Source organism: Spirillospora sp. NPDC052269 (genome assembly GCF_040679435.1).
Lineage (GTDB): Bacteria > Actinomycetota > Actinomycetes > Streptosporangiales > Streptosporangiaceae > Spirillospora.
In genome coordinates, this window is record NZ_JBFAUU010000022.1 from 57,672 (window position 1) to 169,482 (window position 111,811).

The 111,811-nt window shown below is 72.6% G+C and carries 99 protein-coding genes, 1 rRNA gene and 2 pseudogenes; 60 read left to right on the top strand and 42 right to left on the bottom strand.

Annotated elements, in window-relative coordinates; translation table 11 throughout:
* Positions 1-8: 8 nt before the first annotated feature.
* Positions 9-890 (bottom strand): hypothetical protein, encoded by an 882-nt coding sequence (locus AB0L06_RS36515; RefSeq protein ID WP_500235763.1) that lies wholly within the window; start codon positions 888-890, stop codon positions 9-11.
* A gap of 410 nt (positions 891-1,300) precedes the next feature.
* Here AB0L06_RS36515 and AB0L06_RS36520 point away from each other — a divergent pair, with 410 nt between their 5' ends.
* The 8 genes from AB0L06_RS36520 to AB0L06_RS36555 all read left to right on the top strand — a co-directional run bounded on the left by AB0L06_RS36520 (position 1,301) and on the right by AB0L06_RS36555 (position 9,293).
* Positions 1,301-1,963: a DUF4097 family beta strand repeat-containing protein gene (locus AB0L06_RS36520; protein WP_500235764.1), complete on the top strand. Its 663-nt coding sequence runs from the start codon at positions 1,301-1,303 to the stop codon at positions 1,961-1,963.
* Positions 1,964-2,000: 37 nt separating this feature from the next.
* On the top strand, positions 2,001-2,969 hold the full coding sequence (locus AB0L06_RS36525; protein WP_500235765.1) for an ATP-binding cassette domain-containing protein: 969 nt from the start codon (positions 2,001-2,003) through the stop codon (positions 2,967-2,969).
* Positions 2,966-3,739 (top strand): ABC transporter permease, encoded by a 774-nt coding sequence (locus AB0L06_RS36530; protein WP_500235766.1) that lies wholly within the window; start codon positions 2,966-2,968, stop codon positions 3,737-3,739. Before AB0L06_RS36525 ends, AB0L06_RS36530 begins: the two co-directional genes overlap by 4 nt.
* A 574-nt stretch (positions 3,740-4,313) precedes the next feature.
* Entirely contained in the window at positions 4,314-4,916 is a 603-nt protein-coding gene (locus AB0L06_RS36535) for a sigma-70 family RNA polymerase sigma factor (RefSeq protein WP_500235767.1), read from the top strand.
* A 243-nt stretch (positions 4,917-5,159) separates the two neighbouring features.
* Positions 5,160-5,621 carry an SSI family serine proteinase inhibitor gene (locus AB0L06_RS36540; RefSeq protein WP_500235768.1) on the top strand — a complete coding sequence of 154 codons (462 nt, stop codon included), beginning with the start codon at positions 5,160-5,162 and terminating at the stop codon, positions 5,619-5,621.
* 151 nt (positions 5,622-5,772) lie between these two features.
* Positions 5,773-6,186 (top strand): CBS domain-containing protein, encoded by a 414-nt coding sequence (locus tag AB0L06_RS36545; RefSeq protein WP_500235769.1) that lies wholly within the window; start codon positions 5,773-5,775, stop codon positions 6,184-6,186.
* Positions 6,187-6,230: 44 nt separating this feature from the next.
* Positions 6,231-6,962 carry an ANTAR domain-containing protein gene (locus AB0L06_RS36550; RefSeq protein WP_500235770.1) on the top strand — a complete coding sequence of 244 codons (732 nt, stop codon included), beginning with the start codon at positions 6,231-6,233 and terminating at the stop codon, positions 6,960-6,962.
* Positions 6,963-7,322: 360 nt separating this feature from the next.
* Positions 7,323-9,293 carry a SpoIIE family protein phosphatase gene (locus tag AB0L06_RS36555; RefSeq protein WP_500235771.1) on the top strand — a complete coding sequence of 657 codons (1,971 nt, stop codon included), beginning with the start codon at positions 7,323-7,325 and terminating at the stop codon, positions 9,291-9,293.
* A gap of 117 nt (positions 9,294-9,410) precedes the next feature.
* On the opposite strand, the gene proS is transcribed toward AB0L06_RS36555, so the two are convergent.
* A complete protein-coding gene (proS, locus tag AB0L06_RS36560; protein WP_500235772.1) occupies positions 9,411-10,859 on the bottom strand; it encodes a proline--tRNA ligase in 1,449 nt (482 codons plus the stop codon).
* Positions 10,860-10,936: 77 nt separating this feature from the next.
* Here proS and AB0L06_RS36565 point away from each other — a divergent pair, with 77 nt between their 5' ends.
* On the top strand, positions 10,937-12,655 hold the full coding sequence (locus AB0L06_RS36565; RefSeq protein WP_500235774.1) for a proline--tRNA ligase: 1,719 nt from the start codon (positions 10,937-10,939) through the stop codon (positions 12,653-12,655).
* A gap of 63 nt (positions 12,656-12,718) precedes the next feature.
* Here the strand turns inward: AB0L06_RS36565 and AB0L06_RS36570 are convergent, their stop codons facing one another.
* The gene (locus AB0L06_RS36570; protein WP_500235776.1) at positions 12,719-12,949 is read right to left on the bottom strand and encodes a hypothetical protein; all 231 of its coding nucleotides are present in this window, start codon (positions 12,947-12,949) and stop codon (positions 12,719-12,721) included.
* A 77-nt stretch (positions 12,950-13,026) separates the two neighbouring features.
* Positions 13,027-13,425, bottom strand: a complete 399-nt coding sequence (locus AB0L06_RS36575) for a hypothetical protein (RefSeq protein WP_500235777.1) — start codon at positions 13,423-13,425, stop codon at positions 13,027-13,029.
* 113 nt (positions 13,426-13,538) lie between these two features.
* Between AB0L06_RS36575 and AB0L06_RS36580 the strand changes: the two genes are divergently transcribed.
* The 7 genes from AB0L06_RS36580 to AB0L06_RS36610 all read left to right on the top strand — a co-directional run bounded on the left by AB0L06_RS36580 (position 13,539) and on the right by AB0L06_RS36610 (position 20,463).
* Positions 13,539-15,182 carry an ABC-F family ATP-binding cassette domain-containing protein gene (locus tag AB0L06_RS36580; protein ID WP_500235778.1) on the top strand — a complete coding sequence of 548 codons (1,644 nt, stop codon included), beginning with the start codon at positions 13,539-13,541 and terminating at the stop codon, positions 15,180-15,182.
* Between the two features lie 131 nt (positions 15,183-15,313).
* Positions 15,314-16,225: an NAD-dependent epimerase/dehydratase family protein gene (locus AB0L06_RS36585; protein ID WP_500235779.1), complete on the top strand. Its 912-nt coding sequence runs from the start codon at positions 15,314-15,316 to the stop codon at positions 16,223-16,225.
* A 5-nt stretch (positions 16,226-16,230) separates the two neighbouring features.
* On the top strand, positions 16,231-17,403 hold the full coding sequence (locus tag AB0L06_RS36590) for a glycosyltransferase family 4 protein (RefSeq protein ID WP_500235780.1): 1,173 nt from the start codon (positions 16,231-16,233) through the stop codon (positions 17,401-17,403).
* Positions 17,404-17,406: 3 nt separating this feature from the next.
* On the top strand, positions 17,407-18,147 hold the full coding sequence (locus AB0L06_RS36595; RefSeq protein WP_500235781.1) for a hypothetical protein: 741 nt from the start codon (positions 17,407-17,409) through the stop codon (positions 18,145-18,147).
* Positions 18,144-18,572: a hypothetical protein gene (locus tag AB0L06_RS36600; RefSeq protein ID WP_500235782.1), complete on the top strand. Its 429-nt coding sequence runs from the start codon at positions 18,144-18,146 to the stop codon at positions 18,570-18,572. Before AB0L06_RS36595 ends, AB0L06_RS36600 begins: the two co-directional genes overlap by 4 nt.
* Positions 18,572-19,693 (top strand): glycosyltransferase family 4 protein, encoded by a 1,122-nt coding sequence (locus AB0L06_RS36605; protein ID WP_500235783.1) that lies wholly within the window; start codon positions 18,572-18,574, stop codon positions 19,691-19,693. Before AB0L06_RS36600 ends, AB0L06_RS36605 begins: the two co-directional genes overlap by 1 nt.
* On the top strand, positions 19,690-20,463 hold the full coding sequence (locus tag AB0L06_RS36610; RefSeq protein ID WP_500235784.1) for a hypothetical protein: 774 nt from the start codon (positions 19,690-19,692) through the stop codon (positions 20,461-20,463). The genes AB0L06_RS36605 and AB0L06_RS36610 overlap by 4 nt, the downstream gene beginning before the upstream one ends.
* On the opposite strand, the gene AB0L06_RS36615 is transcribed toward AB0L06_RS36610, so the two are convergent.
* Positions 20,460-21,734, bottom strand: a complete 1,275-nt coding sequence (locus AB0L06_RS36615; protein WP_500235785.1) for a serine hydrolase domain-containing protein — start codon at positions 21,732-21,734, stop codon at positions 20,460-20,462. The genes AB0L06_RS36610 and AB0L06_RS36615 overlap by 4 nt on opposite strands.
* A 56-nt stretch (positions 21,735-21,790) precedes the next feature.
* Positions 21,791-22,618: a VanW family protein gene (locus tag AB0L06_RS36620; RefSeq protein WP_500235786.1), complete on the bottom strand. Its 828-nt coding sequence runs from the start codon at positions 22,616-22,618 to the stop codon at positions 21,791-21,793.
* Between the two features lie 383 nt (positions 22,619-23,001).
* On the opposite strand from AB0L06_RS36620, the gene AB0L06_RS36625 reads away from it, so the two are divergent.
* The 4 genes from AB0L06_RS36625 to AB0L06_RS36640 all read left to right on the top strand — a co-directional run bounded on the left by AB0L06_RS36625 (position 23,002) and on the right by AB0L06_RS36640 (position 26,202).
* On the top strand, positions 23,002-23,670 hold the full coding sequence (locus tag AB0L06_RS36625) for a sulfotransferase family protein (protein ID WP_500235787.1): 669 nt from the start codon (positions 23,002-23,004) through the stop codon (positions 23,668-23,670).
* A gap of 138 nt (positions 23,671-23,808) precedes the next feature.
* Positions 23,809-24,477, top strand: a complete 669-nt coding sequence (locus AB0L06_RS36630; RefSeq protein WP_500235788.1) for a sulfotransferase family protein — start codon at positions 23,809-23,811, stop codon at positions 24,475-24,477.
* A 106-nt stretch (positions 24,478-24,583) separates the two neighbouring features.
* Entirely contained in the window at positions 24,584-25,024 is a 441-nt protein-coding gene (locus tag AB0L06_RS36635) for a 2,4'-dihydroxyacetophenone dioxygenase family protein (RefSeq protein ID WP_500235789.1), read from the top strand.
* The gene (locus tag AB0L06_RS36640; RefSeq protein ID WP_500235790.1) at positions 25,021-26,202 is read left to right on the top strand and encodes a cytochrome P450; all 1,182 of its coding nucleotides are present in this window, start codon (positions 25,021-25,023) and stop codon (positions 26,200-26,202) included. The genes AB0L06_RS36635 and AB0L06_RS36640 overlap by 4 nt, the downstream gene beginning before the upstream one ends.
* On the opposite strand, the gene AB0L06_RS36645 is transcribed toward AB0L06_RS36640, so the two are convergent.
* Positions 26,199-27,776 carry a bifunctional phosphatase PAP2/diacylglycerol kinase family protein gene (locus tag AB0L06_RS36645; RefSeq protein ID WP_500235791.1) on the bottom strand — a complete coding sequence of 526 codons (1,578 nt, stop codon included), beginning with the start codon at positions 27,774-27,776 and terminating at the stop codon, positions 26,199-26,201. The genes AB0L06_RS36640 and AB0L06_RS36645 overlap by 4 nt on opposite strands.
* 258 nt (positions 27,777-28,034) lie before the next feature.
* On the opposite strand from AB0L06_RS36645, the gene AB0L06_RS36650 reads away from it, so the two are divergent.
* The 3 genes from AB0L06_RS36650 to AB0L06_RS36660 all read left to right on the top strand — a co-directional run bounded on the left by AB0L06_RS36650 (position 28,035) and on the right by AB0L06_RS36660 (position 30,475).
* Positions 28,035-28,952 carry an ABC transporter permease gene (locus AB0L06_RS36650; protein ID WP_500235792.1) on the top strand — a complete coding sequence of 306 codons (918 nt, stop codon included), beginning with the start codon at positions 28,035-28,037 and terminating at the stop codon, positions 28,950-28,952.
* On the top strand, positions 28,945-29,739 hold the full coding sequence (locus AB0L06_RS36655) for an ABC transporter ATP-binding protein (protein ID WP_500235793.1): 795 nt from the start codon (positions 28,945-28,947) through the stop codon (positions 29,737-29,739). The genes AB0L06_RS36650 and AB0L06_RS36655 overlap by 8 nt, the downstream gene beginning before the upstream one ends.
* Before the next feature lie 211 nt (positions 29,740-29,950).
* Positions 29,951-30,475: a YbhB/YbcL family Raf kinase inhibitor-like protein gene (locus tag AB0L06_RS36660; protein ID WP_500235794.1), complete on the top strand. Its 525-nt coding sequence runs from the start codon at positions 29,951-29,953 to the stop codon at positions 30,473-30,475.
* A gap of 61 nt (positions 30,476-30,536) precedes the next feature.
* On the opposite strand, the gene AB0L06_RS36665 is transcribed toward AB0L06_RS36660, so the two are convergent.
* Positions 30,537-30,965, bottom strand: coding sequence for a MarR family winged helix-turn-helix transcriptional regulator (locus AB0L06_RS36665; protein WP_500235795.1), 429 nt, complete (start codon positions 30,963-30,965; stop codon positions 30,537-30,539).
* A gap of 111 nt (positions 30,966-31,076) precedes the next feature.
* On the opposite strand from AB0L06_RS36665, the gene AB0L06_RS36670 reads away from it, so the two are divergent.
* The 8 genes from AB0L06_RS36670 to AB0L06_RS36705 all read left to right on the top strand — a co-directional run bounded on the left by AB0L06_RS36670 (position 31,077) and on the right by AB0L06_RS36705 (position 36,642).
* Complete coding sequence (locus AB0L06_RS36670) at positions 31,077-31,412, top strand: DMT family transporter (protein WP_500235796.1); 336 nt, start codon at positions 31,077-31,079, stop codon at positions 31,410-31,412.
* A 47-nt stretch (positions 31,413-31,459) separates the two neighbouring features.
* Positions 31,460-31,780: a DMT family transporter gene (locus AB0L06_RS36675; protein ID WP_500235797.1), complete on the top strand. Its 321-nt coding sequence runs from the start codon at positions 31,460-31,462 to the stop codon at positions 31,778-31,780.
* Positions 31,781-31,926: 146 nt separating this feature from the next.
* Positions 31,927-32,472 carry an RNA polymerase sigma factor gene (locus tag AB0L06_RS36680; RefSeq protein ID WP_500235798.1) on the top strand — a complete coding sequence of 182 codons (546 nt, stop codon included), beginning with the start codon at positions 31,927-31,929 and terminating at the stop codon, positions 32,470-32,472.
* Positions 32,469-33,344 (top strand): hypothetical protein, encoded by an 876-nt coding sequence (locus AB0L06_RS36685; protein ID WP_500235799.1) that lies wholly within the window; start codon positions 32,469-32,471, stop codon positions 33,342-33,344. Before AB0L06_RS36680 ends, AB0L06_RS36685 begins: the two co-directional genes overlap by 4 nt.
* 93 nt (positions 33,345-33,437) lie before the next feature.
* Positions 33,438-34,130, top strand: a complete 693-nt coding sequence (locus AB0L06_RS36690) for an ABC transporter ATP-binding protein (RefSeq protein ID WP_500235800.1) — start codon at positions 33,438-33,440, stop codon at positions 34,128-34,130.
* Positions 34,127-34,870 (top strand): ABC transporter permease, encoded by a 744-nt coding sequence (locus AB0L06_RS36695; protein ID WP_500235801.1) that lies wholly within the window; start codon positions 34,127-34,129, stop codon positions 34,868-34,870. Before AB0L06_RS36690 ends, AB0L06_RS36695 begins: the two co-directional genes overlap by 4 nt.
* Positions 34,871-34,909: 39 nt before the next feature.
* Positions 34,910-35,557, top strand: coding sequence for a response regulator (locus AB0L06_RS36700; RefSeq protein ID WP_500235861.1), 648 nt, complete (start codon positions 34,910-34,912; stop codon positions 35,555-35,557).
* 20 nt (positions 35,558-35,577) lie between these two features.
* Entirely contained in the window at positions 35,578-36,642 is a 1,065-nt protein-coding gene (locus AB0L06_RS36705) for a sensor histidine kinase (protein ID WP_500235802.1), read from the top strand.
* Between the two features lie 25 nt (positions 36,643-36,667).
* Here the strand turns inward: AB0L06_RS36705 and AB0L06_RS36710 are convergent, their stop codons facing one another.
* Positions 36,668-37,660: a winged helix-turn-helix domain-containing protein gene (locus AB0L06_RS36710; RefSeq protein WP_500235803.1), complete on the bottom strand. Its 993-nt coding sequence runs from the start codon at positions 37,658-37,660 to the stop codon at positions 36,668-36,670.
* A gap of 58 nt (positions 37,661-37,718) precedes the next feature.
* On the opposite strand from AB0L06_RS36710, the gene AB0L06_RS36715 reads away from it, so the two are divergent.
* Positions 37,719-38,927, top strand: a complete 1,209-nt coding sequence (locus tag AB0L06_RS36715) for an MFS transporter (RefSeq protein ID WP_500235804.1) — start codon at positions 37,719-37,721, stop codon at positions 38,925-38,927.
* A 207-nt stretch (positions 38,928-39,134) separates the two neighbouring features.
* Here the strand turns inward: AB0L06_RS36715 and AB0L06_RS36720 are convergent, their stop codons facing one another.
* Positions 39,135-40,445, bottom strand: coding sequence for a KamA family radical SAM protein (locus AB0L06_RS36720; RefSeq protein ID WP_500235862.1), 1,311 nt, complete (start codon positions 40,443-40,445; stop codon positions 39,135-39,137).
* A gap of 573 nt (positions 40,446-41,018) precedes the next feature.
* Here AB0L06_RS36720 and AB0L06_RS36725 point away from each other — a divergent pair.
* The 7 genes and pseudogenes from AB0L06_RS36725 (at position 41,019) to argS (ending at position 49,863) form a co-directional block, all read left to right on the top strand.
* Complete coding sequence (locus AB0L06_RS36725; protein WP_500235805.1) at positions 41,019-41,999, top strand: DUF998 domain-containing protein; 981 nt, start codon at positions 41,019-41,021, stop codon at positions 41,997-41,999.
* On the top strand, positions 41,996-42,922 hold the full coding sequence (locus AB0L06_RS36730; protein ID WP_500235806.1) for an alpha/beta fold hydrolase: 927 nt from the start codon (positions 41,996-41,998) through the stop codon (positions 42,920-42,922). The genes AB0L06_RS36725 and AB0L06_RS36730 overlap by 4 nt, the downstream gene beginning before the upstream one ends.
* A complete protein-coding gene (locus AB0L06_RS36735) occupies positions 42,919-43,410 on the top strand; it encodes a hypothetical protein (RefSeq protein WP_500235807.1) in 492 nt (163 codons plus the stop codon). Before AB0L06_RS36730 ends, AB0L06_RS36735 begins: the two co-directional genes overlap by 4 nt.
* Before the next feature lie 132 nt (positions 43,411-43,542).
* Positions 43,543-44,016, top strand: a complete 474-nt coding sequence (locus AB0L06_RS36740; RefSeq protein WP_500235808.1) for a hypothetical protein — start codon at positions 43,543-43,545, stop codon at positions 44,014-44,016.
* Between the two features lie 301 nt (positions 44,017-44,317).
* Positions 44,318-45,313 (top strand): annotated as a pseudogene (plsX, locus tag AB0L06_RS36745) (phosphate acyltransferase PlsX); the annotation flags it as partial.
* A 317-nt stretch (positions 45,314-45,630) separates the two neighbouring features.
* Positions 45,631-48,090, top strand: coding sequence for a cation-translocating P-type ATPase (locus AB0L06_RS36750; RefSeq protein WP_500235809.1), 2,460 nt, complete (start codon positions 45,631-45,633; stop codon positions 48,088-48,090).
* 9 nt (positions 48,091-48,099) lie between these two features.
* Positions 48,100-49,863: an arginine--tRNA ligase gene (argS, locus tag AB0L06_RS36755; RefSeq protein WP_500235810.1), complete on the top strand. Its 1,764-nt coding sequence runs from the start codon at positions 48,100-48,102 to the stop codon at positions 49,861-49,863.
* Between the two features lie 156 nt (positions 49,864-50,019).
* On the opposite strand, the gene AB0L06_RS36760 is transcribed toward argS, so the two are convergent.
* The 3 genes from AB0L06_RS36760 to AB0L06_RS36770 all read right to left on the bottom strand — a co-directional run bounded on the left by AB0L06_RS36760 (position 50,020) and on the right by AB0L06_RS36770 (position 52,416).
* Positions 50,020-50,376 carry a hypothetical protein gene (locus tag AB0L06_RS36760; protein WP_500235811.1) on the bottom strand — a complete coding sequence of 119 codons (357 nt, stop codon included), beginning with the start codon at positions 50,374-50,376 and terminating at the stop codon, positions 50,020-50,022.
* Between the two features lie 995 nt (positions 50,377-51,371).
* Positions 51,372-51,617: a DUF2630 family protein gene (locus AB0L06_RS36765; RefSeq protein WP_500235812.1), complete on the bottom strand. Its 246-nt coding sequence runs from the start codon at positions 51,615-51,617 to the stop codon at positions 51,372-51,374.
* 94 nt (positions 51,618-51,711) lie between these two features.
* The gene (locus AB0L06_RS36770) at positions 51,712-52,416 is read right to left on the bottom strand and encodes a histone H1-like repetitive region-containing protein (RefSeq protein ID WP_500235813.1); all 705 of its coding nucleotides are present in this window, start codon (positions 52,414-52,416) and stop codon (positions 51,712-51,714) included.
* Between AB0L06_RS36770 and AB0L06_RS36775 the strand changes: the two genes are divergently transcribed.
* Positions 52,397-52,939 carry a hypothetical protein gene (locus AB0L06_RS36775; protein WP_500235814.1) on the top strand — a complete coding sequence of 181 codons (543 nt, stop codon included), beginning with the start codon at positions 52,397-52,399 and terminating at the stop codon, positions 52,937-52,939. The two genes, AB0L06_RS36770 and AB0L06_RS36775, sit on opposite strands and share 20 nt — an antisense overlap.
* An 83-nt stretch (positions 52,940-53,022) precedes the next feature.
* On the opposite strand, the gene AB0L06_RS36780 is transcribed toward AB0L06_RS36775, so the two are convergent.
* From AB0L06_RS36780 to AB0L06_RS36800, 5 genes are all read right to left on the bottom strand, one after another.
* Positions 53,023-53,877 carry an aldehyde dehydrogenase family protein gene (locus AB0L06_RS36780; RefSeq protein WP_500235815.1) on the bottom strand — a complete coding sequence of 285 codons (855 nt, stop codon included), beginning with the start codon at positions 53,875-53,877 and terminating at the stop codon, positions 53,023-53,025.
* On the bottom strand, positions 53,870-55,300 hold the full coding sequence (locus tag AB0L06_RS36785; RefSeq protein WP_500235816.1) for an aldehyde dehydrogenase family protein: 1,431 nt from the start codon (positions 55,298-55,300) through the stop codon (positions 53,870-53,872). Before AB0L06_RS36785 ends, AB0L06_RS36780 begins: the two co-directional genes overlap by 8 nt.
* A gap of 2 nt (positions 55,301-55,302) precedes the next feature.
* A complete protein-coding gene (gene deoC, locus AB0L06_RS36790) occupies positions 55,303-56,217 on the bottom strand; it encodes a deoxyribose-phosphate aldolase (RefSeq protein ID WP_500235863.1) in 915 nt (304 codons plus the stop codon).
* A 66-nt stretch (positions 56,218-56,283) separates the two neighbouring features.
* The gene (locus AB0L06_RS36795) at positions 56,284-57,396 is read right to left on the bottom strand and encodes a hypothetical protein (RefSeq protein ID WP_500235817.1); all 1,113 of its coding nucleotides are present in this window, start codon (positions 57,394-57,396) and stop codon (positions 56,284-56,286) included.
* Between the two features lie 44 nt (positions 57,397-57,440).
* The gene (locus tag AB0L06_RS36800) at positions 57,441-57,923 is read right to left on the bottom strand and encodes a SigE family RNA polymerase sigma factor (RefSeq protein ID WP_500235818.1); all 483 of its coding nucleotides are present in this window, start codon (positions 57,921-57,923) and stop codon (positions 57,441-57,443) included.
* An 86-nt stretch (positions 57,924-58,009) separates the two neighbouring features.
* On the opposite strand from AB0L06_RS36800, the gene AB0L06_RS36805 reads away from it, so the two are divergent.
* Positions 58,010-58,768: an inositol monophosphatase family protein gene (locus tag AB0L06_RS36805; RefSeq protein ID WP_500235819.1), complete on the top strand. Its 759-nt coding sequence runs from the start codon at positions 58,010-58,012 to the stop codon at positions 58,766-58,768.
* A 44-nt stretch (positions 58,769-58,812) separates the two neighbouring features.
* On the opposite strand, the gene AB0L06_RS36810 is transcribed toward AB0L06_RS36805, so the two are convergent.
* The 3 genes from AB0L06_RS36810 to AB0L06_RS36820 form a co-directional block, all read right to left on the bottom strand.
* Positions 58,813-59,040: a hypothetical protein gene (locus AB0L06_RS36810; RefSeq protein WP_500235820.1), complete on the bottom strand. Its 228-nt coding sequence runs from the start codon at positions 59,038-59,040 to the stop codon at positions 58,813-58,815.
* Positions 59,037-59,960 (bottom strand): RpnC/YadD family protein, encoded by a 924-nt coding sequence (locus tag AB0L06_RS36815; RefSeq protein WP_500235821.1) that lies wholly within the window; start codon positions 59,958-59,960, stop codon positions 59,037-59,039. The genes AB0L06_RS36810 and AB0L06_RS36815 overlap by 4 nt, the downstream gene beginning before the upstream one ends.
* Before the next feature lie 168 nt (positions 59,961-60,128).
* Positions 60,129-61,904: an LLM class flavin-dependent oxidoreductase gene (locus tag AB0L06_RS36820; protein ID WP_500235822.1), complete on the bottom strand. Its 1,776-nt coding sequence runs from the start codon at positions 61,902-61,904 to the stop codon at positions 60,129-60,131.
* Between the two features lie 119 nt (positions 61,905-62,023).
* Here AB0L06_RS36820 and AB0L06_RS36825 point away from each other — a divergent pair, with 119 nt between their 5' ends.
* Together AB0L06_RS36825 and AB0L06_RS36830 are read left to right on the top strand one after the other, a co-directional pair.
* On the top strand, positions 62,024-63,064 hold the full coding sequence (locus tag AB0L06_RS36825) for a CaiB/BaiF CoA transferase family protein (protein WP_500235823.1): 1,041 nt from the start codon (positions 62,024-62,026) through the stop codon (positions 63,062-63,064).
* A gap of 43 nt (positions 63,065-63,107) precedes the next feature.
* The gene (locus AB0L06_RS36830) at positions 63,108-66,002 is read left to right on the top strand and encodes an ATP-binding protein (protein WP_500235824.1); all 2,895 of its coding nucleotides are present in this window, start codon (positions 63,108-63,110) and stop codon (positions 66,000-66,002) included.
* Positions 66,003-66,143: 141 nt separating this feature from the next.
* On the opposite strand, the gene AB0L06_RS36835 is transcribed toward AB0L06_RS36830, so the two are convergent.
* From AB0L06_RS36835 to AB0L06_RS36845, 3 genes are all read right to left on the bottom strand, one after another.
* Positions 66,144-66,938, bottom strand: a complete 795-nt coding sequence (locus AB0L06_RS36835; RefSeq protein ID WP_500235825.1) for a class I SAM-dependent methyltransferase — start codon at positions 66,936-66,938, stop codon at positions 66,144-66,146.
* A gap of 210 nt (positions 66,939-67,148) precedes the next feature.
* Complete coding sequence (locus AB0L06_RS36840; RefSeq protein ID WP_500235826.1) at positions 67,149-68,015, bottom strand: lipoate--protein ligase family protein; 867 nt, start codon at positions 68,013-68,015, stop codon at positions 67,149-67,151.
* A gap of 203 nt (positions 68,016-68,218) precedes the next feature.
* Positions 68,219-70,201: an acyl-CoA dehydrogenase family protein gene (locus tag AB0L06_RS36845; RefSeq protein WP_500235827.1), complete on the bottom strand. Its 1,983-nt coding sequence runs from the start codon at positions 70,199-70,201 to the stop codon at positions 68,219-68,221.
* Between the two features lie 187 nt (positions 70,202-70,388).
* Between AB0L06_RS36845 and AB0L06_RS36850 the strand changes: the two genes are divergently transcribed.
* From AB0L06_RS36850 to AB0L06_RS36860, 3 genes are all read left to right on the top strand, one after another.
* Positions 70,389-71,147, top strand: coding sequence for an IclR family transcriptional regulator (locus AB0L06_RS36850; RefSeq protein ID WP_500235828.1), 759 nt, complete (start codon positions 70,389-70,391; stop codon positions 71,145-71,147).
* Positions 71,148-71,222: 75 nt separating this feature from the next.
* A complete protein-coding gene (locus AB0L06_RS36855; protein ID WP_500235829.1) occupies positions 71,223-72,461 on the top strand; it encodes an MFS transporter in 1,239 nt (412 codons plus the stop codon).
* A gap of 113 nt (positions 72,462-72,574) precedes the next feature.
* Positions 72,575-73,981: a polysaccharide lyase 6 family protein gene (locus AB0L06_RS36860; RefSeq protein ID WP_500235830.1), complete on the top strand. Its 1,407-nt coding sequence runs from the start codon at positions 72,575-72,577 to the stop codon at positions 73,979-73,981.
* 112 nt (positions 73,982-74,093) lie between these two features.
* Here the strand turns inward: AB0L06_RS36860 and AB0L06_RS36865 are convergent, their stop codons facing one another.
* The 4 genes from AB0L06_RS36865 to AB0L06_RS36880 all read right to left on the bottom strand — a co-directional run bounded on the left by AB0L06_RS36865 (position 74,094) and on the right by AB0L06_RS36880 (position 78,971).
* Positions 74,094-74,876 (bottom strand): enoyl-CoA hydratase/isomerase family protein, encoded by a 783-nt coding sequence (locus AB0L06_RS36865; protein WP_500235831.1) that lies wholly within the window; start codon positions 74,874-74,876, stop codon positions 74,094-74,096.
* Between the two features lie 96 nt (positions 74,877-74,972).
* Positions 74,973-76,106 carry an acetyl-CoA C-acetyltransferase gene (locus AB0L06_RS36870; RefSeq protein WP_500235832.1) on the bottom strand — a complete coding sequence of 378 codons (1,134 nt, stop codon included), beginning with the start codon at positions 76,104-76,106 and terminating at the stop codon, positions 74,973-74,975.
* Positions 76,107-76,330: 224 nt separating this feature from the next.
* Positions 76,331-78,376, bottom strand: coding sequence for an MFS transporter (locus tag AB0L06_RS36875; protein WP_500235833.1), 2,046 nt, complete (start codon positions 78,374-78,376; stop codon positions 76,331-76,333).
* Positions 78,377-78,548: 172 nt separating this feature from the next.
* Positions 78,549-78,971: a hypothetical protein gene (locus AB0L06_RS36880; RefSeq protein ID WP_500235834.1), complete on the bottom strand. Its 423-nt coding sequence runs from the start codon at positions 78,969-78,971 to the stop codon at positions 78,549-78,551.
* Positions 78,972-79,072: 101 nt separating this feature from the next.
* Between AB0L06_RS36880 and AB0L06_RS36885 the strand changes: the two genes are divergently transcribed.
* The 3 genes from AB0L06_RS36885 to AB0L06_RS36895 all read left to right on the top strand — a co-directional run bounded on the left by AB0L06_RS36885 (position 79,073) and on the right by AB0L06_RS36895 (position 81,410).
* Positions 79,073-79,234 carry a hypothetical protein gene (locus AB0L06_RS36885; RefSeq protein WP_500235835.1) on the top strand — a complete coding sequence of 54 codons (162 nt, stop codon included), beginning with the start codon at positions 79,073-79,075 and terminating at the stop codon, positions 79,232-79,234.
* A gap of 276 nt (positions 79,235-79,510) precedes the next feature.
* Positions 79,511-80,326: a class I SAM-dependent methyltransferase gene (locus AB0L06_RS36890; RefSeq protein WP_500235836.1), complete on the top strand. Its 816-nt coding sequence runs from the start codon at positions 79,511-79,513 to the stop codon at positions 80,324-80,326.
* A gap of 103 nt (positions 80,327-80,429) precedes the next feature.
* Positions 80,430-81,410, top strand: coding sequence for a zinc-dependent alcohol dehydrogenase family protein (locus AB0L06_RS36895; protein ID WP_500235837.1), 981 nt, complete (start codon positions 80,430-80,432; stop codon positions 81,408-81,410).
* A 6-nt stretch (positions 81,411-81,416) separates the two neighbouring features.
* Here AB0L06_RS36895 and AB0L06_RS36900 read toward each other — a convergent pair whose 3' ends face one another.
* From AB0L06_RS36900 to pdxH, 4 genes are all read right to left on the bottom strand, one after another.
* Positions 81,417-83,666, bottom strand: coding sequence for an ATP-binding SpoIIE family protein phosphatase (locus AB0L06_RS36900; RefSeq protein WP_500235838.1), 2,250 nt, complete (start codon positions 83,664-83,666; stop codon positions 81,417-81,419).
* A gap of 261 nt (positions 83,667-83,927) precedes the next feature.
* Positions 83,928-84,626, bottom strand: a complete 699-nt coding sequence (locus AB0L06_RS36905; protein ID WP_500235839.1) for an iron-dependent transcriptional repressor DtxR — start codon at positions 84,624-84,626, stop codon at positions 83,928-83,930.
* 126 nt (positions 84,627-84,752) lie between these two features.
* Positions 84,753-86,114, bottom strand: a complete 1,362-nt coding sequence (locus AB0L06_RS36910; RefSeq protein WP_500235840.1) for an MFS transporter — start codon at positions 86,112-86,114, stop codon at positions 84,753-84,755.
* Positions 86,111-86,698, bottom strand: coding sequence for a pyridoxamine 5'-phosphate oxidase (gene pdxH / locus AB0L06_RS36915; RefSeq protein ID WP_500235841.1), 588 nt, complete (start codon positions 86,696-86,698; stop codon positions 86,111-86,113). Before pdxH ends, AB0L06_RS36910 begins: the two co-directional genes overlap by 4 nt.
* A 179-nt stretch (positions 86,699-86,877) precedes the next feature.
* On the opposite strand from pdxH, the gene AB0L06_RS36920 reads away from it, so the two are divergent.
* The 3 genes from AB0L06_RS36920 to serC all read left to right on the top strand — a co-directional run bounded on the left by AB0L06_RS36920 (position 86,878) and on the right by serC (position 89,736).
* The gene (locus tag AB0L06_RS36920; RefSeq protein ID WP_500235842.1) at positions 86,878-87,990 is read left to right on the top strand and encodes a citrate synthase 2; all 1,113 of its coding nucleotides are present in this window, start codon (positions 86,878-86,880) and stop codon (positions 87,988-87,990) included.
* Between the two features lie 126 nt (positions 87,991-88,116).
* Entirely contained in the window at positions 88,117-88,506 is a 390-nt protein-coding gene (locus AB0L06_RS36925; RefSeq protein ID WP_500235843.1) for a hypothetical protein, read from the top strand.
* 93 nt (positions 88,507-88,599) lie between these two features.
* A complete protein-coding gene (gene serC / locus AB0L06_RS36930; RefSeq protein ID WP_500235844.1) occupies positions 88,600-89,736 on the top strand; it encodes a phosphoserine transaminase in 1,137 nt (378 codons plus the stop codon).
* A 55-nt stretch (positions 89,737-89,791) separates the two neighbouring features.
* Here the strand turns inward: serC and AB0L06_RS36935 are convergent, their stop codons facing one another.
* Positions 89,792-90,802: a class II glutamine amidotransferase gene (locus AB0L06_RS36935; protein WP_500235845.1), complete on the bottom strand. Its 1,011-nt coding sequence runs from the start codon at positions 90,800-90,802 to the stop codon at positions 89,792-89,794.
* A 125-nt stretch (positions 90,803-90,927) separates the two neighbouring features.
* Here AB0L06_RS36935 and AB0L06_RS36940 point away from each other — a divergent pair, with 125 nt between their 5' ends.
* Positions 90,928-91,977, top strand: a complete 1,050-nt coding sequence (locus tag AB0L06_RS36940) for a hypothetical protein (RefSeq protein WP_500235846.1) — start codon at positions 90,928-90,930, stop codon at positions 91,975-91,977.
* A gap of 96 nt (positions 91,978-92,073) precedes the next feature.
* A complete protein-coding gene (locus AB0L06_RS36945; RefSeq protein WP_500235864.1) occupies positions 92,074-94,311 on the top strand; it encodes a hypothetical protein in 2,238 nt (745 codons plus the stop codon).
* Here the strand turns inward: AB0L06_RS36945 and thpR are convergent.
* From thpR to AB0L06_RS36960, 3 genes are all read right to left on the bottom strand, one after another.
* A complete protein-coding gene (gene thpR / locus AB0L06_RS36950; RefSeq protein ID WP_500235847.1) occupies positions 94,308-94,955 on the bottom strand; it encodes an RNA 2',3'-cyclic phosphodiesterase in 648 nt (215 codons plus the stop codon). The genes AB0L06_RS36945 and thpR overlap by 4 nt on opposite strands.
* An 81-nt stretch (positions 94,956-95,036) precedes the next feature.
* Complete coding sequence (locus AB0L06_RS36955) at positions 95,037-96,425, bottom strand: MFS transporter (RefSeq protein ID WP_500235849.1); 1,389 nt, start codon at positions 96,423-96,425, stop codon at positions 95,037-95,039.
* Positions 96,426-96,538: 113 nt separating this feature from the next.
* Complete coding sequence (locus AB0L06_RS36960; RefSeq protein ID WP_500235850.1) at positions 96,539-96,982, bottom strand: MarR family transcriptional regulator; 444 nt, start codon at positions 96,980-96,982, stop codon at positions 96,539-96,541.
* Positions 96,983-97,091: 109 nt separating this feature from the next.
* On the opposite strand from AB0L06_RS36960, the gene AB0L06_RS36965 reads away from it, so the two are divergent.
* Positions 97,092-97,346 (top strand): DUF2530 domain-containing protein, encoded by a 255-nt coding sequence (locus tag AB0L06_RS36965; protein ID WP_500235851.1) that lies wholly within the window; start codon positions 97,092-97,094, stop codon positions 97,344-97,346.
* Between the two features lie 133 nt (positions 97,347-97,479).
* Here the strand turns inward: AB0L06_RS36965 and AB0L06_RS36970 are convergent, their stop codons facing one another.
* From AB0L06_RS36970 to AB0L06_RS36985, 4 genes and pseudogenes are all read right to left on the bottom strand, one after another.
* The gene (locus tag AB0L06_RS36970; protein ID WP_500235852.1) at positions 97,480-100,404 is read right to left on the bottom strand and encodes a sacsin N-terminal ATP-binding-like domain-containing protein; all 2,925 of its coding nucleotides are present in this window, start codon (positions 100,402-100,404) and stop codon (positions 97,480-97,482) included.
* Positions 100,405-100,693: 289 nt separating this feature from the next.
* Positions 100,694-101,431, bottom strand: a pseudogene (locus AB0L06_RS36975) (DUF3027 domain-containing protein); the annotation flags it as partial.
* 548 nt (positions 101,432-101,979) lie between these two features.
* A complete protein-coding gene (locus AB0L06_RS36980) occupies positions 101,980-102,378 on the bottom strand; it encodes a cold-shock protein (protein ID WP_500235853.1) in 399 nt (132 codons plus the stop codon).
* A gap of 108 nt (positions 102,379-102,486) precedes the next feature.
* On the bottom strand, positions 102,487-103,176 hold the full coding sequence (locus tag AB0L06_RS36985) for an HAD family hydrolase (RefSeq protein ID WP_500235854.1): 690 nt from the start codon (positions 103,174-103,176) through the stop codon (positions 102,487-102,489).
* 344 nt (positions 103,177-103,520) lie between these two features.
* On the opposite strand from AB0L06_RS36985, the gene AB0L06_RS36990 reads away from it, so the two are divergent.
* Positions 103,521-103,925, top strand: coding sequence for a hypothetical protein (locus AB0L06_RS36990; RefSeq protein ID WP_500235855.1), 405 nt, complete (start codon positions 103,521-103,523; stop codon positions 103,923-103,925).
* A gap of 15 nt (positions 103,926-103,940) precedes the next feature.
* On the opposite strand, the gene AB0L06_RS36995 is transcribed toward AB0L06_RS36990, so the two are convergent.
* Positions 103,941-104,477, bottom strand: a complete 537-nt coding sequence (locus AB0L06_RS36995) for a GNAT family N-acetyltransferase (RefSeq protein ID WP_500235856.1) — start codon at positions 104,475-104,477, stop codon at positions 103,941-103,943.
* Between the two features lie 177 nt (positions 104,478-104,654).
* On the opposite strand from AB0L06_RS36995, the gene AB0L06_RS37000 reads away from it, so the two are divergent.
* The 4 genes from AB0L06_RS37000 (at position 104,655) to AB0L06_RS37015 (ending at position 111,445) form a co-directional block, all read left to right on the top strand.
* Positions 104,655-105,275: a TetR/AcrR family transcriptional regulator gene (locus AB0L06_RS37000; protein WP_500235857.1), complete on the top strand. Its 621-nt coding sequence runs from the start codon at positions 104,655-104,657 to the stop codon at positions 105,273-105,275.
* Between the two features lie 16 nt (positions 105,276-105,291).
* Positions 105,292-107,652 carry a helicase-associated domain-containing protein gene (locus AB0L06_RS37005; RefSeq protein WP_500235858.1) on the top strand — a complete coding sequence of 787 codons (2,361 nt, stop codon included), beginning with the start codon at positions 105,292-105,294 and terminating at the stop codon, positions 107,650-107,652.
* A gap of 410 nt (positions 107,653-108,062) precedes the next feature.
* Complete coding sequence (locus AB0L06_RS37010; protein WP_500235859.1) at positions 108,063-109,607, top strand: TROVE domain-containing protein; 1,545 nt, start codon at positions 108,063-108,065, stop codon at positions 109,605-109,607.
* 185 nt (positions 109,608-109,792) lie between these two features.
* On the top strand, positions 109,793-111,445 hold the full coding sequence (locus AB0L06_RS37015) for a DNA repair helicase XPB (RefSeq protein ID WP_500235860.1): 1,653 nt from the start codon (positions 109,793-109,795) through the stop codon (positions 111,443-111,445).
* 294 nt (positions 111,446-111,739) lie between these two features.
* Here the strand turns inward: AB0L06_RS37015 and rrf are convergent.
* A 5S ribosomal RNA gene (gene rrf / locus AB0L06_RS37020) occupies positions 111,740-111,811 on the bottom strand; the annotation flags it as partial.

The following is a 111,811-nucleotide window of genomic DNA, read 5'->3' on the forward strand; positions in this document are numbered from 1 at the left end:
AACGGGGTTCAGGACGGACCGAAAAGCGCGGCGCAGAGGTGTTCGAGCCGGTCGGGACCGTCGTCGGCGGCGAGGACGGTCAGGACGGCGGGGACGTCGCCCTGCGGCTCGTCCAGCCTCAGCCGGACCGACACCTCCCGCAGCATCGCCTCTTCGATCCCCTGAGCTGCGGCGACGTCCTGAAGACCGACGGAGACGACCTCGGGGAGGTCGACGAAGACGGGCAGCTCGTCCGCCGGGAGGCGCTCGACCCAGAGGTCGAGGAGGCGCCGGGCCAGGCCGTTCAGCAGCCGACCCCACGTTTCGACCAGCGTCGGCGGGACGTTCTCGGTCAGCAGTTCGGGCAGACCGAAACGGGCCAGCCCGTTGGTCGTGAACCAGAAGCCGTGCGGCCCGCCGGTGTGCGGGAGCAGGATCCAGTCGGTGAGCCGGATCGTGCCGTCCGGGCCGGGGAGGGACCGTTCCAGCCGGTCCCGGCCGAGGATCTGCGGCGTGAAGACGTCCACGACGGGCATGCTCAGCGCCGTCCCGACCGCCCCGGCGACGGCGCGCGCCGCCCATTCGTGCGCGGGCGGCCACCCCGGCCGGTAGGCCGCGCGGACGGCCAGCAGATGGGACGCGGCGGACAGCGCCCCCAGCTCGGCCCGGGACGCCCCGTACGCGGCGAGCAGGTCCATCGGAAGCGGCGGGAACTCGGCGGCCGGGCGCAGGTCGAGGGTGAGCAGCGGACTGGCCAGCATCCCGAGGACCAGGTCGCGCAGGGGCGGGCGGACCAGCCGCGCCACCTGCTCACGCGCCAGTTCGCGCGGATCGGCGGGCGGTGCGGCGAGCGCCACGGCATAGGTCGCATGCAGGTTCTCCGGAACCGGCAGCGTCAGTCTCTCTCCCACAGCGCCCACTCCCCGACGACCCCGGCCCCACCGAGCCCCGGCGTCCACCCGACCGACACTACAGATCCGACGTGAGGGGCACCGAAATTCGATCTATCGCAAAAGCGACAATTTCCTACCGAGCCCCCGCCGCCGGTCACCGCGCCCACTCCACCCCCTGGAGACGACACCGCGCGACGGCCTCCCCTCGATCCCCCGGCGGCTCCGGCTTAGCGTTCACGGTCATTTCATTGCAACGTCCAGGATGACCTTCGTTGCATTGCCTCTCATGTCGTTGCAATGATTTCTCATCCTTGACCTGCGTTAACAAGATTTCAGCGCAACGAACTCATTGCCTGATCCAGAAATGCAACGTAGCGTTCGTGTTGTCGGAAACGACGAACCGCGAAACGAGCCCCAAGGAGAGAACGATGCGGAAGTTCGACACCCCCGCCCCGATCGCCGCCGTCCTGGACGTCCCCGCCGGACGCGTCCAGCTGATCGCCGCCGACCGCGCCGACACCGCCGTCGAGATCCGTCCCGCCGACGCCTCCAAGGGCCGCGACCAGAAGGCGGCCGAGCAGACCGCGGTCGACTACGCCGACGGCGTCCTGCGGATCCGGACCATGACCGGGAACCGGTACCTCGGCTCGTCCGGCGCCATCGAGGTGACCGTCCAGCTGCCCGCCGGCTCCCGGGTCGAGGCGAAGACGGCGAGCGTCGAGTTCCGGGGCGTCGGACGGCTCGGCGACGTGGCCTACGAGAGCGCGCACGGCGCGGTCAAGCTCGACGAGGCCGCGAGCCTCCGGCTCAGCACCGAGGCCGGCGACGTCACGGTCGGCCGTCTCAACGGCCCGGCCGAGATCAACACCAGCAAGGGCGACATCACCGTCACCGAGGCCGTCCGCGGCACGGTCACCCTCACCACCCGGGCCGGCGGGATCTCGGTCGGCGCCGCCGCCGGGGTCTCGGCCGCCCTCGACGCCGGCACCGGACACGGCCGCATCACCAACGACCTCAAGAACGACGGCGGCGTCGAGCTCGACATCCGCGCGACCACGTCCCACGGCGACATCACCGCCCGCAGCCTCTGACCAGGCCCACCCCCAGCTCTCCAAGGAGAACGGCATCATGACGAAGCCGGCCATCGCGGCGACCGGGCTGCGCAAGTCCTACCGCGACAAGAACGGCGAGAAGGTCGTGCTCGACGGGATCGACCTGACCGTCCCCGAAGGAACGGTCTTCTCCCTGCTCGGCCCGAACGGCGCCGGCAAGACGACCACCGTCCAGATCCTGTCCACCCTGATCCCGGCCGACGGCGGCGCCGTCGAGGTCGCCGGGCACGACCTGGCCCGCAGGCCGGACGACGTGCGGGGCGCGATCGGCGTCACCGGCCAGTACTCGGCCGTCGACAAGCTGCTCACCGGTGAGGAGAACCTGCTCCTCATGGCCGACCTGAAGCACCTGTCCCGCCGGGACGGCAGGAAGCGCGCCGCCGAGCTGCTCGAGCGGTTCGACCTGGTGGACGCGGCGCGCAAGACGGCCGGGACCTACTCCGGCGGCATGCAGCGCCGGCTCGACCTGGCGATGACCCTGGTCGGCGACCCGCGCCTGATCTTCCTGGACGAGCCGACCACCGGCCTCGACCCGCGCAGCCGCCGCTCGATGTGGCAGATCGTCCGCGAACTCGTCCGGGACGGCGTCACGATCTTCCTGACCACGCAGTACCTGGAGGAGGCCGACGAGCTCGCCGACCGGATCGCCCTGCTCGACCACGGGCGGCTGATCGCCGAGGGCACCTCCGAGGAGCTCAAGCGGCTCATTCCCGGCGGCCACGTGTCTCTGCGGTTCACGACCGACGACGCTCTCAAAAACGCGCTCGACGCGCTCGGCGCGCTCGGCCAGGGCTTCGTGGACCCGTCCGACGACGACGGGCTCACCCTGCAGATCCCCTCCGACGGCGGCGTCGCGTCCCTGCGCGACCTGCTCGCCCGCCTGGACGCGGCGGGCGTCGAACCCGCCGACCTCGGTGTGCACACCCCCGACCTCGACGACGTCTTCCTCACCCTCACCGGCCAGATGCAGGAGACCACCCGATGAGCACCCTCGCCCTCGCGATGCGCGACTCCTCCACCATGACCCGGCGGCAGCTCAAGCGCATGATCCGCTACCCGTCGATGACCGTGCAGCTGATCGTCATGCCCGTGATCATCCTGCTGCTGTTCGTGTACGTCTTCGGCGGCACCCTCGGCAAGGGGCTCGGCGGCGGACGCGACGCCTATATCAACTACGTCGTCCCCGGCATCCTGCTCATGACGGCCGCCACGGCCACGACCGGCACCGCCGTGATGGTCGCGACCGACATGACCGAGGGGATCATCGCCCGTTTCCGCACCATGCGGATCTCCCGGGCCTCGGTCCTCACCGGCCACGTCGTCGCCAGCATCGTCCAGCAGCTCCTCGGAATGGCCGCGCTCGTCGGCGTCGCCCTGGCGGTCGGCTTCCGGCCGGACGCCGGCCCCGCCGAGTGGCTGGGCGCCCTCGGGATGCTCACCCTGTTCGCCGTGGCCACCACCTGGCTGGCGGTCGCGCTCGGCCTGAAGTCCTCGACCCCCGAGGCCGCCAGCAACGCCCCGATGCCCCTGGTCTTCCTGCCCTTCCTCGGCAGCGGCTTCGTCCCGACCGACTCGATGCCGACGGTCCTGCGCTGGTTCGCCGAGTACCAGCCCTTCACCCCGATCATGGAGACCGTCCGCGGCCTGCTCCTCGGGACGCCGATCGGCCACAGCGCCGCCATCGCCATCGCCTGGTGCGCCGGCCTCACCGCCGTCTCCTACCTCTGGGCCAAGAAGACCTTCGACAAGGCGTGATCGTGAGGTGGCCGAACAGGGCCGTCGGACCACCGGGTCCGGCGGCCTGAGCCATTCTCAACACAGAGTGACAATTACATCACTCTCTGAATGCGAATAGCCGAAAAATAGGTTGCGCGGGTCGATTGAGCTCTATACCGTCCACCAAGCGTGGATCGGGACGGTAGGCCGCTTATTGTGACTGACGCCACGCAACCTTTTGGACCGTCCCAAGCGTCTTACTCAGTGAGAACGCCACCGAAATCGAGTGGACGGCTCGATCAGGCAAGGCCCGCGACGTCCCGGGAACCGGGGTCGCTCTGGCGAAGCCGATCCGGCCCACTCCCTCCCTCGGCCCACCCTCCATGCGAGGCCGAGACCCCGCCCGGCGCGAACGCTCACCCTTCTGGGAGATGTCGCGTGCACGCACGAGCCCCCGGCTCGCCGCGCACCGCGACGTGAGTCCACGCCGAACCGATCGGGCCGGTGGCCCGTACCACCGAAACACGAGGGGCGGCACGTCCGCCCGAAACGACGCGCCGACCGCGCGTCCGCCACCTGGGCCCACCCGGCCCACGACCCTCGGGGAGCGACGATGACCGCAGTGACCATGGCCGTCCGTCCACTGGACAAGAACCTCTGCCACGACGTCGACCGCTATGAGCGCGACGTCCTGCCTCTCGTCGACCCGCTCTACGCCAGCGCCGTCCGGATGACCCGGAACAGCGCCGACGCCGAGGACCTGGTGCAGGAGACGCTCGCCAAGGCGTACGTGAACTTCCACCAGTTCCAGGAGGGCACGAACCTCAAGGCTTGGCTGCACCGCATCCTCACCAACAACTTCATCAACACCTACCGCAAGAAGCAGCGCGAGCCGCAGCGCGCCGGCTCCGAGGAGCTGGAGGAGTGGCAGATCGCGCAGGCCGAGGCGCACTCGTCCGGCTTCCGGTCCGCCGAGTCCGAGGCCCTGGACCGGATCCCCGACCAGCGCGTCGTCACCGCCCTGCGCTCCCTGCCGCAGGACTTCCGGGACGCCGTCTACCTCGCGGACATCGAGGGCTACGCCTACAAGGAGATCGCGGCGATGATGGGCACCCCCATCGGCACCGTGATGTCCCGCCTGCACCGCGGCCGCAAGCAGCTGCGCGAGTCCCTCGCCGACCACCCGTCGCGCGCCACGCACGTACTGGCCGCCTGAGCCCGTTCCGCGACTCGTCGCAATCCCGCACGAGCGGCCGAAAGGGCCGCTCTCCCCTTTTCCGAGCAGCCCCACCTCCGTCGTTCGCACGAATCGCCCACCCCGGGCGTTGATCTTGGTCCCGCCATCGGCCCCGTGATGGCGGGACCTTCCCGTGTCACCGGTCTCGGCGATATCACCCACGTTCCGTAATCATTTAGATACATTGGGCGACCAATCTTCTCCGAGCGTGGGGAGTGCTTTATGAAGCACCTGGTCACCGGCGTCCTCGCAGGGGCGCTGACCATCGGGATGGCCGCGGCGCCCGCGGAAGGGGCGGTCACCGGGGCGCATGAGAGCGGCGAGGCGCGTGGGGACGTCGCGACGCACGGGGTCGAGCGGACGCGCGGCGACTCCGCGAGGACGCTCCTGCGGCTCACCCTGACCTATCCGACAGGTAACACTTCCGGGACGCGGACGGTCGTCCTGAGGTGCGATCCGCCCGGGGGAAATCATCCGGCCGCCGAGCAGGCGTGCGCGGACCTGGCCGCGTCCCACGGGGCGATCGACCACGACCCGGCGCGGAACCAGATCTGCCCGATGATCTACCGGCCGGTGATCGCGCAGGCCACCGGGCACTGGCGGGAGCGGGCCGTGCGCTTCCGGAAGCAGTACGGGAACGACTGCGTCATGCGCTCGCGCACTGGGCGCGTCTTCGCCTTCTGAACCGCCCCGCCATCTGAACCGCCTTCCCGAACGGCCCGGAGAATCCTCTCCGGGCCGTTCGGCATACCCGGCCCGACCGCGGGTAGAGCGCGCGCGTAGAGGGACATGTGCGCGAACGGAGGGACCGGCGATGTCCCCTGGAGAACCACGGGTGAGCGACGTGATGACGGCGCGGCCGCGATCGCTGCCACGCGACGCCACCCTGCACGAGGCGGCCCGGCTGATGCGGGACGAGGGCATAGGCGACGTGCTGGTCACGGTGGGCGGGCGGCTCTGCGGCATGGTCACCGACCGGGACATCGTCGTGCGCGCGCTGGCCGAGGACCTGGACGCCCGGATCACCTCGCTCGGGGAGGTCTGCACCGCCGACCTGGCGACCGTCCGGCCGGAGGACGGCACGGGCACGGCCGTCCGGCTGATGCGGGAGCGGGCCGTCCGGCGGCTCCCCGTCGTGGACGCGGCGCGGCGGCCCGTCGGGATCGTCTCGCTCGGCGACCTCGCGGGCCGGGACGGCCTTTCGGCGCCCGCGCTCGAGGAGATCTGGAGGGCGCCCCCCAACGTTTAGGCGGTCTGACCCGTTCTCTGGGGTGAGGGGATACCGTCAGGAGGGTGCCGCCCACCACCGTGTTGACCGACCGCCTCGCCGTGGAGATCGCCCGCCTCGGCGTCGTCGGCGCGTCCTCCGACGTGGGGACGCTCGCCCGTGTCGCCGAGCTCGCCGCCCAGGCGGTGCCGGGGTGCGCGGGCGCGTCCGGCGTGCGCTGGGCCGTTCCGGACGCCTCCGACGGGTCCGAGACGCCCGAGCCGCTCGCGCACGCGGCCAGCCACCCGGAGCTGGCCGAGATCACCGACCGGCAGCTCGCGCGCGGCAAGGGCCCGGTGTTCGAGGTCGTCGCCACCCGGCGGCCCCTCGCGGCGGACGACGTGCTGGCCGAGACCCGCTGGTCGGAGGCCACGTCCGACATGCTGCGGCGCGGGGTCCGCTGCTTCAGCACCACTCCGCACCACAACCCGCCGGTGCTGGTCACGCTGACCCTCTACGGGGTGGCGGCGAACAGCCTCGCCCCCGGCCAGCACGCCCTGGCCGCGCTGCTCGCCGCCCAGGGCAGCGCCGCCGTGTCGAACACCCTCCAGTACGACGAGGTGCACCGGACGGCCACCCAGCTCAAGCAGGCCGTCGAGTCCCGCGCCATCGTCGACCAGGCCAAGGGCATCCTCATGCACGCCCTCGGCTGCGACGCCGACCAGGCGTTCGCCGAGATGCGCCGGATCTCCCAGACCCGCCACCTCAAGCTCACCGCCCTCGCCCAGCGCATCGTCGGCGGACGCGGCGTCTCCTGACCCGGAGACGGGCCGTCCTTGATCTCGTCCTTCGCCAGGGGCGGCGCGGTCGGTGTGGTGGTCGTCTCAGTCGATCACCGGGCACCGGGGTGTGTCTGCGCAGGTGAGGTGGCGCGATGGGCTGGAGGCCGTGGCGGAGGAGGGGCGAAGGGGCGGACCGAAGGGGCCAGTGCGGGTGAATCGGGATGTTCGGCAGGGCCGGGCATGATCGGGGGCGCCGGGTTTCTCTTCGTACACGGGGTGCCATTCCGGGAATAGGCTGCGAAGGCCGGCCGGCGGGTCATGCCGGTGGATCGTACCGGCGGGTCACGAGACCCGGGCCGGTGTCAGCGTGCGGAGCCGAGGACAGGGAGGGGTTCGATGCCCGAGCAGCTCGACCCCGAAAGCGTGCTGCGCGAGGTCGCGGGCCTGGAGGACCGGCTCGAGGAGCTGCGGCGCGCCGCGGAGCTGCCCGACGCCGACGCCCGGCCGACGCTGGACGCGGCGCTGGTCGAACTGGAGCTGGCGGTCGCGGCGCTGCGGACGGTCGGCGGAGAGCAGGGCGGGGCGGCCGGGCGCGCGGCGGCGGCCGAGGACGAGCGGCGCGTCCTGAAGACGGTGTTCACGGACGCGCCGGTCCCGCTGTTCCTGCTCGACCGCGACGCCGGCGTCCGGCGGGTCAACCGGCAGGCGGCCGACCTTCTCGGCACGTCCACCGGGTACGTGTCGGGCAAGCAGTTCACCGCGTTCTGCGATCTGGCGACGCGGGCCGCCCTGCGGTCCCAGCTCGCGGCCGTGATCCGCACCGGGCGTCGCTGCCGGGTGCCGGTGCGGTTCCTCGGCAGGGAGCGTCCGGTGGACGCGGTGGTGACGCTGGCGCGGGTCTGGATCCGCGGCGAGCCCGACCCGATGGTGGTCGCGGTCGCCGGGCCGACCACGACGCCCGTCGACCCCGCGGCGGGGGCCGAGGCCTCGCACAGGACCGCGTCCAAGGCCGAGGCGACGGCGCGGGGCGTGGAGATGACCGGGGACGAGGCGGTCGCGTCGCTGGTGCACCGCATGGACGTCATGGCCTCAGTGACCGAGATGCTCCTCGACGAGCCGGTGTTCAACGAGACCGTCGCAGTGCGGCGGTGCGCGCGGCTGCTCGCGGCGGAGCTGGCCGAATGGGTCTTCATCGACCTGGTCCCGCAGCGCAAGGCGGAAGGCGGCGGGCAGGCGGCGGCCGTCCGGAACGGCGACAGGACGCCGCGGCGGCACGTGGTCAAGGGCCCCGACGAGGACGCCGGGGCCGAGGACGCGGCGCGGCGGCTCGCGGAGTCGGACCCGGCCCCGGGAACCCTGCCCTGGACGGTGTTCGAGTCCGGGCAGAGCGCGCTGCGGGCGCACGCGGAGGACCTGGACCTGCTCGGCGCGGACGCGGACGGGCGGCCGGTGCTGGGCGTGATCGGCGCGACCTCGGTGCTGTGCGTCCCGGTGACCGACGGAGACCAGACGCTCGGGACGATCACCCTCGCGGGCAGCGGCGAGCACGGGCCGTTCGCGCTGCTGGACCTGTCGGTCTGCCAGCGGATCGGGCGGTCCCTGGGCCTGGTGATCCGGGCCGCGCGGCTGTACCGGCGGCACGCCGAGGTCGCGGCGACGCTGCAGGCGAGCCTGCTGCCGCGGACGCTCCCGGAGATCGACGGGGTGGAGCTGGCCGCGCGGTACACCTCCGCGACGCACGGGACGGACGTCGGCGGCGACTTCTACGACGCGTTCCCCGCCAAGGACGGCTGGGGCCTGGTCCTCGGCGACGTGTGCGGCAAGGGCGAGGACGCGGCGGCCGTCACGGCGACGGCGCGGCACGCGGTCCGGCTGGTGTCGCGGTGGCGGGAGCACCCGGGCGAGGTGCTGGCCACGGTCAACGAGGCGCTGCTGACCGAGGACCGGTTCGTCACGGCCGTCCTGGCCGGGATCGCGCCGCGCGGCGAGGGCGTGCGGGTCACGCTCGGCATGGCGGGGCACCCCCCGGCGATCGTGGTCCGCGCGGACGGCATGATCAGGACGGCGTCCCGGGGCGGGGTCCCGCTCGGGCTGTTCGACGACTTCGAGGCCGGGATCGACACGCTCGACCTCGCGCCGGGCGACACGCTCGTCCTGCATTCGGACGGCGTGCTGGAGGCGTGCGACGTGGCGCGCCACCAGTACGGGCAGGACCGGCTGCTGGAGACGCTCGCCGCGCACGCGTCCGGGCCGGTGGACGACATGCTCGGCGCGGTCGAGCGGTCCCTGCTCGACTTCTGCGACGGGGACCTGCGGGACGACGTGTCCATGCTGGCGCTGCGCGTCCTGCCCCCGTCCCTCAACTGACGCCGTCCCCAACCGACGCACTCCCCCGGCTGGAGGCGGTTCCTCGGCTGAGGCCGGACAGACGCCGGGCAAGCGAAACGGGCCGGGGCGATCGCCCCGGCCCGTCCCTTCGGTCGATCAGTACGCGCGGCCGAAGATCACGCGCTTGCCGTACGCGGACGGCTGTCCGCACTTGACGCAGGCGCCGGTCTCCTCCGGGGCGTCCAAGGGGATGACGCGCGGGGTGGCGGAGGTGTCGGCCTTGATCTCGTCCTCGCACTCGGCGCGGCCGCAGTGGAACGCGCGGGCCCAGCCCCCGGCGACCTGGGCGGCGAACTCGTCCCAGGTGGCGACGTCGGCGGTGTGCTCCTCGCGGAACGCCTCGGCGCGGGCCAGCAGGAAGGACTGGAAGTCGGCGAGGATGCCGGGCAGCAGCTCGGGCACCTTCTCCAGCGGGATCTGCTCCTTGCCCTGGCCCTCCACGGTCGGCAGGCGGCGGGCGAGGGTGGCGACGCCGTTCTCGATGTCGCGCTTGCCGAGCTCGATGCGGACGGGCACGCCGCGCATCTCCCACTCGTTGAACTTGAAGCCGGGCGACAGCTGCGGACGGTTGTCGTCGACGTGCACCCGGATGCCCATGGCCTTGATCGCGCCGGCCAGGCGGCGCGCCTCGGCGGCGGCCTCCTCGCCCTGCTCCTTGCGCCCGATCGGGACGATCACGACCTGGTAGGGCGCCAGCCGCGGCGGCAGCACCAGGCCCTTGTCGTCGCCGTGGGTCATGATCACGCCGCCGATCATGCGGGTGGACATGCCCCAGGACGTGGTGTGCGCCAGGGCGAGGTTCTTGTCCTCGTCCTGGTACTGGATCTCGAACGCCTTGGCGAAGTTGGTGCCGAGGTAGTGCGAGGTGCCGGCCTGCAGGGCCCGGCCGTCCCGCATCATGCCCTCGATCGTGTACGTCCGGACGGCCCCGGCGAACCGCTCGCCGGGGGTCTTCTCCCCCGGGATGACGGGCATAGCGGCCAGCTCGCGGGCGACCGAGGCGTAGGCGTCCAGGGCCCACATGGTCTCGCGCATGGCGTCGGCCTCGTCGATGTGCGCGGTGTGCCCCTCCTGCCAGAGGAACTCGGTGGTGCGCAGGAACATCCGGGGGCGCATCTCCCAGCGGACGACGTTCGCCCACTGGTTGAGCAGCAGCGGAAGATCGCGGTGCGAGTCGATCCACTTGGCCATGTACTCGCCGATGACCGTCTCGGAGGTCGGCCGCACGACCAGCGGCTCCTCGAGCTGCTTGCCGCCCGCGATGGTGACGACCGCGAGCTCCGGCGAGAAGCCCTCGACGTGCTCGGCCTCACGCTTGAGGTAGGACTCCGGGATGAACATCGGGAAGCACGCGTTGTCGTGCCCGGCGTCCTTGATCCGGCGGTCCAGGTCGGCCTGGAGCAGCTCCCACACCCGGTAGCCGTACGGTCGGATGACCATCGTGCCGCGCACTGGGCCGCGGTCGACCAGCTGGGCGCGGACGACCAGCTCGTTGTACCAGGCGGAGAAATCCTCGCTCTGCGGTGTCACACCTTCTCGACTCACGCCCCCAAGGGTACTGACGCGCGACACCGTCCAATAACGCGATGCCAGCGGCGCGTCCACACCGTTATGGTCGCCGCATGCGCTGGTCACACCTGTTCGTCCCGACCCTGCGGCAGGATCCGGCGGACGCGGACGCGCCGAGCCACCGGCTGCTGCTGCGCGCCGGGTACGTCCGGCGGCTGCACGCGGGGCACTATTCGCTGCTGCCGCTGGCGGTCCGGGTCCGGGCGAAGATCATCCAGATCGTCCGGGAGGAGATGGAACGGATCGGGGCGCAGGAGATGCTGCTCCCGGCGCTGCATCCGGCCGAACCGTGGCGGAGGTCGGGGCGCTGGGAGCGGATCGGTCCGGAGATGTTCCGGCTGGCCGACCGGCGCGGCAACGAGCTGGCGCTCGGGATGACGCACGAGGAGATCTTCGCGACCCTGGGCCTGGAACTGACGTCGTACAGGCAGCTTCCGCAGCAGTGGTTCCAGTTCCAGACCAAGTTCCGGGACGAGCCGCGTCCTCGGGGCGGGCTCATACGCGTGCGTGAGTTCACGATGAAGGACGCCTACTCCTTCGACGCCGACCAGGACGGCCTGGACGCGTCGTTCGAGGCCTACAGGGCGGCCTACGCGCGGATCTTCGAGCGGCTCGGGATTCCGGCGGTTCCGGTCGAGGCGTCCAGCGGGGCCATGGGCGGGACGGGCTCGATCGAGTTCGCCTGCCCGTCCGAGGTGGGCGAGGACACCGTGGTGCGCTGCCCGTCCTGCGGGTACGCGGCCAACGTCGAGACGGCCGTGTCCCGCCTCGCGAAGATCGACGACGCCGTCTTCGACGCCCCGGACGGCCCGGACGCGCCGGAGGCGTTCGACACGCCCGGCGTCCGGACGATCGAAGATCTGGAATCCGGGTTCGGCGCGTCCGCCGACCGGCAGGTCAAGACGCTCGTCTACCTGCTGGACGGCAAGCTCACGCTCGTCCTGCTCCGTGGTGATCACGCCCTCCACGAGCAGAAGCTCGCGGACGTGACCGGCGCGACCGAGATCCGGGCGGCCGAGCCCGAGGAGATCAGGGACGCGCTGGGCGCGCTGCCCGGCAGCCTCGGCGCCGTCGGCGTGACCGGGCCGCCCGTCCTCGCGGACGAGGCGCTGCGCGGCCGCCGGAACATGTTCACCGGGGCGAACCGCGACGGCGTGCACCTGCGGGGCGTGGACGTGGCGCGCGACATCCCGTCCCCGGCCTGGGCCGACCTGCGCGAGGTCGCGGCGGGCGAGGCGTGCGCGTCCTGCGGGACGGCCCTGGAGGTGTTCCCGGCGATCGAGGTCGGCCACATCTTCAAGCTGGGCGACCGCTACACGCGGGCGCTGGACCTGACCGTCCTGGCGGCGGACGGCGGGCGCGTCCACCCGCTCATGGGCTCCTACGGGATCGGGATCGAGCGGGCGATGGCGGTGATCGTGGAGACCCACCACGACGACCGGGGCATCGTCTGGCCGGAGGCCGTCGCGCCGTTCGCGGTCGCGGTCGTCCCGGCCCAGACCGACGATCCCGAGGTCGCCGAGACGGCCGAGCGCCTGTACGGCGAGCTGCGGGCGGCGGGGGTCGACACCGTCCTCGACGATCGTCCGGAGCGCGCGGGCGTGAAGTTCCGCGACATCGAGCTGACCGGTGTCCCGCACCGCCTGACCGTCGGGCGGCGGGGGGTCGCGGAGGGCGTGGTCGAGCACACCGTCCGGGCCACGGGCGAGACCGTCAAGGTCCCGGTGGCGGACGCCGTCGTCCGGCTGAGGTCCGTCCTCTCCGCCGGCTGAGGCCTGTTCTCGCAGGTTGATCCGCGTCCGGCCTGGCTTCCGGACTGGACGCGGATCAACGCGTCACGGCTGCGGCGGGATCAGCGCACCGCCGGGGAGCGCCTTCGCGGACGCCCCGCAGGAGGGGCATCCGGGGTCGATCCACGGCGGCTGGCTGGGCAGCCCGTCGTAATACCAGGCGGTATGGGAACCGCTCAGGCGCGCTTCGTAGATCTGCTCCCAGGTCCAGACACAGCGGGGGCAGTGGAAGCGCCATCTCTCTTTGCTGGTGTGAACGTCCTTGAAAACGCGCACGGCGTCCTCCGCATCGTCCTACACGGGTGTGAGCGCGCGGACGGACGGCCCGGAACGGGCCGGCCGTCGAAGGACGATCACGTGCGGGAGACGCGAAGGCTGATGAGGAGGCCGGCGCCGGGGGCGCGGCCGTCGCCGCCCGCCGCCGCGACCGGGGTGGCCGCGCGCGGCGCGGGGACCGGGAGCGGAAGGGGCTGGGCGAGGTCCCGGATCTGGGCGCGCGGGAGGCGGATGCTGCCGGGGCGTCCGGGCTCGGCACTGGCGGGACGGACGGCGGACGGCTCGCTGTGGCGGCCGGGGTCGTCGTCTTCGTCGCCGCATCCGGACGAGGTGGTCTGGGCGGTCGCCGGATCGGCCGCCAGGGCGGTCAGCGTGATCCCGGTGGGCGCGATCAGTGTGGTGACCAGCACGAGCAGGAGGAGCAGCACCCGGACCGACGGCCGGGTGGATACCTGCTGGAACCGGACTGCACACACAGAACGAACCTTACCTCACGCTCAGTAATTGAACCGGTGCGATACGTGATGCGCATGGCCGGGCCGGAAAAGTGGTTGACCGCGGGCGGGTCGGGTTCGGGAGGATCTCGGTCATGGGACACGTCGAGGTCGGTCACGTCAGTCACACGCTGCCGGACGGCCGGGTACTGCTGGAGGACGTGTCGTTCCGGGTCGGGGAAGGGGTCACGGCCGCGCTGGTCGGGCCCAACGGGGCCGGGAAGACGACGCTGCTGAGGACGATCGCCGGGGACCTGACGCCCCAGGAGGGGTCGGTCGCGCACAGCGGCGGGCTCGGGGTGATGCGGCAGTTCGTCGGGAACGTCCGGGACGAGTCGTCCGTGCTGGACCTGCTGCTGACCACGGCGCCGCAGCGCCTGCGGGACGCGGCGAAGGTCCTGGACGCGGCCGAGCTCGCGATGATCGAACGGGACGACGAGCCGTCCCAGATGCGGTACGCCGAGGCGCTGTCCGGATGGGGCGACGCGGGCGGGTACGAGGCCGAGGTGCTGTGGGACTCCTGCACCATGGCCGCGCTCGGCGTCCCGTACGAGCGGTGCCGGTACCGGGACGTGTCGACGCTGTCGGGCGGGGAGCAGAAGCGGCTCGTCCTGGAGGCGCTGCTGCGCGGCCCGGACGAGGTCCTGCTGCTGGACGAGCCGGACAACTACCTCGACGTCCCCGGCAAGCGCTGGCTGGAGGAGCGGCTGCGCGAGACGTCCAAGACGGTGCTGCTGGTGTCGCACGACCGCGAGCTGCTCGACCGGGCGGCCGACCGGATCGTGACCGTGGAGGCCGGGACGGTCTGGATCCACGGCGGCCGGTTCGCGACGTACGCCGCCGCGCGCCGGGACCGGAACGAGCGGCTGGAGGAACTGCGCCGCCGCTGGGACGAGGAGCACGCCAAGCTCAAGCAGCTCGTCATCATGCTGAAGCAGAAGGCCACCTACAACGACGGCCTGGCGTCGCGGTACCAGGCGGCGCAGACGCGGCTGCGGAAGTTCGAGGAGGCCGGGCCGCCGGAGGTCCCGCCGAAGGACCAGAGCCTGAAGATGCGCCTGCGCGGCGGGCGCACCGGGAAACGTGCCGTGATCTGCGAGAACCTGGAGCTGACCGGGCTGATGCGGCCGTTCGGCTCCGAGTTCTGGTACGGCGAGCGGGTCGCGGTGCTCGGGTCGAACGGGTCCGGGAAGTCGCACTTCCTGCGCCTGCTCGCGCACGTGGCCGAGGACCTGCCGCGCGGCGCGACGCCGGTCGAGCCGGTGGCGCACACGGGCGTCGCACGGCTCGGGGCGCGCGTGGTGCCGGGGCTGTTCGCGCAGACCCACGCCCGTCCCGACCTGGCCGGACGCACGCCGTGCGAGATCGTCATGACCGAGCACGCGCGGCTGCGGAACGACGCGATGAACGCGCTCGCCCGGTACGAGCTGCAGCTCTGCGCGGAGCAGCCGTTCGAGACGCTGTCGGGCGGGCAGCAGGCGCGGTTGCAGATCCTGCTGCTGGAGCTGGGCGGCGCGACGCTCCTCCTGCTGGACGAGCCGACCGACAACCTCGACCTCGCGAGCGCCGAGGCGCTGCAGGAGGGCCTGGAGTCCTACGAGGGGACGGTCGTGGCGGTGACGCACGACCGGTGGTTCGCGCGGTCCTTCGACCGGTTCGTGGTGTTCCGGTCGGACGGGTCGGTCATCGAGGCGCCCGAGCCGGTCTGGGACGAGAAGCGGGTCGTCCGCGCCCGATAGGCGAGGTGCCCGCACACGGTGGGCGAGGTGCCCGCGCCCGGTAGGCGAGGTGTCCGCGCGCGGTGGGCGAGGTGCCCGCACATGGCGTTTCCGGACGTCGGGCACCGTTCGCGGGTCTATATGGTGCTTCGGTGCGGGTTGTGGTGACGGGGGCGGCCGGGTTCATCGGGAGCCATGTGGCGGAGGCGGCGACGCGGGCGGGGCACGACGTGCTGGCCGTGGACGCGCCGGACCGCGCGCTCGCGCCCGGGACCGCCCGCCGGACGTGGGACGGGCTCGCGGCGCCCAAGGTCGAGCTCGACCTGGCGTCCGCCGACCTCATGCCCCTGACCTCGGCCGATGTGGTCGTCCACCTGGCCGGACGGCCCGGGATCCGCTCGTCGTGGGGCGCCGAGGACGACATCCGGCGGGACAACGTGGTCGCGTCCCGGCGCGTCCTGGCCGCGGCGGGCGGACGCGTGGTCGTGGCGTCCAGTTCGTCGGTCTACGGCTCGGCGGGACGGGACCGTCCGACCCGCGAGGACGATCCGCTCGCGCCCGCCAGCCCGTACGCGGTCAGCAAGGTCGAGGTCGAGCGGCTGGCCCGGCGGCGTCCGGACACGGTCGTCCTGCGCTACTTCTCCGTCTACGGCCCTGGTCAGCGGCCGGACATGGCGTTCCACCGGTTCACCGAGGCGGCGCTGGCGGGACGTCCGCTTCCGGTGTTCGGCGACGGCGGCAAGGCGCGCTCGTTCACGCATGTGGACGACGTCGTGGCCGCGACGCTCGCCGCCATGACGGTGGAGGCGCCGGACGGGACGGCGATCAATGTCGGGCATCCGGAGCCGGTGACCGTGCGGACGGCGATCGCGCTGCTGGGCCGGATCCTGGGCGTCGAGCCCGAGATCGAGAGCGCCGCGCCGGTCGCCGGTGACGCCGACCGGACCTGGGCCGATCCGTCCCTGGCCCGCGAGCTGCTCGGCTGGACGCCCCGGATCCCCCTCGCGGAGGGCCTCGCCGACCAGATCGCGTGGCACCGGAAGATCGCGCCGGCCGTCGTATGACCGCAATGAAGCATCGCGCGGCGTATTTCGCGTTCGACCTGTTCCCGTCGACGAAGGGCGCGGCCGTCCACATCGCGGAGATGGCGGACGAGCTGTTCGCGCACTTCGGCGGCGGGCTGCTGGGCGTGACGGGCGGCGGGCGGCTGCCGTCCCGGCAGGTCGAGGGAGCGCGGGAGATCGTCCGGTTCGAGGACGCCCTGCCGAACCTGCTCGACCGGTTCGAGGCGTTCTCGGCGTGGGTGGCCGGGCTGGTGGCCGAGCACGCGGGGACGCTGGAGCTGGTCCACGTCCGGGATCCGTGGGGCGCGCTGCCCGTCGTGTCCGCGCCGGACCGCCGCTTCCGGGTCGTGTACGAGGTGAACGGGCTGCCGTCGATCGAGCTGCGGCACACCCGTCCGGGCATCCCGGAGCGGACACTCGCCAAGATCTGCGAACTGGAGCGGCACTGCCTGACGGCGGCGGACGCGATCATCGTGCCGTCGCGGGTGAACGCGCTGGCCGTCCGGGCGTACGGGGTCCCGGAGGAGAAGATCACCGTCGTGCCGAACGGCGCGGACGTCCCGGAGCCGCGTCCGAGACCCGCCGACGCGCCCGGCCGGTACATCGTCTACGTCGGCGCGCTCCAGCCCTGGCAGGGCCTGGACGTGCTGTTGCGGGCGTTCGCGCGCCTCGCCGACCTGCCCGATCTGCGGCTGGTGGTCTGCTCGTCCGTCCCGGCGAAACGGGCCAAGCCGCTGCGGCGGCCGGCCCGGCACCTGGGCGTCGAGGACCGGGTGGAGTGGCGGTTCACCGTCCCGCACGCGGAGGTCGCGGCCTGGCTGGAGCACGCCGAGCTGTCGGTCGCGCCGCTCACCGCCTGCGCCCGCAACCTCGACCAGGGGTGTGCGCCGCTGAAGGTGCTGGAGTCGATGGCGGCCGGGACGCCGGTCGTCGCGTCCGACCTGCCGGTGGTGCGCGAACTGATGACGGACCGGGAGCACGGACGGCTCGTCCCGGCGGACCGTCCGGCTGAGCTGGCACGGGCCGTCCGGGTGCTGCTGGAGTACCCCGAGCAGGCGCGGGAGATGGGCGCGCGTGCACGGGAGCACGTCGCCGACACGCTGACGTGGGAGAACTCGCGCGCCCGGCTCGCGGGTGTTTACCGTAGTTTGTCCTTCCGACCCGTCGATCGGTGGTGACGCATGTTCTGGCTCAGGCAGCGCAGAGCGTTGAAGCGCCTGCACCCCCTGCACCGACAACTCGTGGAGGAGCAGCGGTTCTCCACGGCACTGCCGTCCGCCGAGTGGACGGCGCTCGTGACAAGCCTCGCCGCGCACGAACGGGAGTTCTCGCGGCGGAAGCTGCGGCTGTTCGATCGGGCGGCCACCGTGGTCGTCCCGGTGCTCCGCGTCCTCCAGGAGGACATGGAGCCCGGCGCTCCCCTCCAGGTCACGACCGACCTGCGCGGCGCGGTGACCTCGGACAAGCGCGGTGAATCCCGGAACCTCGAGGTGCGCCCGCCGGCCAAGTCGGGGCGGGAGAACTTCTACACCGACCCGTGGCTGGTCGTCCGGGCCGAGCTGCGCGACGGCAGCGTGCTGGAGCTCGCGGTCGTCGAACGCGTCCGGGAGCGGCGGATCCTCAAGAAGAGCCGGAGCGGCAAGACCAAGATCAAGGTGAAGACCAGGTCGGCCCGGGTCGTCCGGGCGACGCGGCGGCTGCCGAAGGGCATGCCGGTGGCGCGGCCCGCGCCTCCCGCGCCGGACTGGCTGGGCGTGCGCGTCCAGCAGAAGGAGAACGGCCGGACGGTGCTGCGCGCGTCGGCGAAGGTGTCCGCGGACGACGACGACCACGCGCTCGAGCAGATCCTGACCGTCACCGGCGAGCTGTTCCGCTGGACGCCGCCGCGAACGTCCGCGGCCACCCCGAGGAGGGCCCGTTGACCACGCCGCCGATGCAGCCTCCGACGCCGGGGAACGGCCCGGTCACCTGCCCTATGCTCCGCGGATTCTTCGTGCTGGGCCGCTGCGGGCGGCCCGCCGCCGATGTCTGCCCCTCCTGCGGACGGCGCGTCTGCCGCGAGCACCTCGGCTCCGACCGCCTCTGCGTGGAGTGTTCGCGGCGGGTCAACGACGACGTCTACGAGCCGACCTGGATGAACGACTACCGCAGCGCGCACCATCGGCACATGTCGACCGTGTACGGCGGCGACACCTGGTACTCGTCGTTCGACGGGGACGATCGCGACGCGTTCGAGCCGGGCGGCGGGGACTGGGCGGCGGCGTCCGGCGACTTCGAAGGGGACGACCTGGACGGCGACGCCGGGGGCGACTGGGACTCCGGCGACGACGGGCTCGTGGACAGCTGATGCCGCGGGTCCTCTGGATCACCGAGCACTGCCCGCCCAGCAAGGGCGGCATGTCCGAGTCGTGCGACCGGATCACGCGGGGGCTGCGCGCTGCCGGCGTGGAGATCGACCTCGTCCATCTGACCAGGCGCGACGTCCCCTGGGACGTGCGGCGGGAGGTCGGCGGGCGGCGGCTCACCGCGCCGCTCGGCGCCGATCCCGAGCACGCGCTGCGCCGCCTCTGGACGCAGCTCACCGCCGCCCGCATGACCGGGTACACGCACGTCGTGGCGTTCGGCGGTGTGCTCGCGACGCTGGCCGCGCCCGTTCTGGCCTCGCTGCTGGACGCCTCGCTGGTCACGCTGCTGCGGGGCAACGACATCGACGTCGGCCTGTTCTCGATGCGGCGGCGCGGCGCGCTGGCCGACGCGCTGCGGGCGTCCGCGCGGGTGTGCGTCGTCGCGCGCTCGCACATCCCGCTGGTCAGGGCCCTCGCGCCCGATGCCGGGGTGACGTTCGTGGCGAACAGCGTGGACACCTCGTCCTGGGAACTGCTGCCGTCCGAGCGGCGGCGCGCCGACGAGTGGCGGGCGGCGAACGTCGCGGACGGGCTCCGCACGCTCGGCCTGGTCGGGCAGCTCAAGGCCAAGAAGGGCGTGGACTTCCTGCTCGACACGCTCCCTTCCGGCACGCGCTCCGGCGCGTTCCACCTGGTGCTCGCCGGGGAGGTGGACGAGGCGGTGACCGCGCGGCTCGACCGGTTCGCGCACTCGGTGCTGCCCTTCCAGGAGCGCTACGACCTCCCGTCGGTGTACGCGGCGTGCGACCTGGTCGCGCTGCCGTCGTTCTACGACGGCATGCCGAACGTGGCCCTGGAGGCCGCCGCGCTGGGCGTCCCCCTGCTCTGCTCGGACGCGGGCGGCCTCGCGGACGTCGCGGACGACGAGATCGGCTTCACCTTCGCGGCGGGCGACGCGGACGGCTGCCGGAACGCGGTCCGGCGCGCGCTGTCCGCGCCGGACGCCGAGCTGGCCAAGCTCGGCTCGGCCGCGGCCGAGCGGATCCGCCGCGACTTCACCCCCGCCGCCGAAACGGCCGGTTACCTGCGCGTTCTCACCGAGACCGGTGCTCAGTCCAGGTGATCGCCTGCTATGCGCGCGGCGCGGGCCTCGGGCACCTGACCCGCGTCCGGGCCGCGCTGCACGCGCTCGGCCGGGACGGCGAGCCTGTGACGCTGGTGTCGGACTCGCCGTTCGCCACACGGGTCGTCCCCGAGTGGCCGGTCGTGCCGTCCCTGGCCGAGGTGGACGCGGACGAGGTGTGGATCGACGCCTTCCCGGCCGGGATCCACGGCGAGCTCCAAGTCCCGGAGGGCGGGTTTCGGGTCGTCCATCTGGCTCGGCTTCTGCGTTGGCCTGTCTACGAGAAGCTGCTGCCCGCCGTCCGTCGGCGGATCGACGTCACCTATATATGTGAGTCGCTGTCGCGCGCGCATGAGGAGTACCTGCGTGCCGTCTCCGACGAGGTGAAACCGCTGGAACTGGTCGATCCGCCTGCAAGCGTCGATGTCGCTGTCGACGGGTGGCTGATCGTCCATTCTGGGCCGGACGACGAGATTCGCGAGCTGGTCGCCTACGCGGCCGAGATGGCCGCTGCCGAAGGCGTCCGGACGCCCCGGTTCACGCTCGTCGCGCCGAGTCGTCCGGACGACCTGCCTGTACAGGTCGTCCATCACGACATCTATCCGGCGTGGCCGCTCGGCGCGTGTGCGGAGCGGATCGTCACGGCAGGCGGTTTCAACGCCGTCCGGCAGTTCGCGCCCTGGCGGGAACGGCATCGGATCATGCCGTTCCCGCGCCGACTGGATGACCAGTTCGCGCGCGCCGCCCGCGCCCGCGGCCTACAGGGCTAGAAGTAGGACTTGTACAGGTCGCCCGTCGGCCACGTCTTGACGGCGTTCGCGGCCGTGTGGAGCGCGCCGTCGATGTCGCCGTAGGACGGCTGGCTGCCCTCCTGGCGCTGGTCGAACAGCACCGCCCAGGTCAGGCCGTCGAAGCGGCGGACGAGCAGGGTGCTCGTGCCGGCCAGGCTGCCGTCGTGCCAGGTGTTGCGGCCGCCGGTGACGGGCCGGACCATCCAGCCGGTGCCGTAGTACCAGCCGTTGGAGTTGACGCCGGTCTCCGGCTTGGCGAACGCGCGGGAGACCGACGCGGTGTTCAGCACGGACGTGCCGCCGTCGTAGATCTGGGCGAACCGGGTCAGGTCCACGGCGGAGGCGAGCCAGCCGCCGTGCGCGTCCATGTTCTCGATGTTGAAGCCGCCGTACGGGAACGCGACCTGCTTGCCGCTGTTGTCGTAGACGGTCGCGCCCTTGTAGGACGAGTAGTAGGGCACCTCGCCGGTGGCCCTGGTCAGGCCGTGCGCGAGCTTCATCCGCTTGATGCCGCGCGGTCCGAGCACCTTCGTCTGGACGTAGGTCGCGTACGACTGCCCGGAGACCTTCTCGATGATCCGGCCGAGCAGCATGTAGCCGTAGTTGCTGTAGGAATAGGTGGAGCCGGGCTTGTGGTCGAGCTTGCGCGCGGACTCCCACTTCATGATGTCGGCGCGGCTGACCGGCAGGCCCTTCTTCAGGGCCTTGGCGATGTTCGCGTCCTGGAACATCGGGTCGGGCGACTTGTCGCGGTCCCAGCCGCCGAGGTGCTGCAGCAGCCGCAGGACGGTGACGTCCTTGAGCCGCGGGTCGGCGGTGGTCGGCAGCTTCAGCAGCGTCGCGACCTTGTCGGTCGGCTTGAGCTTGCCCTCCTGCATAAGCCGGAGCACGGCGGTCGCGGTGATCGGCTTGGAGAGGCTGGCGATCCGGAACAGCGACGTCGGATACGTCTTCAGCGCGGTGTCCCCGCTCCAGGTGTAGCCGCGCGCGAGCAGCAGCCTGCCCTTGCGGACGACGGCGAGCTGGCCGCAGGGGATGTTCCGCGCCTGCATGAAGCTCTTGACCGTCGTGTCGAAGCCGCCCATCCCGGAGAGGGTCAGCCCGGTGACCTTCCAGCTGCGGGCCGCGGCCACCGAGGAGGCGTCGTGCGCGCCGCCTCCCTCACCGCAGGCGGCCAGCAGCGCGGGTCCGCCCACGCCCAGTGCCGCGAGTCTGCCGAAGTCCCTTCGCCTGAATTCCGGAGTCTCCATGGTCGGCGACCGTAGCGCACTTGATCGCCTTTGACCGGAAGATCCCGGTACGCAGATCAGCGCCCGGTACAGGTGACCTTGGGTTCCGGCTGGTAGACGGTGTGGAAGCGGTCGCGGCGGACCTTCCGGCCCTCGCGGGACAGCGTCCGGTACACGTCGATCTGGAAGCCGGGCCCGCCGGGCATCGGCACGCAGCGGCGGCTCGCGTCGGTGTAGGTCCCGGCGCGGGTGACGGCGTACCGCTTGGACGAGGCGGTCTTCACCTGGTACTTCGGCGTGCCCCAGAGCGAGACGGTGAGCGAGTTCCCGGTGACCTGCGTCCGCACCTGGATCGGCTTTTCGGAGTCGTTGCGCCAGACGAAGTCGAGCGACGGCCAGGCGACGGCGGCCTCGCGGCCCTGCGGGTACTCCTCCATCCACAGCGTGTGCGGATGGAACTTCCTCATCTGGAGCCCGGCCTCGAACACCGCGTTCCACAGCGTGGCGGAGACCTGGCAGATGCCGCCGCCCAGATCGTCCACGAGGCGGGATCCGACGATCGTCGGCGCGGGCACGTAGCCCTGGCGCGCGCCGCGCGGCCCGACGACCTTGTTGAACGAGAACGTGCCGCCCGCCGGGACGACGTGCCCGTCGATGGCCTTCGCGCCGATCCGGATGTTCGTCACCCGGGCCTCGCCGGGCTTGAACTCGGTGGTGTAGGCGGCGAGCTGCCGCGAACCGTCGCGCGGACCGGCGGCCGCGGGCCGCGCCTTGGCCGGTTTCGCCGGTCCGTCGTCGCCGGTTCCGAGGCCTGTCCCGATGGCCGACCGCAGGGTCGTCCCGCCTCCGCCGGCGAGCGCGTACCCGCCGCCGAGCGCCACGACCGCGATCGGGACACCGACCATGACGGGCAACCATCGGCGCATCCGTTCCCTCGGTGCCGGACGCCTCCTCCGATGCCGAACCATGGCCGGGCCGCACCCCCAAAAAGTGGACAAGGCGGCCCACGTTACGCACAGCCGACGGCAAAATGCCCACTTTCGGACGTCCCGAATGAGATACCTCACCCGAGGTAAACCGATCCGGGACCTCAGCCGTCATCAGGACGTCTTCGCAGGTCAGGGAGCTAGGGCCAGAGGGTGATCGCGTCGGCGCGGAGAGGAGTGATCCCTCTTCGGACATTCCGAAATGCTCCCCAGGGCTCCGATGATCCCGTTTCCGGTCGGGTCTCCGTCATGCGGCCCGCATCCGTCTTGACCGACTTCTTGCGGAATGTGATGGTCGTCACGTGGACGTCATCGGCGCGGGATACGGGCGCACCGGCACCCTGTCCCTGAAGAGCGCACTGGAACAGCTCGGTTTCGGTCCGTGCCACCACATGGCGGAGGTGGTGCACTCCGACCAGGCCCGGGCATGGCATGCCAAGACGCACGGCCGACCCGTCCCCTGGGAGACGCTGTTCAGCGGCTACCGCTCGTGCGTGGACTGGCCGTCCGCCGCGTACTGGCGTGAGACGACCGCCCACTACAAGGAGGCGAAGGTCGTGCTGAGCGTCCGGGACCCGCAGTCCTGGGTGAAGAGCATGCGCGCCACGATCCTGGCCCAGCACGAGCAGCTCCACAGCGTGCCCGGGCAGGCGCTGTTCAAGGTGTCGTCGCTGCTCGGCACCCGGTTCGCCCTCATCCTCGACATGATCTCGTCCCTGCCGGAACTGCAGACCCTCGTCCGGCTGGACGACGAGGGGCTGGTGGCGTGGTTCGAGCGGCACACGGCCGAGGTCGTCGAGGCCGTCCCCGCCGAGCGGCTGCTGGTCTACGAGGTGGGGCAGGGCTGGGGGCCGCTGTGCGAGTTCCTCGAGGTCCCCGTGCCGGACACTCCGTTCCCACGGACCAACGACAGCGCCCAGTTCACCTCGCAGGCCCGCCGCGCCATCCGGTGGATGCTCAGGACCCGCTGAGCGACCGCACGGCCGGGACGAACCGGGCCGGATCCGAAATGCCCCTCCGGGCTCCGAAGACTCTCGCTTCAGTCAGGTCTCCGTCACGCCCCGCCTGCCCGCCTTGACCGGCCCTTCACGGAATGTGACCGTCATCACGTGGACGTCATCGGCGCGGGATACGGGCGCACCGGCACCCTGTCCCTGAAGAGCGCACTGGAGCAGCTCGGCTTCGGACCCTGCCACCACATGCTGGAGGCGATGCTCCCCGGCCAGCTCCAGGCCTGGCGGGCCAAGACGCACGGCGAGCCCGTCCCCTGGGAGACGCTGTTCGGCGGCTACCGCTCGTCGGTGGACTGGCCCTCGGCCGCCTACTGGCGTGAGACGACCGCCTACTACAAGGACGCGAAGGTCGTGCTGACCGTCCGGGACCCGCGGGCCTGGGTGAAGAGCATGCGGAGCACGATCCTGGCCCAGCACGCCCGGAACCACAGCCCGGCCGGGCGGGCGCTGCACACGGTGTCGTCGCTGCTCGGCACCCGGTTCGCCGCTTTCATCGACATGACCTCGTCCATGCCGGAGGCACAGGACTTCTACCGGATGAACGACACGGAGCTGCTGGCACAGTTCGAGCGGCACACGGCCGAGGTCATCGAGACCGTCCCGGCCGACCGGCTTCTGGTCTACGAGGTGAAGCAGGGCTGGGAGCCGCTGTGCGAATTCCTCGAGGTCCCGGTGCCGGACGGCCCGTTCCCGCGGGTCAACGACAGTGCCGAGTTCGCGGCCCAAGCCCGCTGGCGGGTCCTGCGGATGCTCGTGACCCGCTGAACGCCCCACCCCGGCTCCGCCCCGGCTCCGCTCCGGCCCCGCCCCGGTCGTGATCGGACGAACCGGACCCTTGCGCGGGCGATGACGCCTACCTAGCGTTTGCTCCATGACTGAGACGATCGCGGTCGGGCACGTCCACGACGACGACGTCCCCTGGGTGCAGGCGGGGCCGGTGGGGCTGAAGATGCTGCGGGCGTCCCCGGACACCTGGGTCGTCCGCAACCGGTTCCCCGCGGGGTTCCGGCTGCCCACGCACAAGCACACGGGCGGCGTCCACGCGCACACGTTCGCGGGCCGCTGGCGGTACGCCGAGTACGGCATCGACTATGTCGCCGGGACGTACGTCTACGAGCCGCCCGGGTCCGTCCATACGCTGACCGTCCTGGACGACGACACCGACGTCCTCTTCGTGGTCCAGGGCGCGTTCATCGAATACGACGACGAGGGCCAGATCAGCGGGGTCGTGGACGCCGAGTCCACGCTGAACGCCTACCTCGCCCTCTGCGACGCCGCCGGGATCCCACGTCCGAGCGGCATCCTGCGGTGAGACCCGCGGTGATCGGCGAGGACTTCCCGGACGGCGCGTTCCACTCCGGCCATCCGCTCGGGCTCTACACGAGGATCCGCGAGGAGAGCCCGGTCCGGCATCCGGCGCTGCCGCTGTGGGTGGCCGGGTCGCACGCGCAGGTGCACCGGGCCGCGTCCGATCCGGAGGCGTTCCGGTCCCGGGACGGGATCCTGATCCCGGAGATCGGGCACTCCTACGACGCGCCACCGACGATCATGCACACCGACCCGCCCGACCACACCCGGTACCGGGGGCTGGTCGCGCCCGCGTTCCGCCCGGCCGTCACGCGGGCGCTGGAGGGGGCCGTCCGGGACCGGGTCCGCACCCTGCTGCACGGCCTGCCGCCCGAGTTCGACGCGGTCGCCGAGCTGGCCGTCCCGCTGCCGCTGCAGGTGATCTGCCTCCTGCTCGGCGTCCCGGAGGCGGACTGGCCGCGGTTCCACCGCTGGACCGAGGCGATCGTGCCCGGCGCGTCCGACCTGCCGGAGGACGAGCGGAACGCGCTGCGCGTCGAGTGCGGGACGTTCCTGCTGGAGACCGCGCACCGGCGCCGCGCCGACCCGCGCGACGACGTGATCTCCCAGCTCGCCCTGGCCGAGCTGGACGGCGACCGGCTGACCGACCTCGAACTGGTCATGTTCCTGATCCAGCTGCTGGTCGCCGGGAACGAGACGACCCGGCACGCGATCTCCGGCGGGCTGCACGCGTTCGCGGCGAACCCGGACCAGTGGACGACCCTCCGCGACCGGCCGGGCCTGCTGCCCTCGGCCGTCGAGGAGATCCTGCGCTGGACGTCGCCCGTGGCCTATTTCCTCCGCACCGCGACCCGGGACGTCCCGCTCGGCGACGCGGTGATCGCCGAGGGCGAGCACGTCATGCTGCTGTTCGGCGCGGCGAACCACGATCCGGCCGCCTTCGGGGACGACGCCGGCGACTTCGACATCGCGCGCCGCCCGTCCGGGCCGAGCCTGGCCTTCGGCTTCGGCCCGCACTTCTGCCTGGGCGCCGCGCTGGCCCGCCTGGAGATCCGCGTCCTTCTGGAGGAGGCCGTGCTCCGCTTCCCCCGCCTGACCGTGACCGGCCCGGCCGCATGGAACGGTTCGCCCGTGGTGACCGGCCTGGCCGGCCTCCCGCTGACCGGAGCCGCCCTCCGCTAGTGCGGACGGAGCGGGACGAAGACCTGCAGGGCCCGGGGGTCGACGGTGAAGCGGACCGCGGACGGAAGATCGGCGATCTCGCCGTCGAAGGCCAGCTCGAACCCCCCGCTCCGGTCCGTGAGGTCCAGGGCGCCGCTCTTCCAGGTCCGGAGACCGGGCGCGAGGCGCACGCCGCCGCCCAGGACGGACGCCAGCGCCCGCACGCGCGGGACGCGCCGGGCGATCTCGACGACGCGGATGTCGAACAGCCCGTCGTTCAGGCCCGTCCGCCAGGTCGGGGCGGGGCCGTGGGAGTCGTAGACGCCGTTGCCGACGAACGCGAGCCAGACCTTGCGCACGCGCCCGTCGACGATCATCTCGTGCGGGTCGAAGTCGCGCAGCGTCCGGACGGCGGCGACGGCCAGCGCGGCCCACTTCCCGAGCCGCCCCTCGAGCCGCTCCCGCCGGGCGACCAGCGCCGTGTACGCGCCGAAGCTCGCGGTGTTGAGGAAGACGACGTCGCCGGGCGTGACCCGGCCCACGTCGACGCGGCCGAGACGGCCGTCCCGGTAGGCGGTCACGGCGTCGCCGACGGTCTCGATGCCGAGCGCGCGGGCGAAGTGGTCGAAGGTGCCGCCCGGGACGACCAGCAGCGGCACCTTGTGCGCGAGCGCGGCGCGGGCGGCGGCGTTGACCGTCCCGTCGCCGCCGACGACGGCGAGGGCCTCGGCGCGGGCGGCGGCCGCGTCCAGCGTTCCGGCCAGGTCGCCGCCGCGCTCGAACCGGACGACTTCGGCATCCGGAAGCTCCCGTTCCAGGACCTTCGCGACCGACTCGGCATGGCCGGGCAGCGCCGATTCGTCCATGCCGCTCGGGCCGGCCGCCCGGTTCGCCCCGGACGCCATGTTCACGACGGCGACCACTCCGCGTCCGCCGCCCTGGACGACCACCTGCTCGGTGGCGGTGTGCGCGACCTTCGCCACCGCCGGGCGGGCGGGCCAGAGCAGCCGGGTGCCGCGGGAGGCGAGGACGCCGACCGCCGCTCCCGCCAGGACGTCCCCGGGGTAGTGGGCGCCGGTGTAGACGCGGGAGAAGCAGACGGCGGCCGCGAGGCCCGCGATCGGGACGGCGAAGACCGGCAGGGCCTCCATCGCCACTCCCGTGGCGAACGCGGCGGCCGACGCCGAGTGCCCGGAGGGGAAGGAGTGCGAGGTCGGCGGCTTCCACCGGATCCGGACCGGCGGGACCAGGTCCACGATCGGGCGGCGGCGCCGGAACGCCTGCTTGCCGATCAGGTTGACGACCGGGCTGGCCACGGCGATCCCGGCCAGCCCGCGCAGCGCGGCACGGCGCAGCCGGGGACGTCGCGAGGCGCCGAGGGCGGCGGCGACGCCGAACCACAGGACCCCGTGGTCGGCGATCCGCGAGAGCCGGGGCAGGACCCCCTCGAGACCGGGCAGTTCGGCCGCGGCGACCCGTTCGAACGCGTCCCGGTCGAGGCGGCCGAGGCGTCCGAGCGGCCCTCCGCCGCCGCCCGGACCGCCGCCCGGGAGGGAGGGGGACGGAAACGGTGACGTTCGGTGTGTCGCAGGCATGACACGGATATCCCCAGGCGACGCGCCGTGATTCCCCGTGGATCGCAAGCGGAGGGTCAGGGCCGCACCAGTGTGACCTTGCCCACAACCCACCGGACCGTCCCTGTTCCTCCACTTTTCGGTCCGTGTGGGGCCTCAAATAAGGGCGAACGTCTCGCACAGAGTGCGGTCTGCAATAGGCTTCCGAGCATGAGTCACCCGGAACCGACCGGCTCCTCGGGTGGCGAGTCGGTCGGCACACTCGCGGAACCTCCACGCATGAATCTCGGGAGCAGCGAGTCCCTGGCCGCCTACGCCGCCCGCTTCGGCCTCAAGCAGAGCTCGGCTCGCCCCTCGCTGAGCAAGTACATCCGCGAGGTCTGGGAGCGACGCCACTTCATCTGGGCGTTCGCCTCCGCCAAGAACATCGCGATGTACAGCGACTCGCGCCTGGGCCAGGTGTGGCAGCTGCTCACGCCTCTGCTGAACGTCGGCGTCTACTTCCTGATCTTCGGCGTCATCCTGAGCACCACCCGAGGTGGGGTCCCCGACTTCATCCCGTTCCTGGTGACCGGCGTCTTCATGTTCGGGTTCATGCAGCGCTCCATCCAGTCGGGGTCGAAGTCGGTCGGCGACAACCTGTCGCTGATCCGCGCGCTGCACTTCCCGCGCGCCACGCTCCCGCTGGCGATCGCCGTGGTCGAGTTCCAGCAGCTGGTGCTGTCGCTGATCGTCCTGATGCTCATCGTGGTGGGCTTCGGCGAGCCGATCAGCCTGCACATGCTGCTGTTCATCCCGGTCGTCGGGCTGCAGCTGATGTTCAACGTCGGCGCGGGCATGATCATGGCCCGGCTGGGCGCGTTCAACCGCGACATCACCCAGCTGCTGCCGTTCATCACCCGGACCTGGCTGTACCTGTCCGGCGTGATCTGGTCCATCCCGTACCTCCTCCAGCACAGCAAGGCGCTGAAGGACAACCCCTGGTTGGGCGAGATCCTCAAGGCCAACCCCGGCTACGTGTACGTGGAGCTGAGCCGCCACACGCTGCTCGGCGATTACCGGCACTACGTGCACCACAAGCTCCACATGCACTCGACCGCCGAGCTGTGGATCTGGGCCGTGATCTGGGCCGTGGTGGCCCTGGTCGCCGGCTTCCTGTTCTTCTTCCGTGCCGAGGAGCGATACGGCCGTGGTTAACGCCCAGCTGGCGCAGAACCCCGTGGACATCGACCCGACGCGCGACCCGATCGTCGTGGTGGACGGGCTGCACATCGTCTACCGCGTCTACGGCGCGGGCGGCAAGGGCAACGCCGCGTCCGCGATCTCGCGGGTGATCAAGCGGCAGAAGCGCCCCAGCATGACCGAGGTGCACGCGATCAAGGGCCTGTCCTTCGTCGCCTACCGCGGCGAGGCCGTCGGCGTGATCGGCACCAACGGCTCCGGCAAGTCCACGCTGCTGCAGGCCATCGCGGGCCTGCTGCCCCCGGCGCGCGGCGGCGTCTACACCGACGGCCAGCCGTCCCTGCTGGGCGTCAACGCGGCCCTGATGAAGGACCTGACCGGCGAGCGCAACGTCGTCCTCGGCTGCCTGGCGATGGGCATGACCCCGCAGGAGACCAAGGAGAAGTACCAGGAGGTCGTCGACTTCGCCGGCCTCAAGCCGGGCTTCATCAACTACCCGATGCGGACGTACTCGTCCGGCATGGGCGCCCGGCTCCGGTTCGCGATCGCCGCGGCCAAGACGCACGACGTGCTGCTGATCGACGAGGCGCTGGCCACCGGTGACGGCAAGTTCCGGACCAAGTCCAAGAAGCGGATCGAGGAGCTGCGCAAGGACGCGGGCGCGGTCTTCCTGGTCGCGCACCAGCTCGACGTGGTCCGCGAGACCTGCGACCGGGTGATCTGGCTGGACGACGGCCAGATGCGCATGGACGGCGACCCCGACACCGTCCTCGACGCCTACACCGAGGCCACCCAGAAGTAACGCGTTCTTCCGGAGACCCCGCCCAGGCCGTGACCGGCCTGGGCGGGGTCTTCCGCTTTCCGCGTCCGCCCCGTTCCCGGCCCCCGTTCCCGGCCCCCGTTCCCGGAGCCCGTTCCCGGACCCCGGTTCGGCACGGGCTTCACCACGGGCGCGGCGGGAACACGGGGCCTGATAGGTATGGGGAACATGGCTATCAGGAGGAGGACTGACCATGGCCGGTAAGCCGCCGCTCCCGCACGAGCATCTGCCGCGGGTCCCGTCGTTCACGCTGGAGAGCGACGACATCGCCGACGGCGCGCACCTGGCGAACGCGCACGTGTTCAACGACTGGGGCTTCACCGGCGAGAACCTCTCGCCGCAGCTGCGCTGGTCGGGCTTCCCCGCCGAGACCAAGAGCTTCGCCGTGACCTGCTACGACCCGGACGCCCCGACCGGCTCCGGCTTCTGGCACTGGCTGCTGTTCGACGTCCCGGCCGACGTGACCGAGCTGCCGACCGGGGCTGGCGCCGCGGGCTCCAAGATCGGTGTCCAGGCCCGCAACGACTACGGAAACAAGGAATTCGGCGGCGCGGCCCCGCCGCCCGGCGACCCGCACCGGTACGTCTTCACCGTCCACGCGCTGGACGTGGACTCGCTGGGCGTCCCGGCCGACGCGATGCCCGCCGTGGTCGGCTTCAACATCACCGCCCACACGCTGGCCCGCGCCAGCCTGGTCCCGGTCTACGCCTCCAAGTGACCGCCGTCCGGTGAGGGCGCCTACGCGGCGCCCCACCGGCCGCCGCGGCCGTGGGGGCCTCCTACGCGCTCTGGCGCGCTCCGGCGAGGACCTCGGCCGCCTCCTCCGCCTCGTCCAGGGTCGTGGTGAGGACCTCCTCGTAGGCGGGACGGGCCTGCAGGTAGCGCTCCCGCCCGGCGTCCGTGATCACCGTGTAGACGCCGCGCCTGTCGTCCGGGCACAGGTCGCGGTAGCCGAACCCGGCGTCGTTGAGCCGTCCGACCAGGCGTGTGACCGAACTCTGGTTGAGCCCGAGCCCGGTGGCGAGGTCCTGCATGCGCAGCTCGCCGTCCGGGGCCTCGGCCAGCAGCGCCAGCGCCCGGTACTCCGACAGCCCGAGGCCGTGCTGCCGCTGCAGGACGGTCCCGAGCCGCTGCTCCACCCGCGCGTGCAGCGCGATGACCCGGTTCCACAGCCGCACGTCCGCCTGCCCCTGAAGCGTGGTCGCCATCACGCCGTCCTTTCCGAGCCTCCGATGTTGACACCAGGTTACTTGCACATACATACTCTTGCTCGTCGGAAAGAACTTGCATATACATACAACTACTTGGAGAGGGTCCCGATGGCCTGGATCTACCTGCTGATCGCGTCCGTGTTCGAGGTCGTGTTCGCGCTCGCCACCAACGCCACCCACGGCTTCACCGAACTCTGGCCGTCCCTGCTCACCGCCGGCGCGGCCGCGGGCGGCATCTACTTCCTCAGCCTGGCCCTCAAGACCCTGGACGTCGGGATCGGCTACACCGTCTGGACCGGCATCGGCTCGGTCGGCACCGTCGCCCTCGGCACCGCGATCTTCCACGAGTCCATGACCGTCTGGAAGGCCCTCGCGTTCGTCCTGATCATCGGCGGAGTGCTCGGGCTCAAGCTGTCCGACAAGCTCTCCTCCTCCGCCGCCTGAGCCCTCGCCCCACCCCCTCGCACCTCATCCTGAAACGGAGTCCCCCCATGGCCTGGTTCTTCCTGGCGCTCGCCATCGTCTTCGAGATCGCCTTCGCCCTCGGCACCAACGCCACCCGCGGCTTCACCCGCCTGTGGCCCTCGGTCCTGACCCTGCTGGCCGCCAGCGGCGGCATCTTCACCCTCAGCCTCGCGCTCCGCACCCTGGACGTGAGCGTCGGCTACACGATCTGGACCGGCATCGGCTCCGTCGGAACCGTCCTGTTCGGCGCCCTGATCTACAAGGAGAAGATCACCCTCCCCAAGCTCATCTCCTTCGCCGCCATCATCGCCGGCGCCCTCACCCTGAAGCTCGCCTCCGGCCTCTGAGGGGTGCGGAGACCGGCTTCACGGACGGTCCTGAATGTCGGCCCCGAGGGGGCCGATGTCCAGGGCCGTCCGCGATTTTCCGGCGGAACCTCGGTAATGCATCGCCTCATCCGGCCATGAGGTGGGATGTCAGAAAGGAGCTGGTGTTGCGACATCCCTCATCGAGCAGGTTCGAGGAGCTGTACGCGGCGAACCGGGCCCGGGTGCTCGGCTACGCGCTGCGGAGGACCGAGGACCCCCAGGACGCGGCGGACGTGGTCGCCGAGACCTTCCTCGTCGCGTGGCGGCGGATGGACGACGTCCCGCCCGGGGACGAGGCCCGGCTGTGGCTGTACGGCGTGGCCCGCCGGGTGCTGGCCGACCAGCGCCGGGGCGAGCGCCGCCGGACCGCCCTCGGGACACGGCTGCGGTCCGAGCTGGCCGCCGCCGCCCTGCCGTCCCCCTCGGAGGACGACGAGTCCGGACTCGTCGCGGCGGCCCTGCGCAGCCTTCCCGAACCGGACCGCGAGCTGCTCACCCTCGTCGGCTGGGAGGGCCTGGACCACGCGCAGCTCGCGACGGTGCTCGGCTGCTCCCGGAACGCCGTGCGGGTCCGGCTGCACCGCGCCCGCCGCCGGTTCGCCCGTGCCCTGCGCCGCCACGACGCCCCGATCCCCACCACCCTGCGCGCCCTGGAAGGAGACCTCGCATGACCGAGCGGTCACTGATCGGACGGAACTCGCCGATCTCGGACGAGGACGCGGGCGGGCTCGTGTCGGACGCCGCGTTCGAGGATCTCGCCGCGGACATCGCCCGCGCCGCCGAGGCCGTCCAGGAGCCGGACACCCGGGAACCGGTCCTCCGGAAGCCGCCCGTCCGGCGCAGGCGCCGGTTCGCACTGGCCTTCGGGGCCGTCGCGGCGGGCGCGGCCGTCGTGGCCGTGGTGATCGGCTGGCCGGGCGGGCAGCCGTCCGCCGAAGCGCTCAGCATCTCCCGCGACGGCCGGTACATCGACATCGCCGTCCGGGACCCGAAGGCCGACACCGCGCGGCTGCAAGCGGAGCTCGACGCGCATCACATGCCGGTGAAGCTGAAGGCGCTGCCCGCGTCCCCGAGCCTGGTCGGCTCCATGGTCAACGTGGAGTCGGAAGGCTCGAAGGCGGAGCAGGCCGAGCTGGGCGAGATCCCCAAGGCCAAGTGCGGCGAGGTCTGGTGCCGGACGGGCGTGCGGGTCCCGGTCGGTCTCAAGACGCCGGTGACCGTCCTGTTCGGGCGTGCGCCGAACCCCGGCGAGCGGATCGAGCTCACCGGCAGCGCCACCGCGTCCGGCGAGATCCTGGCCGGGGTGCCCCTCAGGGGCCGGACCGTCGCGGAGGTCGTCACCGCCCTGCGGCAACGCCACGGCAAGGTCGAGACCTACAACCTGGACAGGCCCGCCGGCCGGAAGAACGGCGGCTACGACGTCGACGAGCACGTCGTTCCGGAGAACAAGGTGAAGGGAAGCTGGTACGTGTCCTTCGCGTTCAGCGGGCACACTCCCGGAGCCGTCCAGCTCCTCGTCTCCGAGCAGAACACCGGCCCGTAGCCCCCTCTCCATCAGCCACCTTCGACCATCGTCCTCAGGGTTGAGGGACTGTGGGTCGATGTGCTCGCGGCGGAAGGCTGTGAGCGTGGGGTCGTGATCGAAGTCGAAGGGCTCTGCAAGCGGTATGGGCCGGTCGCGGCCGTGGACGATCTTTCGTTCGCGGCCCGGCCGGGGATGGTGACCGGGTTTCTGGGGCCCAACGGGGCCGGGAAGTCCACGACGATGCGGATGCTGCTCGGACTGGCCTCGCCGGACGCGGGCCGGGCGCTCGTGGGCGGACGGTCGTACTGGGAGCTCGAGCGTCCGTTGCGCCAGGTCGGGGCGTTGCTGGAGACGGCCGCGCCGCACCGCGGACGCAGTGGGCACGCGCATCTGGCCTGGCTCGCGCGGTCGCAGGGCATCGGGATGGGACGCGTCCGGGAGGTGCTGGAGCTGGTCGGGCTGGCGGACGCCGCCCGGCGGCGCGTCGGCGGGTACTCGCAGGGGATGCGGCAGCGGCTCGGGCTCGCGGCGGCGCTGCTCGGGGATCCGGGGATCGTGATCCTGGACGAGCCCGCGAACGGGCTCGACCCCGAGGGCATCCGATGGCTTCGGGGGTTGCTGCGCGGGCTCGCGGAGGAAGGACGGACGGTCCTGGTGTCGAGTCACCTCATCGGCGAAGTGGCCCGGACGGCCGACCGGCTCGTGGTCGTCGCCAAGGGGCGGCTCGTCGCCGACGCCGAGACGTCCACGTTCACGGGTGATCTGGAGGACGAGTTCCTGCGGCTGACGGGTGGTGTGCGGTGATCGATCTCGTCCGGGCGGAGCTGATCAAGCTGCGGAGCGTCCGCGGGCCGCTCGTCGCGTTGGCGCTGGTGCCGATCGTCAGCATCGGCATCGGGGCGGTGAACGGGCTGTCCGGACGGCAGGCGCTCGACTCGCACAATCCGATGCTGCGGCCGGATTTCACCGCGCAGCAGTCGGGGTTCGACGGCGTCCAGTACGGGATGCTCGCGCTGATCGTGTTCGGGGTGCTGGCGGTGTCCGGGGACCCCCTCGGCCCCGCGCTGCTGGCGGTGCCGAGACGGGCGCGGTTCCACGCGGCGAAGATGGTCGCGATCGTGGTGGCGGCGCTGCCGGTCGTGACGTTCTCGGTGGTGGTGTCCGATGCCGTCACGCAGGTGGCGCTCGGGCCGTATGGGAAGTCGCTGGGCACGAGCGGGGTGCCGGGGGCGATGGCCGGGGCCGTCCTGTTCCTGACGGCGATGTGCGTGCTCGCCGCCGGGTTCACGATGATGACGCGGACCGCGCTGGTGCCGCTGGCCGTCCTGTTGCCGCTGATCACCGTGGGGTCGCAGCTGCTGACGATCGCCGATGCGAGCCGGCGGGTGGCGAGGTTCCTGCCGGACCGGGCGGGGGCGCAGCTCCTGACCGTCCGGCCGGACCACGACGCGCTCGGGCCCGCGCTCGGCGGCGCGGTGATGGCGGTGTGGGTGGCCGCGGCGGTCGCCGGCGGGCTGCTCGTGCTGCGGCGGCGGGACGTCTGAGGGTTACGATTCCGACATTCCGGACGGCGGGGAGGCGTTCTGAGCGAGGCGGTTCGGGTCCTGATCGCGGAGGACCAGGCGTTGCTGCGGGGCAGTTTCCGGCTGCTCGTCGAGTCCGCGCCCGACCTCGCGGTCGTCGGCGAGGCGGGCGACGGGGAGCGGGCGGTGGAGCTGGCGCGGCGGCTGCGGCCGGACGTGGTGCTCATGGACGTCCGGATGCCCGTCCTGGACGGCGTGGAGGCCACCCGGCGGATCTGCGGCGACCCGGAGACGGACGGCGCGCGGGTGCTGGTGCTGACCATGTTCGACCTGGACGCGTACGTGTTCGCGGCGCTGCGGGCGGGCGCGAGCGGATTCCTGCTGAAGGACACGCGCCCGGCCGACCTGCTGGAGGGGATCCGGGTCGTGGCGTCCGGGGAGAGCATGCTCGCGCCGTCGGTGGCGCGGCGCCTGGTCGAGGCGTTCGCGCGGCGCGCGGAGGTCGCGATCGACGGGATCACCGACCGGGAGCGGGACGTGCTGAAACTGATCGCCGAGGGGCTGAGCAACACCGAGATCGCCGATCGGCTCCGGCTCAGCCTGCCGACGGTGAAGACGCACGTCGGACGGCTGCTGAGCAAGCTCCACGCGCGTGACCGCGCCCAGCTGGTGATCGTGGCCTACGAATCCGGACTGGCCGGGCGGTGACGTTGACGGCCGCGAGCGGGATGAGGCGTGTGGTCTGGGACGTGGCGGCGGCCTGCGGGCTCGCCGTCCTGCCGCCGCTGGTGGGGCTTCAGCCGTTCACCGCGGAAGGTTGGGGCGTGTCGGTGGCGGCGGCGCTGCCGCTGGTCGTACGGCGACGGTGGCCGGTCGCGGTGTTCGCGGTGTCGGCGGCCGCGTCGGTCCTCGGGATCGCGGTCGGCGCGGGCGCGTTCCTCGCGGCGGCGCTCGCCCTGTACACGGTCGCGGCCGGGCGGATCGCGCCGCGCCGGCCCTCGACCGGGCTCGTCGGCGGGTTCACCGCGGCGGGCGTGGTGGGGATGGCGATGGCGGGCGCACCGGCGGGCAAGGCCGGGACCATCGTGCCGCGCGTCCTGCTGGGCCTGGTGCTGCTCGGCGGCGCGTGGACGGTCGGACGGGCCGTCGCCGAGCGGCGGCGGAACGCCGAGCGCGAGATCGAGCGGGCGCGGACGGACGAACGGCTGCGCATCGCGCGCGAGATGCACGACGTGGTGACGCACGGGATGGGCCTGATCGCCGTCCAGGCCGGGGTCGCCAACCACGTCGTGGCCGAGCGTCCGGAGGAGGCGCGGCGGGCGCTGGAGGTGATCGAGGAGGTCAGCCGGAAGTCGCTCGGCGAGATGCGGGCGATGCTCGGCGTGCTGCGCGGGGACGCCGAGGAGGCCGTCCTCGAACCCGCGCCCGGCCTGAACGGACTGCCCGCCCTGGTCGTCGCCGCCGGTGCGGGGCTCGATCTGCACACGGGCGACATGCATGAGGACGAGGTGCCCGGCGGCGTGCAGTTGGCGGTGTTCCGGATCGTCCAGGAGGCGCTGACGAACGTGGGACGGCATGCCGAGGCGTCCGCGCGGTGCCAGGTGGTTGTCCGGAACCGGCCAGGACGGCTTGAGGTCGAGGTGCGCGACAGCGGACCCGCGCGCGGCGGGACGTCCGGTGGCGGATACGGGCTGATCGGGATGCGAGAACGCGCGCTCGCGCACGAGGGCGAGTTCAAGGCCGGGTCAACTCCGGACGGCGGGTTCGAGGTCAGGGCACTTTTGCGTTATTGAGAACAACAAGGCGCTGCTCCCCCGGTCATGGTGGGACTTCGCTGTTGAGCAAGGCGTCGCCCAATTCCGTGCGGCGGTACAGGACGGCACGTCCGTACCGGTCGCGGGCGACAAGGCCGCAGTCGCGCAGGACGGCCAGGTGGTCGCCAACATTGCCGAGGCTCATGGTGAGCAGGGCGGATAGGCGGGTCGTGGTGGTCGGCTCGTCTAGGGCGCGGAGGATGTCGGCGCGGGTGCGTCCGAGGAGTTTGGGCAGGCCGTCGTTCGGCGGCGCGTGCCGGGACCAGAGGGTGGCGACGCCGCGCGCGCGATAGGACAGGGTGTTCCGCCAGGGCGGTTCGGTCGAATAGCCGAGTCCGGCGAAGACCGAGGGCTGGAAGAGGAGTCCGGAGCCGTTGAGGGACGTCCGGGGGCCTTCCAAGCCGGTGAGTTCGATCATCCCGCCGGTCTCGGACGGGTGCCAGTGGACGCGCGGGGACAGCCCGGCCAGGGCCTCGGCCCAGCCGTAGACGGCCAGGCGCCCGGCCCGGTACAGCAGGTCGCGCTCGAAGATCGTCCGGATGGTGGGCCAGTCGGGCGCGATGAGGGCCGCGAAGGCCCGGGCCAGGCCGTGCGCGAGCAGCGGCGCCACGTCGGGCGAGTCCAGCACGACGCGGACGCCGGGGTCCGGTTCGGCCAGGCCCGCCCGGTTCTGCGCCAGCTCGTGCCGCGCGAGCGCCAGCGGCGTGGCCCTCACCTGCGCCAGCTGCTCGTCCAGGGGCACGTGGACGCGTTCGGGCGGCGGGGACACGAAGTCGGCCATGTACCCGCCGCGGCGGCGCAGGTAGGCCAGCGCCCGGACGGACGGGTCGTCCAGCAGCGCGCGGAACGCCGGACGCGCACGCCGCGCCCACGGCTCCAGCGGCCCGATCTCGTGCCGTCCGGCCAGGACGCCGAGCGCGTGGGTGACCTCTATCAGGGGCGACACCGCGAACCTCGAGGCGGTGACGTCCCCTGGACCGACCTCGATCCACGCCATGTTTCGCTCCTGCCCGAAACCTTAGCGTCGGCGGCGATATGCCGCGATGGTGCGTTTCGTGACGACGACTTCGACCACGTCCCCCGCCACCGTCGCCTATCGCGACATCTTCGCCGTCCGCGAGTTCCGGGTCCTGTTCGCGCTCCGGGTGATCCTCGTGGGCGGCGACATGGTGCGGATGCTCGCGCTCTCCGTCCTGGTGTACCAGCGAACCGGATCGTCCCTGCTCGCCGCCCTCGCCTACACCGCCGAGATGTTCCCCTACGTCATCGGCGGCGCACTGCTGCTCTCCCACACCGACCGGCTCCCGCCGCGACGCCTGCTCGTGGGCGTCTACCTCGTCCAGTCCGCGACGACCGCCGTGCTCGCCCTCGACGTCCTGCCCGTCGGCGGCACGCTGGGCGTGATGTTCGCGCTCGGCCTGCTGATGCCGCTCGCGTCCGCGTCCACCTGGGCGCTGCTCAGCGAGATCCTGCCCGGGGACGGCGGCTACGTCCTGGGCCGGTCCGTCTTCACGATGACGGCGGGAGGCGCGCAGATCGCCGGGCAGGCGTGCGGCGGGCTGCTGATCGCCGCCGTGGGACCGTCCAACACGCTCTGGCTGTCCTGCGGGACGGCCGGATGCGCGGCCTTGTTCGCCCGACTGGGGCTGGTGGCCCGTCCGCCACGCGTCCAGGGCGAGCGGGAGGGCGGGGCCGCGCGCGAGACCTGGCGGGTCAACAAGGCGCTCTTCCGCGACCCCGTGGTGCGCGGCGGCCTCATCGCGATGTGGCTGCCCGCGGCGCTCGCGACCGGCGCGGAGGGCGTGGTGATCCCCTACGCCGCGTCCATCGGGAAGCCGGAGCAGGCGGGCTTCGTGCTCGCCGCGATCGCCGCCGGGATGCTGCTGGGCAGCCTCGTCGTCGGACGGTTCGTCCCGACGGGCCCGCGCGAGCGCATCGGGCTGCTGCTGGCGCTGCTGAACGGGCTGCCGCTGGTGCTGTTCGTCCTGAGACCGGGCATCGCGCTGGCCTGCGTCCTCGGCCTCGCCGGGGCGGCCGGGCTCAGCTACGAGCTCAGCATCCAGCAGCGGTTCGTGGACGCCGTCCCGGAGGACCGGCGCGGGCAGGCGTTCGGCCTGCTCACCACGGGCACCATGACGCTCCAGTCAGGCGCGATGGCCGGGGCGGGCGCGCTCGCCGAGGGCCTGTCCCCCGGCGTCACGATGTCGCTGTTCGGCCTCGCGTCGGTATGCGCGTCACTCGCGCTCATCCGCCACCTACGCTGACCCCCGCGCGCGTGCGGGCCGTTCCCTCGGGCGTTGCAGCAGGCTGCCGTGGCCCGCAGAGCCGACCCGCCACCTCGGCCGTCCCGCGCGCGCGTTGCGGCGGGACGTGTGTCTTGTGGGACCGGGCCCCGACTGGTCACGACCGGGGCCCGGTGCTAGGGACCGGGGAGTTCCGCCCATGGATGACTCCCCGGTCATGCCCGTGCCTTACGCCTGGAAGGGGAACTTGTCGGCGAAGGCGGGCTTGAGGTCGTCCAGCCAGACCGCGTTCGGGTCGAACTTGGCGTAGAAGGGCCGGTTCACCAGGGACGCGTCGCGCGCCTGGATGAAGTGCAGCGCGAACACCTTCTCGCCGAACAGGTCCAGCACGCCGTCCACGCAGACCTTGCCGGGCGTCGCGGACATGGACGGGCCGCGCACGGTCCGGGCCAGGCCGGAGACGTGCGAGTAGGCGTCCCGGAAGATCTCGTAGGCGTCGGCCAGCGGCACGGCGAAGTAGTCCTGCGGGCCGGTGTCACGCTCCACGAACATGTAGTAGGGCACCAGGCCCATGCGGGTCTGGGTGCGCCACATGTCCTCCCAGACCCTCGGATCGTCGTTGATCGTGCGGATCAGCGGGGCCTGCGTACGGATGACCGCGCCGGTGTCGCGGATCCGGCGGCACGCCTCGGCGACCATCAGCGGCTCCAGCTCCCGCGGGTGCGTGAAGTGGGCCATGAACGCCAGGTTCTTGCCCGACTGGACGACCTGCTCGAACAGCCGCAGCATCTCGTCGGCGTCCGGGTCGGTGACGAACTTCTGCGGCCAGTAGGCCAGCGACTTGGTCCCGATCCGGATCGACTCCAGCTGCTCCAGGTCGAGCAGCGGCTCGAGGTAGCGGCGCAGCACCGGCTCGCCCATGATCATGGCGTCGCCGCCGGTGAACAGGACGCTGGTCACCTCGGGGTGCGCGAGCAGGTACCGGCGCAGCTGGGCGGGCTCGTCCCCGGCCATCTTGAGGTCCGGTTCGCCGACGAACTGCGCCCAGCGGAAGCAGTAGGTGCAGTACGCGTGGCAGGTCTGCCCCTGTTTGGGGAAGTACAGGACGGTCTCGTCGTACTTGTGCTGGAGACCGGGGATCTTGCCGTCGCCGAACGTCGGGATGTTCAGCTCCATCTGCCCCGCGGGATGCGGGTTGAGCTTCATCCGGACGGCGTGCGCGGCGGCCTCGACCTCGGCCTTGGGCGCATCGCGGCGCAGCAGGCCCGCCAGGTGCGCGACGTCCTCCTCCGGCAGCATGTCCTCCTGCGGGAAGACCAGCCGGTAGATCGGATCGTCCGGCGCGGCGGACCAGTCGATGAGCTCCTCGATGACGTAGGCGTTCGTACGGAACGGCAGGACGGTCGCCACCGCCCGTACCGCGAGCTGCTGGTCCGGCGAGAGTCCGGCACGGGCGGTCAGCTCGTCCAGGTGCTTCGCCGTGAAGGCGCGGAACTTGCGACCCGAGGATCGCGTTTCGGGAGCCGCGTCGTTCACCATCGTCACGTGTGGGTACTCCTTGAGTTCAGCGGGGATGCGGGCGCCGCGCCCGAACGGGGACCGTCCGGGAAGCCTCACCCGCAGGGGGGTTTCGCTTCGTCACGCACAGTCATCGGTCGGGTCCGGGCCACCTCCATTGAAGCGGTGCAAATGCGTACATGCCGAATAGATACCCCTTAATCGGTACAAAGATGCAGGTCAGCGCGAGTTCCCCGAGGACGGTCCGGAACGGCGGCCCCGCTCGCACCAGGTACAACGACTACGGCGCGTAAAAGTGGCGAGTCGGGCCGCCTGCCTATGCTGGTGGGGAGATACTTGCGAAGGGAACGCTCGGTGCGTGCGGGGCGTTCGACGCAGTGCGGGCGAATCCGCGAGGGATCGTGCGGGCGCCCCGGTGCTGTAGGCAGCGACCGACGCTGAGGGGGACCGGTGAAGGCGACCGGGCACGACGCACGGCCGGAGGCGTCGGCCACGAGCCGCTCCGGCCCCGCCCCCGCACGCCCGGACACGGGCACGACACGCCCGGACGCGGGCGCGGGAGACGGCGCGGCGTCGCGAACCGAGGGGGCGCGGTTGGACGCGAACGCCCAGAAACCCGAGAACCCCCAGAAGCCTGAGGACGCCCAGGAGTCCGAGAACGCCCGGGAACCGGAGAACCCCGGGGAACTGGAGAACCCCGGGGAACTGGAGAACGCCCGAGAACTGGAGAACGCCCGGGAACCGGGGAACGCCCGGGAACCGGGGAACGCGCGGGAACCGGGGAACGCGCGGGAACCGGGGAACGCGCGGCTCACCGGCGACGCGCGGGTGGGGGTGCGGGCGCCGCACGCGGGGACGGCGGCGGTGCGGCCCGGGGTGGCGCCGCTGTTCGCGGCCCTGCTCGCGGCCGTGGCGGGGGTGAGCTACGCGACGTTCATGCTCGAGCACCTGCTGAGCCCCTCGCTGGACGTCGTGAACGGCTACGTCAGCGAGCTGTCCGCGCGAGACCAGCCGTTCCACATGGTCTACAGCGGCGGCGACCTGGTCACCGGGCTGCTGTCGATCATCGTCGCGGGCACGGCGCTCACCACGATGCGCCGCCGGTTCTGGAGCACGGTCGGCTGGGGCTTCCTCGGCCTGTTCGGGCTCTGCGCGATCGGGGACGCCCTGTTCCCGCTCGACTGCGCGCCCAGCCTCGAGACCTGGTGCGCGCTGCGCGAGCGCGCCGACCAGGTGTCGTTCTCGCACTCGTTCCACTCGGTGACCAGCACCGCGGTGATCGCCTGCGGGGTCGCGGCCCTGCTCACGCTGTCGATCGCGGCCCGCCGGTACGGCTGGTGGCCCGCGCTGGCCCGGTTCGGCTGGCTGCTCGCGGTCGTCGAGACGGTGTTCGCGCTCGGCACGGTGGTGGCGATGCTGGTCGGCGAGTGGCTCGGCATCCTGCAGCGGATCCAGATCAGCATCCTGTGCCTCGGCCTGCTCACCATCGCGTGGGCGCTCTGGGCCGACTGGCGGGCCGCGCGGCGCGCACCGCACGGCCGTCCCGTCCAGGCGAGGGAGACGACGTCCCCGTGACGAGCAGCGAACAGGCGAGCGAGCGGGCACCGGTGGAGTGGGCCGGCCCGGCGGACGGGCCGGTCGCCGAGGGCGGGCGCATCGCCGAGGCCGGAGGCGAACGAGTGCACGTCGTCGAGTCCGGTCCGCCGGACGCGCCGACGCTGCTGCTCAGCACGGGCCTCGGCGGGGCCTGGTTCGACTGGGAGCCGGTCATCGCCCTGATCGGCGACCGGTACCGGATCCTCGCGTTCGACCGTCCGGGGCTCGGGCTGAGCCCCGCGGCGCGCCGTCCCGCGAGCCTGCGCCGGGACGTGGCCGTCCTCGCCGACCTCGCGCGCACGAGCGGGGCACCGGTGACGGTCGTCGCGCACTCGATGGCCGGGTTCCACGCCGAGGGCCTGGCCCGGCTCTATCCGGACCTCGTGCGCGCGCTCGTGCTGGTCGACCCGTCCTGCGAGGAACGCGTCGCCTGCGCCGGGCTGCGCATCAGCGCGGCCGTCCACCCTGTGCTGCGTGCAACGGGCGCGGGCCTGGAGGCGACCCGGCTCTCCCGCGTGATCGGCCCGTTCGGACGGCGCATCACGCTGAAGCAGGTGACCGAGCGGGGTGAGCCGGTGCCGCCCGAGGTCGTCAGGTCGGTCTACGGGCGCGGCGCGGTGCTCGGCACCGTGATCGCGGAGGACGTGGCCTACCGCGAGGCCGCCGCCGACCTGCTGGACCTGCGCGCCCGCCGTCCCCTCCCGGACGTCCCGCTGGAGGTGCTGACCGCGCTCGCCGACGCCGTCGACGCCCTCGAATGGGCGGGCTGCCACCGCCGCCTCGCCGAGATGTCCCCTTTCGGAAATCAGGTGGACCTTCCCGATTGTCCGCACATGATCCAGTTCGACCGTCCCGACGCGGTCGCGGACGCCGTCGACCGCGCCCACGGGATCGCGCCATGACCCCGAACGCGCGTACAGGACCCCGGGCGCGCACCGGAGCCCGGGTGCGGCGGGTGGGCGTGATGGCCGCCGCGGCGCTCGCCGTGGCGGCGCTGAGCGGGTGCGGCGCGATGCAGCGGATCTCCGAGGGCGCGTACCGCAACGCGGTGGCCGACGGCGCGATCGCCGATCTGCGCGAGAAGGGCGTCCACCTGCAGAAACGTCCCGTGTGCAACACCCCTCCCACCGGCGCGCTCAAGGAGGTGCGGATCGCCTGCAAGGCGCGCACCACCGGCGGGGAGCCCGTCGAGATCAGCGGGACCGTCGGTTCCGCCGACACGGCCGCGCCGGTCGAGCGCTACCAGGTGACCGTCGGCGGACGCCTGATGATCGACCGCGACTGCCTCGGCACCGGCTGCCGCCGCCCCGACCACGCCCCCTCGCCCTACGCGAGCGCGTCGCCCGGCCCACGCGAAGCCGGCGTCCGACCACCCGCCGGCCATCCGTGACCTTCGGCGTCCTCGGGCGGCGTGCGGGCCGCGTGCGGCCGCGTGTGAAGGGCTCGCAACGAGAGCGCATGATCGACAAAAATCCGGGGCGGCGCAGGCGTGCCCCGGCGGCCGAGTGGTGACGCTACAGCCGTGAAGATCTCGCGGATGAGGGCCCTGGTCGTGGGCCGGATGAAAGCCTTGATCCCAGGCCCGGTCAAAGCCCTGTTCAAGGGGCGGGGGCTGGCCCTGGTCCTCGGAACGATGGGCGTCGTGGTCGTCGTCGGCGCCGTGGGCATCGCCTATCTGTCGTTCCACGACGCCAAGGAGCTGCGCTACAGGACCCAGTACGCGTTGCGCACCGGAATGGCGCGCGCGGGCGGAGAGGAGCTCACGCACCGCGGGGTCTCCCTCTCCTCGGGCCTGTCCTGCGCCGATTCCCCAGGGTGGACGAAGAGGAAAATGCGGGTCAACTGCACCTCCAGCACGTCCGACCACAAGCGGGTGCAGATCATCGGCGCGGGCGAGGACGCCACGCAGGCGCAGTACTACACGATCCTGGTGGACGGCCGTCCGGTGGTGCAGAACGCCACCTGCCTGGGCGCCGACTGCCGCAAGAAGAGCTGACCCACCCAGGACCACGGCCCCGCCGGCCCGGGCGGGGCGCGGACGGGACGGGCGGGGCGGGGCGGCGGGGGCTCGGCGATCGCTGGATAGCATGCGATGAGCTGCCCCGTCGCGGCGCGGCGCGTTTCTCCCCGTCCCTTCTGGAGTGCTGATGACCGGCAAAGGCGAGCAGGCACGGCCCTCGCCGGACGGCGGCACCCAACCGGCGCCGGACGCGCGCACACGAGGTGCCGCCGACGCGCGGGCGCGGGCGGTGGCGGCCGATCCCCGTCTCCGTCCCGCGCCGATCGCTGTGGACACGATGGGCGGCGACCACGCGCCCGACGAGGTCATCGACGGCGCGGTGGCGGCGTTCCGCGAACACGGCGTCCGGGTCGTCCTGGTGGGACAGGCCCCGCGGATCCGGGCCCGCCTCGACCGGCTCGGCATCGCCGGTGAGATCCCGATCGTGCACGCGGACGAGGCGCTCGACATGGGCGAGGGCGCGCTCGCGAGCTGGCGCAAACCCCGTTCGTCCGTCGCGATCGCCTGCCACCTGGTGAAGCAGGGGCGGGCGTCCGCGCTGGTCTCGGCGGGGTCTACGGCCGGGGTGGTCGCGACGTCCCGGCTGCGCCTGAAGGGCCAGCAGGGCGTGATGAAGCCCGCGATCGCGGTGACCCTGCCGACCCGTCCGCGCCCGACCGTCCTGCTGGACGCGGGCGCGACCGCGGACGTGAAGCCGGAGACCCTGGTGCAGTTCGCCGCGCTCGGCACCGCGTACGCGCAGATCCGGCTGGGCCTCGCGCGCCCGCGCGTGGCGCTGCTCAACATCGGCTCCGAGGCGGGCAAGGGCAACAAGCTCGCCAAGCGCGCGCACGAGCTGCTGGCGTCCGGGCACCACGGCGTGGAGTTCGCGGGGAACGTCGAGGGCCACGACCTGCTCGCGGGCAAGGTGGACGTGATCGTCACCGACGGCTTCACCGGGAACGTCGCGCTCAAGACCCTGGAGGGCACGGTCCGGACGGCGTTCGGCGAGCTCCGGGAGGCGGTCACCTCGTCCCGGACGGCCCGCATGGGCGCGCTGCTCCAGCGGCGCAAGCTCACCGAGCTGAAGGACCGGTTCGACTCCGACACCTACGGCGGCGGCGTCCTGCTCGGCCTGAACGGCACGGTGATCATCGCGCACGGGGCGTCGAGGGCCCGTGCGATCACCTCGGCCTGCCTGCTCGCGCACGAGCTGGCCGCGGGACGCATCGTGGAGCGCATCCGCGACCAGGTCGCGGCGACCAGGACGTCCCGGTTCCCGCGCTGGCCGCACGGCAACCACGACGCGTCCAAGGACGGTGTCCGGGAGGGTGGGGAAGGTGCTCGGGAGGGTGGGGACGTCGGCAAAACCGGCCAACCGGACGCACCCGAGGCACGTGAATTTCCCGACACGAACGACCCCAACGTTTCCCCTTCGTCACACGTTGAACAGGGTGAGGACGAACGGAGGCCGGGCAGCGACGCCGACACGGCGGCGCGACCGGCCACGGGGCGCCCGGCCGACCGGCCGGAGCGGGGCGCCGGGGGCCGCTGAGCCACCCGGGGCCGTCCCAGGCGATCATGGGGGATGGGGCTTCCGACGGGGGGACGATGACGGAACCGCAGCAGGCCGCGCCGGACGGCCCGACTCCGGGCGCACCGGCTCCGGACGGGTCGGCGCAGGGCGGGTCGGCGCACGGCGGGTCGGGTCCGGGTGAGGTGGCCGGGCGTGGGCTGAGCGAGGCGCAGGTCCGGGAGCGGGTGGCGGCGGGGCGGGTCAACGACGTGCCGCAGCAGACCAGCCGGTCGGTGGGCGAGATCGTCCGGGCCAATGTGTTCACCCGCTTCAACGCCCTGATCGGCAGCCTGTTCACGCTGGTGATGGTCTTCGGCGCCTGGCAGGACGGGCTGTTCGGCGGGATCATCGTCGCCAACTCGGCGATCGGCGTCATCCAGGAGCTGCGCGCCAAACGCACCCTCGACCGGCTCGCCGTGGTCGGCGAGGCGACGGTGCGGGTCGTCCGCGACGGGGAGCCCCGCGAACTCCACCAGCAGGAGGTCGTCCAGGACGACCTGATCACGCTCGGCACCGGCGACAAGATCGTCGTGGACGGCCCGGTGGTCGCCTCCAGCGGCCTGGAGGTGGACGAGTCCCTGCTCACCGGCGAGGCCGACCCCGTCCGCAAGCGGCCCGGCGACGAGCTGAAGTCGGGCAGCTTCGTGGTCGCGGGCAGCGGCTCGTTCACCGCCGCGCACGTCGGCGGGGACGCCTACGCCGCGCGGCTCACCGAGGAGGCCAGCCGGTTCACCCTCACCCGCTCGGAGTTGATGGACGGCATCAACCGGTTCCTCAAGTACGTCACCTGGCTGATCATCCCGACCGCGATCCTGCTGTTCGTCAGCCAGTTCCGGTCGGCGGGCGGGGTGTCGAACGCCGTGACCGGCGCGGTCGCGGGCGTGGTGACCATGATCCCCGAGGGCCTGGTGCTGATGACCAGCATCGCGTTCGCGGTCGGCGTCGTCCGGCTGGGGCGGCGGCAGACCCTGGTGCAGGAGCTGCCCGCGATCGAGGGCCTCGCCCGGGTCGACGTGCTCTGCGTCGACAAGACCGGCACGCTCACCGAGCCGGGCATGGACCTCGACCAGATCGTCCCGCTCGACGACGCGCTCCCCGGCGACCGGGCGCTCGCCGCGCTCGCGCACACCGACCCGGACCCGAACTCCACCATGCGGGCCGTCCGCGACGGCCTCGAGACCCCCGATCCCGGCTGGACGCGGGAGACCGCCGTCCCGTTCTCGTCCGCGCGCAAGTGGAGCGGCGCGTCCTTCGAGGGGCGTGGCTGCTGGGTGATGGGCGCGGCCGACGTGCTGCTCTCCCTCGACGACCCCGCGCGCACGAAAGCCGAGGACCTCGGCTCCACCGGGCTGCGCGTGCTCGCCCTCGCCAAGGTCCCGGACGGCGCGTTCGCCGAGCCCGACCGGCTCGACGTCGCCGCGACCGCCCGGCCCGCGCTGCTGGTCGTGCTGCGGCAGCGCATCCGCCCGGACGCCAAGGAGACCCTCGCCTACTTCGACGAGCAGGGCGTCAAGGTCAAGGTCATCTCCGGCGACAACCCCGCCTCCGTCGGCGCGATCGCGTCCACGCTGGGCCTGGCGTCCGCCGAGCACCCCGTGGACGCCCGGTCCCTGCCGTCCGGCGTCGACGAGATGGCCGAGGTGCTGGAGGCCAACTCGGTGTTCGGCCGCGTCACCCCGCAGCAGAAGCGCGACATGGTCGCGGCCCTGCAGGCCAAGGGCCACACGGTCGCGATGACCGGCGACGGCGTCAACGACGTCCTCGCCCTGAAGGACGCCGACCTCGGCATCGCCATGGGGTCCGGCAGCGACGCCACCCGCGCCGTCGCCCAGATCGTCCTGCTCGACAACCGGTTCTCGACCCTGCCGCACGTGGTCGGCGAGGGGCGGCGGGTGCTCGGCAACATCGAGCGGGTCGCCAACCTGTTCCTCACCAAGACGGTCTACTCGATCATCCTGTCGGTGCTGGTCGGGCTCATGCACGTCCGGTTCCCGTTCCTGCCCCGGCACCTCACGCTGATCAGCACGCTGACCATCGGCGTCCCGGCGTTCTTCCTGGCCCTCGCGCCCAACAGCGAGCGCGCCCGGCCCGGTTTCGTGCCGCGCGTCCTGCGGTTCGCGATCCCGGCCGGGGTGGCCTGCGGCGTCGCCACGTTCGCGGGCTACTGGATCGCCACCCGCAACCTCGCCAGCTCCTTCGAGGAGGACTCGTCCTCCGCCACGATCTCGCTGTTCCTGCTGGCCCTGTGGGTCCTGGTGCTGATCGCCCGGCCCTGGAACTGGTGGCGGCTCGGGCTCGTGGCGGCCATGGGCACGGCCTTCCTGATCGTGCTCGCGGTCCCCTGGCTGCGGCATTTCTTCGCCCTGTGGCCCGACAATCTCGCCAACGACGCCTACGGCCTGGGGATCGCCGCGCTCGCCGGCGTCGTCCTCACGTTCGTGCTCAAGGCCCTCAAACAGCAAACCATTACCGGATCCACACCCTCGCGCCGATAACCTTGAGACATGTCCGACCCGCAACTCGTACTCGCTGACAGGGTCCGGGCCGCGCTCGCCGCCGCCTTCGGACCGTCGTTCGCGGACACCGACCCGGTCATCCGACCGTCGCAGTTCGCCGACCTGCAGGCCAACGTCGCCATGTCGCTGGTCAAGCCGCTCACCCAGGAGCGAGGCGAGAAGCAGAACCCGCGCGGCATCGCCGAGGAGATCGTGGCGAGGCTCGACGTGGACGGGCTGGTCTCCAAGGTCGAGATCAGCGGGCCGGGCTTCATCAACCTCACCCTCGCCGACGGCTGGATCGCCGGCCAGGCCCAGTCCGCCCTCGAGGACGACCGGCTGGGCATCGCCAAGGCCGAGCACCCGGAGAAGGTGATCGTCGAGTACTCCTCGCCGAACGTGGCGAAGGAGATGCACGTCGGGCACCTGCGGACCACGATCGTCGGCGACGCCATCGCCCGGATCGCCGGGTTCCTCGGCGAGACCGTCGTCCGGGACAACCACGTCGGCGACTGGGGCACCCCGTTCGGCATGCTGATCGAGCACCTGCTCGACATCGGCGTGGCCGCGGCCGAGCGCGACGACTCGTCCGTGAGCGACCTCACCGCCTTCTACCAGGCGGCCCGGCAGAAGTTCGACTCCGACCCGGACTTCGCCGAGCGGGCCCGGAACCGGGTCGTCAAGCTCCAGGCGGGCGACGCCGACACCATGCGCCTGTGGCAGGTCCTGGTGAACGTGTCCAAGCGGTACTTCAACAGCACCTACACGCGGCTCGGCGTCACGCTCACCGACGACGACATCAAGGGCGAGTCGTTCTACAACGACCTGCTCAACCCGACCGCGCAGGAGCTCATCGACGACGGCATCGCCGAGATCAGCGACGGCGCGCTCGTGGTGTTCCCGCCCGGGTTCAAGGGCCGGGAGGGCGACCCGCTGCCGGTGATCGTCCGCAAGAGCGACGGCGGCTACAACTACTCCACCACCGACCTGGCGACCATCCGGTACCGGTCCGACACCGAGCACGCCGACCGGGTGATCTACGTCGTCGGCGCCCCGCAGTCCCTGCACTTCCAGATGGCTTTCGAGGTCGCCCGGATGGCGGGCTGGGTCCGGGGCGGCATGCGGCTGGAGCACGCCGAGATCGGCAACGTCCTCGGCACCGACGGCAAGATCCTGCGGACCCGGGCCGGCGGCACCATCAAGCTCTCCGAGCTCCTCGACGAGGCCGTCGAGCGGGCCGGCGCCGAGTTCGACAAGCTCAACCACGACGACTCCTTCGACGCCGCCACCCGCGACGCCATCGTCGAGGCCGTCGGCATCGGCGCGGTCAAGTACGCCGACCTCTCCGTCGCCCGCGACAGCGAGTACATCTTCGACTTCGACCGGATGATCTCGTTCAAGGGCAACACCGGCCCGTACCTCCAGTACGCCGCCACCCGGATCCGGTCGATCTTCCGCAAGGCCGGGACGTCCCCGGAGGACGCCCACGGGCCCATCAAGTTCGAGGAGCCCGCCGAGCGCGACCTGGCCCTGCACCTGCTGGGCTTCGGCGCCGCGGTCAAGTCCGCCTACGAGGCCGCCGAGCCGCACCGCCTGGCGACCTACCTGTTCGAGCTCGCCTCGTCCTACACGGCCTTCTACGAGAACTGCCCCGTTCTCAAGGCCGCGGACGAGCCGACCAAGCAGTCCCGCCTGGCCCTGTGCGCCCTCACCCTGCGCACCCTGGTCACCGGCCTCGACCTGCTCGGCGTCCCGACGCCCGAACGCATGTAACGAGCCCACGAGAAGAGCCGTCCACCCCAAGTGGACGGCTCTTTTCCGTTTCCCACCTTCAGGCCGCCTGGGCACTCTCCACGATTTGGCTCCGCATTGAGGGCGCCGTTGCTTTGGCGCCTGGCACCTGCCTCGTCCGCGGCCCGCGGCTCCGGCTCAGCAGTGGGGGACGTGGCCGGAGGTGACGGTGACGTAGTGGGCGGCGACGTATTCGCGTTGGGAGGTCGCGAGGCGGTACCAGGTGCGGTCGCCGTAGATGCGCTGGCCCGTGACGGAGCAGCGGAGCGGGACGGACGTGCCGTTCGGCAACCGCCGATAGGTCTGGCCGAAGCGGTTCGCCTTGTCGCGCACGCGCAGGGGGATCGGCGCGTGGACGCGTCCCTGCGCAGTGACCTGGCCCGGTGCGGAGCTCGGGACGGCCTGTGCGGACGCCGTGGACTCCGTCAGGGTTGCGAGGGGAACGGCCGCGACCAAGGCGGTCCCGACTGTCGCGGCTTGCAGCAGGCCCTTCACGGCGAAGCCCCCTTCCCCTGGCGGCGGCGCCCCCGTCCGGACCCGCTCTCATGCCTCATGAGACGCCACCACGGCGGGCGCGGGTTGCAGTCCGCCGATGTTCCCCCGTCCGAATCCGGCCACCCCGCCAGAACCGGAACCAACGACGAGCCACGGCCCCGACGAAAACCCACCACAGGGCACACACTCTGGTCAGCGCCACCCTCACACACCTCAGGACGCGTCGCGCCTCGCACTCCCCCTGGTCATCGCATGCCTCTCTGAAGCGCTGTGCCTCTCACAGAGCCGCTCTCCCGTTCATCGGACTCCAGGGGGATCCCGCGGACAGCGAGGAGGCCCCAGCGAGGACGTGAGGCCCGTCAGAGCAGGCACGCAGCCAGCCCGCCCCTGCCGCCCAACGGGGCGCAGGGCAGAAGGCGCAGGGCAGAAGGCGCGGGCACGCGGGGCGCGGGTACGCCGGGCGCGGGTACGCCGGGCGCGGGTGCGGGTGCGGGTACGCGGGGCGCGGGTACGCCGGGCGCGGGACGCGGGTACGCGGGGCGCGGGTGCGCTGGGCGCGGGTGCGCTGGGCGCGGGACGCGGGACGCGGGTACGCGGGGCGCGGGTACGCGGGGCGCGGGTACGCGGGGCGCGGGTGCGCGGGGCGCGGGTGCACCGGGCGCGGGACGCGGGTGCACCGGGCGCGGGACGCGGGTACGCCGGGCGCGGGTGCGCCGGGCGCGGGTGCGCCGGGCGCGGGACGCGGGTACGCGGGGCGCGGGACGCGGGTACGCCGGGCGCGGGTGCGCCGGGCGTGGGACGCGGGTTTGTGGGGAACTTGGGGCGTGGGTTTGTGGGGGGCTGTTGGGTGGGTGAGGGAGGGGTGGGGCGCCTCCGGCGGGGCTTGTGGCCTCTTGGGAGTGGCATGGCCCTGCCGGGGCGGAGCCCGTGGGGGGCGTCACCGCTGCGGGCTCAGAGGCCGCGGGTGCGCCTGGGTGGGTGTGGTGGAGGCGGGGTTACTGGAGGTAGCCCTCGACCTCGCTGGCGGGGCGGGCGGCGGCCTCGTCCGGGTTGTCGCCGGCGTCGCGGCGGGCGCGGCGCTGGCGGAGCAGGTCCCAGCACTGGTCGAGGATGACCTCGACGGCGCGCAGGCGCTGCTGCTCCTGCGCCTGCGAGAGCTCGCCCTTCTGGAGCTTGGCGCGCAGTTCGGCCTCTTCGGCCACGTACTCGTCGATGCGCGACAGGATCTGCTTGTCGTTCATGCGTCCTCCGTTGGCTCGTCCACTCACCGGCCGAGCCCCGACCCGCGTTTCGGACGCGGGGCAGGGCTCTGCACCGTCGAGGATCCCACCTCCGTCAACCGCCGTGGGACGTCCGGGTCATCCCGGACAGGACGCCGCCGTTCGGCGACGAGGCACCCGAGGCCATCGCGTGGGTCTTCGGGTCGACCAGGGCAGAGGACGAGGCGGCGGACACCGCGCCGTTCGACGCGGCCCTGGCCGGTGTGGCCGTACGGCGCGCGGCGGTCCGCCGGGTGGTCGTGCGGGTCGTGCGTGGACGCGTCGACGCGGTCGTCTTCCTGGCCGCCGTCTTGCGCGTGGCGGTCTTCTTCGCCGTGGCGCGTTTGGCCGGGGCGCGTTTCGCCGCCGTCCGCTTGGCCGGCGCCCGTTTGGCGGTGGTCGCCCGCTTCGCCGTCGCCCGTTTGGCCGTCGCCCGCTTGGCCGTGGTCCGCTTGGCCGCCGTCTTCGTGGCGCTCGCCCGCTTCGCCGTCGCCTTCTTGGCGGTGGTCTTGCGCGCGGTCGCCTTCTTGGCGGTGGTCTTGCGGGCCGTGGCCTTCTTGGCCGTGGCCTTCCTGGCGGTCGTCTTCCTGGCCGCCGTCTTGCGCGTGGCGGCCTTCTTGGCCGTCGTCTTGCGGGCGGTGGCCTTCTTCCGGGTGGCCGCCGCCTTGCGGGCGGTGGTCCCGGCGGTGGCGCGAGCGCTGCTCACGGCCTTGGCGGCGGCGTTCATCGCCTTGGCGGCGTCCGCCATCGCCTTGGTCGCCGTGGTCATCGCCTTGGTCATCGCCGTCATGGCCCGTACCGAGGCGTTCGCCTTGGTCGCCACCGACTTCATCTTGGTGGCGGCGGACTTGGCCTGTGTCGCCGCGGTCGTCGCCTTCTTGGCGGCGGCCGCCGAGCCACGGGACGACGCCGCGGCGACGGTGCGACGCGCCGTGGTCGCCCGCTTCGCCGCGGTCGACGCGCGTTTCGCCGTCGTCTTCCGGGCCGCGGTCTTCCGCGCCGTGGTCGTCCGCTTAGCCGCGGTCGTCCGCTTCGCCGTCGTCCGTTTGGTGGCGGACGCGCGCCGCGTGCCGGTCGCCTTCTTGGCTGCCGTGCCCCGCGACGCGGTCGCCCGCTTCGCCGTCGATTTCCTGGCCGTCCCGGCACGTGCCGAGACCGTGGACCGCGACGCCGTCGACTTCACGGCTGCGCTGGTCCGTTTGGACGCCGCCCTGCGGGCGGTCGTGGCCTTCCCTGTCGTTTTTCTCGCGCGCCCGGCCGTGCTTCGGCTCGTCGTGCGCGATGCGGTCCTGGTAGGCACCTGATCTACCCCCCGTGCATGATCAGCTACGGAGAGATCTATTCCACACTTCGCGACGATCTACACACCGGACGCGCGAAACGGACGTTACACACCCACCGGATGCCACACCGTCTTGGTCTCCAGGAACGCCGTCATCCGGTCGGTACCGGGCTCCGCGGACCAGTCGCCGGCGCCCGGACGCAGCACGCGCTTGAGGTTGTCGGCGGCGGCCTTCTCGAGGTCTGTGACCGCGTCGTCCGGCGCGCCCGCGAGGTCGATCGCGTTCACGTCCATGTGGGACGCCAGCCACGGCGCGAGCTCGGCCCGCCGTCCGGTCAGCAGGTTCACCACGCCGCCCGGCAGGTCGGACGTGGCGAGCACCTCCGCGAGCGTGATCGCGGGCAGCGGCGCCGGCTCGGACGCGACGACGACCGCCGTGTTGCCCGTGACGATCGCGGGCGCGACCACCGAGACCAGGCCGAGCAGCGCGCTGTCCGGCGCGACGATCCCGACGACGCCGGACGGCTCGGGCGTGGACAGGTTGAAGAACGGCCCGGCGACCGGGTTCGCGTTCCCGACGACCGCGCCGATCTTGTCCGCCCAGCCCGCGTACCAGACCCAGCGGTCGATCGCCGCGTCCACCTCGGCCGAGGCGGCGGTCTTGGCAGCCCCTCCGGCGCGCAGCTCGTCCACGAACTGCGTCCGGCGGCCCTCCAGCATCTCCGCGACCCTGTAGAGGATCTGGCCGCGGTTGTACGGCGTCCGGGACGACCAGCCGCCGAACGCCTTGCGCGCCGCGACCACGGCGTCCCGGACGTCCTTGCGGGACGCCTGCGACGCGTTGGCGAGGAACCGCCCCTTGGCGTCGTTCACCACGTACGACCGTCCGGACTCCGAGCGGGGGAACGCGCCCCCGATGTACAGCTTGTAGGTCTTGCGAACAGTCAGCCGCTCAGACATCGAGGTACGCCTCCAGGCCGTGCCGTCCGCCCTCGCGGCCGAAACCGGACTCCTTGTAGCCGCCGAACGGCGACGCCGGGTCGAACTTGTTGAAGGTGTTGGCCCACACGACGCCCGCACGCAGCCGCTCGGCCGCCCACAGGATGCGCGAGCCCTTCTCCGTCCAGACGCCCGCCGACAGCCCGTACGGCGTGTTGTTGGCCTTCTCGATGGCCTCGTCCGGCGTGCGGAAGGTCAGCGTGGACAGCACCGGGCCGAAGATCTCCTCGCGCGCGATGCGGTGCGACTGCGCGACGCCGGTGAACACCGTCGGCGCGAACCAGAACCCGCGCTGCGGCAGCTCGCACGGCGGGGACCAGCGCTCGGCGCCCTCGCTCTCGCCGCTGTCGGCCAGCTCCCGGATCTTGGCGAGCTGCTCGCCGCTGTTGATCGCGCCGATGTCGGTGTTCTTGTCCAGCGGGTCGCCGACGCGCAGCGTGGCCATCCGCCGCTTCAGCCGGTCGAGCAGCTCGTCCGCGACCGACTCCTGGACGAGCAGCCGCGACCCGGCGCAGCACACGTGGCCCTGGTTGAAGAAGATCGCGTTGACGATGCCCTCGACGGCCTGGTCGAGCGGCGCGTCGTCGAACACGATGTTCGCCGCCTTGCCGCCGAGCTCCAGCGACAGCCGCTTGCGGGTGCCCGCGACGGCCCGCGCGATCTCCTTGCCCACCTCGGTGGACCCGGTGAACGCGACCTTGTCGATCCCGTCGTGCCCGACCAGCAGGCGGCCGGTCTCCCCCGCGCCGGTGACGATGTTGACCACGCCGTTCGGCAGCTCCGCCTGCTGGCAGATCTCGGCGAACAGCAGGGCCGTCAGCGGGGTCGTCTCGGCGGGCTTCAGGACGACCGTGTTGCCCGTGGCGAGCGCCGGGGCGATCTTCCAGGCCAGCATCATCAGCGGGAAGTTCCACGGGATGACCTGGCCCGCGACGCCCAGGGACCTCGGGTTCGGGCCGAATCCCGCGTGGCCGAGCTTGTCGGCCCAGCCCGCGTAGTAGAAGAAGTGCGCCGCGACCAGCGGAATGTCCACGTCGCGCGACTCGCGGATCGGCTTGCCGTTGTCGATCGACTCCAGGACGGCCAGCTCCCGCGACCGCTCCTGGATGATCCGGGCGATCCGGTAGAGGTACTTGGCGCGCTCGCGGCCCGGCATCGGGCCCCAGACCTTCTCGTGGGCCCGGCGGGCGGCGGCCACGGCACGGTCGACGTCCTCGGCCGCGGCCACCGCGATCTCGGCCAGCGGCTCCTCGTTGGACGGGTCGACCGTCTTGATCGGCTCGCCGTGGCCCTCGGTGAACTCGCCGTCCACGAACAGCCCGTAGGAGGGCCGGATGTCCACCACGCTCCGCGACTCGGGAGCCGGCGCGTACTCGAAGTCCATCGTCAGTCCAGGGTGAAGTGGTCGGGACCGGAGTAGACCCCGGTGGCGAGCTTGCGGCGCTGCATCAGCAGGTCGTTGAGCAGGCTGGACGCGCCGAGCCGGAACAGGTCCGGGGTCAGCCAGTCGGGTCCGGCGACCTCGTTGACCATGACCAGGTACTTGATCGCGTCCTTGGTGGTGCGGATGCCGCCCGCGGGCTTCACCCCGACCGTCCGCCCGGTGGCGTCGCGGAAGTCGCGCACGGCCTCCAGCATGATCATCGTGACCGGCAGGGTCGCGGCCGGGGAGATCTTGCCCGTGGACGTCTTGATGAAGTCGGCCCCGGCCCGCATCGCCAGCCAGGACGCGCGGCGCACGTTGTCGTAGGTGCGCAGCTCACCGGTCTCGAGGATGACCTTCAGGTGCGCGTCGCCGCACGCCCGCTTGGTCTCGACGATCTCCTCGTGGACCTTGAGGTAGTCGCCCGCCAGGAACGCGCCCCGGTCGATCACCATGTCGATCTCGGACGCCCCGGCCGCGACGGCCGCCCGCGTGTCCGCGAGCTTGGCCTCCATGGGGGCGCGTCCGGCCGGGAACGCCGTGGCCACCGAGGCCACCCCGATCCCGGAGCCCTTGAGGGCGTCCACCGCGACCTCGACGAGGTCGGAGTACACGCACACGGCTCCGACCTGCGGCGCGTCCGGCTGCGCCGGATCCGGCCGGAGGGCCTTGGCGCACAGCGCCCGGACCTTCCCGGCCGTGTCCGCGCCCTCCAGGGTGGTCAGGTCCACCATGGAGATCGCCAGGTCGATCGCGCTGGCCTTGGCCGTCGTCTTGATCGACCGCGCACCGAGGCGCGCGGCCCGCTCGTCCGCCCCGACCTGGTCGACGCCGGGCAGTCCGTGCAGGAACCCCCGCAACTCGACCCCGGTGGGCATAGTCTCCGTTGACACCACCCCAGGATCACGCACGGAGCCCACCGGCACAAACCGGACCCTTGATCATCACCCCAGCGGCGTCGTCGTCCACTTCGCCTGGTCATCCCCCAGGTACGCGATCCGGTCGAACACCGCACGCGAGCCGCCCTGTGCCGCCAGCGCCTTGAGCGACCAGCCGCGCAGCTCGATCTGGACGTCGTAGCCGAGCCAGCCGTACACGGTGAGCATGTCGACCTGCTTCCCGGTGGCCCGATCCGTCACGATCCGCTGGAACGCCGGGCGCCCGCCGACCTTCGTGTTGGGGGTCACCCGAACACCCTTGCCGTTCGAGCCGACCCACACCGGACGGAGCGGGCTCTCCGGTGTGAGGGAGACCGAGAACCCGTCACCGTCGAGGGTTCCGCGTTCGGGGGCGAGCGCGAACTCCACGCCCTGCCCTGGGGACGGCGTGTCCCTCCCGCGTGGCGCCGGACTCGTCCCGATCCACGCGCGGGCGACCCGCATCCCGGCCGGGACGCCGCCGATCCGCACCGGGAACGCCGCGGCCTGCCCCGTCCCGAACCGCACGTTCTCGGCGATCCGCCGAACGGTCGCCTCCGTGGCCACGTCCTTGTCGACGACCACGAGCTCGGCCCAGCGCCCGTCGGCGTACTGCCACCGGAACTCGGCCGGCACCTGGTCCGAACCGTCCGCGCCCGGCTTGATCACCCAGAAGGCCGGCCGTCCGCGGACGGGCGCGGTCGCCGTCCTGTGCCCGGGCCGCCCGCCCGGCAGGTTCGGCACGGCGGGCTCCGCGCCCCGTGTCAGCTGCAGGTTCATCCCCCCGCCTTGCATCCCCGGCCGCGCCGCCGTGGCCGTGAAGCCGTCGGCGTCCCGGGAGACCCGAAGCACCGTGTAGCCGGACGGCAGCCAGCCGAACACCGCCTCCTTCTCGAGCACCGGCCCGTACGCCTGCGGGCTCGCCAGCACCGTCGCCCGCTGCCGATGCCCGTCGCCTTCCGGGACCGCCAGCACACCCGCGATCGCGACCGCCAGCGCCGTCCCGGCCGCGGCCGCGACATGCCGCCTGCGCCTGATCCGCCGCCCCTTCTCCCTGGCGGCGCTCGGGCTCACCCCGGGCGCGCCCACCGGACGCGGCGTCGCGGCGATCTCGTCCAGCCGTTCCCTCAGCTCGTTCATGCCGGTGTCTCCCTGCGCTCGTTCACGTCCACCTCCGGGACGGTTCATGTCCGCGTCCCCTCCAGCGACCGGCGCAGGGCGGCCAGCCCGCGCGCCGTGTGACTCTTGACCGTCCCGCCCGAGCAACCGAGCGCTTCGGCCGTCTGCTCGACCGACAGATCGCAGTAGAACCGCAGGACCACCGCCGCCCGCTGCTGCGCGGGCAGGGCCCGCAGCGCGTCCCGGAGGTCCATGGACACGTCCGGGTCGTCCGGCCGTCTCGCGGCGTCCGGGACGTCCTCCACGGGCCGGACGCGCCGCCACCACGATCCGCGCTGCTCGGCCAGGTACACGCGCACGAGGACGGTCCGCGCGTACCCGTCGAGATTCCGGCTGGCCTCGGCCTTCCGCCAGTGCAGGTACAGCCGCGTGACGGCGGTCTGCACCAGGTCGTCCGCCCTGTGCCAGTCCTGGCAGAGCAGGTAGGCGACCCGCTGAAGCCACCCCATGCGCGCGGTCACGTACGCGACGAACTCGTCATCCGGCATGTGCCCGCCTCAACCTCGTCAGCCTCACGCACCCTTGATGCGTCCGGACGGCCGCCCGGTTGTCACGCGTGCCAGGGTTGTCCGGCATGACCGATCTCGCCGTGGCGCTCAGCCTTGCCGATCTGGCCGACGACATCACCCTGCGCCACTTCCGCAGGGCCGACCTCGCCGTCCGGACGAAACCCGACCGCAGCCCGGTCACCGAGGCCGACACCGAAACCGAGCAGGCCCTGCGCGCCCTTCTCGCCCGGCGTCGTCCCGCCGATTCCGTCCTGGGCGAGGAGGAGGGCGGCACGCAGGGCTCCCGGTGCTGGCTGCTCGACCCCGTCGACCACACCGCCAACTTCGCCCGCGGCATCCCCGTCTTCGCCACGCTGATCGCCCTCGTCGAGGACGGCGAGCCGACCGTGGGCGTCGTCAGCGCGCCCGCCCTGGGGCACCGCTGGTGGGCGTCCCGGGGCGCCGGAGCCTTCGCCGACGGCGTGCCCGCCCACGTCTCGCCCGTGAACGACCTCGCGGACGCGAGCCTCTCCTTCGCCGCCCTGGACCGCTGGGATGACCGCGACCTGCTCCCCGAGATCGCCGACCTGTCCCGTCAGGCCCGCCACACCTGGGGCTCAGGCGGTTTCTGGTCCCAGATGCTCGTCGCCGAAGGCCGTCTGGACGCCGCCCTCGACCCCTGGGGCATGCCCTGGGACCTGGCCGCCCCGAAGATCATCGTCGAGGAGGCGGGCGGCCGCCTGACCGACCTCTCCGGCGACCCGCGCATCGACCGGGACGCCGCCCTGGTCAGCAACGGCTCCCTGCACGAACAACTCGTGAAGGCACTCGCACCACGCCCCTGACGGCAATGGGCGTGCCGCATCCCTGCGCCACGCCCACCCGTCCGTCACCGGAGCAGGTCGTCCGGTGTTCCGACCGTGCCGGCGCGCATCAGCCAGTCCCGGAGCCGCTCCGGATCCGTGCACGCCAGAATCTGTTCGCAGAGGTCGGTGGACGCCGTCAGCCCGCGGCCCTGCAGGACGAGGAGAACACCCTCGGCCTGCCCTTCGTTTCGGCCGTCACGGACTCCCCTTGCACGCGCCTCGGACGCGTACCGGAAGACGTTCGCCGTCACCCGAAGACGTCCTCCTCAGTGGAGGCCGTGATCGCCCGCAGCAGCCAGTCGTGCAGAACGTCCGGGTCAGTGCACTCGTGCACCCTCTCCCGCGCCTTGTCGGACACCGCGACCCCGCGCTCCTCCAGCACCACCAGCAGCGCCTCGCCCTGCCCCTGAGCGCGGCCCTCCGCACGCCCTTCGGTGCGGCCCTCCGCACGCCCTTCGGCCCGGCCCTCCGCACGCCCTTCGGTGCGGCCCTCCTCGCGGAGGACGGAGACGTAGCTGGGGTTGTAGGTCTTCACGAACTGCCTCCAAAGCTCCTGGGTCTCGCCGACGAGACCGGCTTCGACGAACTCGTTCAGGTCCCTCTGCGTCGAGTCCCTCACCTCACTGAGGACCAGGGCCAGCGGCTCCAGTATCTCATCCGGGTTCGGAGAGTGACTGTGGACGAGGGCGGAGAGGACCCCGAAGACATGGTCCTCACGAAGGTCCTCCAGCCCGGTCAGGCGGGGGACGTTGTGGGGCCCGAAGACCGCCACGCGGACGATCATGCTCGTCCAGCCGTCGACGCCGATGACGATCGGCTTCTCGAACCGCAGCGCGTCGTCGGCGTCGTGGGTGATGACGACGAGCAGCACGTCGCACTCGTACTTGTCGTGGACGAAGGCGACGTAGTACGGCCAACGGCTCTGCTTGATCTTCTTGTCGTCGAGCTGCGCCTCGAAGATCAGCGCGATGTCGCCGCCGTCGGTGCGCAGCCTGACCAGGGAGTCGACGCGCCGCTCGACGGCCTCGATGGTGGTGAGGTCGACGTTGAGGATCTCGGCGCCCTGGACGGGGGGAAGGGACAGCCCGTGGACGCGCTCGAGTGCCCGCTCGAGGGCGTCGGGGTTGTCGCGCGCTATCTGGTGCAGCGCTTCATGTCTCGGTGTGACCATGACTCGAAGCTACGTTCCGCGCACATTCGACCACGGATAATCACGTCTTATGGCTTCAAGTGATCAGACCGGCCGTCCCTTCGAGCGATATGGCGGGTAGGTATTCGCGTTCGTCTCCCCTATGGGCGAGGACTAGTTTTGTGTCGGCAAGCTGTCGTGCCTACAGGTTCAGTACGGGGACGGCCCTCCGAACATTTCGCTTAGGCGAGGGGCCAACTCGAACTCGCCTCGGATTTTGAGGCGTCCGTCCATCAGAAGGCTGGCGGGGTTGGCGTCACCGACCAGAATGCGCAGAAAGTCGGAAGTGGACGCCGTGAGGGTGAGCGCGGGACCACGGGACGGACCGGGCCGGGCGTGGGCGCGCTCACCGGTGATCGTCATCGTCCAGGTGGTCGCGGAGCCGTCGGCGGCGGTCAGGCGGAAGTCGATGTCGCCCGTGAAACCGCCCGCCATGGACGGGTCGTACGCGCGGGCCATGCCGCCGAAGAAGGCGCGTTGGACGCGCGGCCCGAAGCGACGCTCGATGGTCTCGTCCGAGGCGTCGTGGACGACCCGGAACAGCCCCCTCCGGACGCGCTGCCGAGCCTCGTTCCGGACGTCCGCCACCGTCGGACGGCGCAGGCGCGGCCCCCGATGCGCGCGAGCCACTTCGGCGGCCTCGTCCATCCGGTAGCCGACCGGCAGCGAACGGGCGGGCCTGCGGCGCTCCAAAGCGCGCTCCACCGCAGGTGCCAATCGCGCGGCCTTCTCCGCCTCGCGCTCCTCACGCCCCTCGACGAAGCGCGGCAGAACGGATTTCCCGAACAGCTCGAGAGCTTCACAGATGTGCTCGTGCTTGTTCGTTCCGGCCTGGAGAACAAAGCCGATCTGATCCACGCCCACGTTCTCGTACCGCCGAATGAGGTCGGCCACCTGATCTGGTGTTCCGATCGCTCCGCGCAGCGAGCCGACGTTCACCCGGAGCGCCTGGGAATCGGCGGTGATCTGCTCTCGGTCGAAACCTTGGGCGGCCCTACGCTGTTCGAACGCCTCCCACACGTTCGTGCGCCCAGGGTCGTGCGGGGTCGTCCCGTAGTAGTGCGCCAGGGCGAACCCGAAGAAATGCGCGCCATCGATACCGCGATCGATCGCCGTCGCCTCGTCCTCGTGCAGCATCATGGGCAGAACAACGCACACATTGGGATTCACGGCGAAACCCGCCGGAACACACTCGTCCGATTCGATGACGCGGTAGTACTCGTCCACCCACTTGGCGGCGTCCTCGGGCTCGACGAACGAGAACGAGAGCGCGCCGATGCCGTTCCGGGCGGCGAACTCGATGGTCTCGCGCCGCGAACACGCCACCCACAGCGGCGGATGCGGCTTCTGCACGGGCTTCGGGATCACATTGCGCGGCGGCATCCGCAGATGCGGCGAGTTCCAGCCCGCGAACGGCTCCTCCACGAACATGCGGGTGACGGCGTCGATCGCGTCCTGCCACTGCGCCCGCTTCTCGCCGCGCCGGATCCCGAATCCGCCCAGCTCGGCGCTGGAGGACGACTCGCCCGTCCCGAACTCGACACGCCCGTTCGACACCAGGTCGAGGGTGGCGATCCGCTCGGCGGTCCGCGCCGGGTGGTTGACCCCGGGCGGCAGCTGGACGATCCCGTGCCCGAGCCGGATCCGCTTCGTCCGCTGCGACGCCGCCGCGAGGAAGACCTCGGGCGCGGACGAGTGGCTGTACTCCTCGAGGAAGTGGTGTTCCACCTCCCAGATCACGTCGAACCCGACCCGGTCCGCGATCTCGATCTGCTCGAGCGCGTCCTGGTAGAGCCGCTGCTCCCGCCCGTCGTCCCACGGCCTCGGCAACTGGTGTTCGTAGAAGAGCGAGAATCGGATCTCCACCACCTCCACCGTCCCGACCAGGCAGAACAGCCCGGCGAACACGAACCACCCCAGCGTCACCCCGCACGGACTCCCCGTCAACACCCACTCATGAAACAAGCGCTCGCTTGACCTGCTGCCACACCAGCGGGACGGTGGCGTCGTCACCCACGGGAGTCAACCCACGGAAGAGGTGAGCCATGGGGCTGCTGGACGGGCTGCGAGTGCTTGATCTGACGGCGTGGCGGCCGGGCCCTTACGCGTCGCAGCTGCTGGCGCAGTTCGGGGCGGACGTCATCAAGGTGGAGCCGCCCGGCGGGGAACCGATGCGGGCGTTCCGGTCACATTTCGACCTGCTGAACCAGCACAAGCGAAGCATGGTGCTGGATCTCAAAACGGAGGCCGGACGGACTCGATGCCTTGAACTCGCCGCAGGAGCCGAGGTGTTCGTCGAAGGCTTCCGGCCCGGCGTGGCGGAACGACTCGGCGTCGGACACACGGACGTCCGGAAAACGAATCCGGCACTCGTGTACTGCTCGCTGTCCGGCTACGGAGCCGAAGGCCCTCTGGCGGACGTCCCGGGCCACGACCTGAACTACCGGGCGTATGCCGGGGCCCTGCCCCCGGACGCGACCTCACCCGCAGCAGACGAACTACCCATAGCCGACATGGCGGCGGCGACGATGGCGGCGTTCGCGATCGCGGCGGCGGTCCTCCACGCCCGGACGACCGGAATCGGCGAGCGGATCGACCTGGGGATGGCGGACGTCCTCGCCAACTGGGTCGCGACCGTCCCGGAGGTCGCGAACAGAACGCACCAAGCAGGACCGGTCGCCGGATACGGCGTGTACCGGACGGCCGACGACCGCCAGATCACGCTCGGCGTGGTCTCCGAGGACCGGCTCTGGACGGCCGTATGCCGCGCCCTCGACCTGCCCGGCCTCGCCCACCTCCCCTTCGCCGAGCGACTCGGGCGAGTCGGCGACCTGGACGAGGCGGTAGCCGGAGCCATCAGGGAACTGAACGCGGACGAAGCACTGCGCCGCCTGAGCGCCGAGGGCGCGCCCGTGGCGCCGGCGCTCGGAAGGGCGGAGATGATGGCGCATCCGCACTTCGCCGCACGCGGCGTCGTCGTGGACGGCACGGTCGGCAGCCCGGTCCGGACGACGGTGTCGCCCCCGCTCCCACCTGGTCCGGTACCGGATCTGGACGCGCACCGCGGCCAGTCCTGGGATGCCTGAAAAGGTGGAGAAAGTCCGGAAAACGGCTGGCATGCTGGGAGCCGTGAGCACACACGGGACGTCCCCCATCATGGTCGGCCGGGCGGGGCAGCTCGACCTGCTGACCGAGGCCCTGGCCGCCGCGCCCGGCGCGGTGCTGGTGGGCGGTGAGGCGGGGCTCGGCAAGTCCCGGCTGATCCGCGAGTTCGGCGCGGCCGTCAAGGACGACGCGCGCCTGCTGGTCGGCGGCTGCCTGGAGCTCGGCTCGGACGGCCTGCCGTTCGCGCCGTTCACGACCGTGCTGCGCGGGCTCGTCCGGGACGTCGGCGTGGACGGCGTGGCCGAGCTGCTGCCGCGCGGCGCGACGTCCGGGCTGGCGCGGCTCCTGCCGGAGTTCGGCGAGCCGGAGTCGGACGCGGCGTCCGGCGAGGAGCGGGCCCGGCTGTTCGAGACGATGCTGACGCTGCTGGAGCACCTCGCCGAGCGGTCCCCGGTCGTGCTGGTGATCGAGGACGCGCACTGGGCCGACCGGTCCACCCGCGACCTGCTGTCGTTCCTGGTGCGCAACGTCGGGTCGGCGCCGCTGCTGATCGTGGTGACCTACCGGTCGGACGAGCTGCACCGCTCCCATCCGCTGCGCCCGCTGCTCGCCGAGCTCGGCCGGGTGGAGCGCGTCCGGCGGCTGGACCTGCCCCGACTGTCCCGGGACGAGGTGGGCGAGCTGGTCGCCGACATCCTCGGCCGCACCCCCGACCACGAGCTGATCGACACCGTGCAGTCCCGCAGCGAGGGGAACCCGCTGTTCGTGGAGACGCTGGTCGGCTGCGACGGGCAGCTGGTGAGCGAGCTGCCGGAGACCCTGCGCGACCTGCTGCTCGCCGGGGTCGAGCGGCTTCCGGAGGAGACCCAGGAGGCGCTGCGCGACGCGAGCGGCGGCGGCACCCGGATCGACCACCGGCTGCTCGCGGCCGTGTCCAGGCTGGACGACGCGGGGCTGACCCGGGTGCTGCGTCCGGCGGTCGCCGCGAACGTCCTGGAGGTGGACGGCGACGGGTACGCGTTCCGGCACGCGCTGATCCGCGAGGCCGTCCACGACGACCTGCTGCCCGGCGAGCACACCCGCCTGCACACCCGGTACGCCGAGGCGCTGGAGAACGACCCGGACCTGGTCCCCGCCGACCGGATCTGGCACGAGCTGAGCCACCACTGGTACGCCGCGCACGACGCGCTGTGGGCGCTCGTCGCGTCCTGGCGGGCGGCCGGCGAGGCCAGCCGCCGCGTCGCGTACGCCGAGGGCCTGGACATGCTCGCCCGCGTCCTCGAACTCTGGGACCGCGTGCCGGACGCGGCCGACCGCATCGGCGCGACTCAGATCGAGGTGTTCGAGCAGGCCGTCCTGATCGCCGAGAGCGCCGGGGAGCTCGACCGGGGCGTGAAGTACGCCACCGGCGCCCTGCGCATGCTCCCGGACGTCCCGGAGAACGCCTTCCGCCGCGCCGGGCTGCTGGAACGCCGCGGCCGCATGCTGTCCGACCAGACGCTTCCCGAGGCCGTCGACGACCTGCGCGAGGCCGTCCGGCTGCTGCCCGCGGACCGTCCGACCTCGCAGCGCGCGCGGGCGCTGAACACGCTCGCGTCGGTCGGCCGCCTGCTGCAGAACTCCGACGAGCCCCGGCGCGCCGCGCACGCGGCCCTCGCGATCGGACGCGACATCAACGACCGGCAGGCCGAGGTGGAGGCGCTGCTCGCCCTGTCCTGTCTGGACTTCGACTACGGCGCGGGCTACAGCCGGCGGGAACCGACCGAGCGGCTTCTGCAGGAGACGTGGCGCCTCGCCGACGAGGAGGACGACGATCGGCTGCGGCTGCGCGTCGCGGTCAACCGGTCGCACTTCCTGGAGGGTTCCGGACAGCACGCCGAGGCCGTCGAGGTCGCCCACGAGGGGGTGCAGAAGGCCCAGGTCGCCGGGGTCGCCCGCACCCACGGCGCGTTCCTGGCCATCAACCAGGCCGAGCCGCTGGTCTCGCTCGGCCGCTGGGACGAGGCGGACGTGCTGCTCCGCCGCACCATCGACCAGCGCCCGCCGCGCAAGATCCGCACCTCGCTGTTCGCGCTGGCCGGGGAGATCGCGACCGCCCGCGGCGACCTCGACCACGCGGTGCGGATGCTCGCCCATGCCCGTGAGGTGACCTGGCCGAAGGTGCAGGACCTGTTCGCCACCCGCCGCCTGGAGGCGGCCCTCCGGCTCGCTCAGGGCCGTCCGGACGCGGCGCTCGTCGCCGTCGAACCCGTCCTCGGCGATCCCAACAAGTCACTCCCGGACGATTCGCGCTACGCCTGGCCCGTCCTCGTGCACGCCGCGACGGCCTGTGCCGAGCTCGGCGGATCCCCCGATTTCGAACGTGTGGAGAAGCGCGCGCAGGCCACGCTCGTGTTGGGGGCTCTCCAGGGGGCGTGGAAGCGCACCTACGACGCGACCGCCGCGCGCGCACGAGGCGACCTCGACGTCACGGCCTGGGACGAGGCCGCCTCAGCTTGGAAGGCACTGGCGAACCCCTACCAGGAGGCCCTGGCGCTCGCCTGGGCCGGACAGGCCGCCCTGCACGCCGGAGACCGGAACGCCGCCCGCGACCGCCTCACCCGCGCGACCGACCTCGCCCGTGACCTCCGCGCCGTCCCGCTGCTGGACCGGCTGTCCGGACTGTCCCAGCGGGCCCGGCTCGGTCCCCAGGCCGACCCGGCCGTCGCGCCGTTCGGCCTCACCCCGCGCGAGTTCGAGGTCCTGCGCCTGGTCGCCGAGGGCCGGAGCAACCGCGAGATCGCCGAGGCGCTGTTCATCTCCGCGAAGACGGCGAGCGTGCACGTCTCCAACATCCTGGCCAAGCTGGAGGTCGCGAGCCGGGGCGAGGCCGCCGCCACGGCGCACCGCCTCTCCCTCTTCACCCCCGCCGCCCACTGACGGGCGTTTCCCTGCCAAACCCCCGCATACGAACAGGACCCGGCCCCCAAGGGAGCCGGGTCCTGTTCGTCGAAAGCGTTGCCTACTCGGGAACGCGTGCGCTCACGTCGGAACGCCGCCGCCGACCCTGAGGACGCGCGTTCACTTCGGAACGCGGGCCACGCAGAGGACGGTCTGCCCGAACGGCGGCTGGACGATCCGCTCGATGGCCCGGGTGGTCGGAATGACCGTCCGGTCGTAGATCTTGACGAGCCGGGGGTCCGGGTAGCCCGCGCCGCCGCGGCGGACGGCCGCCCACCAGGCGATGCCGCCGAGGAAGTTGATCGGCTTGAGCACGTCCGGCACCAGGCCCGCCTCGCGGACGGCCTTCCCCAGCGTGGCCGGCGTGTACCGCTGGACGTGGCCGACCTTGCGGTCGAAGTCGCCGTACAGCTGCATGTAGCCGGGGACCCAGATGACGATGCGGCCGCCGGGCTCGGTCACGGCGGCGAGGTCGCGCAGGGCCTGGACGTCGTCCTTGATGTGCTCAAGGACGTTCATCATCACGACGGTGTCGACCTTCTGCCGGATGTCGATCGTCGCGGGCAGCTCGAGGTCGAGGACCTCGACGTCGTCGTTGCCGTCGTAGCGCTTGCGCAGCTCACCGACGCAGTAGGGGTCGTTGTCGCTGACGACCAGGTAGTCGAGGCGGCCCGCGAACTGCTCGGAGAAGTGGCCGAGCCCGGAGCCGATCTCCAGGAGCTTGCGGCCCACGTGCGGCGCGACCATGTCGTACTCGTACTGGCGGTAGTTGCGCGCCTCGTCGCCGCCGAGGTGGTTCTCCAGCGCGCCCTCACCGGCGGCGGGCTGGACGACGTCCTCGCCCGCGGCGGGCGGCGCCGCCGGCCCGGCGGTCTGCTTCGGGCCGCTGCTCAGAAGGCTGAGGACGCCGCCCATGATGGTTTTCTTCTGACCTGGTGACTGCATACTTTCCCGCTCGCTCGGATGCTCTTCGGACTGGGCCGATGCCGATCTCGGGCACCAAGGTCGGGTCAGTCTACCCACAGTAGGCAACCCGGACGGTCCGTCGACGGCCTCACGCCAGGACGGGGAAAGCCCCAGGTCAAGGGGCGGTGAATGCCGCCTCTGCCCGTGGTTGACCTTGGATCAGCCGCCGGTGAACTCCCGGGCGGCTCGTCTAGGGCCCGCGGGCCTCGACAGGTTCCAGGTCACGTCCCCGTACCGGACGCTGTACAGATGGTCGCGGACGGCCTGCTCACCGGGATCCGGACGCCGGGTACGCGCGATTCCGTACACGTCCATGATCTCACTCAGGACGGCCGCGCGGACCGCGTCCAGTGTGATGGGCATCCCGAGGTCGGCCAGCGTGCGCCGTTCGCCCCCGCCGGGCGATGCCCCGGGGCCCCCGGCGGACGGCGGCATCAGGTACGCGGGCCCGTACGCGTTGATCGGCGTGACATGCACCGCGAGGTGGGTGAGCACGGCCTCCCTCGTCCGCAACCGCGCCGTCTGGACGATCCCGCCGCCCGCGAGGGCCTCCGGCGGGCAACCGAGCCGCCCGAGCGCCGTCCCGACGAGGACGTCCAGGTCCGGCCACTCCGCCGGGAATCGCCGCTCCCCCGCCCGAGGCCGCCTGACCAAGGAGAACAGGAGGGTTCCGGAGTCGGTGTAGACCGCCCCGCCCCCGCTGGCCCGCCGGACGACCCGGACCCCGTCCCGCGCGCACGCGGCGAGGTCCACGACCTCCTCGACGTTCTGGAAGCGTCCGATCACGACGCTCGGGGCGTTCTGCCACACCCGCAGCACCGGTCCTCGCTCCGCCGCCGCACTCCCGGACGGAGCGCCGAGCCGCGGCACGCCCGGTCGAGGCGGCGGCATCGTCCGCAGGCCCGGTGTCCTTCCCCCGCGGCGGACGGCCCGCCGCCCGCGCGGCCCGGGCACCCGCGCCAGGGCCTCGTCCAGCGCGAGGTTCCACGCCGGTTCCCGAACGTCGTCGACGATCATGCTGAGCATCCCGCCGTCCCTCCGCTCACCTCCGTGTCGGCCGTCTCGGCCGAGCTGGCCGCCGGGGCAGCCCGGCGACCGCACCAGTGCCGGGTGGCTGAAACATATCGACACACCGGTCCGATGACAGGCGGAGAGTTTTCATATGGTGACACTGTGCAATGATCCGCAGGTGGTCCGGCCCGACGCGCCCCTCCATCCCCCGCGAAGGGTCAGCTGATGAAGCGGTGCACGTCATCCCGTTCGCTCGGGCCGTGCTCGGCGGGCGCGATCCACGGGCCGGGCAGGGACGGGTCGAGCACGCCCTCCTCCAGCCAGGTGAAGTCGCCGTTCAGCACCTCGCGGGCGAGTCGCCCGTCCTCCACGTCGGTATTGCGCCACAGGCCGTCGAACAGCTCGTCCACCCGCACCCGCGACTGCCGGCAGAACACGTCCGCCAGCCGGATCGCCGAGACCCCCGGCTCGACGGCCCCGCCGACCGGGTCGCCTTCGGGATGGGCGTCGGCGTGGGCGCGCACGCAGACGGCGCTCATCGCGTACAGCTCCGCGCCGATGTCGACCATGCGGCCGAGGAAGCCCTGACGCCGCTCCAGCCCGCCCTGCCAGCGCGCCGCCGCGTAGAACGTGGAGCGGGCGAGCTTGCGCGAGGCGCGTTCGACGTAGCGCAGGTGCCCGGCCAGCGGCCCGAACTGGCCGTACGCGCCGGGACGCCGCCCGGAGCCGGTGACGAGCGTCGGCAGCCAGCGCGCGTAGAAGCCGCCGGCGCGCGCCGCCGCCCGCGCCTTGTCGCCGGGCGACGCGTCCGGGTCGATGATGTCCCCGGCCACCGACAGGTGCGCGTCCACGGCCTCGCGCGCGATCAGCAGGTGCATGATCTCGGTCGAGCCCTCGAAGATCCGGTTGATCCGCAGGTCGCGCAGCACCTGCTCGGCCGGGACCCCGCGCTCGCCGCGCGCCGCCTGCGACTCGGCGGTCTCGTAGCCCCGCCCGCCGCGCACCTGGACGAGCTCGTCGGCGATCCGGGAGGCCATCTCGGACGCCCAGAGCTTGGCGAGCGCCGCCTCGATCCGGATGTCGTTGCGCTCGTCGTCGGCGAGCTGACCGGACAGGTCGAGCATGGCCTCCAGCGCGTAGGCGGTCGCGGTGATGAACGCCACCTTCTTCGCGACCGCCTCGTGCTCCCCGACGGGACGTCCCCACTGGACGCGCTCGGCCGTCCACTCACGGGCGACCCTGGTGGCCCACTTCCCGGCCGCCGCGCACATCGCGGGCAGCGAGAGCCGTCCGGTGTTCAGCGTGGTCAGCGCCACCTTCAGGCCCGCGCCCTCGGGTCCGACCAGGTTCTCGGCCGGGACGCGGACGTCGTGGAACCGCGTCACGCCGTTCTCGATTCCGCGCAGCCCCATGAACACGTTGCGGTTCTCGACGGTGATGCCGGGGCTGCGCATGTCCACGACGAACGCGGAGATGCCGCCGCGGTGCCCCTCGCCCTTCGGGACGCGCGCCATCACCACGACCAGGTCGGCGATCACGCCGTTGGTCGTCCACAGCTTCACGCCGTTGAGGATGTACTCGTCGCCGTCCGGGACGGCGGTGGAGCGCAGCCGCGCCGGGTCGGACCCGACGTCCGGCTCGGTGAGCAGGAACGCGGTGACCGAACGCGCGCTGACCGGCAGCCACGCGGCCTTCTGCGCCGCGGAGCCGAACAGCTTGACCGGCTGCGGGACGCCGATGGACTGGTGCGCCGAGACGAGCGCGCCGATCGCCGGGCTGCACGAACCGATGATCATCAGGGCCCGGCCGTAGTGGTACTGGCTGAGCCCGAGCCCGCCGTACCGCTCCGGGACCTTCATGCCGAGCGCTCCCAGCTCGCGCAGGCCCTTGACAACGTCGTCCGGGATGCGGGCCTGCCGCTCGATCTGCGCCGGGTCGACCCGGGTGTCACAGAACTCCCGCAGCCGCGTCAGGAATTCGTCACCCTTCCGCCGGGCCTCGGCGTCCGGACGCGGATGCGGATGAATCAGGTCGAGCCGCAGGTCGCCCAGGAAGAGCTGCTTGCCGAAGCTGGGCAGCCGCCACTCGCTCTCCCGCGCCTCCTCGGCCACCCGGCGCGCGGTCCGCTCGTCCACCTGGGCGCCGCTCCCGGCGGCGCCGTCCTTCCGTGGTCCCGGCTGGGCGGCGTGCGGCTGGTTCATGCCGACTCCTCGGACGTGCTCCCGGAGGCTCTCCCCGTGAAGTTACTCCCGGGTGAAACCGCTGAGTAGGGCCCCGCACAAGACCGTCTTGACGAAAACCGCCTCCCGCTGCCACGGAAGGTGATCCAATGGTCGCGTACCGCCCATGTCTTGGCCACTGCCCGGCCAGAGAGGGTCGCTGTGCGTGATGGACGAGACACGGAGACCGACTCTCATCTCCTCGGTGCAGCGCGCGCTGCGTCTCATGGAGGCCGTGGCCTCGCACCCCAACGGCGCGCCCGCGAAGCAGTTGTCCCGCGAGGCGGGACTGCCGCTCGCCACCACCTACCACCTGCTCCGTACCCTCGCGCACGAGGGTTACGCGCTCCGCATGACCGACGGCTCCTGGGTGCTCGGCGACCGCGTCCACTCGCTGCAGGGACAGGCGCGCGCGCAGCAGCTGCTGACCCGGATCCGCCCGGCGCTGATCGCCCTGCGGGACGAGCTGGGCGTCGCGTCCTACTTCGGCATGCACGTGGACGACGAGATCCGCATCGTGGACATCGCGGACGGCCCGCGCGCCCCGCGCGTCGACCTGTGGGTCGGGTTCGACGAGGCCGCGCACGCGACCGCGATCGGCAAGTGCATGCTCGGCCAGCTCGACGAGGACCGCCGCCGCGACTACCTGGCCCGGCACCCGCTGGTCGACCTGACGCCGCACACGATCACCGAGCCGCGCCGCCTGATGCAGCTGCTGAACACGCAGGCGGACCTCAGCCTCGACCATGAGGAGTACGCGCTCGGCACCGGCTGCGCGGCCGTCCCGGTCACCGACGCGACGGGCAGCGTCGTCGGCGCGCTCGCGATCTCGTGCCGTTCGACGAAGCTGGCGAAGGTGGAGGCGCGGATCCACCACATGCAGGCGACGGCGGCGCGGATCCAGCGCACCCTCAGCCTCACCCTCTGAGACGCGTGTAACCGTCGAAGCGGTATTGACGCGTTGCAGCCTGCCGCCCTACGGTCGTGACTGTCATTTTTTATTATGACAGTCACGGAGGTCGTGGTGACACGGAACCGGCTGCCTCGCGGCGTCTGGCTGCTGGCCGTGGCGCGGGCCGTGAACCGGCTGGGCGCGTTCTCGGTGCCGTTCCTCGCGGCGCTCACCGTCGGCCGCTTCGGCGCGAGTCCGGCGACGGCCGGGCTGGTCACGGCCGCGTTCGGGGTGGCGACGATACCGTCCCGGCTGCTCGGCGGACGGCTCGCCGACCGGATCGGCCGCCGCCGCTCGATCGTCCTCGGGCTGGCCGGGTGCGCGGTCGCTCAGCTCGCCATCGCCGCCGCCGGGACGACCTGGCAGGTGCTGGCCTTCGCCGTGCTGCTCGGACTGGTCTACGAGATCTACGAGCCGGCGAGCCAGGCCCTGATCGCCGACGCCGTCGCCCCGGCCGACCGGGCCCGCGCCTACAGCCTGTTCAGCGCCGCGCTCGCCGCCGGGGGCACGGGCGCCGGGCTGATCGCGGCCGCCGTCGGACGCTGGGACCTGCGCTGGCTGTTCGTGATCGACGCCGCGTCCTGCCTGGCCTGCGCGGTGGTGGTGCGACGCGTTTTGCCGCTGGACCGACCGCTGCGCAGCGGGACGCGGCGCGACGGCCCGTCGCCCTGGCGGGACCGGGCGCTACTCGCGCTGCTCGGCACCGGGACGTTCTACGCCCTCGTCTTCACGCAGGTCACGGTCGCCCTGCCGCTGTCGATGGCGCACAGCGGACGGGACGCCGCCGACGCCGGGATCCTGTTCACCGTCTCGGCCGTCACCACGGTCGCGGGCCAGCCGCTGCTGCGCCTCGGACGGCTGGCCGTGCTGTCCACGCCGGTGATGCTCGCGTCCGGCTGCGTCCTGCTGGCCGCGGGGTTCACCGGCTACGCGTTCACGCGGGGGCTCATCCCGCTCGCGGTGGCGACCGTCGTGTGGAGCCTCGGCGACCTGCTCATCTTCGGGCGCGTGTACGCCGCCGTCGCCGGGATCGCCCCACCGGACGGACGCGGCCACTACCTATCCGTGTACGGCCTGAGCTGGGGTTTCGCGGGGATCGCGGCTCCGGTCACGGCGACGCAGATCCTGCAGAACGCGGGCGTGACCGCACTGTGGACGAGCACCGCCGCGCTCTGCCTCGTCCTCGCGGTGCTCCAGTTCGTCCTGATACGACCGCTTCTGCCGGACGCGTCGCCCGACGTGGCCGAGGAGGCCGTGCGGGCGGAGGCGCTTCCCGTTCTTCAGGATTGAGCGGGTGTACGTGGGTTGAACAGTCGTGTCGCAGTTGACGCTTTCGTCCCCGCGCCCGGCCGCTCCGCTTCTACACTGCCGCGAGCCCACGCGATCACGGAGGTCACTCGACGATGCGACGGACGGCACGGATCTCGGCACTCACGGCGGGCGCGGGCGTGCTCGCCTGCGGGGCCACGGCGGCCGTCGCGGTCGCCCTCACGGGCGGCGGGCAGGGCGCGGCGGTCTCGGCGGTGGCCGGACGGACCGTCCTGGCGTCCTCGCCGGCGGACCTGCAGAAGCAGGTCGCCGCGGCGCGTCCGGGCGACACCGTCCTTCTCCGGGACGGCACGTACGCCCTGTCCAAGCCCGTGACGATCACCGGACGCGCCGGGACGAAGCAGGCGCGGATCACGGTCGGCGCGCAGCACACGGGCAAGGTCGCCCTCACGGGGACGGCCGGGATCACGCTGTCCCACTCGCCCTACGTGACCGTCGCCGGGTTCGTCTTCCGCACGCGGGAGGCCCCGGGCGTGCCCGCCGACTCCCCCGGCGTCCGGTTCACGCGCAACACCTTCCAGCTGGCCGAGCCCGCGACGAAGAACAACTGGGTGAGCGTCGAGGGCGACGACGTCCAGATCGACCACAACACGTTCGCGCACAAGCGGTCCCAGGGCGTCTTCCTGCAGATCAACGGGCCGGGGAAGACCATGGCCCAGCGGACGCGCGTGAACGCCAACCTGTTCACCGACCACGGCTACACGGGCTCGAACGGCGGCGAGTGCATCCGCCTCGGGTACGGCGACAAGGGCGCGGTCCCGGCGCACGCGACCATCGAGGGCAACCTGCTGGACCGCGCGAACGGCGATGCCGAGGGAATCTCGGTGAAGTCGTCCGGCAACGTCGTCCGGTACAACACGTTCCGGAACAGCAAGGGCTGGATCGTGCTGCGCTTCAGCAACGACTCGCAGGTCTACGGGAACGACCTGTTCGGGACGTCCGGCATCCGTTTCTATGGGCGCGGCCACGACATCCACACCAATTACGTGGAGGGTGGCGTGACCGTGGGTGGCGGCACGTCCGACCCGAATGCCTACTGGCCCGCCGACCATGTCCGATTCACGCACAACACCGTCCTGGGCCAGGTGAAGAGCGACCACTCGGGCGGCGGCAAGGCGCATGACCTGGTCTTTGCCGACAACGTCGTCCGGACGGCGAAGGCCCCGGCTGTGAACCTGAGCGTCCTGAAGTCGAGTTTCGCGGGCAATCTGTTCTTCGCGCCCGCGAGTGGTGCGCCGGGCGTCCCGGCGTCCGGCTACCGGTTCGCGGACCCGAAGCTGAAGCTCAGCGGCGGCCTCCAGCATCTGGTCAAGGGCAGCCCTGCCGTGAACGCCGCGAAGAACGCGTTCCCGGGCACCGGAACGGACATCGACGGCCAGCCCGCGACCGGGACCGCCGACATCGGCGCCGACGAACTCTCCACGGCCCACGTCGCCCGCACGCCGCTGACCATCGCGAACGTCGGGCCGTCCGCTCCCTGACGTCCGCCGGCCGGTCGTCGGCCGGACGCCCGTCGCCCCGGGCGTCCGGCCGGCGGCCTCTTCAACCTCGGCGGGCTCTTCAACCTCGGCGGGCTCAGCGGCCTCTTCGGGCTCAACGGCCCTTGAAGTCGGGTTCGCGGCGTTCGAGGAAGGCGGTGATGCCCTCCTTGGCATCCTCGGTCGCGGCCAGTTCGACCAGCTCACCGAGCAGGTACTCGACGGCGTCGTCCAGCGGGCGGCCCTCGACGGCGAAGAACGCGTCCCGGCCGCGCCGCAGCCCGACCGGCGACTTCGCCGCGATCACGCGGGCCAGCCCGTCCACGCGGGCGTCCAGCTCGGCGCGCGGGACGACCTCGGTGACCAGGCCGATCTCGCGGCCCTCGGCGGCGGTGATCCGCTCGCCGGTGTAGTAGAGCTTGAACGCGTGCTTGGGCGCGACGTTCCGGTTGATGATCGCCATGATCATCATGGGCCAGAGCCCGACGTTGACCTCGGGCGTCGCCAGCTTCACGTCGTCCGCCGCGACCACCAGGTCGCACGCGGCGGCGAGGCCGAGGCCGCCCGCGACGGCGTGCCCGGCGAGCCGCGCGATCACCGGCTTGCCGATCGCCGGGAACGCGGTGAACAGGCGGAACGGCGCGCTCGCCCGCAGCTCCTCGCGGGTCGCCGCCACCCCGGACGCCGCCAGCCCGCCCAGGTCGGCCCCGGCGCAGAACGCCCGGTCCCCCGCCCCGGTGAGGACGATGACCCGCGCCTCGCCGTCGTCTCGTGCGCGCGCGAAGGCGTCGAGCAGCTCGTCCACCATCGTGTCGTTCAGCGAGTTCCGCGCGTCCGGACGGTTCAGCGTGATGCGCGCGATCCGCTCGGACACCGAGTACAGGATCGTCGAGTACACAGGCCCTCCCAAGAAGAACGGGCGGGACCACCCGCGTGGTCCCGCCCGAACGATGCCAGAAGCCGAGCCTCAGCGGCAGGGCTCAGAGGCGGCGCGTCAGAGGCGCTCGATGATGGTGGCGTTGGCCTGGCCGCCGCCCTCGCACATCGTCTGCAGGCCGTAGCGGGCGCCGGTGCGCTCCAGCTCGTGCAACAGCTTGGTCATCAGGATGCCGCCGGTCGCGCCCAGCGGGTGGCCGAGGGCGATCGCGCCGCCGTTCGGGTTGGTCTTCTCCAGGGACGCGCCGGTCTCGTGCGCCCACGCCATCGGCACCGGCGCGAACGCCTCGTTGACCTCGAACACGTCGATGTCGTCGATGGACAGGCCGCCCTTGGCGAGGGCCTTCTCGGTCGCCGGGATCGGGCCGGTCAGCATGTAGACCGGGTCCGAGCCGGTGACGGCGAGGGTGTGGATGCGGGCGCGCGGGGTGAGGTTGTGCCGCCGGACCGCCTCCTCGGACGCGATGAGCAGCGCGGACGCGCCGATGGAGATCTGCGACGCCACGGCCGCGGTGATGACGCCGTCCTCGCGCAGCGTCTTGAGCGACGCCATCTTCTCGAGGGTGGTGTCGGGGCGGGCGCCCTCGTCCTTGGCGAGCCCGGCGAGCGGGGCGATCTCGCGGTCGAAGTGCCCGGCCTCGATCGCCCGCGCGGCGCGCTGGTGCGACTCGAGCGCGAACCTCTCCAGGTCCTCGCGGCTGTAGCCCCACTTCTCGGCCATCAGCTCCGCGCCGCGGAACTGCGAGATCTCCTGCATGCCGTAGCGCTCGGCCCAGCCCTCGCCGTACGGGAAGTCGAGGCCCTGCACGATGGACGCGCCCATCGGCACCTTGGCCATGTGCTCGACACCGGACGCGACGACCAGGTCCTGCGTGCCGGACAGCACGCCCTGCGCGGCGAAGTGGATCGCCTGCTGGGACGAGCCGCACTGGCGGTCGATGGTCACGCCGGGCACGTTCTCCGGCAGCCCGGCCGACAGCCACGCGGTGCGCGCGATGTCCAGGGCCTGGCCGCCGACCTGCATCACGCAGCCCATGATGTTGTCCTCGACCGCGGACGGGTCGACGCCGGTGCGGTTGACCAGCTCCTTGAGGACGTGCGCGCCGAGGTCGGCGGGGTGAACGTCCTTCAGTGCGCCCTTCTTGGTACCGACGGGGGTACGGACCGCGCCGACGATGTACGCCTCGGCCACTGCGCCTCCAAAAGCCAGGGTTGTGGTTCCGTCCCGAAACCGAGTGAGATTCGGTCAGTCAGTATGAGATTACCGCGCCCATGACGCAATCCCGTGTGACCTGGGTCTCGGATCTCCATCCGGACGGTCAGCCCCGCCCGGCGGCCAGGTTAGTGGAGGCGTGGCAGGGCCGCGCGAGCCGCCCGTCCCGGCAGTGTGAGCGGTTGGGGGTCGAGGCCGTCCGGCTAGTGGGAGCGGTGGCGGCGGTGGGCACGGTGGCGTCCACCGGTGCCGTAGACCTCCCGCCCCTCGGTGTCGTCGCCCAGCGTCGCGCGGGTGAGCCGCTCGAGGACGTCGGCGAGCTCCGGGTTCTCGTCCGGGGACCAGTCGGAGATCTGCCGGGCCAGCCCGGCGCGCCGCGCCTCGACCAGCCGGGAGGCGACCGCCGTCCCCCGCTCGGTCGGGGCGAGGACACCCTCCTCGGACGTCACCAGCCCCTGGTCCACCAGCCCCCGGACGTGCGGACGGCCGTCCTCGACCGTCACCCCGGCGCGTTCGGCCAGCTCCTGGCCGGAAACCGAGCGATCCCGGGCGATCCGGCACAGGGCCCACATCTGGGCGGGCGGCAGATCCACCCCGGCGGCCTTCGCGAGCCGCGCGTACAGCTCCAGCGCCTCCGGATCGTGCCGGATGAGCTCGCTGAGCGCCCGCTCGGCCTCGTGCCGCGACGACCCGTCCCCGGGGGCCGCGACGGCCTGGGCCGACACCGCGGCCGAACGCAGCGGCGTCTCCTTCATGAACCAGGTCAGCACGCACGCGGCGAGCGCGACGGGCACCGCCCAGAGGAACACCGTGGAGATCGCGTCCGAGTAGGCGTGCAGGATGTCGGTGCGGACGTTCGGCGGCAGCTTGTTCATCAGCTTCGGCTCGCCCTGGACGGCCGTCAGGTCGAACCCGGGCGGCAGCTCGCCCTTGCGCGCCAGCGCGGCGATGTTGTCCGCGAGCCGGTTGGCGAACACCGTCCCGAACGCGGCGACGCCGAACGACCCGCCGATCTGCCGGAAGAACGTCACGCCGGACGTCGCCGCGCCGAGGTCGGCGTAGGGGACCCGGTTCTGGACGGCGATGACCAGCACCTGCATGACCAGGCCGAGCCCGAAGCCGAGCAGCGCGAGCCGCAGGCTCATCGTCCACGTGGACGACTCGACCCCCAGCCGCGACAGCAGGAACAGGGCCACCGCCACGAGCGGCGTGCCCACGACCGGGTAGACCCGGTACCTCCCCGTCCGGCTGATCAGCTGCCCGGACCCGATCGAGGCGACCAGCAGCCCGAGCATCATCGGCAGCAGGTGGACGCCCGACAACGTCGGGGACACACCGTGCACGACCTGCAGGAACAGCGGGATGTAGACCATCGCGCCGAACATCGCGAAGCCGATCACGAACCCGATCGCCGAGGACAGGTTGAACGTCGAGTCGCGGAACAGCCGGAGCGGGATGATCGGCTCCGCCGCGCGGTGCTCGGCCCACACCCAGGCCACGATCAGCGCGACCGCGAGGACGCCGAGCCCGATGATCTGCGGCGACGCCCAGGGGTACGTCGTCCCGCCCCAGGTCGTCATCAGGACCAGCGCCACCGACCAGCCGATGATCAGCGCCGTGCCCAGGTAGTCGATGGCGTGCCGGTGCCGCTCGGACGGCGCGTGCAGCGCGAACGCGATCGCGACCAGCGCGAGCAGCCCGACCGGCAGGTTGATGTAGAACACCCAGTGCCAGGACAGGTTGTCCACGAACCAGCCGCCGAGCAGCGGCCCGCACACGCTGGACACCCCGAACACCGCGCCGAACAGGCCCTGGTAGCGGCCCCGCTCGCGGGGCGGCACCACGTCCCCGACGATCGCGATCGCCAGCACCATCAGGCCGCCGCCGCCCACGCCCTGGATCGCCCGGAACGCGATCAGCTGGTCCATGCTCGCCGACAGGCCACACAGCGCCGACCCCACCAGGAAGATCACGATGGACGCCTGGAACAGCCGTTTGCGCCCGTACTGGTCGCCGAGCTTCCCCCAGAGCGGCGTGCACGCCGTCGACGACAGCAGGTACGCCGTCACCACCCACGACAGGTGGTTCAGCCCGCCGAGGTCCCCCACGATCGTCGGCAGCGCCGTCGACACGATCGTCTGGTCCAGCGCGGCCAGCAGCATCGAGAGCATCAGCGCGCCGAGGACGACGCCCAGCTCCCGTCCCTGCGGCATCTGCCGGGCGGGTTCCTCTACCGCGGCTGTGGACATCCCGTCACCCCCAAGGCGCCCGGTCCCCCCGAACCGTCCGTTCGGAGGGGACCTACCCCGGGCGGGGCAAAGATCACGTGATGCCCTGGTCGGCAGAACCCCAGGCGGCGGGGTCCGGACGCTCAGAAACGAGGGTGCTCAGGAGAGGAGGGTGCTCAGGAGAGGAGGGCGCTCAGGAGGCGGGGCCGCGGGTCACCAGGTCGCGGGTGACCTTGGCGGCGCCGAGGGCTGCGGTGCCGCCGGCGATGCCGATGGCGCCCGCGGAGACCCACAGGGGAAGGCCGGGACGGCTGCGGAGGCCGTTCACGGTGTCCAGGCCGTCCACGACGAGGCCGAGGCGGGCCCAGGTCTTGCGGGCATGGCCCCGGCTCAGCAGGTAGCCCGCGCCGAGGGCGATCTCGCGGGCGGCGAACATGCGGGTGACATAGTCGCGTCCCGCGTCCGTGTCCTTGCCGAGGCCCATGGCCTTCACGGTCAGTTTCGGGGCGGCGAACGCGGTGAGGCCCAGCGCGACCCGGCCGCGGGCGACGTTCAGCATGACCGCGTCGAGCCGCTCGGCGACGCCCTTGTTCTTGGTTTCCGTCACATCAGCCACGAACGGGAGGTTATCCCCCGGGGCGACCGGCCGGTAACCCACCTGTGACCGAGTTATCGTCGGGGGTGAAGGCCCGTCCCCCCGAACGAAGGTGGCCGTTCATGCAAGCACTGCTCGCCCTGATCGTCACGGGGCTGCTGGTCGCCTTCTGCGTCCGGTGGGTCGCGGCGCGGCTGAAGCTGGGCTCGCCGACGCGGATGGCCGTGATCGTCGTGTTCGCGCTGGTCGCGCTCGCCCTCTTCGGCCACCAGCTGGGCAGCTAGCCCACCAGGACGGACGGACGCCCACCCCCGGCCGGGCACACCGGCACACCGGACACGCCCGAACGAGCGGACGGACACCTGCGGCCGACTCCGGCCGCGACCGGCGGAAACCGGTGGAGATGTTCTACATCGAAGTCGAACCTATGGCCGTGTCACGGAGTCATAACTGACGAAACCGGTTTCAGCCCTCCACGCCGCCGCCACAGGTCGTCGACCTGCGGCGGGCGGAGGGGGACCCCGCCGCTTCGCCGCCCCGAGCCGAGGGAGAGTCCTGACGTGCCGCATCCGGCGACCACACTCCACGAGCCCGGCCGCACCGTCGCGCCCCATCTGCGGCGGCTGCTCGAGTTCGCCGAGCCCCGCGCCGACGACGTCTGCCTGGACGTCGCGCGCGGCCCGGGCCCGTTGCCCGGGGCGCTCGCCGGGCTGGTGCGGCGGGTCACGGCGGTGGACGCGATGCCCCCGCGCCGTCCACGGACCCCCCGGACGCCCACGACGACCTTCGCGACCGGCCCGGTGCGCATCGCCGACCTCGGCGACGAGCCGCTCGACGCCGTCCCGCCGTCCGCCGGGTCGCCGCTGGAGGTGCGCCACCTGCCGCGCGGCGCCGTCCACGCCGACGCGTGCGCGCTGCCCTACCAGGACCGCTCGTTCTCCCTGGTCACGACCAGGTTCGCACTGTTCCGCCTGGGTTGCCCCGAGCAGATGCTGCGGGAGCTGCTGCGGGTCTGCCGCCGGGACGGGCGGATCGTGATCGCCGACCTCGTGCGCGGCAACACCGCCGGAACCGACCGCGACCGGATCGAGCGGCTGCGCGACCCGAACCACCCCGGCACGCCGTCCATCGCGGGCCTCACCGAGCTGATCGTGTCGGCGGGCGCGAACGTCCAGCGCCTGGACGTGTTCGCCATCGAGCGCCCGCTGGAGCCGTGGCTGGCCGGGGCGTCCGATCCCGACGCCGCCGACGTGATCCGCACCGAGATGCTGGACGAGGTGGACGGCGGCCCCCGCACCGGCGCCAAACCGCGCATCATCGGCGGCGAGCTCTGGTTCACCCAGTCCTGGGCGCACCTGGCCGCCGAGCCCATCTAGGGCCACCGGCGGACCTCCGCCCAGCCGATCCAGCCCCGGCCCGCCCAGGGCCACCGCCCGCCCGGTCCGAGTCATCGCGGACGCCGCGGCGTAGCGTGGACTCATGCGCGCGTGGACGGTTCCCGAACCGGGAACGCTGCAGCGGACCGAGCTGGACGTGCCCGAACCTGGCCCCGGCGAACTGCTCGTGCGGGTCCTGGCGTGCGGGGTGTGCCGTACCGACCTGCACGTCCTGGACGGCGACCTGCCCGTCCACCGCCGCGGCGTCGTGCCCGGCCACGAGATCGTGGGCGAGGTCGTGGCCGCCGGCCCGGACTGCCTGCGCCGGCCCGGGGACCGCGTCGGCATCGCCTGGCTGCGCGGCACGTGCGGGGCCTGCCGGTTCTGCCGCCGGGGCCGGGAGAACCTGTGCGAGCGCTCGGTCTACACCGGCTGGGACGCCGACGGCGGCTACGCCGAGTTCACGCTCGGCGTCGACGCGTTCGCCTACCCGCTGCCCGAGGGCCTGGACATCGCCCACACCGCGCCGCTGCTCTGCGCGGGGATCATCGGCTACCGGGCCCTGCGCAGCACCGACCTCCCGCCCGGCGGACGCCTCGGCATCTGGGGCTTCGGCGGCTCGGCCCACCTGACCGCGCAGATCGCCCTCGCCGAGGGCGCGGAGCTGCACGTCCACACGCGCAGCAAGGAGGACCGCGCGCTCGCGCTCGACCTCGGCGCGGCATGGGTGGGCGACTCGTTCGACATCGGCCCGTCCCCGCTGGACGCCGCGATCTGCTTCGCGCCCGCCGGGGAACTCGTCCCGGCCGCGCTCGAACGGCTCGACCGCGGGGGCACGCTGGCCGTCGCGGGCATCCACCTCTCCGACATCCCGTCGCTGAACTACCAGCGCCACCTGTTCCAGGAGCGCGGGCTGCGGTCGGTCACGGCCAACACCCGCGCGGACGGCGAGGAGTTCCTCACCCTCGCCGCCCGCCTGAACCTGCGGGTCACCACGCACGAGTACCCGCTGGACGAAGCCGACCGGGCCCTCGACGACCTGCGCGCCGACCGCTTCGCCGGCGCCGCCGTCCTGATCCCCTGACCGTCGCTAACGCAACGGAAGCTGGAACCAGACCGCCTTGCCGTCCTGGGTGGGACGGGCTCCCCAGCGGGTGGCGAGCTGGTCGACCAGGTACAGGCCGCGGCCGCCCTCGTCGGTCTCGCCCGCGCTGCGGATGCGCGGCAGGCGCATGTCGGTGTCGAAGACCTCGACCCACACGGCGTCCGCGCCCCTGCGGAGGCGGACCCGGAACTCCTTGGTGGGGGGTTCGCGGCGGCCGAGGTCGGCGCCCAGCGGGTCGGGGTCGAGGTTCCAGTCGTCCTCGTCCAGGTTGAAGTGCACCTGGGGTCCGCCGTCCAGCACCAGTTCGCGCCGGGGGGCGGGGGTCGTGGTGGCGTGCAGGACGACGTTGGTGACGACCTCGGAGACCAGCAGGCACGCGAGTTCGGCCTGCTCGGCGGGCATTCCCCAGGCGGCGAACGCGTCCGACGCCATCCGCCGCGCCTCCGACACCATGATCGGCTCGGCCGGGAAGGTGCGGTCGGCGACGGCCAGCTCGTCCGGCGCCGTGCGGATCACCACGATCGCGACGTCGTCGGCGATGTCGCCGGGGATGGCGTCGTAGGCCGCCCCCGCGATCGTCTCCACGTCCTTGCGCGCGACGTTCGCGACGGCCCTGCGGACCGCCTCGCGCGCCTGCTCGCGGGTGTGGTAGCCGCCGTCGTCGCGCGGACGCCGGTCGATCAGCCCGTCGGTGTACAGGACAAGGGTGGAGCCGGGCTTCAGCTCGGCGGTCTCCTCGTTGAACAGGATCTCGCCGCCGATGCCCTGGGCGCGGACGCCCAGCATCGCGCCCTCGCTCTCGAACTCCAGGTCGTGCACCTCGCCGTCGACGACCAGCAGGGGCGGGTCGTGCCCGGCGTTGGCGAACTCCAGCACCCGCGACCACGCGTCGTACACGAAGTAGGTGCAGGAGACCAGCGGCGGGCGGACGAGGTCGTCGTTGCTCCAGCCGGACGTGATCCGGGAGGGCCGGGTCATCGTGCGGACCCACTCGTCCAGCTTGCGCAGGATGTCGGCGGGTGGCTTGTCGTCCTGCGCGAACGCGCGCAGGGCCGCGCGGAGCTGGCCCATCACGGCGGCGGCCCGCGCGCCGCGGCCCTCGACGTCGCCGATGACCAGGCCGACGCGTCCGGCCGACAGCGGGATCACGTCGTACCAGTCGCCGCCGACCTGGGTCTGGATGCCGTGGCCGTGCGACTCCAGCGGACGGGCGGGCTCGTACCGCCAGGCGATCTGGAGGCCGTCCAGCTTGGGCGGGCGCTCGCCGGGCAGCAGGTGCTTCTGGAAGGCGAGCGCGGTCTCGCGCTCCTCCTCGAACAGCAGCGCGTTGTCGACGGCGAGCGCGATCCGGGACGCGATGGCGCCGATCAGGTCGCGGTCGAAACCGTCGTAGTGCGGGTCCGGGCGTCGGGACAGGTTCGACAGCGCCAGCGACATCACGCCGAGCAGCTCGCCGCGCGCGATCAGCGGCGCGGCGATCACCGAGGTGATGCCCATCGCGTCGCCGAGCCGCTGGGACTCCTGCGTGGGCGCGGAGAACCGGTGCTGGAGCATGTCCTCGACCAGGACGGCGTCGCGCCGGTTCATCGCGCGGGTGGCGAAGTGGCCGGGCGGGTACGACACCGGCTCGCCGGTCTCGGCCCAGGTGCCGGGGGGCGGCTCCCAGCCGCCCGCGTGCGCCGACACGCGCCGGTACAGCCGGTCGCCGCCGAACAGGTCGATGAAGCAGTGGTCGGCGAACTGCGGGACGAGCGTCTCGGCGACCCGCTGCAGGGTCGCGGCCAGCTCCAGGGACGCCGACAGCCGCTCGCCGATGCGCTCCAGCAGGCCGTACCGGTCCTGCTCGCGCTGGTTGGAGCGGAGCGCCTCGCGGGCGAAGATCACGATGCCGTCCACCGCGCCCGAAGGGTGCCGCAGCGGGACGGCGTGCGCGCGGGTGTAGACGGTCGAGCCGTCCGCGCGCTGGTTGCAGAAGGTGCCTTCCCAGACGCCGCCCTTGAGCACGTGCTTGGCCAGCTCGGTGGCCTGCTCGTGGTCCTCCTCGGCGATGCCGAGGGACAGGATCGAGTGCCCGATGACCTCGTCCCCGCCGAACCCGAACAGCTGCCGCGCGAAGTGGTTGCCGTAGATCACATTGGAGAACCGGTCGCACACCACGACCGCCATCTCCATCTGGGCGAGGACGGTCTCGGGCGGCAGGAGCGCCTCGAACGGCGGCTCACCCCAACGCTTCATGATCCGCCACACTCCCCGGGGGCGACGCGCCGGCCCGGGGCGGGGCGCGCCCCGGTACCCGTTCCGACCTCGCCGGTCTCCGCTCGTCCGCTCACCACAGCCCTTCCGCGCGACGCGTCCCGGGGCGGACGGACTGGCCGACCCGCGCCGGACGCCACTTGAGGTATTGAACGACGATCCGGCGCGCTGGACGCGCCGGTTCGTGGCGACGGAACGGAGATCTTTGGTGTGGCTCCGCCCATGGGGGCATGGGCCGCGCCGTCAGCGGCGGCTGACGAACACGTGTCCGGCGATGTCGGCCGGCAGGTCGGTCTCCGGGCCGTCGGTCTCGTCGTCACAGACCACCCGCACCCCGTCGTCGGTCGTCCGAAGAGTCACCTCTCGTCCCGGTTGTATCCCGATCTGCTTGAGTCTAAGCATCAGATCGCTGTCACTCTGCACCTGTTCGGAAATACGCCGAACAATCGCTTTTGTCCCGGATTCCGTGGCCGCCGCCGCCATCGGGAGGACGGGCGGCTCGTCGACCTCGGCGCGGCCGCCGAGATCGGAGAGTCCGGGGATCGGGTTGCCGTGCGGGCAGACGGTCGGATTGTCGAGCAGCGCGACCAGCCGGCGCTCGACCTCCTCGCTCATCACGTGCTCCCAGCGGCACGCCTCGATGTGGACGTCCTCCCAGGGCAGGCCGATCACGTTCACCAGCAGGCATTCGGCCAGCCGGTGCTTGCGCATCACCGACACCGCCAGGCTCCGGCCGGAGTCGGTCAGTTCCAGGTGCCGGTCCCCCTCGACCCTGAGCAGGCCGTCCCGCTCCATGCGGGCGACCGTCTGGCTCACCGTCGGGCCGCTCTGCGAGAGGCGCTCGGCGATGCGCGCGCGGAGAGGGACGATCCCCTCCTCTTCGAGCTCGAACACCGTCCGGAGGTACATCTCCGTAGTGTCGATCAGGCCGTGTGAGGTCACGAGCTCCCTCCAGTGTTGTGACCATCGAGTCTACTTGCTGCGGCCGGTCACGGCCGGGGCGAAGCAAGATCGGATCTTCGTCCCCGGGCCGGGGCGCCCGTCGGGGCCCGGCCCGGGGACGAGGGTTCAGCCGCGTGTGTCGTAGGTCATCAGCGACGGGACGGCCAGTCCGACGATCACCACGAGGACGGCGCAGACCAGCCCGCCGCCGACCCACGAGGTGCCCGCGCCCGCGACGGACGCCACGGCCCCCGCGCGCAGGTCGCCCAGCCTCGGCCCGCCCGCGACGACCACGGTGAACACGCCCTGGAGGCGGCCGCGCATCTCGTCCGGCGCGTACGTCTGCAAGATCGACTGCCGGAACACCGAGGACACCAGGTCGGCCGCGCCGCCCACGGCGAGCAGCAGGAACGCCAGCCAGAGCGCGTGCGCGAGCCCGGCGGCGGCGACCGCGACGCCCCAGACCGCGATGGCCGCGACCAGCGCCACGCCCTGCCGGTGGATCCGGCCGATCCAGCCGGACACCAGGCCGCCCAGCAGCGCCCCGAACCCGATCGCGGCGACCAGCCAGCCGACCGCGCCCTCACTGCCGAACCGGGTCTCGGCCATCTCCGGGAACAGCGCGCGCGGCATCGCGACGACCATCGCGATCAGGTCCACGACGAACGACATCAGCAGGACGGGCTGGGTGACGATGAAGCGCAGGCCGTCCACCACCGAGCGCAGCCCGAGCGCGCCCCCGCCGCCGAGCGGCGGGATCGAGGGCAGCCGCACCGCCGCGTACAGGCCGACGGTGAACAGGACGGCGTCCAGCGCGTAGGCCGCCGAGTAGTTCCAGTGCGTCAGGATCAGCCCGGCGAGCAGCGGCCCGCACAGCGTCCCCACGGTCTGGACGGTGAAGTTCAGCGTGTTGGCCGCGGGCACGAGCGGCTCGTCCACGAGCCGGGGGATGATCGCGCCGCGGGTCGGCGACGACACCGCGAACCCGACCGACTGGACCGCGACCGCCGCCAGGATCAGCGCCATGCTGTCGGCGTGCAGCAGCGCCTGGAGCATCAGCACCAGCGTCGCCGTCCAGGACACCAGGGACGCCATGAGCAGCAGCCGCCGCCGGTCCATGTGGTCGGCGACCGCGCCGCCCCACAGCCCGAAGACGATCAGCGGGACGAGGTTGGCGATGCCCAGCACGCCCACCCACAGCGACGAGTGGGTCATGCCCCACACCTGGACGGGCACGGCGACCGAGGTCACCTGGAACCCGACGAACGACACGCCCTGCCCGAGCCAGAGCCGACGGTAGGCGGGATGGGCGAGGGGACGCGTGTCGATCGCGATCCGCCGCCACCCCGAGGTGCCCGGCTGCTCGCCGGATCCCGCGCCGGCGGATGCGCCCTCGGCTCTCTCGGGTTCGGCGGGCTCGTCCTGTGCCGGGGTGGTCTCGGGGGTCGGTTCCTGGGGTTGGACCTGTTGTTGTTCGGGGGAGCTCACGGGGAGAGTCTCTCGACCTTCCATTCGCCGCCTTCACGGCGGTACCTGATTCTGTCGTGCAGCCGGTTCGGGCGTCCCTGCCAGAACTCGACCACCTCCGGGACGACGAGGTAGCCGCCCCAGAAGTCGGGGAGCGGCACGCCGTCCGGCCACTCGTCCGTCAGCGCCGCGTACCGCTCCTCGATCTCCGCCCGGCCCTCGACCACCGCCGACTGGTGGCTCGCCCACGCCCCGATCCGGGACCCGTGCGGGCGGCTGACGAAGTACTCGAGGACGTCCTCGCGGGACAGCTCCGTCACCGTCCCCTCCACCCGGACCTGCCGGTACATCGGGTGCCAGGGGAAGACGAGGGCCGCGCGCGGGTTCGCCGCGAGTTCGCGTCCCTTGCGGGATTCGAGGTTGGTGAAGAACCGGAAGCCGTCCGGGCCGAAGCCCTTCAGCAGGACGGTCCGCGCGGACGGCACGCCGTCCGGTGTCGCGGTCGCGACGATCATCGCGTTGGGCTCTGGAAGCCCCACGGCGGCGGCGGCCGAGAACCACTCCGCGAACAGCGGAAGCGGCTCGGCGGGGAGGCCCTCCTCCACCAACTCTCCGCCTGCGTAGGATTCCCGGAGCCGTGCGGGATCGGGCGCACTCACATCGTTCGAGCCTCTCACCTGGGCATTGTGCAACTCACAGGGGCCTGGGTACTAGCCAGTAGGGCGGACAGGGTTCAATGGCACGGCACCGCCTTATCACTCATGGGGACGAAAGGCAGGACGACATGTCCGACTTCAAACCCGGTCTTGAGGGGGTCGTCGCCTTCGAGACCGAGATCGCCGAACCGGATAAAGAGGGCGGCGCCCTCCGTTATCGGGGCGTCGACATCGAGGAACTCGTCGGGCGCGTCTCCTTCGGCGACACCTGGGGCCTCCTGGTCGACGACGCCTTCGACCCGGGCCTGACCCCGGCCCCGGCGCTGGCGCTGCCGGTCGTCTCCGGCGACGTCCGCGTGGACGCCCAGGCCGGCCTGCCGGCCCTCGCGCCGCGCTACGGCCTCAAGCCGCTGCTCGACATCTCCGACGAGCAGGCCCGCGCCGACCTGGCGCTGGTATCGGCGAACGCGCTGTCCTTCGTCGCGCAGTCCGCGCGTGGAGTGGGAGTACCGGTCGTCCCGCAGTCCCGTGTGGACGAGGCGAAGACGATCACCGAGCGGTTCATGATCCAGTGGCGCGGTGAGCCCGACCCGCGGCACGTCCAGGCCATCGACGCCTACTGGGTCTCCGCCGCCGAGCACGGCATGAACGCCTCCACCTTCACCGCCCGCGTCATCGCCTCCACCGGCGCGGACGTGGCCGCGTCCATCTCGGGCGCGATCGGCGCGATGTCCGGCCCGCTGCACGGCGGCGCCCCGGCGCGCGTACTGCCGATGATCGAGCAGGTCGAGCAGCTCGGCGACGCCCGCCGCGTGGTCGAGGGCATCCTCGACTCGGGCGAGCGGCTGATGGGCTTCGGCCACCGCGTCTACCGCGCCGAGGACCCGCGCGCCCGCGTGCTGCGCCGCACGGCCAAGGAGCTGAACGCGCCGCGCTACGAGGCCGCCAAGTCGCTGGAGGACGCCGCCCTGGCCGTGCTCCGCGAGCGCCGTCCGGACCGCGCGATCGAGACCAACGTCGAGTTCTGGGCCGCGGTCATCCTGGACTTCGCCGAGGTCCCGACCGCGATGATGCCCGCGATGTTCACCTGCGGACGCACCGCCGGCTGGGCCGCGCACATCCTGGAGCAGAAGCGCACCGGCCGCCTGGTCCGCCCCTCGGCCCGCTACACCGGCCCGGGCACCCGCTCGATCAGCGACGTGGCCGGCTCCGCGGACGCCCTCAAGCGCTACACGGCCTGACCCTCCGCCGCCGCCCTCGGGCGTGACCGGTAGTACGACCTGGCCGGTTGTACGACCTGGCCGGTCGCACGACACGTGAGGCCCCTGGTTCTCCAGGGGCCTTGTTCGTGCCTACGCTCGTCCTCCATGGACGACGAACCCCTCGAAGGTGACATCGGCCCGTCCGCGCCCGTCCTCCGGGACGCGCCCGGCGCGAACACCGCGAACACCGCGGACGAGCCGCGTGCCGGCGCGTCGTCCGGCGGGCGTGCGGCGGTCGCCACCGAGCTGCGGCGGCTGGAGGACGAACGCGAGGAGCGCCGGCGCCGCACGAACGCGGCCGCCGGACGCGTCGCGTTCTGGCTCCTGTCGCTCTTCCTGGCGTTCCTGGCCTACGACTCGGCCCGGACGGCGCACGAGGCGCGGCAGCGCGGCGACGACTGGGTGTACCCGCCCGCCGTGAACGCCGGGCTGTGCGTCCTCGGCGTCCTGCTCCTGGTCGCCCTGGCCCTCCGGCGCCGCCGCCGGAGCCGCTGACGGACGGCCGATCGCGCTCCGGCACAGGTGAGAAGCGTCTCGGCATGTGGTCCGACCGGCGATCTTGGGAGGACGGTCGGTAACCTTCGTCGGGTGACCGAGAGCGCGAATCCTTCCCTTGTCATCCCCGCCGACCTGAAGCCCGCCGACGGCCGGTTCGGCTGCGGGCCGTCCAAGGTCCGTCCCGAGCAGCTCGCCGCCCTCGCCGAGTCCGGCGACACCTACTTCGGCACCTCGCACCGGCAGAAGCCGGTGAAGTCCCTGGTCGGGCGCGTCCGCGCGGGCCTGTCCGAGCTGTTCTCGCTGCCGGACGGCTACGAGGTGCTGCTCAGCAACGGCGGCACCACCTGCTTCTGGGACGCGGCCGCCTTCGGCCTTGTCCGGAACCGGTCGCAGCACCTGGCGTTCGGTGAGTTCTCCAGCAAGTTCGCCAAGGTCACCAAGGGCGCGCCCTGGCTGGACGACCCGTCGGTGATCTCCGCCGACCCGGGATCCCACCCCACGGCCCGCGCCGAGGACGGGATCGACGTCTACGCCCTCACCCACAACGAGACGTCCACCGGCGTCGCGATGCCGATCGCGCGCCCCGCGGGCACCTCGGCCGACGAGGCGCTCGTCCTCGTGGACGCCACGTCCGGCGCGGGCGGCCTGCCCGTGGACGTCAGCGAGACCGACGTCTACTACTTCGCGCCGCAGAAGTGCTTCGCGGCCGACGGCGGCCTCTGGCTCGCCCTCGCCTCCCCGGCGGCGCTGGCCCGCATCGAGGAGATCGCCGCGTCCGACCGGTACATCCCGGAGTTCTTCAACCTGAAGACGGTCGTGGACAACTCCGCCAAGGACCAGACCTACAACACGCCCGCCGTCGCCACCCTGCTGCTCCTCGCCGAGCAGATCGAGTGGATGAACGGCAACGGCGGCCTGGCCTGGACCACCGCCCGCACCGCCGACTCGTCCCAGCGCCTCTACACCTGGGCCGAGAAGACCTCCTACACCAAGCCGTTCGTCGCCGACCCGGCCCAGCGCTCGCAGGTCGTCGGCACGATCGACTTCACCGACGAGGTCGACGCCGCGGCCGTCGCCAAGACGCTGCGCGCCAACGGCATCGTGGACACCGAGCCCTACCGCAAGCTGGGCAAGAACCAGCTGCGCATCGGCATGTTCCCGGCCATCGACCCGGCCGACGTCGAGGCCCTCACGAACTGCATCGAGTACGTCGTCGAGCACCTCTGACCTGACGGCTGAAAGGGCGGACACGAGTGCGTGTCCGCCCTTTCGGCTTTCCGGGTCAGGCGACGGTGGCGGGTGGGGTGGTGGTGCGGCCGCCGGGAGTGGACGGAAGGAGAGGGGCGACGCGGTGCCGGAGGGTGGCACGGTCGCGGGCGGCGTCGGACGGGGTGAAGCCGGTCCAGACGCGGTCGTCGAGGTCGTAGGCGCGGGCCGTGGGGGTGAAGCCCGCGCCGGTGAGGACCTCGGGGCGGGCGCCCGGGTAGGGCGGGCCGAGGCGCAGGTAGGTGCCCTCGCGGAGCATGACGATGGTCGCGAAGCGGACGCTGGTGTGGCGTTCGGCGAGCCGGAACCACTTGGGGTTGGACGCCCAGTAGAGGTTCTGCTCGTCGTCGACGGCGACCGAGAGGGGGCTGCAGGCGGCGCGGGCGAGGTGGACGATCTCGGGGCGGCCCCGGTCGACCCAGGCGAGGGCGGCGCGTCCGACCAGGGCGGTGAGGACGGCCAGAACGTCGGGCACGGACGTCCGGCCCGCCAGGATCTGGAAGATCGGCTCGGAGTCGGTGCCGCCGGTCGCGCCGGGCGGGGCGAAGCGGGCACGGAGGGCCCCGGCCTCGATGTCGCCGTTGTGGGTGGCGACGATCCCGGCGGCGCGCGCGGCGTGCGGGCCGGCGGCGCCCGCGCCCCCGATGACCAGCGGGCTGGCGTTGTCGAGGGAGTGCGGGGTGCCCTGTGTGGCCCAGCGGGTGTGGCCGAGGACGACGGGCGCGCCGTCCAGCTCCTCGAGCAGGCCCGGGCGCCAGACGCCGGAGAACGTGCCGCGGCCCTTGACCACGTGGCAGCCGTCGTGGACGAGGTCGCTGCCCCGGTCGTCCGCCACGCCCGCGAGCGGGGCGGCGTCCCGTCCGGCGGGAAGGCCCGTCAGCAGGGCCAGGCCGGCCGAGTCGGTGCCGCGTTCCTCGGCGAGCGTCCCCAGGGTGACCACGACGTCCGAGGCGCGTTCCGGATGGGACGCGCCGGGCGCGCGCAGCAGCCCGAACAATCCGCACATGCTCGATGAGACGTATCTCATGACCGGCCGGTTCGAGCCCGCTCCGGGGCCGAATAAGCTCGGAACGTGAACCGCGCGCCCCGATGGCTGCTCCCGACCGTGCTGACCGCGCTCGTGCTCGCCGTGGTCGTCGGCTCCGTGCTGCGTTGAGCCGGGTCGCCGCGTCGGCCCTGGCGCTCGCCGTCGCGGCCGCGTTCTGGCCGCTTCCGGCCACCGCCGCCCCGTCCCCCTCTCCCGCTCCGTCCGGTTCGGCGGGAACACCCGGGGCACGGGTCGCGTTCAAGATCGACGATGAGCGGATCCTGGAGTCCAGCGGGCTGGCGGCCAGCGCCGCGCACCCCGGCGTCGTCTACACCCACAACGACTCCGGCGGCACCGCGCAGATCTTCGCGATCGGGCCGGACGGCGGCGTGCGGGCCGTGCTGACCCTCGCGGGCGCGAAGAACCGCGACTGGGAGGCCATCGCGATGGGCCGGGACGACCGGGGCCGTCCGGCGATCTTCGTCGCGGACATCGGCGACAACCTCGGCGGGGCCTGGCCCTACACGACCGTGTACCGGATCACCGAGCCGGACGTCCTGCGGAGTCAGACCGTCGAGGCGACCGCGTTCCGGTTCAAGTACGACGGCGGCCCGCGCAACGCCGAGACGCTCATGATCGACCCGCGGACGAACCGGCTCTACGTCGCGAGCAAGCTGTTCACCGGCGCGCTCTACGAGGCGCCCGCCAAGCTCTCCACCAGCGGGTTCAACAGGCTTCGCAAGATCGGCGATGCTCCGCCCTTCGCCACGGACGGCGCGTTCGCCCCGGACGGGCGGAACTTCGTCATCCGCACCTACTTCGGCGCGCGCGTCTACGAGATGAGGCCGGACGGCACCCCCGGCGACTCCCACTCGATCCCGCTGCCGCCACAGGAGCAGGGCGAGTCGCTCACCTTCACGCCGGACGGATCGTCCCTGCTGGTGGGCTCCGAGGGCGAGGCGCAGGCGGTGTTCCAGGTCCCGCTGACCGGCGCGGACGCCGTCACCGGCGTGTCCCCGCCGCCCGACCCGAAGGGTCTGGCCGGCACGCCACCGGGGAAAGACGATCATGACCGGGGCCATCTCAAGCACACCGGCGGACGGCGGATCGCGCTGATCCTGGTCCTGGGGATCGCCGGGCTCGTCGGATACGGACTGGTCCGGCGCCGACGCTGACCCCGGGCCGAGAACCCTCGCAAAACCCCTGATGACCGTCAGAACGGCCAGCGGATGGCAAAAGGAGGCTACGTGCCCGGCGGTTCCCGCGAGAGGATGCGGACTGTGGAACATGAGCTGGTCGGCCTGCACGGGTTCGGCGGCCGGTTTCGCCCGGTCGCGCCGGGGCCGTTCGTCCTGCTGACGGTGGCGGCGGCGCTCGCGCCGGTGCGTCCTGGCTGGTTGTGGGCGGCGCTGGTGCTCGCCATGGCCGCGGGGCCGTGGCTGGCGGGCGCGGTCGCGGCCGTCCTGCCGTGGGCGGCGCGGCACCGCGACCCGGCCTACTGGCGGCTGTCCGAGCGCGGCCTCGAGCGGATCGGCCCGGACGGCGCCGTCCTGTCCCGCTACGAAAGCGACCGGATCGAGGGCCTGGGCGTCACCACCGCGGACGGCGTGCTCGTCGTCCAGCACAAGTTCGGCACCGCCTCGATCGGCCCGCTGCCGCACCTCGGCCTGGAGCCGCTGGCGCTGTTCGTGACCGCGCGGCGGCTCGGCATCCCGGTGCGGCTGGTGCACGGCGAGGTCTCCGACCTGCTCGATCCCGCGCTGGACGAGCCGGGCCGTCCCCCCGGCGAGGATCCCGGGGACGACGACGCCGAGCTGGTCATCCCGCTCGGCCCCACCCGCGACCTGGCGGCCGAGCGGCGGCTGCTCGACCAGGAGGCCGCACTGCTCGCCGCGGCCCACGAGGACGACGCCGAGACCGCGCCCCCGGCGGCCGGGCCGGCCGTGCTGACGTCCGCCGAGCCGGTGCCGTCCCGCCGCCGCGTCCTGCTGCTGGGCTGGCTCTCCGGCGCGCTCGGCGCGGTCATGGTGCTGCGGCTGGCGATCGACGGGTCCGCCGGGTTCGGCGTCCGGGTCGCGGCCGCCTGCTGGGTGCTGGCGTCGCTGACCGCCGTCCACGCGTCCCGCCGCCGGTCCGTGGCGTCCAGGCGGACGGTCTGGACGATCGACCGCGACGTCATCGAGGTCTCGCGCCGTCCGCGCCGCGCGCGCACGCGTCGCCCCCACCGCGCCGCCAAGGCCCTCGCGGCGTCCTGGACGTCCCAGGCGGAGGCCCCTTCGGCCGAAGCCCGCGTGAGCGCGCCGAACGCTGAGGAACGCGGTGTGGTCCCGACACGCGGGGCCCTGAGCGTCCCGGCCTCGGAGATCGCCGCGCTCGTCCTCGGGCCGGGCCTGCGCGCCGACTCGCTCACCGGGAAGCCCCGGCGCAGCGAACTGTCCGTCCTGGCGTTCGACCACCGGCTGCGGCTGATCGCGCGGCTGCCCGCGCACGGCCTGGACGCCTTCCAGCTCGCGCACGCCCTCGCCGACCGCGGCTACCGCGTCGTCTCGCCGGGCGCACGCGCCCCGCGCTCCCCCGAGTACGGCCTCGAAGGGCTGCCGGAGATCTTCGCGCGGGTGCCCGGCGGACGGCTGGTCGTCGAGGACGGCGGGCTCGGCTGGGCCGACGCCACCGGCGAGGTCGTCCTGCGAATGCCGGAGGACCGGCTCGGCGGAATCGAGCTGCTCACCATCGCCGGGCACGCCTGGGTCCGGCTCTACGACTCCGACGGGGACGAGTTCTTCGCCGCGCCGCTGTCGGCGCTGCGGATCTCGCGCACCGACCTGCGCGAGTCCGCCCGCCGCGAGGGCCTGCCCGTGAACGACGCCGAGTACGACGCGTACCTGAACGCCGCGTTCCACTCGGCGGTGGGCACGCTGACCCTCCCCGCGAGCGCGGGCGACCTCGAGACCGGCGCCACACCCGCCCTGACCTCGGGTGTCGAGCCCGGGACGGTCCAGGGCGAGCCCGCCGTGCCGACCCCCGCCGACGCGCCCGGCGTCCTGCTGGACGCGACGCGCCGGTCCCGGCTCGGCACCTACGGGATGAGCCTGCTGCTCGCGGAGATCGTCGCGATCGTCGGGGCCGCCTGGCTCGGCCCGGACCTCGGCGGCTTCGTCACCACGGCGAGCTGGTCCGTCCCGGCGGGGCTGCTGGTCGGGGTGGGCGGCTACTGGCTGCACGACCGCGACCGGCCGCGCCTGCGGGTGTCCCCGGCGGGGCTAGCCGTCGTCACGCGGCGCGGACGCGTCCGCTGGGAGCTGGGGCGCGACCGTGTGGCGGGCGTCGGCATCGACGACGCCGCCGAGCGCATGCCCCGCCTGGTGGTGTGGAGCCCGACCGGACGCGTCCTGCGCCAGGTCACCTTCCCGCCCGACCTGGCCGAGCTGCGCCGCGCCTGCGAGCGCTACGGCCTCCCCTGGGGCCCGCCGGACGCCGACCGCCCCACGCCCCCGCCGCCGGAGCTCTAGCCGCCCGACTCCGAGGCCCGGGGCTCCGGCTCCCCGGGCTCCGCATCCGCGGGCTCCGAATCCCCGGAGCCCGGACGCGGCGCCCGCAGGGGCCAGGACTCCAGCGGCTCGTACTCGACCAGCGTGCGCCCCTTGGCGGGCAGCCGGCTCTGGACGAGGTGGACGGTCTCGGCCGTCCACGGCCGGCCGGCGAACGAGGACATCGGCTCCAGCAGCGGCCGGACGTCCACGGGGTTGCGGCTGCGGGCGAGCGTGAGGTGCGGGCGGAACGTGCTGTGACGGTCCGGCGTGGTTCCGGCGCGGCGTCCGGCGGCGGCCGCCGAGGAGGCGAGCGTCGCGAGATCGCGGCGGTCGCCGTAGAGGCCCGTCCACAGCACGCGCGCGTGGGCGCCGCCGTCCGGGAAGGCCCCGCCGCCCGCCAGCGACAGCGACAGCCGGTCGTGGCGCGCGGCGGCGCGCTCCAGCCGGGGCAGGAGCTTCTCGACGGTCCGGTCGTCGACGTCACCGAAGAACGCGAGCGTGACGTGCAGCAGCTCGCGGCGCGTCCAGCGCAGCTCCGGCACGATCCCCCGCAGCGGCGCGACGAACGCCTCCAGCTCGTCCAGGACGTCCTGCGGAGGCAACAGCGCGACGAACAACCTCATGCGTACGTCCGGGGTGCCACGTCCGTCAGCCTCTCAGCCCGGACCGTCGTTGTCACGTGAAATGCCCTCCCACGTGCGATGTCAGCGTCCCGCGGTCGCCTCGATCAGCTTGGTGAGCCGCGGCCGGATCTCCGCGCGCGGCACGGCCACGGCCGCGACGACCAGCGTGGCGACCAGGGCCACGAGCCCGCCGACGACGACGGTGGCGCGCGGGCCGAACATCTGCGACATCCAGCCGACCATCGGCGCGCCCAGCGGGTTGGTGCCGAGGAAGACCAGCATGTAGAGGCCCATGACACGGCCGCGCATCTCGGGCTCGACGCCCAGCTGCATGGTCGCGTTCGCCGCGGTCGTGAAGGTCATCATCGCGATCCCGGCGGGCACCAGGGACAGCACGTAGGCCCAGAAGGTCGGCATCAGCCCGCCGACCGTGACGAGGGCCGCGAAGACCGCCGCCGCGCCGATCAGCATCCGGAACCGCGGCCGGGCCGCGCGGCGGGCCGCCAGCAGCGCCCCGGTGAGCGCGCCGACCGCCATCATCGTGGACGCCAGCCCGAACGTGGACGCCCCGGAGTGGAACACCTGTCGGGAGATCAGCGCGACCGTGATCTGGAAGTTCATCGCGAACATCGACACGACCCCGATGAGGACGAGCACCAGCATCAGGTCGGCCCGTCCGCGCACGTAACGCAGACCCTCGCGCAGCTGGCCCTTGGCCCGCGCGACGGGCTCCACGGTGTTCAGCTCGTCCGTCCGCATCAGGTTCAGGCTGAGCAGGACGGCCCCGAACGAGGCCGCGTTGACGAAGAACACCGGGCCGGTGCCGATCGCCGCGATCAGCACTCCGGCGACCGCGGGCCCGATGAGCCGGGCGCCGTTGAACGTGGCGCTGTTCAGGGCGATCGCGTTGGGCAGGTCCTCGCGTCCGACCATCTCGACCACGAACGCCTGCCGGGTCGGGTTGTCCACGACGGTCGCGAGGCCGAGCAGGAACGCCAGCACGTAGACGTGCCAGACCTGTGCCGTCCCGGTGACGGCGAGCACCCCGAGGACCAGGGCCAGCAGCCCCATCGCGGTCTGGGTGAGCATCAGGACGCGCTGCTTCGGATACCGGTCGGCGATCACGCCGCCCCACAGACCGAACAGCAGCAGCGGCAGGAACTGGAGTCCGGTCGTGATCCCGAGGGCGGTGCCGCCCGCGCCGTGCGCCAGTTCCAGGACGAGCCAGTCCTGGGCCACCCGCTGCATCCAGGTGCCGGTGTTGGACACGACCTGCCCGCCGGCGTACAGCCGGTAGTTCTTGTTCCGCAGCGACCGGAACATGCCGTTCCTGGCCTCGCCCTCCTCACCGGGCCTCTCGACCGGCCCGGTCTCGATCTCCACTTCAGAGGTCTTCGTCGTCTTCGTCGTCGTGCTCGTTGTCGTGTTCGTCGTCTCCGTCGCCGATCCGGTCCCGAGGGCCACCCCCACGCAGACACACCTCCGCCGCCACCACCAAAGTCTTTTACATTGCTAACGATATGCCGGTGACCGGTATTCCGCCATACGGGCGAGAGGTGGTGATACGCGGGGAAATAGGGGCGTCAGGAGCGGCTGAGCCTGTCCAGCACGGGCGCGGCCCGGTGCAGGATGTCGCGCTCCTCGTCGGAAAGCTCGTTGAGCCGGCGCGCGAGCCACTGCTCCTTGCGCCGCCGCTCCTCGGCGAGCAGGGCGTGTCCGGCCTCGGTCGGGACCAGGACGGCCTGCCGCCCGTCCGTCGGGTGCGGGGTGCGCTCCAGCAGGCCCTGGTCCTCCAGGAACGCGATCACCCGGGTCATCGACGGCGGCTGGACCTTCTCATGGTCGGCGAGCTCGCGCGGCGTCATGGAACCGTGCCGGGCCAACGCGGCGAGGGCGGCGAACTGGGTGAGGGTGAGCGGCGGCCGGGCGTCCTCGGGACGGGCCGGACGCAGGGTGCGCAGCCGCCGGGAGAGTCGCGCGACGGAGATGCGCAGCTCCTCGGCCAGGCCGGGAGTGGTGGTGTCCAACGGTCAGATGCCCTTCCCTGCTGTCCCTGTTTCCATCGTCCCACGTCGGCGCCCGTTTCGAACCGGGGGCGGCGGTCCGGCCGGGGCCTTCTGCGCTTAGGCTGAACGCATGAGCCGTCCGCGCCGCCCCGATCCGCAGCCGCTCGCGACCAATGACGTCCACATCGCGATCGCCGGGACGGTCGCCTGGGCGGTCGCGCTGGTCGTGCTGCTGCTCGTCGGCCTCCCGTCGGACGAACGCTGGTGGCTGTGGGTGTGCGCCGTCGGCACCGGCATCGGCCTCTTCGCCGTCTGGTACGTCCCGCGCCTCCAGGCGTCCCGGGCCCGGCTCGCCGCCGAACGCGCCGCCAAGCACGGCTCCTGACCCCCGCCGGGAACCCCGCTTGGGCGGGATCCTAGATCGCCCGGAGCGCCCTTGCCAGAGGTCTCCGAGGAGAGATCGCCAGGCTCCCCGGAAGCGCCGGGCGGAGACCGTCAGAGGCGCGGAGCGGAGATCGTCAGGATTCCAGGTCGGCTTCGGCCAGGAGGGTCGCGGTGTCCTCCGGGGCGCGCAGGACGGCCTCGGCGAGGTGCCGGTCGGGCCAGGCGCCGGACGTCCAGGCCAGAGCGCGCGCCAGCCCGGACGGCCCGGACGCGTGGACACCGCCGTCGCCCACCCACCACGGGACGTCCACGCCGTCCACGGTCAGCCGATCATGAGCCAGGTAGGTGTCCAGAGCGTCCGGCAGGACGGCCCTGACCGCCTCCGGGACCGCCGCCCGCGTCCCCGGCCCGGACGGCTCACCGGTGACCTCGTCGCTCGCGCGCGGCAGGTCGAGAAGCTCGGCGAGCGCGCCCGCGCTGCCGGACGCGGCGATCACCAGCGGCTGGCCGGTCAGCAGCGGCAGCAGGTCGGGGCGGTCCAGGACGAGCGCGTCGGCGGCGTCCACGACCTCGACCCGGCCGTCCACGATCGCCCGGACGGCCTCGGGCGGCTCCACGGCGGGCGCGGCCTCGGCGAGGACCGCGGCGGCCAGGGCCGTCCACAGGACGCCGAGGTGCTCGCGGGAGATCACGCGGCCGGGATCGGCCATGCGGTCGAGCAGTTCGGCCGCGCCGCCCGGCTCGTCGAGAAGATCGTCCAGGGTGGTGCGGACGCCCAGCGCGAGCAGGAACCCCTCGTCCAGGGCGTCCGGGGCCTCGTCGTAGAGGCCACTCAGCAGGTCCGAGCCGTCCGGCATGCGGAACTGACCGGGCAGGCGGCCGTCCAGCACGGGATGGCGCCGCAGCCACCACGCCGTATAGGACGGCGCGGTCACCCGGCGGCCGCCGTCCACGCTGATCAGGGCCGGTTCGACGACGGCGGCGCGCAGCGGCGGGCGGGCCAGCAGGCCCAGCGCGGCGGGCCAGTCCTGCACGAGCTCCAGGTCGCGGACGGCGGCGAACTCGGGCACGAGGGGCGGAAGGTCCTGGTCGCCGGTGCGGCGCAGGACGTCCTCGGCCCAGAGGTCCTCGCCGTCCAGGTGGAGGGTGTCGGCGGCGTCGGCGAGACCGATCACGTTGACGTCCTCGGCGCGGACGACCGCCGGACCGGAGAGGACCCCGGCGGCGGCCAGCGCCTCGGCGCCGAACCGCTCCACCAGCTCGGCGGCGACGGTCGCGAACGGCGCGTCCTCGGCCATGATCGTGTGCAGCGGGCTGTCCGGGAGCAGCAGCTCCCCGGCCGCGTAGAGATCGCCGTCGCCCGCGGGCAGCGCCAGGTGCTCCAGCCACGGCTCGTCGCCCGGGTCGAGCCGGGACTCGCGGACCAGCGTCAGCACCGCGTCGGCGATCGCGTCCGGGTCGTCGGCGTCGAAGGACTCCTCGACCGCCGCCCGGACGGCCAGGTCGGCGAGCAGCTGGCGCGGACCCGCCTCGATCGCTCCGAGCCTGGTCAGCAGCCCGTGGACGGCGTCCGGGTGGACGATCCGCAGCCCGAGGGGCTCCAGCGCCGAGGTGTCCCCGGTCGTGATCAGCGTGCCGCGCGGGCCGCGGGCGAGCCGCCCGTCGGCGAGCGGGACGGGCAGCGCGCCGAGACCGTCCGTGGACGCCCCCGACAGCGCCGCGTACAGCGACCTCCACCAGCCCGGCGGCCGTTCGAGGGAGACCAGCGCGTCGACGACGTCGGCCAGCTCCATGCGCCGGACGCCGAGCGCGTCGAGCGCCGTGCTCCGGACCGGCCAGCCCGGCGGCAGCAGGCCGGGCATGACGTCGGCCATGAGCTCGAGGAACGGCGGCGGCGCGTCCACGGCGACGGCGTCCCGGCCTCGCATCGGACCGGGCAGCAGCGGGGTTTCGGGCAGGCGGGCCAGGATCGCGCGGCGCAGCTTCGCGTCCAGCTCCCCGGCCCCGACCGGACCCGGGACGAGCCCGAGCACCTCGGGGCCGACGGGAAGACCGCGCAGAAGATCGACATACGCGTCGGCGGCCCGCTCGACCAGGAAGTCGGTCAGCGGCCCCGGCGCGACGTGCCGCCGGTCGGGGGCGAGCGGGAAGGACGCGATCAGCAGCGCGGGCAGGTCGATCCGCTCGTCCGAGGGCGTCGGCGCGTGCAGCACCGCCGGAACCCCGGCCTTCTCCAGCGACAGGACGCGCCCGGCGCCCGCGGGCAACGCCCAGCGGACCTGCCAGCCGGTGCGCAGCCGCTCCTCGGTGGGACGGTCGGCCAGCAGCTCGGCGGGGATCTCGCCGTGCGCCTCGACCGTCCGCCACTCCCCGAGCCGGACCTCGCGGACGTCCCCGTCCACGTCGATCTCGACGGACTCCAGCGCGGGCAGGGCGAGCAGCAGGGCCGGACCGACCTCGCCGAGCTGCGCCCGGACGCGTTCGACCGCCGTCCCGTCCCGCAGCGGCAGCCGGACGACCGTCGCGAACCCCTCCGGAACCCCGTCCCCGCCTTCGGCGAAGGGCAGCCGCAGCAGCGGCACGTGCCCCGACCGGACGGCCAGCTCCGACGCCAGCTCCGGGACATCCGCGACCAGCGTCCGCGCCCGCTCCAGCGACCACACGACCCCGCCCGAACCGGACAGGATGGACGGCTCGTCGCTGACCGAGACCACGGCCGCGAAGCCGACGCCGAACCGCCCGACGGATCCGGACTCGTCCCGCTTCGCCGAGGCGCGCAGCGTGGACAGGGCCTCCACGCCGTCCGCCGTCAGCGGCGCACCCGTGTTCGCCGCCGTCAGCACGTCCCCGCGCAGCGTGAGCCTCAGCCGCCCGGGAACGCCCGCCCGCAGCGCCGCGTCGGCCGCGTTCTGCGCCAGCTCGACCACGACCCGGTCGCGGTAGCCGCCGAGCGCGAAGTCCTCTTCGGTGTTGGCGTCGGCGCGGAACCGCGCCGGAGACTCCGACCAGGCCCGCAGGACGCGCGCCCGCAGAGCGCCCGTCCCGAACGAATCGTCCACAGCCGCGTCAGTCGTCGCCGCCGGCCTTCTTGCTCTTGGCCGACCTGCTCTTGGCCGTCGTCGTCTTGCTCTTGGCGGTGCCGCTCTTGGCGGTGCCGCTCTTGGCGGTGCCGCTCTTGGCGGTGCTGCTCTTGGCGGTGCCGCGCTTGGTCGTCCTGCCCTTCGCGGCGCCGCGCTTGGCCGGCGCGCGCTTGGCGGGAGCCCTCCTGACCGGGGCCTCCTCGACCACGGTCTCCTCGCCGCCCACGACCTCGGCGACCTCGGCGACGGCCTCGACGTGGGCGCCGTCCTCCGCCTCGGCCTCATCGGTCGAGACGATCTCGAAGTCCAGCTCGTCCAGGACGGGCGGCCCGTGCTCGGACGCCGCCGGGAGGTTCACCGCCTCGGAGTGCGCGCCGCAGCCGTGGTCGGCCGAGACGACGCGGCCGTCGTCGGGCGCGTACCCGTTCGCGCAGACCCCGAACAGCTGCCGCAGCCCGCCCCCGAGCGTCACGTAGAAACCGCAGGTCGCGCACTGCGCGGGCGCGGACGCGGCGATCGGGGCGCGCGGCCCGGCGACGCCGTCGTACCAGCGCTCGGCGGCCTCGCCCCGTCCCTCGGCCGATAGCACGCGGGAACGGCCGAGGCCCAGCTCCCACTGGACCTGCCGCTCGCTCTCGTCGTCGGTGTCGGTGAAGCCCGGCGCGAGCCGCGCGTCGTCCGGCGCGGTCGGCATCAGGTCGCCGGGACCGAGGTCGCCCGGACGCAGCCGCTCCAGCCACGGCACCCAGGCCGGGGCGAGCAGCGCGTCGTCTCCGGGCAGCAGCACGCACTCGTCGACCGTCACCGTCCGGGCGCGGGAGGCGCGGGCGACGGTGACCGACCAGCGCCAGCCCTTGTAACCGGGGTCGAGGCAGGCGAAGTAGTGGGTGACGACGCGCTCGGCCTCGGGGCGCAGCCCCAGGTGGTCACCGACCCGGCCGGGGGCGGCGGTCTCCTCCGCGGCGGCGCGGGCGAGCTCTACCGCCTCGGCGCAGGCGGCGTCGATGGCGGGCGGACGGGTGCGCCGCGTCCCGCCCGCGGCGGAGCCTGCGGCGGCTGCGGCGCCGGACCGGGACCCGGTGGAACGCGCGGTGCTGGACTGACGGGTAGGGCTCACCCTCCAATTCTCGCCCATGGAAGGGCATGGCCGGGCACACGCACGGCCCCCGGAGGGTCAATCGCCGCCCCGCCGGGAACATACCCTCGCCACAGGCCCCCCGATGATCGCCCGCGGCCGGCGAGCACGCCCGGCCGAGATATCCGAATCCGCAGGTCATCCCGCTCAAGGACCACCGGCGGCGCGACCCCGGTGATCTCCCTGCGGACGCGGGTCACACCTCGGCCACAAACTCGGGCGCAGGCACGGGCGAGCCGTCCGGCGACGCCCCGACGCGGCTCCGCGGACGGCTCCGGAGGCACACGTGAAAGGTCCGCGACGGCACCGGCCGCACACGGATCGGAGCCGTCCCAACGCCCGGCGTGTCGCCGCCGACGCTCACCGACCGCGCTCGCGAGCGCGGTCGGGCGGTCGGACGGTCGGGGGGTCGCCTCCGGCTACGGGGCGGACAGGTCGTCGGCCACCGCGCGCAGCACGGTGGCGATCTTCTTGACCTCCGCCGGGGACGGGTGCTTGCCGCGCCGGTAGGTGTTGGAGATGACGTCCAGGAGCTTGATGAGGTCCTCGGTGATCACGACCATCTCGTCCGGCTTCTTGCGCTTCTGCCGGGCGATCGCCTTCTCCACCGAGGGCAGGGTGTCCAGCGCGCGCAACTGGTGCGCCTGCTGGCCGCGCCTGCCCTCGACCACGCCGAACTCCACGCGCTGGCCGGGCTTGAGCGTCGTCACGTCGGCGGGGAGTGCCGAGGAGTGCACGAAGACCTCACCGCCGTCGTCGCGGGTGAGGAAGCCGAATCCCTTGTCGGCGTCGTACCACTTGACCTTGCCAGTGGGCACGGGAACCTCGTCTAGCTCGCTTTTGGTTGGCCCTCAAGATTAGTGCCTCACCGACTGCCGGAGAACACGTCCGGGACGCCGGAAACCCTTGCGGGGCACGGCCCGAAGCTACCGGCGAACGTCCGGGACGGCATCCGAATATCCGTCCGGACACCCTTCCTGATGACCGTTCGGGTTTCGGTCGCCGTAACGGCGGGTCAGCCAATCCGGGAACGCGCGCAGGTCGGGCAGGACGACGTCCGCGCCGTAGTCGGCGAGCGCCGCGGCGTCGAACGAGCCCGTGGCGACGCCGACCGAGGTGATCTCCGCGGCGCGCGCCGCGTCCACGTCACCGAGGTGGTCCCCCACGTACGCGGACGCGCGGTGCTCGCGCAGCGCGGCGCCCTTGTCGGAGCCGAAGACCCCGCCGACCACCGCGTCCGCGGGGAAGGAGAGGTGCCGGACGGTCCGCTCGGTGTCGGCCTGGTTCTTGCCGGACACCACGACGATGCCTCCGCCGAGGGCCCGCACGGCGTCCAGGGCCTCACGCGCCCCGGCCATCAGGACGGTCGCGGGGACCGCGATGTCGGCGTACAGGGCGCGGTACCGGGCCGTCATCTCCGGAACCCGCTCCGGCGGGTACCAGTGGCCGATCTCCACCTCCAGCGGCGGCCCGATCCGCCGGACGACCGCGTCCGTGTCGATGGGGACGCCGGTCTCGTCGGAGAGCGCCCGGTAGACGGCCGCGATCCCCTCCCGCGTGTCGGCCAGGGTCAGGTCGAGGTCGAATCCGATGGCGAACGGCTCTTGGTAAGGCACGCCCCAAAGGGTAAAGGGGAAGGTATGACGGTTCCGCCGGTGGCGGCCGCCGGCCGCCCGCCCCTCCGGCCCGCGCACGCCCCTGCGCGCGAGAGCCGGCCCGCGTGTGCGGACGGCCCCTCGGTCGCGGACGTCCGGAAAACGCGTACCCGCGCTCTCCCGGTAGTGGCGATGCGACGGGATCCGAGTAGGAGAGCGCGGGAGCTGTGTACGCGGCCGATGCTGAACCGGTGCGGTGTTGTGGCGGTGCCTGGTGGAGTTATCCCCGTCACCCCCTGCGCCAACCCCGCCACCAGGGAAAACGCCGGTCTCGAAAGTCCCATGCGCGACCCAAGGAGGGTGCCATGACGCAAGAGCGAGACTCCGCCTCCCGCACCGAGCCCGGCGGGACGTCCCGGACCCGGCGCCTCGGGCCGTCCGGCGGTGGCGGCCACGGCGACGGCGGTGGTGGCATGGCGGCGGCCCGGCAACGCGCCGTCGCCTGGACCGTGATGTTGATCTCGATCGTGACGACCGTGGTCGTGCTGATCCTGGCCGTCCACATCGTCTTCGTGGCCTTCGACGCCAACACCGGCAACACGCTGGTGCACCGGATCAGCGGCTGGGCCGACGACCTCGCCTGGCAGTTCAAGGACGTCTTCCAGCCGAAGAACCACAAGGTCGAGGTGGCCGTCGACTACGGCCTCGCCGCCGTGGTCTACCTGGTGATCGGACGGATCCTGGTCGCCCTCGTCCGCCGGATCCGGTAGGACGCGGCGGAGCGGTCAGAAGGCCTCGAGCGGGGACGACTCGACCAGCTCGGGCGGCCCGCCGTCCGGGTCGAGGATCCGCACGGCCTCGAACGGCCACGACGCGTCCACCCACTGCCGGACGAAGTCGGCCAGTTCCTTGCCGAGCCCCGGGTGGTCCCCGCCGGACCGGACCCAGAACAGCAGGACGGCCTGCGCGCCGTCCTCGGCGTCCCGCTCGGCGGGCAGCACGTGGATGCGGCCGAGCTGGCGCTCCTCGTCCGGGGTGGTCACGATGTAGGTGAACTGGCGGCGGAGCTGCCCCTCCTTCTGCATCCACGCCGCGTCCACCAGGGCCTGCTCGGCGGTCAGGTCCGCATTCGGCCAGCCCCACTCGGCGTGGAAGCGGTCACGCAGCGCGTCCAGGCTGTCCATCACCGCGAAGTAGTCCCGCATGGCGTCGTGCACGGTGATCGGACGGATCCGGAACCCCTGGCCGGCGACCAGCGTGGGGACCACGAAATCCTCGGGCAGGAAGACCGGCCGGCCTCCCGTCCGCGGCGACATCGCCATCGACGACCCTTCCCGGTTCCGGCCCCTCCCGGCGACGGGCGCGAAGCCAACGACTCTAGCCGCAGGCGACCCGGGCGAACCCGTAGATCGGGTTTTCGGGCGCGCGCCGAGCGGGCCTGAGGCATGGCCGCTCCCGGATGCCTTAGCCTTTTCCTACGGATGGGGGAACACACGAACATGACGACTTCCACGCGCGAGCGCATCGTGGCCGAGTCGCTCCGGCTCTTCGCCGACCGGGGCTACGCCGCGACGTCGGTCGCCGAGATCGAGGCCGCGGCGGGCCTGTCGCCCGGCGCGGGCGGGCTGTACCGGCACTTCCGATCCAAGGAGGAGGTGCTCTCTGCCGCGATCCGCGAGCACATCGAGCGCACCCGGCAGCAGGTCAGCGACGTCCTGGACGAGGCCATCCAGTACGAGGGGCGGCCGCTCGAGGTCCGGCTGCGGATGACCTGCCAGGCCGGCCTGGCCAAGATGCGCGAGGAGCAGGACCTCATCCGCGTCCTGTTCCGCGACCTGGACCAGTTCCCCAACCTGGTCGCGGAGATGCGCGAGGGCATCGTCAACCCGCTCTACGACGGCATCGCCACCTGGCTCTCCCAGCAGCCCGAGTTCGCCGACTCCGGCGAGGACTGGGCCGCGATCGCCTCGATCCTCGGCGGCGCGGTGGTGAACTACTGGCTGGCCAACGAGTCGATGTACGAGCCGCCGACCCGGATCGACGAGAAGCGGTTCGTGGCCGGCTGGGCCCGGCTCGGGCTCGGCCTGGTCAACCTGGACCGCACGCCCGCCTCGTCCTGAGGCCGCGTCCCGGGCCATGGTGGACAGCTTCGCGGACTGGCTTCGCTCCCGCGACGACGACGAGCTGCGGGCCCTGCTCGCGGCGCGCCCTGAGCTGGTCGCGCCCGTTCCCGCCGACCTGACCGCGCTCGCCGCGCGGGCCGCCACGCCCGCCGCGGTGTCCCGCGCCCTGGACCGGCTCGACGTGTTCGCGCTGGCCGTCCTCGCCGGGGTCGTCGTGCTGCCGGACCCGGTCCGGGTCGCCGATCTGGCCACCGCGCTGCCCGCGCCGCGCCGCGCCGTGTCGGCCACGCTCGCCACGCTGCGCCGGAACGCCCTGGTCTGGGGCGCCCGGTCGTCCCGCGCCGCGCCCGGCGTCCGGCAGGCGCTCCCGCATCCGGCGGGCCTCGGCCCGCCCGCGGCCGAGGTGTTCGCCTCCTACCCGGTCGACCGGCTCACCGCCCTGGTCACCGACCTCGACGGCGAGGTCCCGCGCGGGTTCACCGACGCGAGCCGCCTGATCGCGCGGATCGCCGAACGGCTCGACGACCCGTCCGAGCTGATCGCGGACGCCGGGGACGACGCCCGCGCCGCCCTGGACCGGCTCGTCTGGGGCCCGCCGGTCGGACGCGTCGCCGACGCCCGCCGCCCGGTCCGCGTCGACACCGCCGAGACCCCGATCGAACGGCTCCTCGCGCGCGGCCTGCTCGCCGCCGAGGACGACCGCACCGTGACCGTCCCGCGCGAGGTCGCCCTCCACCTGCGCGGCGGCCACCTGTTCCGCGACCTCGCCGCCGACCCGCCCGCGTTCGGCACCGACGCCCGCGCCCGGGACGGGGACACCATCGTGCGCGGCGCCGCGGGCGAGGCGTTCACGGTCGTCCGGGAGATCGAGGAGCTGCTGGAGCGCTGGAGCCTGGAGCCGCCGCCGGTGCTGCGCAGCGGCGGGCTCGCCGTCCGCGACCTGCGCGCCGCCGCCACCCTGCTGGACGTCCCGGAGTGGCGGGCCGCGCTGCTCGCCGAGATCGCCCAGGCCGCGGGCCTGCTCACCCGGTCCGGCGACCTGGACGGCGAGTGGCTGCCGACGCCCGCCTACGACCTGTGGCTGCGCCGCGACATCGCCGGCCGCTGGACCGAGCTCGCGCACGGCTGGCTGCGCACCGACCGCGTGCCCGGCCTGGTCGGCGAACGCGACGACCGCGACCGGCTGGTCAACGCGCTCAGCGAGTCCGCCCGGCACGGCAGCGCCCCCACGACCCGGCACGCCGCCCTGTCGATCCTCGCGGACGCGCCCGCCGGGATCCCGGTCACCCCGACCGCCGTCCGCGAACGGCTCGACTGGCTCCAGCCGCGCCGCGGCGGTCCGCTCCGCGACCGGCTCGTCGACTGGACGCTCCGTGAGGCCGCCGTCCTCGGCCTCACCGGCTACGGCGTCCTGGCCCCCTTCGCCCGCGACCTGCTGGACGGCGCCGACCCCGAGCCCACCCTCGCCAAGCACCTCCCCGAACCCGGCGACAAGGTGCTCATCCAGGCCGACCTGACCGCGGTCGCCCCCGGCCCCCTCGTCACGGACCTGGCCCGCGAACTGGCCCTCACCGCCGACGTCGAGTCGACCGGCGGCGCGACCGTCTACCGGTTCACGGCCGCCTCCGTCCGGCGCGCCCTGGACGCCGGACGCTCCGCCTCCGACCTGCTCGACACGCTGACCAGGCACTCCGCGACGCCCGTCCCGCAGCCGCTGGCCTACCTGGTCGAGGACGTCGCGCGCCGGCACGGCCAGCTCCGCGTCGGGTCCCTGGTCTCCTACGTCCGCGCGGACAACCCGGCCACGCTGGACGAGATCCTCGCCGACCGCCGCGCCGACCCGCTGCGGCTGCACCGGCTCGCGCCGACCGTCCTGGCCTCCGGACTGGGCCGCGCCGACCTGCTCACCGGGCTGCGCGGGCTCGGCCTCGCCCCGGTCGCCGAGTCGCCGGGCGGCGGCGTGATCGTCACCCGCCCGGACGCGCGGCGCGCCGAACCGCCGCCGTCCACCGAGATCGTCCGGCTGCGTCCCACCGACGCCGCCGAGGACTCGGTGATCATCGCGACCGTGCGGGCGCTGCGCGCGGGCGAGGAGGCGTCCCGCCTCGGCGCGGCCCGCCAGGCCGCCCGTCCGGACGGCGAGCCGCCGCGCTCCCCCTCCATCGCGACCGTCGAGCTGCTGCGCGGCGCGGTCGAGAAGGGCACCCGCGTCTGGATCGGCTACCTCGACCAGCAGGGCCAGGCGTCCAGCCGCATCGTCGAGCCGATCCGCGTCGAGGGCGGCTTCCTGACCGGCTACGACGCGACCCGCGCGGCCGTCCACCGCTTCGCCCTGCACCGCATCACCGGCGTCACCGAACTCAAACCCGAATAATTCGATTGCCACCCGGCCCTTTTCCGGGGCAAGGTGTTCCTCGTACGGCGAAACAACGGCCCGAGAGGAGGGCTCCGGAAATGCACAGACCGCAGCGAGAGCCCGCGGGCTGCAGAAAAGCCGTCCCCAGACGCGCGCCCGGTGCGTAGGCAGCGGTTACTTCCACTCCCAATGGGGCGACGCAGGTTCGAATCCTGCCCGTCCGGCTCGACGGACGGTAGCTCAGCGGCCCAGAGCACCAACGTTCCGCAGCCGCCCTTGATCTCGGGCGCGTCCTTCGTCCCTCCCGATGCGCAGGCCGGAGCTACTTCTTCGGCACGTCCACGGCGAGAAATCAGCCGTGACGTAAAGCTCCGGCCGATCCGGCCTCGGGAGGGGCTTTTTCTTTCCGCCTCTCAGGAGGTCCCACCATGTCCAAGTTCAACCGCGGCCGCATTTCCGGCGCGACCGGCCCCGTGAAGAGCCTTTCTCGCCCGACCGCCCTCAACCACGAGGGCGCGCTCGCATTCACGCGGGACGCCAAGAGCGAGCTCTTCGTCTTCGCGGTCTCCAACATGGTGGGCGAGAACTCCTTCTACGAGCGGGCCGACCAGCGCGACACCCGTTTCCGCGACCTGGTCGGGAAGGTCGCCGTGGACGACCCGGACTGGCTGGCCCGCATGGTCGGCTGGCTCCGCGACACCGCCGGGATGCGTTCGGCCAGCGTCGTGGCCGCCGCCGAGGGCGTCGCCGCCCGCCTCGCCTCGGACGCGCCGGGCGGGAACCGCGCGCTCGTCCGCGCCGCCCTGCGCCGCGCCGACGAGCCGGGCGAACTGCTCGCCTACTGGCGGTCCCGGTTCGGCCGCGCGCTGCCCCAGCCGGTCAAGCGCGGCGTCGCGGACGCCGTCCGCGCCCTCTACACCGAGCGGTCCCTGATCAAGTACGACACCGGGACCGTCCGGTTCGCGGACGTCCTGGAGCTCACCCACCCGCGCGCCGCCGACGCCCGCCAGGGCGACCTGTTCCGCCACGCGATCGACCGCCGCCACGGACACGACGACACCGTCCCCGAGTCGCTGACCATGCTGCGCGCCCGGGCGGACCTGCTCGCGCTGCCGCACGGCGAGCGCCGCGAGCTGCTCAATCGGCCGGACGCCGCCGACGTCCTGGCCGCCGCCGGAATGACCTGGGAGTCCCTCGCGGGCTGGCTCGGCGGACCGCTCACCGCCGCGTTCTGGGAGAAGATCATCCCGTCGATGGGCTACCTCGCCCTGCTCCGCAACCTCCGGAACTTCGACAAGGCAGGCGTTCCGGACGAGGTCGCCGAGCGCGTCGCCGCCCGTCTCACGGACCCGGACCAGGTCGCGCGCTCCCGCGTGCTGCCGATGCGGTTCCTGGCCGCGCACCGCGCGGCGGGCTCGCTGCGCTGGGCATGGCCGCTGGAGCGGGCACTGGACGCGTCGCTGGCGAACGTCCCGTCCCTGCCCGGACGGACGCTGATCCTCGTCGACCGGTCCGGTTCGATGTTCGGCCCGCTGTCCGCGCGCTCGGACCTCACCGCGGCGGACGCGGCGGCGATCTTCGGCACCGCGCTCGCGAAGCGGGCCGAGAGGGGCGACCTCGTCCAGTTCGGCACCGAGCACAAGGGCGTCCCCTGCGGACGCGGCGAATCCGTCCTCACGGTCGTCCAGCGGTTCCGGAACCTCGGCGGCACCGACACCGCCGCCGCGCTCCGGGCCCACTACCGCGGGCACGACCGGGTCGTGATCGTCACCGACGAGCAGACCTGGGGCGCGGACCCGACCTCCGTGATCCCTTCCCACATCCCCGTCTACACCTGGAACCTCGTCGGCTACCGGTACGGCCACGGACCGTCCGGCACCGCGACCCGGCACACCTTCGCGGGCCTCTCGGACGCCGCGTTCGCGATGATCCCCCTCATCGAGTCCGGCCGCACCGCCTCCTGGCCCTTCTGATCTACCCGAGGGTGTCCGCTACGTCACAGCGGACACCCTCGGGAAGAGCCCGGAGGTCCCGGAGCGTTGTGTTCTCGGGGTAACGTGCGCAGACCGTCCGCCGCGCGCCTCGGCGCCGACGCCGCCGCGTCCGCCCGCCGACCCCGTCCCACCCGCCGTCCGATGAGCTTGGGGGCACTGTTCTCGTGACCGATGGGCCGCTGATCGTCCAGTCCGACAAGACGCTGCTGCTGGAGGTCGACCACGAGCTGGCCGACGCCTGCCGGCGGGAGATCGCGCCGTTCGCCGAGCTGGAACGCGCGCCCGAGCACGTCCACACCTACCGGGTGACCCCGCTCGCGCTCTGGAACGCGCGCGCCGCCGGGCACGACGCCGAGCAGGTCGTGGACGCGCTGCTGAAGTACTCCCGCTACCCCGTCCCGCACGCCCTGCTCGTGGACGTCGCCGACACCATGGCCCGCTACGGCCGGCTGCGGCTGGAGAAGGACCCCGTCCACGGCCTGGTGCTGTCCTCGTCCGACCGCGCGGTGCTGGAGGAGGTGCTGCGCGCCAAGAAGATCAAGGGCATGATCGGCGACCGGGTCGGGGACGACGCGGTGGTCGTCCACGCGAGCGAGCGCGGCGCCCTCAAGCAGGCCCTGCTCAAGCTCGGCTGGCCCGCCGAGGACTTCGCCGGCTACGTCGACGGCGAGGCCCACCCCATCGACCTGGACGAGGACGGCTGGGAGCTGCGCCCCTACCAGCGCGAGGCCACCGAATCGTTCTGGCACGGCGGCTCGGGCGTCGTCGTCCTGCCCTGTGGATCCGGCAAGACCACCGTCGGCGCGGCGGCCATGGCCAAGGCCAAGGCGACCACGCTGATCCTGGTCACCAACACCGTCTCCGCGCACCAGTGGAAGCAGGAGCTCCTGCGCCGCACCACCCTCACCGAGGACGAGATCGGCGAGTACACCGGCGCGAAGAAGGAGATCCGCCCGGTCACCATCGCCACCTACCAGATCATGACGACCCGCCGGAAGGGCGTCTACCAGCACCTGGAGCTGTTCGACGCCCGCGACTGGGGCCTGGTCCTCTACGACGAGGTGCACCTGCTGCCCGCGCCGATCTTCCGGATGACCGCCGACCTGCAGGCGCGGCGTCGCCTCGGCCTCACCGCCACCCTCGTCCGCGAGGACAACCGCGAGGGCGACGTCTTCTCCCTGATCGGCCCCAAGCGCTACGACGCCCCCTGGCGCGACATGGAGTCGCAGGGCTGGATCGCCCCCGCCGACTGCGTCGAGGTCCGCGTCACCCTCACCGACTCCGAGCGGCTCGCCTACGCCACCGCCGAGCCGGAGGAGCGCTACCGCTTCTGCGCCACCACCGACACCAAGACCCGCCTCGTCGAGGCGCTGGTCAAGCGGCACGCGGGCGAGCAGCTGCTCGTCATCGGCCAGTACATCGACCAGCTGGACGAGCTGGGCGAGCTCCTCGGCGCGCCCGTCATCAAGGGCGAGACCCGGGTGAAGGACCGCGAGCGGCTGTTCGACGCCTTCCGGTCCGGCGAGCAGAACGTCCTGGTCGTGTCGAAGGTCGCCAACTTCTCCATCGACCTGCCCGAGGCGACGGTCGCCATCCAGGTGTCCGGCGCGTACGGCTCGCGTCAGGAGGAGGCGCAGCGGCTCGGCCGGCTCCTGCGGCCCAAGGCGTCCGGCGCGGGCGCCCGCTTCTACGCCGTCGTCGCCCGCGACACCCTCGACCAGGACTACGCGGCGCACCGGCAGCGCTTCCTCGCCGAGCAGGGATACGCCTACCGGATCGTCGACGCGGACGCCGTTCTGTCAGGCGAAGACATCTGACGAAAACCACCGGAAGTCTCGACATCACCCACCACTGATCGCGATCATGGGCGCGCTCTCGTCGTCGTACGAGAGGAGCGTCCATGCAGCCGCGCCGCCAACTACACCCCACCCGGCTGACACCCCCTGGAGTTCACCCCGAGCAGGACGAAGACCGCGTACTACCGAGCACGCTGGCTGATCTCCGCCTATCAATAGCCCGGAGGGAAACAAAAAGGGCCCCGCCATATTCATGGCGGGGCCCTGAAAAGTGGTGAGGCCCGCCACTTTCGTGGCGGGCCTCACTCAATATAAGTCCGGCGGCGTCCTACTCTCCCACACAGTCTCCCATGCAGTACCATCGGCGCTGAGGGGCTTAACTACCGG

What these genes read in the sequence shown, in the direction of transcription:
- AB0L06_RS36520 (WP_500235764.1), top strand. Translation starts at nt 1,301, where the DNA reads ATGCGGAAGTTCGACACCCCCGCCCCGATCGCCGCCGTCCTGGACGTC.
- AB0L06_RS36525 (WP_500235765.1), top strand. Translation starts at nt 2,001, where the DNA reads ATGACGAAGCCGGCCATCGCGGCGACCGGGCTGCGCAAGTCCTACCGC.
- AB0L06_RS36530 (WP_500235766.1), top strand. Translation starts at nt 2,966, where the DNA reads ATGAGCACCCTCGCCCTCGCGATGCGCGACTCCTCCACCATGACCCGG.
- AB0L06_RS36535 (WP_500235767.1), top strand. Translation starts at nt 4,314, where the DNA reads ATGACCGCAGTGACCATGGCCGTCCGTCCACTGGACAAGAACCTCTGC.
- AB0L06_RS36540 (WP_500235768.1), top strand. Translation starts at nt 5,160, where the DNA reads ATGAAGCACCTGGTCACCGGCGTCCTCGCAGGGGCGCTGACCATCGGG.
- AB0L06_RS36555 (WP_500235771.1), top strand. Translation starts at nt 7,323, where the DNA reads ATGCCCGAGCAGCTCGACCCCGAAAGCGTGCTGCGCGAGGTCGCGGGC.
- AB0L06_RS36565 (WP_500235774.1), top strand. Translation starts at nt 10,937, where the DNA reads ATGCGCTGGTCACACCTGTTCGTCCCGACCCTGCGGCAGGATCCGGCG.
- AB0L06_RS36580 (WP_500235778.1), top strand. Translation starts at nt 13,539, where the DNA reads ATGGGACACGTCGAGGTCGGTCACGTCAGTCACACGCTGCCGGACGGC.
- AB0L06_RS36590 (WP_500235780.1), top strand. Translation starts at nt 16,231, where the DNA reads ATGAAGCATCGCGCGGCGTATTTCGCGTTCGACCTGTTCCCGTCGACG.
- AB0L06_RS36595 (WP_500235781.1), top strand. Translation starts at nt 17,407, where the DNA reads ATGTTCTGGCTCAGGCAGCGCAGAGCGTTGAAGCGCCTGCACCCCCTG.
- AB0L06_RS36605 (WP_500235783.1), top strand. Translation starts at nt 18,572, where the DNA reads ATGCCGCGGGTCCTCTGGATCACCGAGCACTGCCCGCCCAGCAAGGGC.
- AB0L06_RS36615 (WP_500235785.1), bottom strand. Translation starts at nt 21,734, where the DNA reads ATGGAGACTCCGGAATTCAGGCGAAGGGACTTCGGCAGACTCGCGGCA.
- AB0L06_RS36620 (WP_500235786.1), bottom strand. Translation starts at nt 22,618, where the DNA reads ATGGTCGGTGTCCCGATCGCGGTCGTGGCGCTCGGCGGCGGGTACGCG.
- AB0L06_RS36635 (WP_500235789.1), top strand. Translation starts at nt 24,584, where the DNA reads ATGACTGAGACGATCGCGGTCGGGCACGTCCACGACGACGACGTCCCC.
- AB0L06_RS36645 (WP_500235791.1), bottom strand. Translation starts at nt 27,776, where the DNA reads ATGCCTGCGACACACCGAACGTCACCGTTTCCGTCCCCCTCCCTCCCG.
- AB0L06_RS36650 (WP_500235792.1), top strand. Translation starts at nt 28,035, where the DNA reads ATGAATCTCGGGAGCAGCGAGTCCCTGGCCGCCTACGCCGCCCGCTTC.
- AB0L06_RS36660 (WP_500235794.1), top strand. Translation starts at nt 29,951, where the DNA reads ATGGCCGGTAAGCCGCCGCTCCCGCACGAGCATCTGCCGCGGGTCCCG.
- AB0L06_RS36665 (WP_500235795.1), bottom strand. Translation starts at nt 30,965, where the DNA reads ATGGCGACCACGCTTCAGGGGCAGGCGGACGTGCGGCTGTGGAACCGG.
- AB0L06_RS36670 (WP_500235796.1), top strand. Translation starts at nt 31,077, where the DNA reads ATGGCCTGGATCTACCTGCTGATCGCGTCCGTGTTCGAGGTCGTGTTC.
- AB0L06_RS36675 (WP_500235797.1), top strand. Translation starts at nt 31,460, where the DNA reads ATGGCCTGGTTCTTCCTGGCGCTCGCCATCGTCTTCGAGATCGCCTTC.
- AB0L06_RS36685 (WP_500235799.1), top strand. Translation starts at nt 32,469, where the DNA reads ATGACCGAGCGGTCACTGATCGGACGGAACTCGCCGATCTCGGACGAG.
- AB0L06_RS36705 (WP_500235802.1), top strand. Translation starts at nt 35,578, where the DNA reads ATGAGGCGTGTGGTCTGGGACGTGGCGGCGGCCTGCGGGCTCGCCGTC.
- AB0L06_RS36710 (WP_500235803.1), bottom strand. Translation starts at nt 37,660, where the DNA reads ATGGCGTGGATCGAGGTCGGTCCAGGGGACGTCACCGCCTCGAGGTTC.
- AB0L06_RS36720 (WP_500235862.1), bottom strand. Translation starts at nt 40,445, where the DNA reads ATGGTGAACGACGCGGCTCCCGAAACGCGATCCTCGGGTCGCAAGTTC.
- AB0L06_RS36735 (WP_500235807.1), top strand. Translation starts at nt 42,919, where the DNA reads ATGACCCCGAACGCGCGTACAGGACCCCGGGCGCGCACCGGAGCCCGG.
- AB0L06_RS36750 (WP_500235809.1), top strand. Translation starts at nt 45,631, where the DNA reads ATGACGGAACCGCAGCAGGCCGCGCCGGACGGCCCGACTCCGGGCGCA.
- argS (WP_500235810.1), top strand. Translation starts at nt 48,100, where the DNA reads ATGTCCGACCCGCAACTCGTACTCGCTGACAGGGTCCGGGCCGCGCTC.
- AB0L06_RS36765 (WP_500235812.1), bottom strand. Translation starts at nt 51,617, where the DNA reads ATGAACGACAAGCAGATCCTGTCGCGCATCGACGAGTACGTGGCCGAA.
- AB0L06_RS36770 (WP_500235813.1), bottom strand. Translation starts at nt 52,416, where the DNA reads ATGACCAAGGCGATGACCACGGCGACCAAGGCGATGGCGGACGCCGCC.
- AB0L06_RS36780 (WP_500235815.1), bottom strand. Translation starts at nt 53,877, where the DNA reads ATGTCTGAGCGGCTGACTGTTCGCAAGACCTACAAGCTGTACATCGGG.
- AB0L06_RS36785 (WP_500235816.1), bottom strand. Translation starts at nt 55,300, where the DNA reads ATGGACTTCGAGTACGCGCCGGCTCCCGAGTCGCGGAGCGTGGTGGAC.
- deoC (WP_500235863.1), bottom strand. Translation starts at nt 56,217, where the DNA reads ATGCCCACCGGGGTCGAGTTGCGGGGGTTCCTGCACGGACTGCCCGGC.
- AB0L06_RS36795 (WP_500235817.1), bottom strand. Translation starts at nt 57,396, where the DNA reads ATGAACGAGCTGAGGGAACGGCTGGACGAGATCGCCGCGACGCCGCGT.
- AB0L06_RS36800 (WP_500235818.1), bottom strand. Translation starts at nt 57,923, where the DNA reads ATGCCGGATGACGAGTTCGTCGCGTACGTGACCGCGCGCATGGGGTGG.
- AB0L06_RS36805 (WP_500235819.1), top strand. Translation starts at nt 58,010, where the DNA reads ATGACCGATCTCGCCGTGGCGCTCAGCCTTGCCGATCTGGCCGACGAC.
- AB0L06_RS36815 (WP_500235821.1), bottom strand. Translation starts at nt 59,960, where the DNA reads ATGGTCACACCGAGACATGAAGCGCTGCACCAGATAGCGCGCGACAAC.
- AB0L06_RS36825 (WP_500235823.1), top strand. Translation starts at nt 62,024, where the DNA reads ATGGGGCTGCTGGACGGGCTGCGAGTGCTTGATCTGACGGCGTGGCGG.
- AB0L06_RS36835 (WP_500235825.1), bottom strand. Translation starts at nt 66,938, where the DNA reads ATGGGCGGCGTCCTCAGCCTTCTGAGCAGCGGCCCGAAGCAGACCGCC.
- AB0L06_RS36840 (WP_500235826.1), bottom strand. Translation starts at nt 68,015, where the DNA reads ATGCTCAGCATGATCGTCGACGACGTTCGGGAACCGGCGTGGAACCTC.
- AB0L06_RS36845 (WP_500235827.1), bottom strand. Translation starts at nt 70,201, where the DNA reads ATGAACCAGCCGCACGCCGCCCAGCCGGGACCACGGAAGGACGGCGCC.
- AB0L06_RS36850 (WP_500235828.1), top strand. Translation starts at nt 70,389, where the DNA reads ATGGACGAGACACGGAGACCGACTCTCATCTCCTCGGTGCAGCGCGCG.
- AB0L06_RS36855 (WP_500235829.1), top strand. Translation starts at nt 71,223, where the DNA reads ATGACAGTCACGGAGGTCGTGGTGACACGGAACCGGCTGCCTCGCGGC.
- AB0L06_RS36860 (WP_500235830.1), top strand. Translation starts at nt 72,575, where the DNA reads ATGCGACGGACGGCACGGATCTCGGCACTCACGGCGGGCGCGGGCGTG.
- AB0L06_RS36875 (WP_500235833.1), bottom strand. Translation starts at nt 78,376, where the DNA reads ATGTCCACAGCCGCGGTAGAGGAACCCGCCCGGCAGATGCCGCAGGGA.
- AB0L06_RS36885 (WP_500235835.1), top strand. Translation starts at nt 79,073, where the DNA reads ATGCAAGCACTGCTCGCCCTGATCGTCACGGGGCTGCTGGTCGCCTTC.
- AB0L06_RS36895 (WP_500235837.1), top strand. Translation starts at nt 80,430, where the DNA reads ATGCGCGCGTGGACGGTTCCCGAACCGGGAACGCTGCAGCGGACCGAG.
- AB0L06_RS36900 (WP_500235838.1), bottom strand. Translation starts at nt 83,666, where the DNA reads ATGAAGCGTTGGGGTGAGCCGCCGTTCGAGGCGCTCCTGCCGCCCGAG.
- AB0L06_RS36920 (WP_500235842.1), top strand. Translation starts at nt 86,878, where the DNA reads ATGTCCGACTTCAAACCCGGTCTTGAGGGGGTCGTCGCCTTCGAGACC.
- AB0L06_RS36925 (WP_500235843.1), top strand. Translation starts at nt 88,117, where the DNA reads ATGGACGACGAACCCCTCGAAGGTGACATCGGCCCGTCCGCGCCCGTC.
- AB0L06_RS36935 (WP_500235845.1), bottom strand. Translation starts at nt 90,802, where the DNA reads ATGAGATACGTCTCATCGAGCATGTGCGGATTGTTCGGGCTGCTGCGC.
- AB0L06_RS36945 (WP_500235864.1), top strand. Translation starts at nt 92,074, where the DNA reads ATGCGGACTGTGGAACATGAGCTGGTCGGCCTGCACGGGTTCGGCGGC.
- thpR (WP_500235847.1), bottom strand. Translation starts at nt 94,955, where the DNA reads ATGAGGTTGTTCGTCGCGCTGTTGCCTCCGCAGGACGTCCTGGACGAG.
- AB0L06_RS36965 (WP_500235851.1), top strand. Translation starts at nt 97,092, where the DNA reads ATGAGCCGTCCGCGCCGCCCCGATCCGCAGCCGCTCGCGACCAATGAC.
- AB0L06_RS36990 (WP_500235855.1), top strand. Translation starts at nt 103,521, where the DNA reads ATGACGCAAGAGCGAGACTCCGCCTCCCGCACCGAGCCCGGCGGGACG.
- AB0L06_RS36995 (WP_500235856.1), bottom strand. Translation starts at nt 104,477, where the DNA reads ATGGCGATGTCGCCGCGGACGGGAGGCCGGCCGGTCTTCCTGCCCGAG.
- AB0L06_RS37000 (WP_500235857.1), top strand. Translation starts at nt 104,655, where the DNA reads ATGACGACTTCCACGCGCGAGCGCATCGTGGCCGAGTCGCTCCGGCTC.
- AB0L06_RS37005 (WP_500235858.1), top strand. Translation starts at nt 105,292, where the DNA reads ATGGTGGACAGCTTCGCGGACTGGCTTCGCTCCCGCGACGACGACGAG.
- AB0L06_RS37010 (WP_500235859.1), top strand. Translation starts at nt 108,063, where the DNA reads ATGTCCAAGTTCAACCGCGGCCGCATTTCCGGCGCGACCGGCCCCGTG.